The organism is Mesorhizobium sp. M0317, assembly GCF_040321555.1.
Lineage (GTDB): Bacteria > Pseudomonadota > Alphaproteobacteria > Rhizobiales > Rhizobiaceae > Mesorhizobium.
The window spans coordinates 1-88580 of the sequence record NZ_JAMYRV010000027.1; the positions used below are offsets into that span (position 1 = coordinate 1).

Annotated in this window: 80 protein-coding genes and 1 pseudogene; 54 read left to right on the forward strand and 27 right to left on the reverse strand. The window is 61.4% G+C overall.

The window, feature by feature from the left end; genetic code table 11:
• Window positions 1–121: 121 nt before the first annotated feature.
• Window positions 122–1279 (reverse strand): glycoside hydrolase family 26 protein, encoded by a 1158-nt coding sequence (locus tag NKI88_RS19015; RefSeq protein ID WP_352656576.1) that lies wholly within the window; start codon window positions 1277–1279, stop codon window positions 122–124.
• A gap of 299 nt (window positions 1280–1578) precedes the next feature.
• Here NKI88_RS19015 and NKI88_RS19020 point away from each other — a divergent pair, with 299 nt between their 5' ends.
• The 5 genes from NKI88_RS19020 to cyoD all read left to right on the forward strand — a co-directional run bounded on the left by NKI88_RS19020 (window position 1579) and on the right by cyoD (window position 6725).
• A complete protein-coding gene (locus NKI88_RS19020) occupies window positions 1579–2469 on the forward strand; it encodes an MBL fold metallo-hydrolase (protein WP_023668030.1) in 891 nt (296 codons plus the stop codon).
• A gap of 197 nt (window positions 2470–2666) precedes the next feature.
• Window positions 2667–3632, forward strand: coding sequence for a ubiquinol oxidase subunit II (gene cyoA, locus NKI88_RS19025; protein WP_084627195.1), 966 nt, complete (start codon window positions 2667–2669; stop codon window positions 3630–3632).
• 2 nt (window positions 3633–3634) lie between these two features.
• Complete coding sequence (gene cyoB, locus NKI88_RS19030; protein ID WP_352656649.1) at window positions 3635–5635, forward strand: cytochrome o ubiquinol oxidase subunit I; 2001 nt, start codon at window positions 3635–3637, stop codon at window positions 5633–5635.
• Window positions 5632–6318, forward strand: a complete 687-nt coding sequence (locus NKI88_RS19035) for a cytochrome c oxidase subunit 3 (protein ID WP_352656578.1) — start codon at window positions 5632–5634, stop codon at window positions 6316–6318. Before cyoB ends, NKI88_RS19035 begins: the two co-directional genes overlap by 4 nt.
• Complete coding sequence (cyoD, locus tag NKI88_RS19040) at window positions 6315–6725, forward strand: cytochrome o ubiquinol oxidase subunit IV (RefSeq protein WP_023712206.1); 411 nt, start codon at window positions 6315–6317, stop codon at window positions 6723–6725. Before NKI88_RS19035 ends, cyoD begins: the two co-directional genes overlap by 4 nt.
• Window positions 6726–6795: 70 nt before the next feature.
• Here cyoD and NKI88_RS19045 read toward each other — a convergent pair whose 3' ends face one another.
• Complete coding sequence (locus NKI88_RS19045; protein ID WP_352656580.1) at window positions 6796–10125, reverse strand: DEAD/DEAH box helicase; 3330 nt, start codon at window positions 10123–10125, stop codon at window positions 6796–6798.
• A 310-nt stretch (window positions 10126–10435) separates the two neighbouring features.
• Between NKI88_RS19045 and NKI88_RS19050 the strand changes: the two genes are divergently transcribed.
• From NKI88_RS19050 to NKI88_RS19060, 3 genes are all read left to right on the forward strand, one after another.
• Window positions 10436–11275, forward strand: a complete 840-nt coding sequence (locus NKI88_RS19050; RefSeq protein ID WP_245259912.1) for a Crp/Fnr family transcriptional regulator — start codon at window positions 10436–10438, stop codon at window positions 11273–11275.
• Between the two features lie 19 nt (window positions 11276–11294).
• Window positions 11295–11531, forward strand: coding sequence for a DUF6894 family protein (locus NKI88_RS19055; RefSeq protein ID WP_023725511.1), 237 nt, complete (start codon window positions 11295–11297; stop codon window positions 11529–11531).
• Between the two features lie 203 nt (window positions 11532–11734).
• Window positions 11735–11911, forward strand: a complete 177-nt coding sequence (locus NKI88_RS19060; protein WP_352656582.1) for a hypothetical protein — start codon at window positions 11735–11737, stop codon at window positions 11909–11911.
• Between the two features lie 168 nt (window positions 11912–12079).
• Here NKI88_RS19060 and NKI88_RS19065 read toward each other — a convergent pair whose 3' ends face one another.
• From NKI88_RS19065 to NKI88_RS19080, 4 genes are all read right to left on the reverse strand, one after another.
• The gene (locus NKI88_RS19065; RefSeq protein ID WP_023668021.1) at window positions 12080–12472 is read right to left on the reverse strand and encodes a response regulator; all 393 of its coding nucleotides are present in this window, start codon (window positions 12470–12472) and stop codon (window positions 12080–12082) included.
• A gap of 242 nt (window positions 12473–12714) precedes the next feature.
• Entirely contained in the window at window positions 12715–13245 is a 531-nt protein-coding gene (locus NKI88_RS19070) for a DUF1003 domain-containing protein (protein ID WP_023739561.1), read from the reverse strand.
• 20 nt (window positions 13246–13265) lie between these two features.
• Window positions 13266–14324 carry an alpha/beta fold hydrolase gene (locus tag NKI88_RS19075; RefSeq protein WP_023739562.1) on the reverse strand — a complete coding sequence of 353 codons (1059 nt, stop codon included), beginning with the start codon at window positions 14322–14324 and terminating at the stop codon, window positions 13266–13268.
• Window positions 14325–14452: 128 nt separating this feature from the next.
• A complete protein-coding gene (locus NKI88_RS19080; RefSeq protein WP_023696347.1) occupies window positions 14453–14707 on the reverse strand; it encodes a hypothetical protein in 255 nt (84 codons plus the stop codon).
• A 221-nt stretch (window positions 14708–14928) separates the two neighbouring features.
• Here NKI88_RS19080 and NKI88_RS19085 point away from each other — a divergent pair, with 221 nt between their 5' ends.
• From NKI88_RS19085 to NKI88_RS19145, 13 genes are all read left to right on the forward strand, one after another.
• Window positions 14929–18081, forward strand: a complete 3153-nt coding sequence (locus NKI88_RS19085) for a GAF domain-containing protein (protein WP_352536753.1) — start codon at window positions 14929–14931, stop codon at window positions 18079–18081.
• 379 nt (window positions 18082–18460) lie between these two features.
• Window positions 18461–19429, forward strand: coding sequence for a manganese catalase family protein (locus NKI88_RS19090; protein WP_023691426.1), 969 nt, complete (start codon window positions 18461–18463; stop codon window positions 19427–19429).
• Between the two features lie 135 nt (window positions 19430–19564).
• The gene (locus NKI88_RS19095) at window positions 19565–20614 is read left to right on the forward strand and encodes a chemotaxis protein CheB (RefSeq protein WP_352656585.1); all 1050 of its coding nucleotides are present in this window, start codon (window positions 19565–19567) and stop codon (window positions 20612–20614) included.
• A gap of 321 nt (window positions 20615–20935) precedes the next feature.
• Entirely contained in the window at window positions 20936–21670 is a 735-nt protein-coding gene (locus NKI88_RS19100) for a heme-binding protein (protein WP_352656587.1), read from the forward strand.
• Window positions 21667–23544, forward strand: a complete 1878-nt coding sequence (locus tag NKI88_RS19105; protein ID WP_352656589.1) for a methanol/ethanol family PQQ-dependent dehydrogenase — start codon at window positions 21667–21669, stop codon at window positions 23542–23544. The genes NKI88_RS19100 and NKI88_RS19105 overlap by 4 nt, the downstream gene beginning before the upstream one ends.
• On the forward strand, window positions 23525–24394 hold the full coding sequence (locus NKI88_RS19110; RefSeq protein ID WP_502909477.1) for a substrate-binding domain-containing protein: 870 nt from the start codon (window positions 23525–23527) through the stop codon (window positions 24392–24394). The genes NKI88_RS19105 and NKI88_RS19110 overlap by 20 nt, the downstream gene beginning before the upstream one ends.
• Window positions 24391–24924: a c-type cytochrome gene (locus tag NKI88_RS19115; protein WP_023668011.1), complete on the forward strand. Its 534-nt coding sequence runs from the start codon at window positions 24391–24393 to the stop codon at window positions 24922–24924. Before NKI88_RS19110 ends, NKI88_RS19115 begins: the two co-directional genes overlap by 4 nt.
• Window positions 24921–25934 (forward strand): cytochrome c oxidase subunit II, encoded by a 1014-nt coding sequence (gene coxB, locus NKI88_RS19120; protein ID WP_023729516.1) that lies wholly within the window; start codon window positions 24921–24923, stop codon window positions 25932–25934. Before NKI88_RS19115 ends, coxB begins: the two co-directional genes overlap by 4 nt.
• The gene (gene ctaD, locus NKI88_RS19125; RefSeq protein ID WP_352656591.1) at window positions 25931–27907 is read left to right on the forward strand and encodes a cytochrome c oxidase subunit I; all 1977 of its coding nucleotides are present in this window, start codon (window positions 25931–25933) and stop codon (window positions 27905–27907) included. The genes coxB and ctaD overlap by 4 nt, the downstream gene beginning before the upstream one ends.
• On the forward strand, window positions 27904–28509 hold the full coding sequence (locus tag NKI88_RS19130) for a cytochrome c oxidase subunit 3 (protein ID WP_023712215.1): 606 nt from the start codon (window positions 27904–27906) through the stop codon (window positions 28507–28509). Before ctaD ends, NKI88_RS19130 begins: the two co-directional genes overlap by 4 nt.
• Complete coding sequence (locus tag NKI88_RS19135) at window positions 28509–28850, forward strand: hypothetical protein (RefSeq protein WP_023681115.1); 342 nt, start codon at window positions 28509–28511, stop codon at window positions 28848–28850. The genes NKI88_RS19130 and NKI88_RS19135 overlap by 1 nt, the downstream gene beginning before the upstream one ends.
• The gene (locus NKI88_RS19140) at window positions 28847–29725 is read left to right on the forward strand and encodes a cytochrome c oxidase assembly protein (protein WP_023681114.1); all 879 of its coding nucleotides are present in this window, start codon (window positions 28847–28849) and stop codon (window positions 29723–29725) included. The genes NKI88_RS19135 and NKI88_RS19140 overlap by 4 nt, the downstream gene beginning before the upstream one ends.
• Complete coding sequence (locus NKI88_RS19145) at window positions 29706–30122, forward strand: c-type cytochrome (RefSeq protein ID WP_023681113.1); 417 nt, start codon at window positions 29706–29708, stop codon at window positions 30120–30122. Before NKI88_RS19140 ends, NKI88_RS19145 begins: the two co-directional genes overlap by 20 nt.
• Window position 30123: 1 nt before the next feature.
• On the opposite strand, the gene NKI88_RS19150 is transcribed toward NKI88_RS19145, so the two are convergent.
• The 8 genes from NKI88_RS19150 to NKI88_RS19185 all read right to left on the reverse strand — a co-directional run bounded on the left by NKI88_RS19150 (window position 30124) and on the right by NKI88_RS19185 (window position 36753).
• Window positions 30124–30930 carry a lanthanide ABC transporter permease protein PedC gene (locus tag NKI88_RS19150; RefSeq protein ID WP_023681112.1) on the reverse strand — a complete coding sequence of 269 codons (807 nt, stop codon included), beginning with the start codon at window positions 30928–30930 and terminating at the stop codon, window positions 30124–30126.
• The gene (locus tag NKI88_RS19155) at window positions 30927–31652 is read right to left on the reverse strand and encodes a lanthanide ABC transporter ATP-binding protein PedB/LutE (RefSeq protein ID WP_023733211.1); all 726 of its coding nucleotides are present in this window, start codon (window positions 31650–31652) and stop codon (window positions 30927–30929) included. Before NKI88_RS19155 ends, NKI88_RS19150 begins: the two co-directional genes overlap by 4 nt.
• Window positions 31649–32611 (reverse strand): PQQ-dependent catabolism-associated beta-propeller protein, encoded by a 963-nt coding sequence (locus NKI88_RS19160; protein ID WP_023741837.1) that lies wholly within the window; start codon window positions 32609–32611, stop codon window positions 31649–31651. Before NKI88_RS19160 ends, NKI88_RS19155 begins: the two co-directional genes overlap by 4 nt.
• The gene (locus tag NKI88_RS19165; RefSeq protein WP_352497973.1) at window positions 32599–33774 is read right to left on the reverse strand and encodes a lanthanide ABC transporter ABC transporter substrate-binding protein PedA1; all 1176 of its coding nucleotides are present in this window, start codon (window positions 33772–33774) and stop codon (window positions 32599–32601) included. Before NKI88_RS19165 ends, NKI88_RS19160 begins: the two co-directional genes overlap by 13 nt.
• Window positions 33771–34442 carry an ABC transporter ATP-binding protein gene (locus tag NKI88_RS19170; RefSeq protein WP_023829136.1) on the reverse strand — a complete coding sequence of 224 codons (672 nt, stop codon included), beginning with the start codon at window positions 34440–34442 and terminating at the stop codon, window positions 33771–33773. Before NKI88_RS19170 ends, NKI88_RS19165 begins: the two co-directional genes overlap by 4 nt.
• Complete coding sequence (locus NKI88_RS19175; RefSeq protein ID WP_352656595.1) at window positions 34442–35209, reverse strand: ABC transporter permease; 768 nt, start codon at window positions 35207–35209, stop codon at window positions 34442–34444. Before NKI88_RS19175 ends, NKI88_RS19170 begins: the two co-directional genes overlap by 1 nt.
• Before the next feature lie 10 nt (window positions 35210–35219).
• Window positions 35220–36041 carry an ABC transporter substrate-binding protein gene (locus NKI88_RS19180; RefSeq protein ID WP_245262596.1) on the reverse strand — a complete coding sequence of 274 codons (822 nt, stop codon included), beginning with the start codon at window positions 36039–36041 and terminating at the stop codon, window positions 35220–35222.
• Window positions 36042–36411: 370 nt separating this feature from the next.
• Window positions 36412–36753, reverse strand: a complete 342-nt coding sequence (locus NKI88_RS19185; protein ID WP_352656597.1) for a hypothetical protein — start codon at window positions 36751–36753, stop codon at window positions 36412–36414.
• 188 nt (window positions 36754–36941) lie between these two features.
• Between NKI88_RS19185 and NKI88_RS19190 the strand changes: the two genes are divergently transcribed.
• From NKI88_RS19190 to NKI88_RS19205, 4 genes are all read left to right on the forward strand, one after another.
• Window positions 36942–37898: an NAD(P)/FAD-dependent oxidoreductase gene (locus NKI88_RS19190; RefSeq protein WP_352444632.1), complete on the forward strand. Its 957-nt coding sequence runs from the start codon at window positions 36942–36944 to the stop codon at window positions 37896–37898.
• A gap of 165 nt (window positions 37899–38063) precedes the next feature.
• Window positions 38064–39350 carry an SDR family oxidoreductase gene (locus NKI88_RS19195; protein ID WP_031204098.1) on the forward strand — a complete coding sequence of 429 codons (1287 nt, stop codon included), beginning with the start codon at window positions 38064–38066 and terminating at the stop codon, window positions 39348–39350.
• Window positions 39350–39832, forward strand: coding sequence for a DUF2269 family protein (locus NKI88_RS19200; RefSeq protein ID WP_352656599.1), 483 nt, complete (start codon window positions 39350–39352; stop codon window positions 39830–39832). The genes NKI88_RS19195 and NKI88_RS19200 overlap by 1 nt, the downstream gene beginning before the upstream one ends.
• A 110-nt stretch (window positions 39833–39942) precedes the next feature.
• Window positions 39943–40269, forward strand: coding sequence for a low affinity iron permease family protein (locus NKI88_RS19205; protein ID WP_352656601.1), 327 nt, complete (start codon window positions 39943–39945; stop codon window positions 40267–40269).
• 215 nt (window positions 40270–40484) lie between these two features.
• Here NKI88_RS19205 and NKI88_RS19210 read toward each other — a convergent pair whose 3' ends face one another.
• Window positions 40485–40760 carry a hypothetical protein gene (locus NKI88_RS19210; protein WP_023667991.1) on the reverse strand — a complete coding sequence of 92 codons (276 nt, stop codon included), beginning with the start codon at window positions 40758–40760 and terminating at the stop codon, window positions 40485–40487.
• A 217-nt stretch (window positions 40761–40977) separates the two neighbouring features.
• Here NKI88_RS19210 and NKI88_RS19215 point away from each other — a divergent pair, with 217 nt between their 5' ends.
• The 9 genes from NKI88_RS19215 to NKI88_RS19255 all read left to right on the forward strand — a co-directional run bounded on the left by NKI88_RS19215 (window position 40978) and on the right by NKI88_RS19255 (window position 50196).
• Window positions 40978–42084, forward strand: coding sequence for an NAD-dependent epimerase/dehydratase family protein (locus NKI88_RS19215; RefSeq protein WP_023681102.1), 1107 nt, complete (start codon window positions 40978–40980; stop codon window positions 42082–42084).
• Window positions 42081–43154, forward strand: coding sequence for a GDP-mannose 4,6-dehydratase (locus NKI88_RS19220; RefSeq protein ID WP_352656603.1), 1074 nt, complete (start codon window positions 42081–42083; stop codon window positions 43152–43154). Before NKI88_RS19215 ends, NKI88_RS19220 begins: the two co-directional genes overlap by 4 nt.
• Window positions 43151–44443: a TIGR04295 family B12-binding domain-containing radical SAM protein gene (locus NKI88_RS19225; RefSeq protein ID WP_352656605.1), complete on the forward strand. Its 1293-nt coding sequence runs from the start codon at window positions 43151–43153 to the stop codon at window positions 44441–44443. Before NKI88_RS19220 ends, NKI88_RS19225 begins: the two co-directional genes overlap by 4 nt.
• Window positions 44428–45528 carry a glycosyltransferase family 4 protein gene (locus tag NKI88_RS19230; protein WP_352656607.1) on the forward strand — a complete coding sequence of 367 codons (1101 nt, stop codon included), beginning with the start codon at window positions 44428–44430 and terminating at the stop codon, window positions 45526–45528. Before NKI88_RS19225 ends, NKI88_RS19230 begins: the two co-directional genes overlap by 16 nt.
• A gap of 2 nt (window positions 45529–45530) precedes the next feature.
• Window positions 45531–46661: a CgeB family protein gene (locus NKI88_RS19235; protein WP_352656609.1), complete on the forward strand. Its 1131-nt coding sequence runs from the start codon at window positions 45531–45533 to the stop codon at window positions 46659–46661.
• A complete protein-coding gene (locus NKI88_RS19240; protein WP_352656610.1) occupies window positions 46658–47752 on the forward strand; it encodes a CgeB family protein in 1095 nt (364 codons plus the stop codon). Before NKI88_RS19235 ends, NKI88_RS19240 begins: the two co-directional genes overlap by 4 nt.
• Window positions 47749–48852: a CgeB family protein gene (locus NKI88_RS19245; RefSeq protein WP_352512445.1), complete on the forward strand. Its 1104-nt coding sequence runs from the start codon at window positions 47749–47751 to the stop codon at window positions 48850–48852. The genes NKI88_RS19240 and NKI88_RS19245 overlap by 4 nt, the downstream gene beginning before the upstream one ends.
• Window positions 48853–48875: 23 nt before the next feature.
• Complete coding sequence (locus tag NKI88_RS19250) at window positions 48876–49916, forward strand: UDP-glucuronic acid decarboxylase family protein (RefSeq protein ID WP_023681096.1); 1041 nt, start codon at window positions 48876–48878, stop codon at window positions 49914–49916.
• A gap of 94 nt (window positions 49917–50010) precedes the next feature.
• Window positions 50011–50196, forward strand: coding sequence for a hypothetical protein (locus NKI88_RS19255; protein ID WP_023667982.1), 186 nt, complete (start codon window positions 50011–50013; stop codon window positions 50194–50196).
• A gap of 8 nt (window positions 50197–50204) precedes the next feature.
• Here the strand turns inward: NKI88_RS19255 and NKI88_RS19260 are convergent, their stop codons facing one another.
• Window positions 50205–52019: a hypothetical protein gene (locus NKI88_RS19260; protein ID WP_352656612.1), complete on the reverse strand. Its 1815-nt coding sequence runs from the start codon at window positions 52017–52019 to the stop codon at window positions 50205–50207.
• Window positions 52020–52104: 85 nt separating this feature from the next.
• Here NKI88_RS19260 and NKI88_RS19265 point away from each other — a divergent pair, with 85 nt between their 5' ends.
• The 11 genes and pseudogenes from NKI88_RS19265 to NKI88_RS19315 all read left to right on the forward strand — a co-directional run bounded on the left by NKI88_RS19265 (window position 52105) and on the right by NKI88_RS19315 (window position 61075).
• The gene (locus tag NKI88_RS19265; protein WP_023681094.1) at window positions 52105–53208 is read left to right on the forward strand and encodes an inositol-3-phosphate synthase; all 1104 of its coding nucleotides are present in this window, start codon (window positions 52105–52107) and stop codon (window positions 53206–53208) included.
• Window positions 53205–53801, forward strand: coding sequence for a histidine phosphatase family protein (locus tag NKI88_RS19270; RefSeq protein ID WP_023667978.1), 597 nt, complete (start codon window positions 53205–53207; stop codon window positions 53799–53801). Before NKI88_RS19265 ends, NKI88_RS19270 begins: the two co-directional genes overlap by 4 nt.
• A gap of 14 nt (window positions 53802–53815) precedes the next feature.
• Window positions 53816–54916, forward strand: a complete 1101-nt coding sequence (locus NKI88_RS19275) for a CgeB family protein (RefSeq protein WP_352656614.1) — start codon at window positions 53816–53818, stop codon at window positions 54914–54916.
• Complete coding sequence (locus NKI88_RS19280; RefSeq protein WP_352656616.1) at window positions 54916–55719, forward strand: sugar phosphate nucleotidyltransferase; 804 nt, start codon at window positions 54916–54918, stop codon at window positions 55717–55719. The genes NKI88_RS19275 and NKI88_RS19280 overlap by 1 nt, the downstream gene beginning before the upstream one ends.
• A gap of 3 nt (window positions 55720–55722) precedes the next feature.
• Window positions 55723–56484 (forward strand): TIGR04290 family methyltransferase, encoded by a 762-nt coding sequence (locus tag NKI88_RS19285; protein ID WP_023687791.1) that lies wholly within the window; start codon window positions 55723–55725, stop codon window positions 56482–56484.
• Window positions 56477–57409, forward strand: a complete 933-nt coding sequence (locus NKI88_RS19290) for a glycoside hydrolase 5 family protein (protein WP_352656618.1) — start codon at window positions 56477–56479, stop codon at window positions 57407–57409. Before NKI88_RS19285 ends, NKI88_RS19290 begins: the two co-directional genes overlap by 8 nt.
• A gap of 7 nt (window positions 57410–57416) precedes the next feature.
• A complete protein-coding gene (locus tag NKI88_RS19295; RefSeq protein ID WP_023704590.1) occupies window positions 57417–58574 on the forward strand; it encodes a glycosyltransferase in 1158 nt (385 codons plus the stop codon).
• 8 nt (window positions 58575–58582) lie between these two features.
• A complete protein-coding gene (locus NKI88_RS19300; RefSeq protein WP_352656620.1) occupies window positions 58583–59560 on the forward strand; it encodes a GNAT family N-acetyltransferase in 978 nt (325 codons plus the stop codon).
• A complete protein-coding gene (locus tag NKI88_RS19305; RefSeq protein WP_352656622.1) occupies window positions 59460–60467 on the forward strand; it encodes a class I SAM-dependent methyltransferase in 1008 nt (335 codons plus the stop codon). Before NKI88_RS19300 ends, NKI88_RS19305 begins: the two co-directional genes overlap by 101 nt.
• A gap of 72 nt (window positions 60468–60539) precedes the next feature.
• Window positions 60540–60757: pseudogene (locus NKI88_RS19310) on the forward strand (hypothetical protein).
• 141 nt (window positions 60758–60898) lie between these two features.
• The gene (locus NKI88_RS19315) at window positions 60899–61075 is read left to right on the forward strand and encodes a hypothetical protein (RefSeq protein WP_352656624.1); all 177 of its coding nucleotides are present in this window, start codon (window positions 60899–60901) and stop codon (window positions 61073–61075) included.
• On the opposite strand, the gene NKI88_RS19320 is transcribed toward NKI88_RS19315, so the two are convergent.
• From NKI88_RS19320 to NKI88_RS19340, 5 genes are all read right to left on the reverse strand, one after another.
• Window positions 61076–61639: a sigma-70 family RNA polymerase sigma factor gene (locus NKI88_RS19320; protein WP_023681087.1), complete on the reverse strand. Its 564-nt coding sequence runs from the start codon at window positions 61637–61639 to the stop codon at window positions 61076–61078. It lies immediately after the preceding gene.
• A 625-nt stretch (window positions 61640–62264) separates the two neighbouring features.
• A complete protein-coding gene (locus NKI88_RS19325; RefSeq protein WP_352656626.1) occupies window positions 62265–63236 on the reverse strand; it encodes an amino acid ABC transporter permease in 972 nt (323 codons plus the stop codon).
• Between the two features lie 19 nt (window positions 63237–63255).
• Entirely contained in the window at window positions 63256–64536 is a 1281-nt protein-coding gene (locus NKI88_RS19330; protein ID WP_352656628.1) for an NAD(P)/FAD-dependent oxidoreductase, read from the reverse strand.
• A 144-nt stretch (window positions 64537–64680) separates the two neighbouring features.
• Complete coding sequence (locus tag NKI88_RS19335) at window positions 64681–65514, reverse strand: transporter substrate-binding domain-containing protein (protein ID WP_352656630.1); 834 nt, start codon at window positions 65512–65514, stop codon at window positions 64681–64683.
• 299 nt (window positions 65515–65813) lie between these two features.
• Window positions 65814–67016 (reverse strand): MFS transporter, encoded by a 1203-nt coding sequence (locus NKI88_RS19340; protein ID WP_352656632.1) that lies wholly within the window; start codon window positions 67014–67016, stop codon window positions 65814–65816.
• A gap of 176 nt (window positions 67017–67192) precedes the next feature.
• Here NKI88_RS19340 and NKI88_RS19345 point away from each other — a divergent pair, with 176 nt between their 5' ends.
• From NKI88_RS19345 to NKI88_RS19360, 4 genes are all read left to right on the forward strand, one after another.
• Window positions 67193–68104 carry a LysR family transcriptional regulator gene (locus NKI88_RS19345; RefSeq protein WP_352656634.1) on the forward strand — a complete coding sequence of 304 codons (912 nt, stop codon included), beginning with the start codon at window positions 67193–67195 and terminating at the stop codon, window positions 68102–68104.
• A 289-nt stretch (window positions 68105–68393) separates the two neighbouring features.
• On the forward strand, window positions 68394–68597 hold the full coding sequence (locus NKI88_RS19350) for a hypothetical protein (RefSeq protein WP_023667962.1): 204 nt from the start codon (window positions 68394–68396) through the stop codon (window positions 68595–68597).
• 224 nt (window positions 68598–68821) lie between these two features.
• Complete coding sequence (locus tag NKI88_RS19355) at window positions 68822–69076, forward strand: hypothetical protein (protein WP_023699977.1); 255 nt, start codon at window positions 68822–68824, stop codon at window positions 69074–69076.
• A gap of 315 nt (window positions 69077–69391) precedes the next feature.
• Window positions 69392–70366 (forward strand): L,D-transpeptidase family protein, encoded by a 975-nt coding sequence (locus NKI88_RS19360; RefSeq protein WP_352656636.1) that lies wholly within the window; start codon window positions 69392–69394, stop codon window positions 70364–70366.
• 88 nt (window positions 70367–70454) lie between these two features.
• Here NKI88_RS19360 and NKI88_RS19365 read toward each other — a convergent pair whose 3' ends face one another.
• The 5 genes from NKI88_RS19365 to NKI88_RS19385 all read right to left on the reverse strand — a co-directional run bounded on the left by NKI88_RS19365 (window position 70455) and on the right by NKI88_RS19385 (window position 77495).
• Window positions 70455–72425, reverse strand: coding sequence for a CHASE2 domain-containing protein (locus tag NKI88_RS19365; protein ID WP_352656638.1), 1971 nt, complete (start codon window positions 72423–72425; stop codon window positions 70455–70457).
• Between the two features lie 90 nt (window positions 72426–72515).
• The gene (locus NKI88_RS19370) at window positions 72516–73325 is read right to left on the reverse strand and encodes a FecR family protein (RefSeq protein ID WP_023667958.1); all 810 of its coding nucleotides are present in this window, start codon (window positions 73323–73325) and stop codon (window positions 72516–72518) included.
• An 11-nt stretch (window positions 73326–73336) separates the two neighbouring features.
• Window positions 73337–74611 carry a tetratricopeptide repeat protein gene (locus NKI88_RS19375; RefSeq protein ID WP_352656640.1) on the reverse strand — a complete coding sequence of 425 codons (1275 nt, stop codon included), beginning with the start codon at window positions 74609–74611 and terminating at the stop codon, window positions 73337–73339.
• A 475-nt stretch (window positions 74612–75086) separates the two neighbouring features.
• Window positions 75087–76274 (reverse strand): magnesium transporter, encoded by a 1188-nt coding sequence (locus NKI88_RS19380; protein WP_023736095.1) that lies wholly within the window; start codon window positions 76272–76274, stop codon window positions 75087–75089.
• A 504-nt stretch (window positions 76275–76778) separates the two neighbouring features.
• The gene (locus NKI88_RS19385; RefSeq protein WP_023687777.1) at window positions 76779–77495 is read right to left on the reverse strand and encodes a pentapeptide repeat-containing protein; all 717 of its coding nucleotides are present in this window, start codon (window positions 77493–77495) and stop codon (window positions 76779–76781) included.
• Window positions 77496–78920: 1425 nt separating this feature from the next.
• Between NKI88_RS19385 and NKI88_RS19390 the strand changes: the two genes are divergently transcribed.
• From NKI88_RS19390 to NKI88_RS19405, 4 genes are read left to right on the forward strand one after another with little or no spacing between them, the layout of a single operon-like run.
• Window positions 78921–80369, forward strand: coding sequence for a TolC family protein (locus NKI88_RS19390; RefSeq protein WP_352656642.1), 1449 nt, complete (start codon window positions 78921–78923; stop codon window positions 80367–80369).
• A gap of 37 nt (window positions 80370–80406) precedes the next feature.
• On the forward strand, window positions 80407–82539 hold the full coding sequence (locus NKI88_RS19395) for a type I secretion system permease/ATPase (protein WP_023691465.1): 2133 nt from the start codon (window positions 80407–80409) through the stop codon (window positions 82537–82539).
• Window positions 82540–82582: 43 nt separating this feature from the next.
• Window positions 82583–83872 carry an HlyD family type I secretion periplasmic adaptor subunit gene (locus tag NKI88_RS19400; RefSeq protein WP_023667951.1) on the forward strand — a complete coding sequence of 430 codons (1290 nt, stop codon included), beginning with the start codon at window positions 82583–82585 and terminating at the stop codon, window positions 83870–83872.
• Window positions 83862–84503, forward strand: coding sequence for a ribbon-helix-helix domain-containing protein (locus NKI88_RS19405; RefSeq protein ID WP_023667950.1), 642 nt, complete (start codon window positions 83862–83864; stop codon window positions 84501–84503). Before NKI88_RS19400 ends, NKI88_RS19405 begins: the two co-directional genes overlap by 11 nt.
• Window positions 84504–84588: 85 nt before the next feature.
• Here the strand turns inward: NKI88_RS19405 and NKI88_RS19410 are convergent, their stop codons facing one another.
• Entirely contained in the window at window positions 84589–85527 is a 939-nt protein-coding gene (locus NKI88_RS19410; protein ID WP_352656645.1) for a transglutaminase-like cysteine peptidase, read from the reverse strand.
• Between the two features lie 323 nt (window positions 85528–85850).
• Here NKI88_RS19410 and NKI88_RS19415 point away from each other — a divergent pair.
• On the forward strand, window positions 85851–88580 hold a 2730-nt coding region (locus NKI88_RS19415; RefSeq protein ID WP_352656647.1), incomplete at its 3' end, for a beta strand repeat-containing protein.

Genomic DNA, 88580 nt, shown 5'->3' on the forward strand with positions numbered 1-88580 from the left:
ACCTGCCCTTTTGCCTGGGGGGGGGAGGGTGGGGCTTATTAAAAACGCTTTTCCACCGCCCGGGGGGGGGGGGGGTTCCTAAAAAGCCGCCCGCCCGCCCCTCCCCCGTTTGTAGGCCCCTTCAAGGCGTCGTGTCCGCCACGAGAAGAGCTTGCTGACGGGCCAGTTCATCTGCTGTGGGTTTGCGCAGGTGTCGCCTGCCATCAGCCTGGATGACGGAAAACAAACCGACCTCGGCATGTCGCGAATTGTCCCAGCCCGGGTAGGCCGTTATCGGGTACAGGCAAATACCCTCGATCGGCGCTCCGAGACTGATTGCGGAACGCACCTCGTCGCAGACATAGTGGAGCCAAGCCGGCCCGCCGGATCCCTCGGAACCGGTCTCCGCAATGAACATCGGCTTACCGTAGCGATGAGCAACTTCTAGCAACATTTCCGACAGGGCGCGGTACTCGTGGTGTCCCATCGGAATCGTCGGCCCGTTTACGTACCATTGATTGTGCGGGTAAAAATTCAAGCCCACGGCATCGACAACATCTTCGCTCCCGCCCAACTCAGGTTCGACGCGGCCCAGCAACATGTCGTAAGCTTCGAACTGCCCCTGTCGGGCGTTTTCGGCCCGGCGCCGTTCGCTGCGGGTTCGGTCGCGAGGGGCGATATGGATAAGCGGCTCGGCCCAGACAAATCTGCAGGCGGGGTCGATCTCCCGCATTGCACGAACACCCGCGATGGCGGCCTTCACGAGGTGCCGCTTGAACCATCCACGTTTGTTCGGCCCCACGCGCGGGAAATAGCCGACCTCGACAGCCCATGCGAAAAAGGAGATTTCGTTGATGGGACACAACAGAGGCGATGTTCCGGTGATCGAACGGTGTACCTTGACGGCTTCTGCCGCGAACGAGGCATAGGCGTCGATGAAATGCAGCGAGCCCTGATCGACATGGTCCGGAGATCCGTAGTGGAAGATGTCCCAGATTACCTGAACACCTGCCGATCGGGCTGCCTCGACCATTGGCGCCCAACTTGACCAGTCATAGGCTCCGGGAGCGGTTTCGATCAAATGCCAACGCAGGCCGTCGCGGATGGTGCGAAGGCCGAGTTCGGCGCAGCCGCGGTAGTCGCCCAGGGCATGCAAATTATGCGAGGTCGCACGAATAAGATCGAGGCGAACGCCGTCCTTGCGCCGGTGCGAGGAGCATTCAAAGCCTGCCATGAAAAAACTGGCGAAGCGCGAAGCTTCCGGAACCGAGGCCTCCGTCTGGCGTCCCACTTCGCTCATTTTTCGAAGTCTCCTTTGGGCAATCGGCTTCGAACTCGGCCGCCTTGTCCGGACCGGGAACCGCGTTGGCGAAATACCGAATTCAGTCGGGCGCGCCCCATGTTCGTTGCTCAGTCCAGCTCGTCCTTGCGTGGCCGGGTAGTGCCGAACCCATTGGTAGAGCCTTTGTTCCGGTGGTGAACTGTCCGGGCGCCGCGTGCAAATGAGGAACAAGGAGGCCCGTCCCAAGTTCGGGGCGATGTACAGCCGCCGTCATCCACTCGAGCGGCTGCTCGGCAACAACAGAGGCATGGGATCACATGACCGTTCAGATTCGACTTTCCGAGATCGACCACGCCAGGCGCGAGGATCGTGGCGACGGCGCTTGGAGCATCGCACCGGACCTGGGTTACTTGCGGCTAGCAATCGTGAATGTCGTGTTCTTCGGCGCACCGGGCAGCGGAGATCGGAACTGGGTGCTGATCGATACCGGGTTGCCGACGTCTCGCAGCAGCATTCTAGCGGTCGCGGAAAAGCGGTTCGGCGTCAACGCACGGCCGGCTGCAATCATCCTGACCCATGGCCATTTCGACCATGTGGGAACGGTTCTAGAACTCGCAAATGGCTGGGACGTGCCTGTCTTCGCCCATCCACTCGAGCACCCCTATTTGGACGGAACCACATCCTATCCGCCACCGGATCCCTGGGTTGGGGGTGGACTGATGGCGCTGCTTTCACCGCTTTTTCCACGCGGGCCAATCGATCTTGGCAGCCGTTTGCAACCCTTGCCCGCCGATGGATCGATCCCCGGAATGCCCGGATGGCAATGGCTGCACACACCCGGACATGCCCCTGGGCATATCTCGCTCTGGCGCGAGCAAGACCGCTCGCTCATCGTAGGAGACGCTTTCATCACCACCGGTCAGGAGTCGGTCTATGAAGTCGCCATTCAGGATCTCGAGATGCACGGTCCGCCGCGCTATTTCACGCCAGACTGGGATGCAGCGGAAAGGTCCGTGAAGCATCTGGCTGCCTTGGGCCCCCAGATGGTCATCAGTGGACACGGTGCGGCTGCTGCGGGAGTGGGCATGCGTCAGGCTCTCGATAATCTGGCTGAGCGATTCAGGGTATTCGCCGTCCCGCCGAAATTGAAATTCGTGCGGGAGCCAGCGTCGCCGATAGCTAGGCCAATCGAGCCTCCATCGTTCTGAAATTATGGTCGGATTGGCGAACGCGGGACCATCGGACAGAGTAACTCGGTCCAGCGGAACAAACCCGGCCGGCGACAGTTGGGGCACTCGCTCAGGGGGCGACACCCTGCGAAGTGCCGCGAGGTTCCGCGCCATGGGGAGGCTCAGATGGAAACCCGATGAACGCATGCCCCTAGCACGCGTTCCCGCAAAGAGAGATTGCAGAACCGGTGTTGTTGCCATCCAGCCCTAAGTTGACACGCCAACTGCTCTGGATCCTCGGAGGCGCATTCTTGCCCGGTTGCGCGGGGGGAGTGCTCGATCCCCAAGGACCAATTGGCGTCGGCAATCGCACGATCCTTTTGAACTCGCTGGCGGTGATGCTGGTGATCGTTGTTCCCACGCTTGTTGCACTTCTGGCATTCGCCTGGAAGTTCCGCGCCTCGAACAGCAACGCCCGCTATAACCCGGAGTTCACCTATTCGGGACGCGTGGAGTTGATCGTCTGGTCGATCCCGACGCTCACCATCCTGTTCATTGGCGGTCTGATCTACTACGGATCGTATCAGCTCGATCCGCGCAAACCGATCCCTTCTAGCCAGCCGCCGCTCGACATTCAGGTGGTGGCGCTCGACTGGAAATGGCTGTTCCTCTATCCGGAGCAGGGCGTGGGCGCTGTCAATCAACTGGTTATCCCCGCCGGTGTTCCAGTGCGTTTCAAGTTGACCTCGGCCAGCGTGATGAACACGTTCTTCGTGCCCCAGCTTGGCAGCATGGTCTACGTCATGAACGGCATGCAGACCGAATTGCATCTGCAGGCCGACCGCGAGGGCAGCTTTTTCGGCCAGTCGGCGCACTTCAGCGGCGACGGCTTCTCGGATATGAATTTCAGTGTGAGCGCGGTTTCAGCCGATGCCTTCACCCGCTGGGCGTCATCGCTGCGTGGCGGGGGCGGCGTGCTCAACGCCAACGCCTATCGCGAACTCGCCCGGCAAAGCACAAATGTGGCGCCGGCTTCCTTCGGTCATGTCCAGCCTGGGCTGTTCGAAGCGGTCGTTCAGCAGACGCTCCCACCGGGTCCGGGGCCTGCTGAGAGCGCAGCCAGCGGCGAGCCACAGGTGAGCCCAAGGGCATTACCCGCGGCGGCGGCAACGATGACCCATCATCCACAAGGCGCAGAATGACGATGCTGGGCAAGCTCGACTGGTCGGCCGTTCCTTTCGATCAACCCATCCCCCTCGGCGCAGCCCTTGGCGTCTTTCTGGCAGCAGCCGCCGTGCTTGGCTGGATAACGGTGAAGGGCTACTGGCCATATCTGTGGAGCGAGTGGATAAGCTCGGTCGACCACAAGCGCATCGGCGTGATGTACATTGTGCTGGCGATGCTCATGCTTCTTCGTGGTTTTATCGATGCTATCATGATGCGCACACAACAGGTGCTGGCGATTCACGGGCCGGGCTACCTCCCGCCGGAGCATTACGACCAGATCTTTTCCGCGCACGGCACGATCATGATCTTCTTCGCCGCGATGCCGTTCATGATTGGCCTGATGAATTTCGTCGTGCCGCTGCAGCTTGGCGTACGCGATGTCGCTTTCCCGACGCTCAATTCCGTCAGCTTCTGGCTGACGGCTTCCGGAGCCCTGCTGGTCAACATCTCGCTTGTGATCGGCGAGTTCGCGCGCACCGGCTGGCTGCCCTATGCCCCTTTGTCGGAAACCACCTACTCGCCGGGCGTCGGTGTCGATTATTATCTGTGGGCGATCCAGATCTCCGGCGTCGGCACGCTGCTCACCGGTGTCAACCTGGTGACGACTATCCTCAAGATGCGGGCGCCGGGAATGGGCTATCTGCGAATGCCGATGTTCTGCTGGACCTCGCTCGCGTCCAACCTGCTCATTGTCGCAGCCTTCCCGATCCTTACCGCCACGCTCGCAATGCTGACGCTGGACCGGTACCTCGGCTTCCACTTCTTCACCAACGAAGCCGGTGGAAATCAGATGATGTTCGTCAACCTGATCTGGGCGTGGGGCCATCCCGAAGTATACATCCTGGTGCTTCCCGCCTTCGGAATCTTTTCCGAGATTTTCTCGACTTTTTCATCGAAGCCGCTGTTCGGATACCGTTCGATGGTCGCGGCCACGATGTTCATCTGCATCGTCTCGTTCATGGTCTGGCTGCATCACTTCTTCACCATGGGTGCCGGAGCGGACGTTAATGCCGCCTTCGGCATCGCCACGTCGGTCATTGCCGTGGGAACCGGTGTGAAAATCTACAACTGGCTCTTCACCATGTATGGCGGGCGCGTTCGTTTCGACACGCCGATGCTTTGGGCACTGGCTTTCGTGACCACCTTCACCGTCGGCGGCATGACTGGCGTCCTGCTTGCCGTCCCGCCGGCCGACTTCGTGCTACACAATTCCCTTTTCCTCGTCGCGCATTTCCATAACGTCATCATCTCGGGCGTGTTGTTTGGAGCATTCGCCGGCTTCACCTACTGGTTCCCCAAGGCGTTCGGCTTCCGTTTGCACGAAGGCTGGGGAAAAGCGGCATTTTGGGTCACCTTGGCCGGCTACATGCTGGTCTTCGTACCGCTCTATATTGTCGGTCTGCTCGGCATGACGCGGCGCCTGCAACATATCGATATGGACCTTTGGGCACCGTGGCTGGTGGTGGCCGCTTTCGGCGTGGTGGTGATGATCGCCGGCGCGGCGCTGCAGATCACACAGCTTTTCGTTTCGATCCGGCATCGCGACAAGTTTCGCGACGAAACCGGCGACCCGTGGGACGGGCGTTCGCTGGAGTGGTCGACATCTTCCCCTCCTCCTGTCTTCAATTATGCACGGCTGCCTCACGTGGAAGACGAAGAACCCTACTGGAGCATCAAGCAACGAGGGATCGAACAGAGCGCGGACGAGGAAAAGGCATATGAGCCGATCGAGATGCCTCGCAACAGCCCGACTGGCTTCGTCACCGCCTTCTTCAGCACACTGATCGGCTTCGCGCTGATCTGGCATATATGGTGGCTGGCGATCGTCGGCTTCATCGGCGCATACGCAACCTTCGTCGTATTCGCCTGGCGCGATCATGGAGACTACGAGATCCCTGTCGACGAGGTCGCCCGCATCGACCATGACCACAAGGCGGCCCAGTTTGCCCGGCTGCGCGGGTGGGAGCGCCCGGCATGAGCGATCACGCATTCTCCGGCGACATCAGCGCCGGCACCCAGGCACGGGACCCGTATCGGCTCAATCACACCGGTCGGCACGCGGTGCGCTCTGCGACCGGCCACGGAGAAGGCGGCCCGGCCTCAAAGTTCGTCACAGTGACTTACGGCTTCTGGATCTTTCTCCTGTCCGACATCATCATGTTCTCGGCATTTTTCGCCGCCTACGCCGTGCTCGCCAAGGCAGCCGCCGGCGGACCGACAGGCAAGGATCTGTTCGAACCGACACGGGTTGCGATCCAGACGGGCCTTCTGCTCACTTCGAGCTTCACCGGCGGCGTGGCAACACTCGCCACCCGTCGCAGATCAATGGCTGCCACGCAGTTCTGGCTTCTCGTCACGGGGTTGCTCGGGGCAGCGTTCCTGTTCCTGGAACTGCAGGAGTTCGCGGCAATGATCGGCGAGCAGGCAGGCCCCTCGCGCAGCGCATTTCTTTCTGCCTTCTTTGCGCTCGTTGGCTGCCACGGTGCCCACGTCGGTCTCGGCCTGCTCTGGCTGGGAACAATGATGGCGCAGCTGTGGGTCAAGGGCTTTCGGCCCGACATCTTGCGGCGGCTCCACTGCTTCGGGCTCTTCTGGCACACCCTCGACATCATCTGGGTTGCCATCTTCACCCTGGTCTATCTGCTGGGAGCATCGTCATGACCGAGATCGAGAGCAAGACCGGCGAGTTGCAGGACCGCCGCGATTCAGCGCCGGGCGAGGAACACATAAGCGAGCACGAAACGGCTGGGGGCCTCTCGGGCTATGTGCTCGGCTTCGGGCTGGCCATCCTGCTCACGATCGCGTCATTCCTGGCGGCGCGAACCGATCTGATTTACCAGCCCGCGGTCATCTCGGCCCTGGTGGTGCTCGCTGTTGCGCAGATGGGCGTGCATCTTGTCTTCTTTCTGCACCTGACCACCGGGCCGGACAACACCAACAACATCCTGGCGCTGGCCTTCGGCGTGCTGATCGTCGCGCTGGTGGTTCTGGGCTCTATCTGGATCATGGCCCATCTGAATGAAAACATGGCTGCCATGACACCCCATCAAGCCGGAACCATGCCTTGAACGCTCCCCTGCGAACGCACGGCCGCCCGCAGCGCCATTCGCACCGATGGCCCAGGAGACAAAAGGGTCGTTAGATCTCGTGCTTTGGCTGAGCTGCACGTATGGCATCAAGCGCTAAGCGAACGGCGTCGACGCCAGAGACGCCGGGCGGGATCGGCCTGAAAATCAGGCGGCCGTTCCGGTACTCCAGGCCCAACGCCTTGCTGTTCCGCCATTGGGACGCCGACGGCTTGTTCCGAAGGGTGATCGCGATGGCCTCGGGACCCAAATCGACTTTGCCGATGCCCAGTTCCGACGCTGCTATTCGCAACCTGGTAAATTCCAGCAAAAGGGCTACTTCGCCAGGCATGTCTCCAAAGCGGTCCTCGAGCTCTTCGCTGAATGTATCGAGGTCCGGCTCCGAACGGATGCGGGAGAGCCGCGCATAGAGGCCAACACGCACCGTAGGCTCTTCGACATAGCTCTTGGGAAAAGCGCCCTTTCCCGAACCGTTGATCTCGGCAAGTTGCTTGTCGAAGTCGGCCCCTCCGCCAGCCGCCGAGACCGCCCGCTCCAGCAAGTGCTCGTACAAGCCCACTCCGATCAGCTTCATATGCCCGGCCTGGTCTTCTCCGAAAAGATCTCCGGCGCCACGCAGGTCGAGGTCCCTTTGACTGATTGCCAGGCCGGAGCCGAGCCGATCGAGCGCAAGCATCGTCGAAAGCCGGGCCCTGGTGCTGTCGGCCAGTTCAACGCCAGGCTGGGTCAGAAGAAACGCAACAGCCTGCACCGCCCCCCTTCCGACCCGGCCCCGCAGCTGGTGCAACTGCGCCAGACCGAACCGGTCGGGGCGCCAAACGATGATGGTGTTGGCCCGCGGCACATCGAGGCCGCTCTCGATGATGTCGGTGCTCAACAAAATGTCGCCATCACCGTCGGCGAATCCGACCATGACTTCGTCCAGCTGTCTCCCCTTCATTTCACCATGCGCCGTCTTGACCCGGAGTTCCGGCACCAGTCTGTTCAGTTTGTCACAGGCCGGGGCAATATCCTCGATCCGCGGGACCACGAAGAAGCTCTGTCCACCCCGGTGAAATTCACGCAGAAGGGCCGCGCGCACCGATGCTGGATCGAACGCTGCCAAGATCGTGCGAACGGGACGTCTTTTGGCGGGCGGAGAGTTTAGAACGCTGACGTCCTGGATGCCCGACAACGTCGATTGCAGCGTCCGGGGTATCGGTGTGGCGCTCATGCTCAGCGTATGGAGGCGAGGCGTCATGGTCCGCAGGGCCCGCTTCAACTTGACCCCGAACCGGTGCTCCTCGTCGATCACCAGCAGTCCAAGATTGGCGAAGGTGACGCTCTTGGACGCCAGGGCCTGAGTACCCACAACGACCGCAACCTGGCCGCTCCGCAGACCCTCTTTTGCCGCTCTCGCCTCCGCTGCCCCGACCATCCTAGAAAGGTGGGCGACCTGCAGGCCGTTTCCTGCGAAGCGGCGGCTGAACGTCTCATAGTGCTGCCGTGCCAACACCGTTGTCGGTGCTATGATAGCAACCTGTTTCCCGCAGAGAGCGGCGGCGGCGCAAGCACGCAGGGCGACCTCTGTCTTGCCGAAGCCGACATCGCCGCAGACGAGCCGGTTCATTGTTCTTCCGGACGAAAGGTCATCGAGCACAGCGCGGATGGCGGCCGCTTGGTCGGGCGTCTCCGTATAGGGAAATTTCGCCGCAAAACGAGCCAAGTCCGTGCGGGAGGGCTTCAAGATCTCGGCAGGCTCGCTGGACCTGATTTTGGCAAGGCTCAAGAGGCGCTTGGCCAGCCTGTCGATCTCGCGCAACGCAGCTTCGCGTCGCTTCGGCCAGCCCTCGCCGTTGAGGCGATCAAGCGACACTGCCTCCGGTTCCGAGCCGTAGCGCCATATTCGTCCAAAGTCGTCGACCGGAACCAGCAAGGAAGCCCCGCCGTGATATTCCAGTCTGACGACATCCTGTTGCTGGCCAGCCAACTCGACCTGTTCGACCGCGGCGAGCACGCCCAGGCCATGGTCTTCATGGACGACGACATCGCCAATGCGCAACTCGGGTTCGAGTATGCCCGTGGTCGCGCTCCCGTTCGCCTTCAACGCGGGACCAAACAGGTCGGATGCGGCCACCACCGCGATATTGGATTGCGCGTCGACAAACCCTTCGTCGAGGACGAATTCAGCCTTGAGAAGAGAGCCCCTTGCGGCCGAAAGGATTTGCGGCAAGTCGGCCGCTTCCTCTGCCCGCCGGCCTAGTCTCCTATCGAGCAGGCGATCTGCTCGCTGCAATTCAGAGGCATCGCCGGTGAACACTACTCTGACTCCGGCGCTCGTCTGCCTTGTGACGAATTCCGCGAAATCATGCCCGGGTCGGGCCTGGCGGAAGAATTTGGGAACTCCCACGGCAGAAACGGCAAGTCTCACGCAGCAGCGGTTAAGCAGAGCAGCGTCCCACTCTTCACGGGATAGGTAAAATCGTCCCGGCAAAGGTTTTTTCGTTCCGGCTGCCTCCTGCCTGGCACGACGTGCATCCTCGACCAGATCCAGAATTCTGCCGAGCGGCTGCCCGTCGGTCCCTTCAAGGAAGGAGATCGAGGCGCTGGAAGCCGCATCGAAGACGGATGGCATAGCGCCATACGATGCGACCAGGCGCTCTTCCATCGACGTCGCGCGCATCGCTGTCAGCTCAGGATGCTCACCAGCTTTAAAGATCAGCTCGGATGCCGGTCCGACAGTAACCGAGTCTCGAACCTGATCGCTGAGCTGACTGAGCGGGTCGTAGGTCTTGAGCTGGCCGATGCAGGCATCGGGACCAACGATGATGCGAACGGGGCCATCCGCGCCAGCAGGGAAAATATCGATGAGATCGCCCCGAAAGGCTATCTCACCCGGTTCGTCCACCCTCTCGTCGACGACATAGCCAATGGCTTCGGACCTGGTTCTGAAATCGTCACGGTCGAGCTTTTGGCCTACCTCCAGAATTGTGAAACCGCCAGCGATGACGGGAGCAGGCGGCACCCGCTGCAGAATGGCTTCGAGCGACATTACAGCGATGCGCGGGCGATCCGGCTTCGTTGCGATCTCACGCAACGCACGAAGCCTTCGCCCCATATTGGCACGTGTGGGCCACACCCTGTCGTAGGGCAGGCAATCCCAGGACGGCAGCAAGATGATATCCGCGTCAGGCAGGAACTGACGCAAGGCGCCGGCGATCTCCTCGGCACTGCGTTCCGAGGGAGCTATATGGACGATGTGCTTATCCCGACTGGTCTCCAGCCCACGGGCCAGCGCTACCGCGATTGCTGAGGATGGCGGTCCGCCGTGCTCTATCGCAAACCCGCTGTCATCCGTGTGATCGATTTGTTCGACATCCGTCCGCGAAATATGCCTGTTCACTGAAATCTCACCTTGCCACTGAGACAACGTCAGCGGAGCCACCCCGTTCCTGGTGGCGCATCAAAGAGTTCCAGGACTGGCTGCGGGTGCAGCCCTTGAAATTGGGGGGAGCGACTGGGTCAAAGCTGCGCCGTGATCGGCGAACTCCTGGGGCTGGCTGCCCAGCGGGACAATTTCTAACCGAGCCTATGTCATAGGTTAATGCATTGCTGCCTGGCTCACCTATGGCTGTCCTAAAAAACTGGTGCTTGGATCATTCCGGGATCTTCAACCACCCTCGACGCTGGCAAAACGCCCCAGGCACGGGACCATGCCGCACGGCGGCGCCTTCTGCCGCCGCGCATATGTCCCCATGCCAATCGGAACTTTTGGCGCGGATAATAGTTCGATCACCAACATCAGCCAGGTAGTCAATTTGTTCCCCACCTCATCCTCGGATGTACTCATTCGCAAGCTTCAGACCATCTCGGATCTTCGAGAGGCCGACATCGGCGTTCTGAAAGGCATTCCGATCCAGGAGAAGGAATATTCGGCCAACCACGATCTGGTGCGTGAGGGCGACCGTCCTGTTTACTCGTTTATCGTTCTTGATGGCTTGGTCGGTTCCACCAAACATACGGGCGAAGGAAAGCGACAAATCACATCATTCTTCGTCGCTGGCGACATTCCTGATCTGCATGGGCTGCATCTGTCGGTCATGGATTGTAACTTCTCGACCCTTACGCCGGCCCGAGTAGGTTTCATGCGGCATGACACTCTGCGTGCCGTTTGCGACCAGCACCCTCGCATCGCCACCGCTTTTTGGCGGTCGACGTTGATAGATGCCGCGATTTATAGGGAGTGGGTCATCAATGTGGGAAGACGCGAGGCATACACCCGCATGGCTCACATCCTTTGCGAACTGATTTTTCGCTTGCGCTCCATGGGGCGCATTGAGGATCACGTGGCGGATATTCCCATTACCCAGGCGGCCCTTGGCGATGCACTGGGTTTGTCCACGGTCCACGTCAACCGGATGCTCCAGGAACTACGACGCAGAGGCCTCATTGCCACCTCGGGATCAAAAGTTCACGCACTGGACTGGGCCGGCCTCACTCACGCAGGAGATTTCGACACGACCTACCTGCACCAAAGGAACCCCGCAGATTAGCAGTGACGGAAGCTCTCCGATGGCACGATTTTTCTTCGACAGCGGCGATGGCGATCTCATCTTCGAGGACGAAATAGGTGTCGAATGCGCTGGCCTCGAAGAGGTCCGCCGCGCGGGATTCGAGGGCCTTGTCGACCTCACGAGAGAGTCACTGAAGAGCGTCGACGGGCAGCAATTGTTTATCGAAGTGCGTGATGAAAACGGCGCCAAGATTTTGCGGCTGAGCCTCTCGCTTCGGGTAAAATCGATCGCTTAAATTTGCACTCTACGCTCAGCGTTAGGCGCGCGGATTGAGACTGCAAACATCCACTGGCATGTCGTTGTCTCAAAACCAGGGCCACTTTTGAGCGACATACATTAACCCATAGATTGTGCCTCGATTCGCCTCGATTTGTGTACAGGACGGGGAACCATCAAAGAGCCGCCGAGTTCGTCCAACGGACAAGCTCGGGTTCTAACATGGAAGAAATCGGCAAGGCACAACAAAAGGTCATAGCCCGCCTCATACGGCAGTGGATTTCATCGGACGCCAATCGTCGCCAGCTTCGCCAGTTGCTGGATCTGCCGACAGATCCGGACATGCCCAGCGAGCATCGGTCATTGCTTGACGAACTCGACCGAAAGCTCAACCAATGAGCGCCCCTGCTTTCGGGAGGGCTCCCGAGTGGATGCGAGCCGGTGGCGAGGGGAAGGAGCTGAGGTCGACATCTGGTTGAGGCCGCCGGCCCAAGCAGACGCGAACGCTTTACGCCGGACGGCGCCGATTGAATGTTCCGTGGTTTTCGTGGAGCCGCGGTCCGATTCCTAGAGGTGAGTTTCTGCACCTTGCTGCGCGTTTAAAAGTTGAGAAACGGCAGTTATGATCTGCGGCAGAAAAAAGGGCTTGGTGATCATTATGCTGTTGGGCACACCTTCCGCTCCCCAGTGTACCGCGCTGTCGCCACTGATATAGACAACCGGGATGGTCGAGTTGGACCTTCGCAAGTGCCGAGCGACCTCCCACCCCGACTGTCCTGGTCCCAAACGGATGTCCGTGAGTACGGCCTTGAACTTGGTCGGATCGGGGTCGAAAGCCGCCAGCGCCTCGGCGGCACTCCGAGTGCCGACCACCTGGAAGCCGGCCTCCTCCAAAGCTGACTCGAGGTCGAGCAGGATCATTGTCTCATCTTCGACGATCAGAACAGCACCTTCGCTCATCCGGAATCTCCCCAAGCCGCCACCGCTAATACGATTTCGGCGTCAACTTGGTTCCATCTGACCCGCAGCAGCCTTTTGGCTATCGAAGCTCTACGCTGCCTCGATTGCGCGGCGGACTTGTGACGTCGGGAAGCCACCCTGGAAAAGGCCGACACCGGCTTAGCTGCTTCGACAGCCTTGGCAATGAGGCTGAATTACAGGTTGTAGCCGACGCTGAACCGTCGCCGACGAGGTCGCTTTGATCAAGCGTTCTCCTGATCTTCAGAAGCTTGCTGGATTTGCGTCATCACCTTTTGGGGATCGACATTCTCGGCGAGTTCCGGCAGCTCTTTGTCGGCCGGGGTCGAGATATTCAGACGCGCCGTCAAGGCAGCCACCATCTCGATCAGCCGCGTGGTTTCATGTTCGTTTAGAAGGCTGATCTGCAAATCCAGTTCGGCTCGGCGCTCGCTGTGTGCGGCCATTCTGTTCTGATTGATCAGCACGAAAGTAGACAGGAAGATTGCCTCAACCGAGGCGACCATGGCCAGGATCACGAAAGTCGGGTCCCAGGCTGGGACGGCTGGTATCGCGCCAAGGTTCGCGAGGACCCAGACGACAAGAATTGCAAGGTGCAAATAGACGAAAGTCATGCTTCCCGCGAAGCGCGAAACAACGCCGGCGACCCACGCTTGAACACCTTGGTGCTCCTCTTGCTGTCGCCTGTGCTCGACCAGGGCCTGTATGTTCTGGTGGAGCACCGACTGCATGTCGGCTGGACGTTGGTCGCTCATTTGAAAGCCCCGTTTGGAGATCATTCCGTGCAAGCGGCGTCGCTTATCGCCGGTGGCTCCCGCGAGGCCGGATCTGCCTTGAACTCGTCGGCACGCGACTTGGGTCGCTGCCGACGGCCCGCTTGGAACAAGGCGTGCCGCCCTGCAATGGTGTGCACCATGCCAACCACGGCTTGCGGGGCGCTCTGATGAACCATATGGCCGGCGCCCGGAACCACCTCAAGGAGAGACCTACCGACTTCCGCGTGCAAGCGTCGTGCATCGCGTTGCGCGTCGAACAACCGGTCCCCGGATCCCGCCATGATGCCGGTGGGCACGGCAATGTCCCTATAGTTGGCTTTTCCCAAGAGGGACGCGGCCAGCATCGATGCTGTCTCCAGAGAAACCGCCCGCAGTTGGGAAGGGCGGCTGGCGACATCTTTGGCCAGTGCGGCGAAGTCGCTGGCGACGACGGCGGGTTTAAAGATCTTCTCCATTGCCCAATGCCAGGCAAGCCTTACAAGCGGGGGCAGCAAGGTGTGACGAAACGCGGTGCCGATCACAGGCAATGCAGGGAGTGCGGCCAGTGCAAGATCCAGCCGCGGTGACGGATAGTAGTAACCCGAGACCAGCACGATGCCGGCGACCGATGGAGAATGCCTTCGCGCCAACTCGAGGGCGATCCAAGCTCCCCAGGAATGTCCAAGCACGAGGTATTTCTCTATACCCAGCCCGCAGGCGGCGGCATGTATAAGGTCGGCTTGGTCGCGAGCGGACCAACGCCGGCCGCGCGGCCGTGAGCTTCGCCCAAAACCGGGACGATCAAATGCAATCACCCGGTAGGTCTTTGCCGCCTCATCGAAGATGCCGCTCGACTTGAAATCCTCCGCCATGGATCCATTGCCATGCAGGAGAAGCAGCGGCATGCCGGTTCCGGCTTCGATAAAATGCAGGCGCAGACCATCGATCTCCATCACACGTCCGCACGCCCGGCCGGCAATCGCACGTTTGGCGCGGATGGCGTTGTATGCCGCCAGCGCCGCCAACGAGGCCGCGAGCAACCCGGTCGCGAGTTTCGGTCCATCTCTGTCGAACGCCATGCCCGTGCCTGTTGGAAACTATCTGCCGACCCCAACTCTCGGGGCGAAAGCTTGTTCCGCCAGACAAGACAACGCTGTACAACCGGCTCAAGCGGCTAAAGTAGGCCTTCTCCATGGAGTTGGGACCGTTAAGCCTGGGCAGCGCTGCTGCCTCCCAGTTTCCAATCACCCTGCCAACGTGCGCGCACGGCAATCATCAGCATGGCCGCTTCCGTCATCCCGGTCTGGAAAAGTCTGACCAACTCTCTCGCGATGGATTCTGCCGCGGTAGTGTCCGACGAAATCTCAAATTCCTCACACAGCGCGTCGAAAACCGACCGAAGCGTTTTCAGGTCGTCTGGATAGAGAGCGTCCGTATTCGTAAGAATGGGTCGGTCAAGCATCAAACGTCTCCAAACGAGTGAAGTGCGGTTCGGGCACCCAGCCAGCGGGAGCTCGTCAAGTGCCCGCTGGTTTCCCCCTTTATCCGCCACAGCGCGCCAAGCTGTCATTAACCTATGACCGGTGCGGCGTGTTCGGCTGACCGGCCCGCCAAAGAAACTGCCGTCCTGCGGGGAACTCTTGGCCGCAGACTGCATTTAAGTCCGGGCAAAACGGGGGCGAAATGGGGGCCACTTCAAGCAATCCGCGATCTGAACTGCAGCGCTTCGAGCTTTTGGCAGCGCTGGGCGACCGTATTCGCGAGATTACGGATCCCGCAGAACTGGCCTACGCAGCCGCGGAACTGCTGGGGAACCATTTTGGCATCAGCCGAGCCGGATACGGCACGATCGATCTAGAGAAAGAAACGATCACCATCGACAGGGACTGGAACGCGCCAGGCATCAAAAGCCTGGCTGGGACGCTGAATTTCAGGAACTACGGCTCGTATATCGAGGATTTGAAGCGAGGCGAAACCGTTGTCTTTGAAAACGCCGAGACAGATCCGCGAACCAGCGGCCATGCGGAGGCACTCAAAGCCATCAGCGCCCAATCCGTCATCAACATGCCCGTCACCGAGCATGGCGGGCTGGTGGCGCTGTTATACCTGAACCACTCCGCGCCCAGACGCTGGGCGACGGAGGAAGTAGCCCTCATTTCGGCAGTCGCGGACCGGACGCGTACGGCGATAGAACGCCTTCGCGCCGAACTGGCCCTGCGTGAGAACGCCGAACGCCTTGCTTTTCTCGACCGCCTCGGCAGGGAGATAGCCCTCGCGGCCGACGCCGATGCTGTCATGCAGATCACCACTCGGCTCCTCGGCGAACATCTTGGCGTCTCGATTTGCGCCTATGCCGACATGGAGCAGGACCAAGACCATTTCACCATCCGCGGCGATTGGAGCGCACCTGGCTCGCCCAGCATCAGGGGATATTACAGTCTTGCCGATTTCGGTCGCCTGGCTGTCACCAATCTCAGCGCCAACAAGCCGCTTATCATCAACAACAACCTTGAGGAAATTGCTCCCGAGGAAGCGAAGACCTTTCAGGATATCGGGATAACGGCAACCATCTGTATGCCTTTGGTCAAACAAGGCCGACTGACTGCCCTGATGGCCATCCACGACAAGCAGCGCCGCGTCTGGTCGCAACGCGAACTGTCCTTGCTGACCGAGGTGACGGAGCGGTCCTGGGCTCACATCGAGCGCGTTCGCTCGGAGCAGGCGGCACGGGCGAGCGAGGAGCGGCTGAGGCTTGCCACCGACGCGGCCGCTATCGGCACCTGGGATTACGATCCCATCAGCGGAGTGCTGCGTTGGGACGACCGGTGCAAAGCCCTTTTTGGTTTGCCGCCGGACGCGGAGGTGACATATGAAAGCGCCTTCCTGGCGGGCCTCCACCCGGAAGATCGCGCACGGGCCGACGAGGCCGTACGCCAGTCGCTCGCGCCGGGCACCCCCTCCCGCTACGACATCGAATACCGGACGATCGGCCTTCGGGATGGCAAGGAGCGCTGGATTGCCGCAACGGGGGAAGCGCTTTTCCAGTCCGGCCGTGCGATCCGCTTCATCGGCACCGTGGTCGACGTCACCGCGCGAAAGCGGGTGGAGCATCAGCTTCAGTTGATGAACGCCACTGCGGCAGCCGTGGCGGCCGAGCTTGACGTAGAGCGAATTGTCCAGACGGTAACCGATGCCGGCGTGGTGCTGTCGGGCGCACAATTTGGAGCTTTCTTCTACAATGTGATCGACGACAAGGGCGACAGCTATGTGCTCTACGCCCTGTCGGGGGCACCTCGTTCTGCTTTCGAAAACTTTCCGATGCCGCGCAACACCGCGGTGTTCGAGCCCACTTTCCGCGGAACAAGCGTGGTGCGTTCCGACGATATCCTCACCGATCCGCGCTACGGCAAGAACTGGCCCCGCAAGGGAATGCCGGAGGGCCATCTGCCGGTGCGTTCCTATCTCGCCGTGCCGGTCGTCTCGCGTTCGGGCGAGGTGCTGGGTGGCCTCTTCCTTGGCCATCCAGAAATCGGCGTCTTCGCCGAACAGCAAGAGGCGGCCTTGCTGGGGCTTGCGGGCCATGCCGCGACGGCAATCGACAACTCCCGACTGTTCAAGGCGCTGCAGACACTCAACGGCACGCTCGAACAGCGTGTCAAAGATGAAGTAGCGGAACGCGCCAGAGCAGAAGAGCACCTGCGCCAAGCCCAGAAGATGGAAGCTGTCGGACAGCTCACCGGTGGCATCGCGCACGACTTCAACAATATGCTGGCCGTCATCATCGGCGGCCTGAACCTTGTGCAGCGCAAGCTCAGAAACGGCGATACCAACGTCCACCAATTCGTAACCGGCGCGATCGATGGAGCACAACGTGCCGCAGAACTTACCAGGCGACTGCTCGCCTTTTCCCGCCAGCAACCACTGGCGCCGAAGCGGCTGAATCCAAATCGCCTCGTCTCCGGTATGAGCGAATTGCTGAACCGGACGCTTGGCGAGACCATTCAGATCGAGACCGTGCTCGCTGCGGGCCTATGGCATGTCGAGGCCGACGCAGGGCAATTGGAAAGCGCGCTGCTCAACCTTTGCGTCAACGCAAGGGATGCCATGCCTGCTGGCGGCAAGCTGACGATCGAGACATCAAACGCCCACGTCGACGATCGCTATGCCAGGGAGAACGCGATCCCCTCCGGCCAGTATGTGATGATAGCGGTCACCGATACAGGAACGGGCATGACTGCTGATGTTGTCGCAAGAGCCTTCGATCCGTTCTTCACCACCAAGGGGGTCGGCAAAGGCACCGGGCTGGGACTCAGCCAAGTCTATGGGTTTGTTCGCCAGTCCGGCGGCAGTGTGAAGATCTATTCCGAGCAGGGCATCGGAACCACCTTGAAAATATATTTGCCGCGCTCGCACCACGGCGTGCTCGACAGCCAAATCGACGTCGTGGCAGGCGAGCACCCCGGCTGTGCAGACGAGATCATCATGGTTGTCGAGGATGAAGATCGCGTCCGGCTGATGGCGGCGGAAGCGCTGCGGGAACTGGGCTACTCCGTGCTGGAAATGCAAGGCCCACGCGACGCGCTGGTGGCCGTCGAAAGCGGGCAAGTGCCGTCGCTTTTGTTCACCGACGTGGTGATGCCGGAGATGTCGGGCCGGGAGCTGGTGGATCAGGTCAAGACAATGCACCCGTCGCTAAAAGTGCTCTACACCACCGGCTACACACGAAATGCGATTGTCCACAACGGCACGCTCGATTTCGGAACCGAACTTTTGACCAAGCCCTACACGATCGACGAATTGGCAGAGAAAGTCCGGAAGGTGCTGGATCGAAAGTGAACGGGCAACAGCCCGCGACGCTCGCCGTGTGACCGAACCCGGCGTTTGCCGCGTAAGGTGTGCGGCGAAACGGGCCGAAGGTGTCGACACCGACATCGTATTAATATGGCCCGGCTTCACTTTTCCGAGCCAGTATCCCTCCAGATTTTGTCTACCTCTTGCCCATCCGCGGCCTTGCTCATTGCCGTGATGGCGCAGCACGATCGAAATCTCGTTGCCGCCGGTCACCAGTCGGAGAATCCCGGCGAGAAATAAATGCCGCCTCTGGCTCCCTGCGATGCTCAACACTGAAGCTGCCGTAAAAATGCTCGCTGGCCGATGGCCGGATGGAACAATCATCTTGCGGGGATGTTCGGATGATCTAACCGGAGAGATGTCCATGTTCATGCACAACAAGCGCCTGCAATACACCGTTCGCGTCTCGGAGCCGAATCCTCGCCTGGCCTGCATGATCATGGAACAGTTCGGCGGCGCCGATGGCGAGCTTGCAGCGGCCATGCGCTATTTCACGCAAGGGCTTGGCGAGGACGATCTTGGCCGTCGCGACATGTTGCTCGATATTGCGACCGAAGAACTCAGCCATCTCGAAGTGGTGGGATCAATCGTCACCATGCTCAACAAGGGGCTCAAGGCACAGCTGGCCGAGGGCCAAATGAAGGAAGCGGACCTTTACCTGATGATCGGCGCCAGCGGCACAACAGCCAAGGAATCAATTCTGTTCGGCGGCGCTCCCGCGCTGTGCGACTCAGCCGGCGTTCCCTGGACCGCGGCCTATGTCGACTCGCGCGGTGAACCTACGGTGGATTTGCGGTCGAATATCGCCGCCGAAGCCCGCGCCAAGATCGTTTACGAACGCCTCATCAACATCACCGACGACCCGGGAATCAAGGACGCGCTCGGCTTCCTGATGACCCGCGAGATCGCGCACCAGAAGTCGTTCGAGAAAGCACTCTACGCGATCGAAAACAATTTCCCTTCCGGCAAGCTCCCAGGCGTAGAGAAGTACGCCAGCATGTATGTCAACACCTCTCAAGGCGACGGCGATGTCGCTGGCCCATGGAATTCCGGCGAAGAGTGGGATCGGATCGATGACCTTGAAGAGGTGATGCCCGTCGACGGCGGAGACGGCCTGGCAACTGTCAAGCTGGGGGCCAAAGACCTGAAGGTGGTGGCCAGGATGGCCGACCGTACGCTTTCCGATCCGGCTTCCGATCCGACAACAGGCGCTGATCTAGGAGCGGGCCCGGGAGCTGGCCGTACCAAGAACGCCGATTTCGGCGGCGCGGCAAGCATTCAGGAGGCCCCGGCCGTGGCAGAGGCTGCTGTCAAACGCGCACGTAGGCGTTAGTACAGAGCCGACGCGGGCATCTATGTTCCGCGATGCGGCCGGAAGCTAACACCGACGAAGGCAGGGCGCCCGACCAGCAGCGGACTGGCCGGAGCGCTCGCATCGACATCTGTGCTGAATGTGGGTGAAGCAACCATGGCCACCGCCGCACCACGATCAGATTCGGAGCGTGCGGGCCAGCCGGACAAGGTCCGTCCCGACGGTTGCGAGAACCGGTGCATCGTGGCAATCGGAGCATCGGCCGGCGGCGTCGACGCGCTGAAGAGACTTGTCCGCGACCTTTCGCCGGACATCCCGGCGGCTCTCCTCGTCGTACAGCACGTTGGTCCCACGAGTTACCTCGGCGACATTCTCGGTCGCGCTGCCAACATGCCCGTTGCAAATGCCTCCAACGGCATGAAGGTTAAAAACGGGCACATCTTCGTTGCACCGCCGGGAGCTCACCTTCTGTTACACGACGATCATATGCTGCTGCGGCGCGGGCCGCGCGAGAACCTGGCGCGCCCCGCCATCGACCCCCTGTTTCGATCGGCGGCCTGCAGCTTTGGCGGCAGCGTGATCGGCGTCGTGCTCACAGGCAGCCTCTCCGACGGCACCGCCGGCCTGCACGCAATCAAGATGTGCGGAGGCGTCAGCGTAGTCCAGGACCCCGGCGACGCCGCAGTACCCGACATGCCGCTGAGCGCCTTGCAGAATGTGGAAATCGACCATTGCGTCCCTCTGTCCGAAATGGCTGGCCTGTTGCACAGGCTTGCTTCCGAAATCGCAGGACCGACACCAGAAATCCCGTCCGGCATCCGCCTTGAGGCAGCGATTGCAGCTCAGGAGCACAGCACAATGGAATTGACCGAAGGCCAGCTTGGCACCCCCTCGACATTTGTCTGCCCCGAATGTCATGGCCCCCTATGGGAGATAGAAGACGGGCCGATTACCCGTTACCGCTGCCACACCGGACATGCGTTCGGAGCAGACGTTTTGATGCAGGCCCAGGCTGACGATGCGGAGCAGGCTCTTTGGAGCCTTTTAAGAGCGCACCAGCAGCGGGCTGAGTTGGCGAAACGTACGGCAAAACGCGAAGCCGCGAGGGAAAGACACAGCCTGGCCAGTCAAATGGCTGCGCGGGCCGCGGAATACGAAGCCGACGCGAAACTTATTGAAGAGATCATCCATCGTCGAACGCCGTGACAAGGCAACAGGGTTTGTCAGGGCGGGTGCGTCTGCGCTGTCCCGATCGCATTTTCCCGGATCAGCCGCGTTGCCTCACCGCTTGGCGTGCGGCCACGGGTGTCCAGGTCCCATGCTTTGATTGAACACCTGCACCCAAATCCAACTGCACGAATTTTATGCAAAGCAGGAACATAGAAGCATTACGCGAGTTAGGCACTAACGCACTGGACGTATCCTCGCATTCTGCGGTCTGCCGGGGTGGTCCTTGTTACGTAAACGAATGCCAGGACAATGTATCGCTCTCAGCTTTTCGTACCTCTTTTTGGTCTGCTGTTGCTGATGGGTGGCCTGTTCCACGGGCACGATGCCATGGCGCAGGAGCCCTGTCCGGCCGATCACGATAAGCTGCTTGCAGCCCTCAAAGCCAACGTGAAGGCAAGCGGCGGACCAGCCAATGGCGGCTTTGAAACCAACGAATGGGCAGCCATCGTTGCCCGTGACGGCACTGTCTGCGCGATTGCGTTCAGCGGCCCCACCCCCGACTCGCAATGGCCGGGAAGTCGGCTCATAGCAGCGGAGAAAGCCAACACGGCCAACGGTCTCAGCCTGGCTCAGATGGCCCTCTCTACGGCCAATCTCTATGCGGGGGTGCAGCCGGGCGGGCCGCTATTTGGCCTGCAGGAGAGCAATCCCGTCAACCAGGCCGCGGCCTATACGGGCGATCCCAAAACGTTCGGAAGCGCCGGCGACCCGCTCGTCGGCAAGCCGATCGGAGGCGTCGTGGTGTTTGGCGGCGGGCTTGCCCTCTACGACGGCAAGAGCATTGTCGGCGGCCTCGGCGTTTCAGGCGACTCCTCATGCGCCGATCACAATGTCGCCTGGCGTATCCGCGCGGCGCTCGGGTTCGACAAGGTCCCGGCAGGCGTCAATCCAAATCGCAAGGATGCCATTGTCTACGATCTGGACCCCGGCGGCAAAAGCGCTTCGGGCTGGGGCCATCCGCTTTGTGCCGGAACGGAGGCCGACATCGCGGCCGAACTCGGCGCCGGCGTGGGAGGCTCGATCAATAAATGAAAGCTATGCCCCAGTTGGCATTGACGCGCCTTGACGTAGAACGCCACACCCGCAAATTGGCTGCCGGGAATTCCTTTGGCGCTATCCTTCTGGTGACGCTGCTCGCCTGCCTGCCGCTTTTGGGCGCTGCGTCCGAGCCACCTAAAACACCAGCGATCGTACCACCAGCCGCAGCCTCGCCACCCGATGACGGCCAATGGACGATGCCGGCCAAGAACTACGCGTCGACGCGCTTCAGCGAACTCTCCGAGATCAACGAAGGCAACGTCAAGAACCTGCAGGTCGCGTTCACGTTCTCGACAGGCGTGAACAAGGGCCAGGAAGCAGCGCCGCTGGTCGTCGGCAACACCATGTATATCGTGACGCCCTTTCCCAACTTCGTCTATGCGCTCGATCTCTCCAAGCCCGGCGCCCCGATGAAGTGGAAGTACGAACCCAATCCCGAGCCGGCGGCACAGGGGGTGGCCTGCTGCGACGTCGTCAACCGAGGGGTGGCATTCGCCGACGGGCGCATCTTTTTCAATACGCTGGATGGCCACACGATTGCCCTTGATGCGAACACGGGCAAGCCGATCTGGAACACTCATGTCGGCAACATCAACATCGGCGAGACCATCACCATGGCGCCGCTTGTGGTGAAGGGCAAAGTGCTGGTCGGCAATTCCGGCGGCGAGATGGGCGTTCGCGGCTGGGTAAAGGCGCTCGACGCCGGCGACGGTCATGTCGTCTGGATCGCCTATAGCACCGGGCCGGACAAGGACGTGCTGATCGGATCGGACTTCAAGCCGCACTACGACATGGACAAAGGCAAGGATCTTGGCGTCACGACGTGGCCGCCGGAAGCCTGGAAGATCGGCGGCGGCAACATGTGGGGCTGGATTTCCTATGATCCCGATCTGAACCTGATCTTCCACGGCACCGGCAATCCCGGACCATGGAATCCGGATTTGCGGCCGGGCGACAACAAGTGGACGTCTGGCATTTTCGCGCGCGATCCCGACACCGGCGCGGCGAAATGGTTCTATCAGTGGAGCCCGCATGACCTCCACGATTATGACGGCATCAACGAGCAGATCCTGCTCGACATGACCTGGCAGGGCAAGCCGCGCAAGGTGCTGATCCGGCCGGAGCGCAACGGCTATCTCTACATCCTCGACCGGACAACCGGCGAGGTGCTGTCGGCAAAACCGTTTGGTCCGGTCAACTCCAGCAAAGGTGTGGATCTGAAAACCGGTCGGCTGATCGTAAACCCGGACAAGAAGACCGGCACCGGCAAGGTCGTTCGCGATATCTGTCCGACGGCGTCGGGCCTCAAGGACTGGCAGCCTTCCGCGTTCTCGCCGAAGACCGGCCTGCTCTACATCCCGCACAACAATCTGTGCATGGATGAAGAAGGCGTCGAGGTGAACTACATCGCCGGCACGCCCTATGTGGGCATGAACGTCCGCATGATACCAGGGCCCGGCGGTAATCGCGGCGCCTTCACCGCCTGGGACATCGCCGCGGAGAAACCCGCCTGGAGCCTCAAGGAGAATTTCCCGGTGTGGAGCGGCGCGGTGGTGACCGCCGGCGACGTTGTCTTCTATGGCACGATGGAAGGCTGGTTCAAGGCGGTCAGCGCCAAGACCGGAGACCTGCTTTGGCAGTTCAAGACCTCGTCCGGGATCATCGGCCAGCCCATCACCTATCGCGGTCCCGACGGGCACCAATATGTCGCCATCCTCTCAGGCGTCGGCGGCTGGGCCGGCGCCATTGTATCGGGCGATCTTGACCCGCGTGACGCCACCGCCGCGCTCGGTTTCGTCAATGCCATGAAGGATCTGAAGAACGCGACAACTTCGGGAGGCACGCTTTATGTGTTCCGGCTGCCTTGATGGATTGTACTTGACCGTAGGTCCGGCGCGAAAGGCGCGTCAACGGCTGGCGATCGGCATGGCCGCGATCGCCTTCGTGTTCTTGACGGCCACAGCCGACGCGCGTGAGCTGAGGGTGTGCGCCGATCCGAACAACATGCCGTTCTCCAACGCGGCAGGTCAGGGCTTCGAGAACAGGATCGCCGAAATCGTTGCGTCCGATCTCGGCGCCAAGCTGACCTATACCTGGTGGGCGCAGCGTCGCGGCTTCATCCGCAACACGCTGAAGGCGGGCCTGTGCGATCTCGTGCCGGGCACGCCGAGCAACCTCGAAATGCTGCGCACCACCACGCCCTACTACCGATCGTCCTATGTCTTCGTCACCCGCAGGGACGGCCCCGACGTAGCATCGTTCAATGATCCGCGGCTGCGCGACATGCGGATCGGTGTTCAGCTCATCGGCGACGATGGCGCCAATTCGCCTCCGGTCCAGGCGCTTGGCCGCCGCGGTATCGTCGGGCACCTCGTTGGCTATCCGGTCTATGGCGATTATTCCGCCCCCAACCCGCCGGCGCGCATCGTCGAAGCGGTGGCGAGTGGCGAGATCGACCTTGCCGTGGTCTGGGGCCCCCTCGCCGGCTACTTCGCCGCCAGGCAGAAGGTGCCGCTCCGCATCACGCCGGTTGCGCCCCGCATCGACGGACCGCAACTGCCGATGATCTACGACATCTCGATGGGCGTCCGCCGCGAAGACGATGCGCTGCGCGGCGATGTCAATGGCGCCCTGTCCAGGCACAAGGTCGAGATAGATGCCTTGCTGTCACAGTATGGCGTGCCGCGCCTCGATGCCTCGGGGAGCCCGGTGCGATGAGAGCCGTTGTGGCCATGCTCCTGTTTCCAGTCCTGGCGCTCGCTGCCTGCCAGCGCGAGGAACGTGACACGCGCCCGCAATCGGCGCTCGGATCGGGCGAGCAGCCGACGCCTGTGACCACGCTGGAGCCCGGCGGACAGCGCCCCCCCGCCAGCGATAACAAGGCGGCGAGCTTCGAGGCCAACGCCTTCCACATGAGCGAAGGGAAACGGCTTTTCGGCTGGTTCAACTGTTCGGGATGCCACGCCAATGGCGGCGGCGGCATGGGGCCGGCCCTGATGGACCAGAAGTGGCTCTATGGCAGCTCGATCGAAAGCATCCATGCCACGATCCGCGACGGTCGGCCAAACGGCATGCCGAGCTTCCGCGACAAGATTCCCGACGACCAGATCTGGGAGCTTGCGGCTTTCGTGCGCTCGCTGAGCGGCAACGCGCCGTCTTCCGCCGCGCCGCAACGCAATGACGACATGATGGCGCATCCGTCGGAAAACCGCATGCCGGACGCGGCCACGCTGGGGAAGTCGCCGTGAAACGTCTCGTCTCGATGGCGTTCGCCACCGCCGGCGCTCTGTTGCTCCAGGGATGCGCAGGCTGGCAATCCGCCCTCGACCCGAAAGGTCCCGCGGCGAGCGAACTGGCATGGCTGATCTGGTTCTTCACCGCGCTCTGCGCCGTGGTGTGGGTGCTGGTGATGATCGCCCTCGTCGTACCCTTGATGATGCGGTCGCGCGCGCAGGCGGAGCCGCTCGCGATCGAGGCCGGCGCCGACGACCGGAAGCTGCGCGCGGTGATGACCGCCGTCGGGTTGACCGCCATTGTCCTGATCGGACTGACCTTGCTGAGCTTCTTCGCCAACAGGACGCTCGCCGCGATCGGCTCGGATGCCGCGCTGACCATTCGGGTCACCGGCCATCAATGGTGGTGGGAGGTGCGCTATGAGGATGCCACGCCAAGCCGCATCCTGACCACGGCGAACGAGATCCATATCCCCGCCGGGGAACCGGTGCGGCTTCTTCTGACCTCGACCGACGTCATCCATTCCTTCTGGATTCCGAGCCTTTCGGGCAAGCTCGACCTCATTCCCGGCCACATGAACGTGCTCGACCTCAAGGCCGACAAGCCTGGCGTTTACCGAGGTCAATGCGCCGAGTTCTGCGGGGCGCAGCACGCAAACATGGGCACCTTCATCATCGCCGAGCCGCGTGCGAAGTTCGACGCCTGGTGGAACGACCAATTGCAGCCGGCAGCTACTCCGACGGGGGACGAGGCCAAGGCCGGCCAGGATCTGTTTCTGAAGCGCCCTTGCGTGATGTGTCACAGAATAGGCGGCACGCCTGCCGGAGGAACGGTCGCCCCCGACCTCACCCATATAGCCAGCCGGCAGACGCTTGCCGCCGGGACATTGACGATGAGCCGCGGCAATCTCGCCGCCTGGATAGCCGACCCACAGGGCATCAAGCCCGGATCCCACATGCCGGTGGTGGAGCTCAGCGGCGACGAACTCAACGCCATGGTCGCCTATCTCGAGGCGCTTAAATGAGCAGCGCGGATCTCACAAGCGAACGCGACCTGCCGCCGGTGCGTGAAACCTCTACCGCGGGCGACGTCGCACCCGAGCATGACGGACCGCGCGACACCGGCATGGACGATGCCAGCCTGGATCGCTGGCTGGCGCGGACATGGCGCACGCCTCCCGGCATCATCGGCGCGCTGTCGAGCGTCGACCACAAGGTCGTCGCACGGCGCTATCTGATCACCGCCTTCGTGTTTCTGTGCCTGGGCGGGCTCAACGCTGTCGCCATGCGCATCCAGCTCTCAGGGCCGCAGCGCGGTCTGATCGGCCCGGACCTCTACAACCAGCTGTTCACGATGCATGGTGTGACCATGATGTTCCTGTTCGCCGTGCCCGTCGTGCAGGCGACAGGCATTTATCTCGTCCCGCTGATGGTCGGCAGCCGCAACATCGCCTTTCCCCGCCTGAACGCGTTCAGCTACTGGATCTATGTTTCGGGCGGCATATTCGCCTGGGTGTCTTTCGCGCTCAACATGGCGCCCGACGTCGGCTGGTTTGCTTATGTGCCGCTGTCAGGCCCCGAATTCGCGCCGGGCAAGCGGGCCGACGTCTGGGCCCAGATGATCACTTATACAGAAGTTTCCTCACTGGCCGTCGCGGTGGCAACCATCGTCACCGTGTTCAAGCAGCGAGCCCCCGGCATGTCGCTGGACAGGATTCCGCTCTACGTCTGGGCAATGCTGGTTACCTCCTTCGTCGTCGTCTTCGCCATGCCCGCGGTGATGATCACCTCGACCTTCCTGATCCTCGACCGGCTGGTCGGCACACATATCTTCAACCCCGCCGAGGGCGGCGACGCACTGCTCTTCCAGCATCTGTTCTGGTTCTTTGGCCATCCCGAGGTCTACATCATCTTCCTGCCGGCGACGGGCATGGTCTCCGCGATCATCCCGGTCTTCGCCCGGCGTCCCGTGTTCGGGCATCTCGGGCTGGTCTTGTCGCTGATCGCCGTCGGTTTCCTTTCGTTCGGCCTCTGGGTCCATCACATGTTCGCGACGGGGCTACCCAAGCTCGGCGCCAGCTTCTTCACCGCGTCGAGCATGCTGATCGCCATCCCCAATGGCGTTCAGATCTTCTGCTGGCTGGCGACCTTGTGGGACGGCAGGCCGGTGATCCGCACGCCGCTGCTGTTCGTGTTCGGCTTCTTTTTCATCTTCGTCATCGGCGGCCTCACCGGCGTCATGCTCGCTTCGGTGCCGCTGGACCTCCAGGTGCACGACACCTATTTCGTCGTCGCCCATTTCCATTACGTGCTGATCGGCGGTTCGGTCTTCCCGCTGCTGGGCGCGGCCTATTTCTGGTTCCCCAAGATCAGCGGCCGCATGATGAGCGAGCGTCTCGGGCGCTGGCATTTCTGGCTGGCTTTCATCGGCTTCAACGCGGCTTTTTTCCCAATGCATCTCGTCGGGCTCTGGGGCATGCCACGCAGGGTCTACACCTATCCGGCCGAGCTTGGCTGGGGCAACATCAACCTGTTCATCAGCGCCGGCGCGGTGCTCTTTTTCCTCAGCTTCGTACTGTTCACTTTCAATCTTGTACACGGCGCGTTGAAGGGCGCACTGGCCGGAAACAATCCCTGGGATGCCGGTACGCTCGAATGGGCGACGTCTTCGCCGCCGCCAAGCTATAATTTCGCGCGGATACCGATTGTCACACATGTCGAGCCGCTCTGGGCCGAACGCGAGGCGCTGCCTGTGGCGACCGGACTCCGCGTCGATGTACGTGAGTTGTTGATCTCAACCGTGGCGGAAGCCCATCCCGACATTCGCGAGAAATCGGCGACACCGTCGATCTGGCCGCTGCTGGCGGCAATCGCCGTCGGCGGTACGTTTGTCTATTCGATCTTCACGCCCTGGGCGATCGTCTGGGGCGCCGCGCCGATCGCCATCACCTTGATCGGCTGGTTCTGGCCCAAGGACGACCCGGAGGATGAGGGATGAGTGAGCGTCCCAGCTTGGATCTTTCGGACCTCCCAACCTTTGGACATGGTCCGCGCAGCCCGACCTGGTGGGGAACGCTCGGCTTCATGGCGCTGGAAGGCATGGGCTTTGCGTTGGCCGCGGGCGCTTATCTCTATCTCGCCACTTTGTGGCCCAACTGGCGTCTAAGCGCCCCGCACCCCGACCATTGGCCCGGGACGATCGTCACCATCCTGTTTATCATCAGCGTGGTGCCGAATCACATCCTCCACGGCCATGCCAAGCAATGCGCGATCGTTCCGGTGCGGATCGGGCTGGTGGTGATGTCGCTGCTCGGTCTGGCCCCGCTTGTCGTGCGCTGGTTCGAATTCCCCGCGCTGAACATCTACTGGGACACGAACGCCTACGGCTCGATGCTCTGGGTGCTGCTCGGGCTGCACACCACACACCTGATCACCGATGTCGGCGACACCATCGTTTTGACGGTGCTGATGTTCACACGCCATGGCTATAGCGGCCGGCGCTTCGGCGATGTCGGCGACAATGTCTTCTATTGGGATTTCGTGGTGCTGACCTGGATCCCGATCTATTTGCTCATCTACTGGATGCCGAGGCTAGGCTGATGCGTGCGTTGAAAATGGGAACGTCCTGGGGTGGTCTTCTGTCGGGGCCGATGGCTTGGGCAATCTCGACGCAGCTGAACTACGCACTCGTACCATGGCAGTGCAACCGCCAGGTGCCGGTGGTGCTTCCCGTGGCACTGGTGCTCGCCGTGCTTTCGCTGCTCGGCGGTGCCTTGTCATGGCGGGCGAAGCGGCAGGGCGGCGCCGCCTTCAAGCCTGAGCGCACGCGCAGCACCGAGCAGTTCGTCGCCGATCTCGGCATGCTTGCGGCATTGCTGTTTGCCCTCGTCATCATCATGCAAGGCAGCGCGGCTCTCATTCTCGACGAGTGCCTGCGATGAGCTTCGACGCGTTCTTCTCGACCTCGATCTGCTACGGCGCCGGCGCGCCCGAGGCCGGATGGACGCTCGCATTTCCCATCACGTTTCCGCTGGCCGCGATTGCCTTCCTTTATGCCATCGGAGCGACTCGGTTGTGGCGCCGCAGCAGCCGAGGCCGTCCCGAGCGGATGCGGCAGGCGTTGTTGTTCGCCGCCGGTTGGGGCGTGCTGACGGCAGCACTGGTCAGCCCCATCCATGCGCTCGGCGAGCGGGTGTTTGCCGCCCATATGATCGAGCATGAACTGCTGATGGCGGTGGCGGCGCCTCTCCTTGTCGCCGCGTGCCCAGGCGCAGTCCTGCTCTGGTCCTTGCCGGCCTCACTTCGCCGCGGAACGGGCAAGCTCACGCGCGCAAAGACGCTGCAATCGGTTTGGGCCCTGGTGATCCGCCCCCTCAACGCGACGATCATTCACGGCGTCGCCATCTGGATCTGGCACATTCCGGCGTTGTTCCAGGCAGCGCTCCAGCAGGGCTTTCTCCATTATGCCCAGCATGCGAGCTTCCTCGGCACAGCCTTGCTGTTCTGGTGGGCGCTCCTACCGCGCCCCGGTCGACAGCAGACCTATGGCAACTCCGTCATGCATCTTTTCTTCACCTCGCTTCATACCGGCCTGCTCGGTGTCCTGCTGCTGATGTCGCCCAAACTCTGGTATCCGGAGAATGGCGCCGGCGCGGCATTGTGGGGAATGACCGCGATCGAGGACCAGCAGCTCGCCGGATTGGTAATGTGGGTTCCGGCAGGCTTGATCTATGGCGGCGCCGCCTTGCTGCTCGCCGGCCTCTGGATAAGCAGCAGCGCAACCAGGGAGGCAACACATGCGCTCCGACCTGGGTAGGCTGATCGGGGGCGCCCTTGCCGCAATCCTGCTGCTGGCTGCGGCTGTCGCAGCGGCGACTTTGTGGTCCGACAGGCGCGAGCGCGTCCGGCACGAGTCGGATGCGGCGACCGGCGGCGTAGGCGCCCGCGCCATTCCAATCATGACGGCGAATGGCTGCTCCGGCTGCCATACGATACCCGGCGTGCCGGGTGCGCAAGGCCAGGTCGGACCCCGCCTGGACGGTGGCCTTGCCGACAGGGTCTTTATCGGTGGCCTGCTGGCAAACAATCCGGAGAACATGATCCGCTGGATACGCTCGGCGAGGGAAGTCAATCCGCACACGGCCATGCCGTCGACGAGGATCACCGAGCAACAGGCGCGGGACATCGCCGCTTATCTCTATGCTTTGAGGTAAATCAGCCCTCGCCGCCGCGCCGGGACCACAAGCCGCGGCCGGGATCGTAGCCGATGACCGCCGCGAGGAAGAAGGCGATGAGGCAGCCAAGGACCACAATCGCCGCGACAGGATCGAACCGCAGATAGAGCGCGAAGCGTATCAGCTCGACCGCCGAGCTGAACGGGTTCCAGGCGGCGATTGTTGCCAGCACCGGTCCCGCCTCGGCAAGCCGCCACAGCGGATAGAGCGCCGTCGAGGCAAAGAACACCGGAAAGATGACGAAATTCATGACACCGGCAAAGTTCTCCATCTGTGTCGAAACCGAGGAGACAAGCAGGCCGAACGCGCCAAGCATCAGGCCCGCCAGCACGAGCGCCGGAAATACCGCGACGTAGCCGAGAACGGGCGGCCGCACATCCCAGAAACGCGCGATCAACAGAAACAAATAGACCAGCGGCACGCCGACGATCACGCTGGCCAGCAGGCGCGCCGCAAGCAGGTACCAGCGCGGCAATGGTGCGGTCAGCAACAAGCGCATGCTGCCCATCTCGCGATCGTAGACCATGGCCAGCGAACTCGCCATGGCATGGAAGAGCAGCATCATGGCCGCTAGCCCGGGCACCACATACACGTCATAGAGAACATAGGTCTGGTAGGGTGGCGTGATCGACAGACCGAGAACGGAGCGGAAGCCAGCGGCAAAGATTGCCAGCCAGACCAGCGGCCGTACCATCGCCGAGAGCAGCCGGCCGCGTTGCCGCAACGTGCGCAGCATCTCCCTGCGCAGGATGCCGTTGAGCGCGCGCACCGCGTGAGACGTTTTCATTCGGACTCCGTCAGCGACGCGAAGGCCTCGCCCGTGCTCGCCACACCGAGATCGGCAGCCAGCCGATCGGCGCGGCCGGCCCACCGGATTGTGCCTCGATGCAGCACCACCACATCGTCATCCGCCGTTAGTTCCTCCAGAAAATGTGTTGCCCACAGGACGGCAATGCCGCGCTGGCGGCAAAGCTCCCGCACGTGCCGCTCGAGCGCGCGGCGGCCCGGCACGTCGAGCCCGGTGGTCGGCTCGTCCAGCAGCAAAAGGCGTGGGCTATGCATCAGAGCGCGTGCTATCTCGACACGGCGACGCTGCCCCCCGGAAAGCGCTCGGGCAGGATCGTCGATCCTGTCCAGCACGTCCAGCCGGCCGAGTTCGTGGATGGAGCGCTCCTTGCTCAAGGCCTGGCTAAGCCCATGCAAGGCCGCGTGGTAACGCAGGTTCTCGCCGGCCGTCAGATCGAGATCGAGGGTCGGCAACTGGAAGACGACGCCCATCTGCGCCAACGCGGCGGACGGGTTGACATCCATCGCCTGGTCGAAGACATGCACCGAGCCGGAGCGGGCGTGATAAAGACCGGTGATCAGCGAGAACAACGTCGTCTTGCCGGCGCCGTTGCGGCCTAGCAAGATGCACATCCTGCCTTGGGCCACAGAGAAAGAGACGCCGTCGAGAACCCGCCGGTTCCCGAAACTATGACCCAGATTCTCGACCGACAAGGCGTTCATGGCCCGATCACGACGCCCCACGGCCCCCGCCCCACCGGCAGCGATTTCACCACCTCCTGGTTTTCCAGATCGATAAACGAGATATCGCCGGAATTCCCGTTTGCGGTGACCAGGCGCTTCTGGTCGCCGGAGAGCGCAACGTGCCAGGGTCGTTGACCAACAAGGTAGAGCCGACGGACCGCCAGCGTTTTCACATCGACTTCCGCAATCCTGTTGGCGGGGCCGAGCGCCACATAGACGGTCGTGCCATCGCGGGACGTCCCCATGCCGACCGCCTGCACGCCCTCGCGTCGTATACCCGGCACCTCGAACTCGACTTTGCCGGTCTGCGCGCGCGTTGCCGTGTCGAAGACGGTGACAGTGCCCCGGATCTCCGAGGACACCCAGAATTGCTTCCCGTCCGGCGAGAATAAAGCCGCGCGCGGCCGGGTATCGACCAGCAGATTGTCGACGAGTTCAAGCGTGCCTGCGTCGATCAGATGCACCATGCTGGTGGTCTCCGAAGTGCAGGCGACATAGCGGCCGTCGGCGCTGGCCGCCATTCCTTCCGGTTCGACGCCGACATCCACGGTACCGATGACCTTGGCCGCGGCGATGTCCACCACCGACACCAGATTGTCATTCTCGTTGGCGACGAACAGCCGCTTGCCATCGGGATGGACTGCGAAGAATTCCGGATCGGCTCCCGAAGGCAATTCGCCGACGACCCGCCGCTTCGCGACGTCGACCACGTCGATGCGGTTGTCGTCGCCTTCCGCGACGAACAGCATCTTGTTGTCGATCGACAGTGCCAGCCCGCGCGGACGGCGGCCGACATCGATCGTCGCCAGCAAAGTCATTGTCACGCCGTCGACGACCGCGACGGTATTGTCCTGCTCATTGGAAACGTAGATGGTCTCGGCGGCGGCGGGAGCAGCAAGAGCGAACGCCGCCAACAACAGCGTCATCAGAACTTGCATGTGCTCTCCTCCAGGTCGATGCCCAGCGTGTCGAGCGGCGTGCGCTGATGCAGGAAGCCCGGTTGCGGTGAGCTGGAAATCAAGAGGCGAGGCCCGGCGATCAAAATGGGCTGGCGCATCTGTCCGTCCCAGGGACGGAAACTAAGCCCCTGCCCCTTGAAGCCAGCGAGAAGAAACGCGTCGCCGCGTATATATCTGCCGATTGCCGCGGGATCGAGACTGTGCAGGCGCGTCGCCGCTTCGCCGATACTGCGCACAGCGAGCCAGGCCGCGTAGTCGCTGGGCAACATCCAGCGCCTTGCCTGCCTGTGGAAACGGTCCTGCAGTTGCGTGGCGCCCCATTCCTCGCTGACAGCGCTCCAGCCTGTGGTGACCAGCCCTTGCGTGCCGGCGACGATTCTCGGCAGCGCAGTGCGGCCCTCCAGATAGGCGCCGAATTCATCCGCCTCGTCGGCGACCACGAGCACATCATAGTCGCTGACCTGCGTGACCGCGGGTATTTCGGTCTGCAGCGTGACATGCCCTGTATCGGCACGTCCGTTGGCGGGCCTGAATGTCCACGGCTGGTCGATCGTGATCTCGGCTCCGAAGCGAGCCGCCGCCCGTCGAAAGGCCGCAGCCATCGCCTGATCCTGCGGATGCGGCCCCACAAGCAGGAACCAACGCTGCCAGCGCTTCCAGGCGAGATATTGCGCCAGCCCGTCGGCGAGCATGGCGCGGCTCGGGATCGTGTGCAGCACGTTCCGACGGCAGTCCTGTTGGCGAAGCACGTCGTCCGGCGCCCGGCTGTTGAGCAACGTCATCTGCTCGGCACCGGGCGCGGCACTGGCCTGTAGAAGCTGACTGGCGTCGAGATCGGCGACGACAAAGGCGATGCCGGCATCGGCGAATTGTCTTACCGCGTCGTCCGGCGTTTCGGTTGGTTTCAATACCCTTTCCTCCAGCCGAAATTTCTGCCCGAAAAACCGGCCGGTGCTTTCGTCGTCGGCAATGCCGAGCCGAGCGCCTTGCAGGCCGTCATCGGTGACGGTTTCATCAAGGGGTCCAAGGGGCAGAGCCGGTTTGCGCTCCTGGCCGATATACCCGATCACCATCGTCTGTTGCTCGGTGGCGCCAGGGCCGGTGATCAGCAAAAGAAAGAGAAGGCCCAGCAACAGTCTCATTGTGTCGCCCCCAGCCCAAAGCGCGACGATCCCGCTTCATCGCCACCAGAGATTGCGACATCGCGCACGATGCGCGCAGGCGATCCCTCCAGAACAATAACCCGATCCCCCAGCGACGAGGCATATGCGAGATCATGCGTAACCAGCAGCGTGGTAGTCCGCCGACTGGCGAAACAATCCTGCAGCAGGCGGCGCATGGCTTGCGCGGTCGCCTCGTCGAGTGAAGCGAATGGCTCGTCGAGGAGCAGGAGCGCAGGCTCCACGGCGAGCGCCCGGGCAAGCGCTACGCGCCGCGCCATGCCGCCCGAGAGTCGCTGCGGATAGCTCTTCTCATTGCCTTTCAGGCCGACAGCGGCAAGCCACCGGGCCGCATCGGGCGCGCGATCCGGGATGGCCATCTCTACATTGCGCAAGGCGGTGAGCCAGGGCAGCAGCCTCGGTGTCTGGAACAGCATGCCTATCGGAAGCGGTCGTCCGCTCACGCTGCCGCGAAATTCGCGGTCGACGCCCGAAACGATCGACAGCAGCGTCGACTTGCCGACACCGGAAGGGCCGGTCAGGACGCAGACCTGTCCGTCGGCTATATCAAGCGACAGCGCGCGAAAGATCGTCCGGCGCTGGCCGTCGTCACCGGGGAAAGTCTTGTCCTCGATCCTGATCCTCAGCATCAGCGTCGCCAGGCGAACAGACGACGTTCCAACGGCACAAGCAGTCCATACTCTATGGCAAGCATCACAACGCCGAAGCTGATCGCATAGGCAAGGATGTGGGTGACGTCGAAGTTCTGAAAATAGACCTGTAGCTGGAACCCGACGCCGTTGGAGCGGCCGAGCAGTTCGGCGAGCAGCACGATCTTCCACGTCAATGCCAGCCCGCTGCGCAGGGTGACGAGAAAGAACGGCGCCAATTGCGGCAGCACGAGATGCCGCAGCTTTGCAGCACGCCCGAAGCGATAGAGCTCAGCCATTTCGGCAAAGTCCTTGTCCAGCCGGCTGGCGCCTTCACGAATAGTCACCACGACATTGGGGATCTTGTTGAGCGCGACCGCAAGGACAAGCGCAGTCTCGGCAAGACCAAGCCAGATATAAATTAGAATGACCGTGATCAGCGCCGGCATGTTGAGGAGTAACACGATCCAAGGCCTCATCCATATGTCGGCTCTGTGCGAGCGGCCTGCCGCGTAGCCAAGGGCCGCGCCAATGACGATTGCCGACCCGAGGCTTGCCACGACGCGCGCAAGCGAGATGCCCAAATGGTATGGCAGCTCGCCCCGAACCGCTTCGTGCAGGAGAACCGAAACAACCTGGACCGGACCAGGAAACAGCCGATCGGCGGCGATCGATGATGCAATCTGCCAGACGAGCACCATGGTCAGCAATGCCGCAGCCGATTGCCAACGCTGCATTGTGATGGGGAACGCTGGGACATCGGTCATTGGCGCGAGCTCAAGCCGGTATGGCCCGGAAGACACCAGGATCGAGGCTCGTCGCCTTGCCGACCAGATCCTCGCCGCCCAATTCGGCCAGGATTGCAAACAACCGGGCCGCGCCATCACGTTCGTCTTTGCCGAACCGACGAGGGATTCCGGCTCGATAGGCGGCGCGTAACGCCGCCTGTAGGTGAGGATCGTCCGTGCCCAATTGGGGCGCGAGCACCCGCCATTCGTCGTCCGAAGACTCGAGCAGCGACTTCGCTGCCGCGGTCGCGCTCGTGAATCGCGCGAGGGCTATCGGGTTGGCCCGCGCCCAGCTTTCATGGAAGACGTAGCCGAGCATCGGCAAGTCCACGGATACGCCAAGCCCCTGCAGGATTTGCGCGACACTGAGCAGAGGCCTTGCCCCCTCTGACTCGAGACGGGCGGCGAAATTCCAGAACGTCAGCAGTGCATCCAGTCGCCCCGCCAGAAATTCCTGCTCCAACAAAGGCGGCGCGCCGAACACTGGCTCCACCTCTTCAGCAAGATCGCGCTTCACCTGACGGAGGCCGAGCGCGCGCAACAGGATCCAGCTTTTGTCCAGCGGACCACCTGCGATCCCCAGCCTTTTGCCCTTGAGGTCCGCAAGAGTTCGAATGGGCGAGCCTTGCGGCAGTTCCAGCGCGCCGACGGCACGAGAATAGGGATAGAAGACCAGATCAGCGCCTTCGCTGCGCTGGCGCATGACCCACACCCAGTCCGAAACGATGACGTCGACGCTGCCCGCCAGCAATGCGGTCTTACCGGCTTCGGTACCGGCAAGCCGCTGAGCCTCGATTGATACGCCGTGCACAGTGTCCAACGCATGTCGCCGCATGACGTCAACTTCCCAGGCGGCGGTGCCAAATCCCAGCACGCCAAATCGCACGAGCGGCGATGGCTGTGGCGCGGCTTCTGCGGGAGCACCCAATAGCCAGCAACAAATACCCGCAAGAGCGGCCCGCCGTGAGATGTGACCCTGATCATGCCGGGTCAGCCATTCGCCTGGAAGGGTAGCAGTCAGCACGGGCGCACCGGGTGTGAAGGAACTTTCCTAACGCCGTGGCGGCAGGAATGTTCCTCAATGGTGCATGGAACTAACGGGAAAGCACCTAAGGTCCGTTTTTCAGCTCGTATAGCAGCCCGGGGGGCTTGTTCAGGCGAACAGAAGAAGGTGTCAGGGGCTACGGTCCGCTCTTGGCATCATCGACCTCCAACGCGTCCATTACAGGTGCCGGATCGCTCTTTTCGGAGCTCGGGCTCTGCACCCCGGACCCGGCGTTCTCGATCGCTTGCACGATAGCATCTTCGATGTTTCCGAGTTCGTCCTCCCTTACTTCACGCCCATAACCAGCCACCTCGGCATCTTGCTCGAATTGCTGAGCGAGCACCGCGACGCTGACTTCCTCTCGACCAGGAAGTGTGCCGACATTCTCCTGTAGCCAGTTTTGCAAAAACTCTCTGGTCGCGCTCATCTCAGACCACCCTTTCGCCAAACTAAGCGCGACGATGAGCCGAAGTTCCATGATGCGTTCACTTTCCCAGTGGCGCTGTACTCACAGCGTTGGGAGCCACGAGGTTTTTGCAGGCTTGATGAGGCAGTGGCCTTTCTCTTCACGACTCGATTGGAGTTCACTCTTATCGCGCAGTGTGCATCCTGATTGCGTCCATTTCGACCCTGTGGAACAAGCTTGTTGAGTTGAAGTTAGGCCCTATGCCAAGCTTTTCGGGCGAACCAAGTTTTTCGGGCGAACAAGTTTTTGACGTTGCCATCGTCGGCGGCGGCCCCGCGGGGCTCGCTGCAGCCATGTATTTAGCCAGGTTTCTGCGTTCGGTGATCTCGCTCGACGCGGGGCATGCGCGTGCCAAGCTCATCCCAAAATCCCGCAACTGTCCCGGCTTCCCCGACGGCATCAGCGGGGAAGAACTGCTCGGCCGCCTACGAGCCCAGGCACAGCTATACGGCGCGAGCCTTGTCCATGGTTGCGTAGGCCACGCCGAAAAACGCGAGGTTTTTTTTGTCCTGACGACAACCTGCGGGATTGTCCAAGCAAGGCGCGTGATTCTGGCAACGGGCATTGTGGACAAGGCACCTCCCATTGAAAGACTGGAGGAGGCGATCGCAACCGGCATTGTCAGACTGTGCCCGGTTTGCGATGCATATGAGGCCCGGGGTAGCCGCATCGGCGTTGTTGGTCCGGAGCATCTCGCCGTCAGGGAGGCTCTGTTCCTGAAGGGATATGGCAGTCAGGTCGCCTTGCTCGCCAATAACCAGGATGATGTTTCCGAAGCTGCCCGCGGCGCCGCCTTGGCAGGCGGAGTTGAAATCTGGGACGCTGTCGATGACCTGATCCCTCGACGAACCGGGTTCGATGTCGTCATGGCCGAGGGCGCCCCGATGCGCAACATCGATGTGGTGTACCCTTCGATGGGCAGCGACGTACGCTCCGAACTCGCGGTTGCTCTGGGGGCTAACTGTGACGCAGAAGGCTATGTCCTGGTCAACCGACACCTTGAGACTTCAACGCCAGGACTCTATGCCATTGGCGACGTGGCCGAGGGGCTCAATCAAATTGCTGTTGCGTTCGGAGACGCCGCCAAGGCTGCAACTCACATTCATAACGACCTCCGCGATTGCGCCGAGCCGGCGACGAACTTCCGGCGAAGTTGACCTGCAGATGCGAACGCACCGTACCGGCTCACCTTTGGCTGCGTTGATGCCCGGAACCTGTTCCACCCGGCGTGAGACTACCGGCTTCGGCTTTGCTAGAGTTCTCCCAGGCGCAGCCGCTGGGTTGATGGACGGGCACGCGCTGGCGAACGGCTGGAGGAAGGAATGAAAATTCTCGTCACCGGCGCGTCAGGTCTGATTGGAGCCGCGCTTTGCGCGCGCCTGGCCGGCGAGAGTCATGAAGTGGTCCGCGTGCTTCACCACGCAGACACTGGCGTCCACCCGGAGATCCAAACCGTTTCCCTGGATATGGCGCGGGCCTTGCGACCTCAGGACTGGACCCCCTATCTCGCCGGTGTGGACGCCGTCGTAAACTGTGCCGGCGTCCTGCAGGATAGTGCCCGGGAAAACACCCGGCATGTCCATTCTACCGGCGCCTCGGCTCTCTTCACCGCGTGTGAGCACGCAGGTGTGAATAAGGTGATCCACTTTTCTGCCATCGGGGTCGATCGCCAGCAGCCGTCCGCCTTTTCCGCCAGCAAGCTCGCCGGCGATGAGGCACTGATGGCACGTAGCCTTGACTGGGTCATCCTGCGCCCCTCCGTAGTACTGGGAAGGCCGGCCTTCGGCGCAAGTGCACTTTTTCGCGGCCTCGCGGCGTTGCCGCTCTTGCCGTTGATGCCCGACACGGGCCGTCTCCAAGTCGTCCAACTCGATGACGTGATCTCCACCGTCCTGTTCTTCCTCAAACCCGGCAGCCCATCGCACCTCACGCTGGACCTGGCTGGGCCCGAGGCACTTTCGATGAGCGAGGTCGTGGGTCGCTATCGCCGCTGGTTCGGATGGAGCAGTGCTCGGGAGTTCATCTTGCCCAATTGGGCCGCAGCTATCTTGTACAGGTTCGGGGATGCCGCGGCTCAGCTGGGCTGGCGCCCGCCGATGCGCAGCAATGCAGCAAAAGAGATTGCCCGTGGCGCTGTCGGCGATCCCCAACCCTGGATGACGGCGACCGGCATTCAACCATCAAGTCTTACATCTGCACTGCGTTTAAATCCTGCGGCGGTGCAGGAGCGATGGTTCGCCGGTCTTTACTTCGTCAAGCCGGCGCTCTTTGTGATCTTGCCGCTCTTCTGGATCATGACGGGCATCATTTCCCTCACTGCCGGCTGGCGCAGCGGAGTTGATTTGCTGATTGGCACTGCTGCCGGCCCCTTGGCCGAACCGGCGGTAGTCGCCGGCGCGCTGGCTGACATCGCCGTCGGGGCGCTTATCGCCTGGCGCCCAACCAGCCGGCTTGGTCTTTTCGGCGCAATCGCGGTATCGCTTTTCTATGCGATCGCTGGGAGCATTCTGCGGCCGGATCTTTGGCTTGAGCCACTCGGGCCGTTGATCAAAATCCTCCCGATCCTCGTTCTGCATTTTGCAGCGCTGGCCATTCTGGAGGAACGCTGATGACGTACTTCGTGCTTAAATACCTGCACGTGATCGGCGCTGCTGTGCTGCTCGGAACTGGTGCCGGCATTGCTTTTTTCATGCTTTTGGGACACCGGACCGGGAATGCCGCGACGATCGCAGCCGTCGCCCGCATTGTCGTGCTGGCTGATTTCCTGTTCACGGCTACGGCCGTTATCGCACAACCTCTGACCGGACTGGGCCTCGCTAGGGTTGCGGGGTATTCGCTGTCCGAAGGATGGATCGTTCTCTCGATCCTGCTCTACATCTTGACGGGCCTGTTCTGGCTGCCTGTCGTGTGGATGCAGATCGAGATGCGAAATCTAGCCACACAGGCCGCACTCTCCAACCAACCTCCTCCCGAGCGCTACCATCAGCTGTTCAGACGCTGGTTTGTCTTCGGCTTCCCAGCTTTCGGCGCCGTGCTCGCCATTTTCTGGCTGATGATTGCGCGCCCGGCAATCGAGTGGTCATCGTTGTAGCTGCGATCGGCAAGCACTGCGCCGTGAATTCATCCGTCGCGCCTAGCTGGCTCGTGCCGGCGCGATGCACTGCGGTCGGGAACCACGGTCACTGCCGCGAGTTCTTTCGCATGGCCAATCGTCCCGTCACCGGCGTGCTTACCTCAATCGGCACATTAACCTCCCGCCCCGCGGCATTCCTGATCCTGTTGGTCTACGCAATCCTTTGGATGATCTTCGAGCGACAGACCCTGGACTGGCATGGAGCGGCTACCTTGTTTACGTGGGCCATGACGCTGTTCATCCAGCGTGCCGAGCACCGCGACACTCAGGCCATTCACGCCAAACTGGATGAGATCCTGCGATCAGACCACAATGCCTCGAACATCACGCGGATCGACGATGAAGAGCCCGAGGAAATCGAAAAACACCGCCACCGCAAGCAGCAGGACGACTGATGAGCGGCGTTTTGGTTTCACGGCAGGACGAGTAGCGGGTTTCCAGCTTTTGACGCCTATCCAGCCCCGCCGCCTCCTGCGCTCAGGCCCAGGCCTTCGATCCTTACTGCGGCTGTGGTTCAGCGACCGAAGGATCGGAGCGCTCTATTGTTCCACTGCATCCAGAAAAATTTGCCCGAGAACCAGGTCAGGCAAATCGGCCGGCTCGAAGTGCGTCATTCGCCTTTCTGGTTGCGCTCTACGAACTTGTTGAAACGGCTGGTTTGTCCGTCACCAGTCTTGGACTGGTAAAGAAAGGCCAGATCGTTCTCGTCGAATATGCGGAAGAACTCGTCCCATTCGACCGGCTCGAATGCTTCCTCGGGTTTGCCGAAGTCGATCCGCAGGATGCCGCCCGCGCCTTTGGTGCGAACCACTGCCGGCCGTCCATCCCGCTCCTCGGCCCATTTGCGGATTTCGTCGTGATTGGTGGTCGTTTGCGACTGGGACATTGAAATCTCCTTTGATCATCGGCGTTGCCAACATCGGGCATCGTCGGGGCTGCCGGCGTCCTAACAGCACAAGCGCGGCAATGTTCCGGCACGGCGCGGCGAGCGCGATGTGGCTGCTTCCGAACGAAGCCGGCCAAAGGAACTTTGTTGAAGCCAAGGGAACAAACCTTTTGCCGAAAAGTTCGGGTCGCCAAGATTACCTGTCTGAGGAGTGGTCGTGAAACGGATATTGGTTACAGGGGGCTGCGGCTTCATTGGCCGGCATGTCGCCCAGGAACTCATCGAGCAGGATTATTCGGTTCGCATTTTGGATGTGCTGCTGGAGCAGGTGCACGCAGGCGAAACAGTCGCCCTTCCCGCCGGGGCCGAGCTGATCAAGGGCGACATTCGGGACCGGGAGGCGGTCGCCAAGGCGCTGGAAGGCGTTGACGCGGTCATTCATCTAGCCGCGGAAGTCGGCGTCGGACAGTCGATGTACGAGATCGCGCGCTATGTCGGCACCAACGATCTCGGCACCGCGACGCTGCTCGAGGCGCTGATCAAACACCCGGTCGAGCGCATTGTCGTCGCCTCATCGATGAGTGTCTATGGCGAGGGCCTCTATGCTACATCGGACGGCCGGCGCATCGACAATGCCCGGCGCAAGGCGAGCGACATCAAAAACGGACAGTGGAATCCGCTGTCGCCGGAAGGCGAACCCCTCTCCCCCCTGCCGACGGACGAGGAAAAGCCGGTCGATCTCGCCTCTATCTATGCACTGACGAAATACGCCCAGGAACGCGCCGTGCTGATCTTCGGCGAAGCCTATGGCATCGATGCGGTCGCGCTGCGCCTGTTCAACGTATTCGGCGCCGGCCAGGCGTTATCGAACCCCTATACCGGCGTGTTGGCCAATTTTGCTTCGCGTCTCGCCAACGGCCAACGTCCAATGATCTTCGAGGATGGCGAACAGAAACGCGATTTCGTCCATGTGGATGACGTCGCCCGCGCCTTTCGTCTTGCGCTGCAGCAACGCCAGGCAAGGGGTCACGTCATCAACATCGGCAGCGGTCGAGCCTATGCTATCAGCGACGTCGCGCGGGTACTTGCCGAGGCCATGGGAACGCCGGACCGCTCGCCAGAGTTGCTCGGCAAGGCGCGCTCCGGGGATATCCGCAACTGCTTCGCCGATATTTCCAAGGCCCGTGAGCTGCTCGGTTTCGAGCCGAGGCAGCAACTGGAGAATTCGCTCGCCGATTTCGTTTCCTGGGTGCGCAACTCGTCCGCCATCGACCGCGGCGCCGACATGAAACGCGAGCTTGAAGAACGTGGGCTGGTGTCATGAATACGCGCAATCGACGCGACGCGCCGGTCGCCATTGTCGGCGGCAGCGGCTTCATAGGATCGAACCTGGCCGACAGCCTGTTGTCGGATGGCGAGCCGGTGCTGGTGATCGACAATCTCAGCCGCCCCGGCGTCGAACAGAACCTTGACTGGCTGGCGCAGAAACACGGCAGCCGCCTCATGGTCGAAACCATTGACGTGCGCGACGCCAACGCGCTTGCGCCCGTTCTGAAGAGTTCCAAGGCGATCTTCCATCTGGCCGCGCAAACCGCCGTCACAACGAGCCTGGTCCAACCGGACGAGGATTTCGATATCAACCTTCGAGGAACCTTCAATGTCCTCGAGGCGGCGCGGCTGAGCAGTGAGTTTGTTCCGGTGGTCTTCGCCAGCACCAACAAGGTCTATGGCAGTCTGCCCGACGTCGCGGTGCGCGAGGACGGCGATCGTTACCTGCCTTGCGACGGCATCATCCAAGCGAATGGCATCGACGAGACCCACGGCCTGGATTTCTGCACGCCCTATGGCTGCTCCAAAGGCGCGGCGGACCAATATGTGCTCGACTATGCCAAATCCTACGGCATGCCCACGGCGGTGCTGCGGATGAGCTGCATCTACGGGCCGCGCCAGTTCGGAACCGAGGATCAAGGCTGGGTCGCGCACTTCCTGCTGAGTGCGCTGACGGGACGTCCAATCACCATTTACGGCGACGGCAGACAAGTGCGCGATATACTGCATGTCTCCGATGCGGTCGCCGCCTACAGGGCCACGCTCGATCGTATCGAGACGACCAAAGGCCAGGCATTCAATCTTGGCGGCGGCCCCGATAATGCGATCAGCCTGCGCATGCTGTTGAGCGAGATCCGTAGCTTGACCGGCCATGAGCTTTCGATCCGCCATGATGACGAACGCACCGGCGATCAGCCCTTCTTCGTCGCCGACACCCGCAAGATCAAAGCGATGCTTGGCTGGAAAGCTCGTGTTTCATGGCGCGAAGGCATTCGCGATCTCGCAGACTGGCTGCAACAACACCGGCTCCAGCCTCGCCCCGAAGTCGTGAGGTACGTCGCATGAAAATCGCCCTGGTAAACCCGTTCTGGACCTATGACGACAGCATCTATTTCGGCTGCCGCCAACCACATCTCCCGCTGGAACTCGGCTATTCGAAATCCCTGCTCGAAACAGCCGGCCATGAGGTGCTGATGCTGGATGGGCAATTGCAGGAGCTCGAAAACTCGGACCTCTCCGAGCGTGTGGCTGATTTCGCGCCGGCAATGACGGTCGTCAGTACCGCCCCGACTTATCTGTTCTGGCGCTGCGCACCACCCGAGTTGCGCGTGCCGGCCGATTTCCTCAACCGTCTCGCCGGGCGCGGTGGACGCACAGTCGCGGTCGGGCCGCATGGCTCGGCTACGCCCGCGCCAACCTTGCGCAAGCTTGGCGTCGACATTGTTGTGCGCGGCGAATGCGAGGAAATCGTCGCGGAACTTGCCCGGCGCGACGACTGGAGCGCGGTCCCCTCGACCGCTTACCTGCGCGACGCCAAGGTGGTTTTGAACGGCGGCGTCCACGCCAGCTCGTTTGTCGATCATCCGCCACTCCAATGGCCATCAGACTGGATTGCAGCCCATTCGCACCACCATCACAGGTTCGATGACAAGCAGGTTGGGTTCGGCGCGGAGGTCGAAGCATCGCGCGGCTGTCCCTACAATTGCAGCTTCTGCGCCAAGATCGATTTCCGCGATTCCTATCGCCGTCGAAACCACGAGGCGGTCATAGCGGAAATCGATGGGCTGATTGCCCAGGGCGTCGGCTACATTTATTTCATCGATGAAATCTTCCTGCCGCAAAAAGCGCTGTTGGAAGCGTTGATCGATCGCGACGTGAAGTTCGGTGTGCAGACCCGCATCGACCTCTGGAAACCCGAGCTGCTGGAACTGCTTGGTGCGGCCGGCTGCGTCTCCATCGAGGCCGGTCTCGAAAGCCTGACCGTGGAAGGTCGTGCGATGCTGGCAAAGCGCTGCCGGCTGGGTACCGAGGAACTCGCCGCGCTGCTCGTCAATGCCAGGCGTCACGTTCCGTTCGTACAGGCCAATCTGATCGGCGTCGTCGAGGATGACCCTGCCCTTGTCGACTACTGGCGAACGCACCTCATCGACAACGGCGTGTGGGCCAATGAACCCGTACCGCTTTATCCATATCCGAGTTCGCCAAGCTATCGCGAGCTTTGGGGCGAACCCGACGACCTCGCCTGGGAGCGCGCCCATGATCACTATCTCGCATCATTCCAGAAGTTCAGCGACATCCAGGAAAGGCGCCCGCGTCCGCTGGCGGAACTGGAGGCGACATGTTGCGGACACTGACGCCGCGCTCGCGGCGCATCCTGATGACGGTCGATGCCGTGGGCGGCGTGTGGCGCTATGCGCTCGACCTGGCCAGGGAACTTGTCAACGGCGGCGATAGCGTAGTGCTTGCCGGTCTCGGTCCGCCACCGTCCAGGCAGCAGGCCGACGAGGCGGAGGCTTTCGCGAAGCTGATCTGGCTGAACACGCCGCCGGATTGGATGACCCGCAACGGCGGTGATCTCGACGCGCTGCCGCGGGAGTTGCATGCGCCCATGCGCGACCACGCCATCGACCTTGTCCATTTCAACGCGCCTTCGCAGGCGGCGGGATTCGACGCGCCATGCCCGGTCGTGGTGGTCTCCCATTCCTGCGTGACGACCTGGTTCCATGCGGTCAGAGGACAGGCGGCGGATGGCGCATGGGCCTGGCAGAAGGAGCGTAACAGACGCGGCATGGATCGGGCCGACGCGGTCATCGCGCCGAGCCGCAGCCATGCCGACATGCTTGAGACCTGCTACGGCCCGATCGCGCGCTTGAGTGTGGTCAGAAATGGTGCCCGTCCTCTGCCGAAGACCGAAAAGCGCCAACCGCTCGTCTTCGCCGCTGCCCGCTGGTGGGACGAGGGCAAAAATGCGGCGGTGATCGACCAGGCGGCGTCCCTGACGCGATGGCCTCTGTTTGCCGCCGGTCCGACGAACGGCCCAAACGGCGAGCATGCCAGCTTCAGCCATGCTGTTGCTCTCGGAGCAGTGCCATCCGACGAGGTGCGTTCGTTGATGGCTCGCGCGGGTATTTTCGTGTCGCCATCGCTCTACGAGCCATTCGGCCTGGCCGCGCTGGAAGCCGCCATGTCGGCTACGCCCCTGGTGCTTTCCGATACCACCACCTATCGCGAACTATGGGACGGGGCCGCGATATTCTTTGACGCGCGCGATCCGCACGATCTCGCTGCCTGCCTCAATCGTCTCTCCAGCGATGCCGAGCTCCGGCGAGAGCTTGGCCAGGCAGCCATCCGACGCAGCCGCAGGTTTAGGCTGACAAAGCAGGCAGCGGCTATGCGCGGCGTCTACGACAAAGCGGCCTTAGCGATGGCGGAGCGCTGATCATGCGCTTTGTGTTCTACACCCACTCGGTCGTTTCCGACTGGAACCATGGCAATGCCCATTTCCTGCGCGGCGTTATGCGAGAGCTGGTCCAGCGCCGGCATCAGGCGATTGCGCTGGAGCCGGCGAATGGCTGGAGCCGGTCGAATCTGCTGGCTGAGAAGGGGTCGTTCGCCATCGAACGCTTCCGCAAGGATTTTCCCGAACTGATGCCGGTGACCTACGATGCCGGATTTGATCACGAAGCCTGGATCGCCGAGGCCGACGTTGTGATCGTTCATGAGTGGACGGATCCGGAGCTTGTCGCACGTATTGGCCGTGCCCGGGCCGCCGGCGGCAACTTCATCCTTCTTTTTCATGACACCCATCACCGGGCCGTGTCGGCGACCGAGGCGCTCTCGGCGCTCCGGCTGGAGCACTATGACGGCGTTCTCGCCTTTGGCGAGACCTTGCGCGAGAGCTATCTGCGCGCCGGCTGGGGCAAGCGCGTCTTCACCTGGCATGAAGCGGCGGACGATCGCCTGTTCAAGCCGCACCCGGAGATCCACCCCACCTCCGATCTGGTCTGGATCGGCAACTGGGGCGATGATGAGCGGACCGCCGAACTCAAGGAGTTTCTGATCGAGCCGGTGCACGATCTCGGCCTTGATGCCGCTGTTTACGGCGTACGCTACCCCAAGACCGCACTCGCGGATCTGGCCACCGCCGGACTGCGCTATGAGGGGTGGATCGCCAATGCCGACGTGCCGAAGGCCTTCGCCGCGCATCGGGTCACCGTTCACATCCCACGGCGCCCCTATCGCGAGAGGTTGCCCGGTATCCCGACGATCCGCATGTTCGAGGCACTCGCCTGCGGCATTCCGCTGATTTCAGCGCCATGGTCCGATGTCGAGCAGCTTTTCAGGCCCGGTATCGACTTCCTGTTTGCCGAGAATGGCTCGCAAATGCGGCAACAGCTTCGGACGGTGTTGTCCGACGAGGACTTTGCGGCCTCCCTGGTGACCTCGGGTCTCGAGACCATCCGCTCGCGGCACACCTGCCGCCACCGCGTCGACGAGTTGCTCGGCGTGCTCACGCAATGCGCGAACCGACACACCGCCGTCCCGACAGCCGCAAAGGAAGCCGTCGCATGAAAATCGCATTCTATGGATCGAGCCTTTTGTCGTCCTACTGGAACGGTGCCGCGACGTACTATCGCGGTTTGCTCAAGGCACTTTCGCAATTGGGTTACGAGATCACGTTCTACGAACCCGATGTCTACGACCGGCAGAAGAACCGCGACATCGAAGCGCCCGACTGGTGCACTGTCGTCGTTTATGAAGCGACCCAGCATGCGCTGATGCAGGTGGCGGCACGTGCCGCCGGCGCCGACATCGTCGTCAAGGCGAGTGGCGTCGGTTTCGAAGACGAGGCGCTGCTTCGCGCCGTTCTCGACCAAGCCCGCAGCGACGCGCTTGTCGTATTCTGGGACGTGGATGCGCCAGCCACGCTTGCCCAGTTGCGCGACGAGCCGGACCACCCGCTCCATCGTGCACTGCAGGAGATCGACCTCGTGCTGACCTATGGTGGCGGCGATCCCGTTGTCTGGGCCTATCGTGCCATGGGCGCCAAGGAGTGCGTGCCCATCTACAATGCGCTCGATCCCGAAACGCACCATCCGGTCGCCAGCAAAGCGCGTTTTGCCTGCGACCTGGCGTTCCTCGGAAACCGGCTGCCGGACCGTGAAGCGCGTGTCGAATCGTTTTTCCTCGATCCCGCCAGCCAGCTGCCGAAACAGCGTTTCCTGCTCGGAGGCTCGGGTTGGGGCGACAAGCCGCTCCCCACCAATGTAGGCTGGCTCGGCCATGTCGGCACCCGCGATCACAACGCCTTCAATGTCACCCCAAAAGCCGTGTTGAACATCAGCCGCGACAGCATGGCCGCCAACGGTTTTTCACCGGCCACGCGAGTGTTCGAGGCGGCCGGCGCGGGCGCCTGTCTCATCACGGATGCATGGCTGGGCGTGGAACTGTTCCTGAAACCAGGCGAGGAGATCCTGGTCGCGCGTGACGGCGGCGATGTCGCCGAAATAATGCGCTCGCTGACCCCCGGGCGGGCCAAGGCAATCGGCCAAGCCGCACTTCACCGCGTGCTGGCGGACCATACCTACGCGCTTCGGGCGGATGTGGCGGATGCCGTCTTCAAACGTCATTTCGAGCACGGGGCCGTGGAGGCAGCGGAATGACCAAGAAACTGGACATCGTCTTTCTCGGCCTGTCGCTGTCCTCATCCTGGGGAAACGGCCACGCCACGACTTTCCGGGGTCTTTTGAAAGGCTTGCACGGACTCGGTCACCGGGTGACTTTTCTGGAGCGCAACGTGCCCTGGTACGCCAATCACCGCGATCTGCGCGATCCGGAGTTCTGCGCCTTGCGCTACTACGAAACCACTGCGGAGCTGCAACGCGACTACGCACAGTGCCTGGAGCAGGCCGACATCATTGTCATCGGATCCTTTGTTCCAGAAGGACGCCAGGTCATCGACATCGTCGCCTCGCTTTGCAAGGGGCAGCTCTGCTTTTACGACATCGACACCCCGGTGACCCTGGCCAAGCTTTCAGCCGACGATTGCGATTATCTGAGTTCGCGGCAAATTCCGTATTTCGATGTCTATTTCTCCTTCACCGGCGGACCAACGCTCAGCCATCTGGCGCAAGACTTCGGCGCGCGCCATGCCGAACCTCTCTATTGTTCGGTCGATCCGGAACGGCATCACCCGACAGGAGATCCGATCCGCTGGGATCTCGGCTATCTCGGCACCTACAGCATGGACCGGCAGACAACGCTGAACGCTCTGCTGCTCGAGCCCGCACGGCATATGCCGAACCTCCGTTTCGTCGTGGCCGGCTCCCAATATCCATCCGACATCATCTGGCCGGACAATGTCGAACGCATCGAACATTTGCCGCCAGCCGATCACGCCGCGTTCTATAGCCGTCAGCGCTACACGCTGAATGTCACACGCAGTTCCATGATCACCGCAGGATGGTCGCCCAGCGTGCGCCTGTTCGAAGCGGCGGCTTGCGGCACGCCCATCGTCAGCGACCGCTGGCCAGGGCTCGACAGCTTCTTTCCCGCATCGGCGATCCACACCGCCGCGGAGACGGACGAAGTCATCGATATCCTCGTTGGCGAGTCCGAGCGCGCACGCCTGGCCATGGCCGGCCGGGCTCGCAAACTCGTCCTCGCTTCCCACACCGGTGGGGCCAGGGCTCGCGAATTCGTGGCGGCGCTGACCCAACCAAGGGCGACGGCCCTCGATCTCGACATTGGAAGTGCAGCATGAACGGCAGACAGGAGAAAACAGCGATGCGACAGACAAGAAAGGCGCACAGGGCAAAGACGGTGCTTGTTGCCGGCGGCGCGGGTTTCCTCGGTTCGCATCTTTGCGAAGTATTGCTCCGCAACGGCTGGCGCGTGATCTGCGTTGACAATTTTCTGACCGGGCGCATGGAAAACATCATCTCGATCATGGACCGGCCGGGTTTCCGGTTGATCGAGCAGGACATCTGCCGGCCATTGGATCTCGGCGAGCCCGTGGATCACATCTTCAACCTGGCCTGCGCCGCCTCACCGCCGCGTTATCAGGCCGACCCGATACACACCACGCGTACCTGCGTGATCGGAACCCTCAACCTGCTCGAACTCGCTGTCCGCAATGACGCGCGACTGCTGCAGGCCTCGACGAGCGAAGTGTATGGCGATCCGGAACAACACCCGCAAAGGGAGGATTATGTCGGTCATGTGAACTGCACCGGCCCACGCGCCTGCTACGACGAGGGCAAGCGCACCGCCGAAACGCTTTGCTTCGACTATCTAAGGGCCGGCAAGGCCGACGTCCGCGTCGCGCGCATCTTCAACACCTACGGTCCGAGAATGGATCCGGCCGACGGTCGCATCGTCTCGAATTTGATCATGCAGGCGCTCGAGAAGCGTCCGCTGACGATATTCGGCGACGGCCAGCAGACGCGATCCTTCTGCTATGTCTCCGACTTGATTGATGGATTGATGCGCCTGATGAACATCGACCCCAATCCGGGCAAGCCGGTCAATCTGGGCAATCCCGGAGAATTCACCATCGTGCGACTGGCGGCATTGGTGAAGGCGATGACCGGCACTAAGTCGGATCTGAAATTTCTGCCCCTGCCGCAAGACGATCCTCGGCGCAGGCAGCCTGATATTTCGCGTGCGAAAACGCTGCTCGGCTGGTCGCCGAGAGTGCCGCTCAACGAAGGGCTCAAGCTGACGATCGATTATTTCGCGGCGCTCGAAGGCACCGGCATCGGCGATCAGATGACAGGCCTTGCCAAAAGGAGACCCGCAGGCGGGCTGCAGAACCTTCCTGCATGACGTGGGCCGCGGCCGGACCTGCCCGGAGATCGTGCGGAACATCCATCCAACCTTGTAGTTTGGCGGGAGGGACCCGATACGGAGGATCATCCTCATGCAACCCAAGCGACCCGCGAAGGATGTCGACAAGATTGCCGAACGCGAGGCGGCTGCCTATCTGCGGCGCTCCTCCATTACCTATCTCGAGTGCTGCGTCAGCCTGATGATGACGCATCTGCAGCGCGAGGAAGTGGCCGCTATTCTCGAGCAGGAAGCAGACATGCTGCGAAGGCTGGATTGATCGAAACGTTACAACTGAGAGTCGTCCAGGAACCGTATCAACCCCGCCCTGTATCGGTCTGCCGTCGCGGCCAGCCTTGCTTTTTCCTGGCCATTTTCGGATTGCGCAGCCGTGCTCCAGAGCCCGATTTGGAACGCCAAATAGCAGGGTTCGAAAAAATCGATGTGGCCATTGTCAATGTCGAGCCCCATCCCCTCGACCAATGTCGTCACATCGCTGTCGGATAGTCCATATTCGACACGGGCGCCGGCAATGTCCCACTCTATCGGCTGGCAGCCAATCAAATCGTGTGCCCGGCAATGGTCGACGGCATCTGTCTTGAGCACCGTGCCGTCGGCACAAACGAGAAACTCCCACGCGTGAAGCTTTCCGTCGATTTCCACCGGCTGCAGAACATGCGCAGGGGCTTTTTTCGAGAGCCAACCGCGCAACGTCGCCGCTCGGTTCTCGCCCAGGGCTTCAGATGTATTGGAAACAGCCATTTCCGCGAGTGCGAGCAATGATGCACCCGGTTCGCAGGTTCGGAGATTGAGCGCCCGCCAGGTTAGATAGCGCGCCAACTCCGCGAGCAGCCTTCCTCTGGGCAGCGGCGCCTGGTCCATCGTGGTGCCGTCAATCCACCGTTCGACCAGAAAGCCGTGGCAAAGCCCGACCACTTGCGATCCGAACCCGGCTTTCCCCAACATTTCCGCGGCTCGTCTCTTACGCCGTCCGGTTTCGCCGAGGCCGGCGAATTTGACGAGCCAGCGACCACACCCCGCGGACGCCAGGAATTTGCGCCGCTCGATGCCGCGCGGGCTCGGCGGCCAATGCTTTTCGTCGACGTAGTGGACGCTCCTCCATTCGCCACCAGACAGTTCGGTCAGGCGTAATTCGGGGCTGCCGACCGCCTCGGCCACCCAGTCGCGCAGCGTGGGAATGTTCGAGCTTTCGGGGAAGGTGCATTCGAGCGCCGTCGCCACATGTTTCGGACAGCGCGACCATGTCTCCCTGGCCTCCCGTGACGCTTCGATGCCCGGGTTGCCAGGATGGCTGGGAAACAGGTGAATGCGGTCCATACCAATACCCAGTTCCCGCAGCCACGCGACGACGGCGTGCATCGAACTGCCGGACAGACCGGGACCTTCGTCTACAACGGCGAAGCGTGCCGATGGATTGTTCTTCCAGGAAGCGATCGAGCGCGAATCGGCATTGATGTGCCTGCGGAAAGGATGGCCGACCGGACGAACGCTGAACGGCGCCGGCGCGCCAATCGCGGCAGCCACTATGGCGGCAAGCCCCAGGCCGATGCTGCGGATGCCGATCACGCATGTGTTCGCATCGAGACCTGACTCCTGCGCCGCTCCCAAATAGCTTTCGGGATAAAGCGCGTAATGCGCGTAACCCTCGGCAGAACCGGTCAGAACCTCAGCCTCGCAATCCAACCCGTCCAGCAGTTGGAGAAGTCCCGGCTCGATGCCACCGCCCACGGCGAAACCGCTTCGCCACGACTTCGCCACCTCTGCCGCAAGACCAACCAGCAATCTGGCGCCTTGCTGTTGCCGCGGCGAAAAGATGTCGATGCCCCTGTTCTCGAAATCGACATCGGCAAGCGCGCGAACCAGTTCCGATACGCTGATGAATAGGCCGACCAACGCGGCATGGCGTCGGACGCCATGAGCCATGCGGTCCAGACTTTGAGCAACTTCGCTCGCAGCATCGCGAAGCCGTTCTGCGCTCTGCCTCCGCTTCTGGTCGCCGTAAACGATCATCGACCGGTTTTCCAATGCTTTGCCTTGCGGCAACGCAGCCAGCGCTGCTTCGATCCATGCTGTCTTGCGCAATTTTTCGGCAGGCCAAGGAACATTCCGGCACGCTGGTGGTTCGGCGGCAGGAACTTACCTTTGAACAGCATAGGGCGGCAGTTTCGTGGGATCGAAAAAGGTTCGTGTCGGTATCGTCGGGGTCGGCAATTGCGCATCCTCCCTGGTGCAGGGCCTCTCCTATTATCGTCACGCAAAAAGCAACGAACCAATCCCAGGGCTGATGCATGCCGACCTCGGCGGTTACCATGTCGACGACATCGAGATTGTCTGCGCATTCGACGTCGCCAGGAGCAAGGTTGGCCTCGACGTCGCTGAAGCAATCTACGCCGCCCCGAACAACACGTTCCGCTTTGCCGATGCGGCGGCAAACGGCGTTCGCGTCGAGCGCGGACCGACACTTGACGGCATCGGAAAATACTTGCGCGACGAAATCGAGGAGGCGCCGGAGCCGGTTGCCGACGTCAGCGAAATCCTGCGCAACAGCGGCGCCGACGTGCTGGTCTCTTACCTGCCGGTGGGCTCCGAGGAGGCGACGCGCTTCTACGCCGAATGCGCGCTTGAGGCCGGCTGCGCCTTCGTCAACTGCATACCCGTTTTCATCGCCTCACGTCCGGAATGGCGCCGGCGCTTCGAGCAGCGAGGGCTGCCGCTGGTCGGCGATGATATCAAGAGCCAGGTCGGGGCGACCATCGTTCACCGCCTGCTGGCCAATCTCTTCCGCGAGCGCGGCGTGCGCATCGATCGCACTTATCAGCTGAATTTCGGCGGCAACACCGACTTCCTCAACATGCTGGAACGCGAGCGGCTGGAATCAAAGAAAATTTCCAAGACCCAGTCCGTGGCCAGCCAGTTCGATGTTCCCCTGGAGCCGGGCAATATTCATGTCGGACCCAGCGACCACGTACCGTGGCTGACCGATCGCAAATGGGCCTATATCCGAGTGGAAGGGACGACCTTCGGCGGCGTGCCGCTCAACGCCGAGCTCAAGCTGGAAGTCTGGGATTCTCCAAATTCAGCCGGCGTGGTGATCGATGCGATACGCTGCGCCAAGCTTGCGCTCGATCGCGGCATAGCGGGAGCACTGACCGGCCCCTGCAGCTATTTCATGAAGTCGCCTCCCGAACAGTTCACCGACGCCGAAGCCCGGCAGCGCACGCTCGCTTTCATCGCCGGCAAGGACGAGCCTTTGCTGGATGCCGCGGAATGACGACAACCTTCTTTTTGATCCGTCATGCAGCGCACGACAATGTCGGCTCCTATCTTGCAGGACGAATGGACGGCGTTTGCCTTGGCGAGGCTGGGAAGGCGCAGGCCGCGCATCTTGGTGGCCGCATGGCCCGGGAGCCGATTGAAGCCATCTTGTGCAGCCCGCGTGAGCGTACGCAAGAGACGGCCGTGCCGATCGCGCTTGCCTGCGGCGTCGGTGAAATCGCGATCTGCGCCGAACTCGACGAGATCGATTTCGGCGATTGGTCGGGAAAGACCTTCGACGAGTTGAACGGCGACGCCGGCTGGCGGGCGTGGAACGACCAGCGGCAGGAGGCCAGGACACCGAGCGGCGAGACCATGCTGGATGTCCAGGAGCGGATCGTCGCACTGATGAACGCAGTACGCGAGCGGCATCCGAATCAGTGTGTCGCCCTGGTCAGCCACGCCGACGTCATCAAGGCCGCCGTCTGCAAGGTTCTTGGCTTGCCGGTCGGCGACTGCTTCCGCTTCGACATCGATCCAGCCTCGATCACGACGATCGTGTCGGGTGACTGGGGCTCCAAGCTCCTGCGAATGAACGAAGCTGCCTGACGAGGACTTTCCGGATGCAGATGGTCATTTTCGGTCTCACCGTTACATCATCATGGGGCAACGGCCATGCCACGCTCTGGCGCGGTCTGATCCGCGCCCTGGGTCGGCTGGGATGGTCCATCACCTTCTTCGAACGCGATACCCCCTACTATGCCGGGACGCGTGATCTCGATCGGCTCGATGGCGGCAACGTCGTCATTTATCCGGACTGGGAGGACATCCGTCGCGTTGCGGAGCGGGCAATGAAGCAAGCGGATGTCGTCGTCGTCACCTCCTACTGTGCCGACGCCGTGGAGGCCTCGCGGCTGGCGCAGCAGACAGGTCGCGGATTGCGTGTCTTCTACGATCTCGACACTCCGGTCACGCTTGCCCGCATCGAGCAAGGCGAGCGTCCGCCCTATTTCGGACCTGAGGGTCTCGCCGATTTCGACCTCGTTTTGAGTTACACCGGCGGCTCTGCGATCGAGGCGCTTAAGTCGGTTTTGGGCGCGCGTCACGTGGTGCCGCTCTATGGGCATGTCGATCCCGACCAACACCGGCCGGCAGAGAAGCGGGCCGAATTCGCCGGTGATCTGTCCTATCTCGGAACCTATGCGGCGGATCGCCAGGCCGGCGTCGAAAAGCTGCTGGTCCGCCCGGCCGCGCGCCTGCCCGACCACCGTTTCATCATTGGCGGCGCGCAATATCCGCAGGAATTCCCATGGAGCGACAACATCTTCTTTGTCAGGCATCTTCCGCCAGCCGACCATCCGGCTTTCTTCTCATCATCTCGCCTGACACTGAACGTCACCCGGGAGGCGATGGCGCAAAAGGGCTGGTGCCCGTCGGGACGGCTCTTCGAAGCGGCCGCGTGTGGGGCTGCCATCGTCACCGATGCATGGCCGGGCCTGGCCGAATTTTTCGAACCCGGCCGCGAAATCTTGTTGGCGCATGACACCGATGATGTGGTCGCCGCATTGCGATTGCCGGAGCGCGAGCTCGACGGCATTCGAAGGCGTGCCCGCGACCGGGTCTTGGGCGAACACACTTCCGCACGGCGCGCGGCGGAACTGGATCGCATCCTGAACGAGGCCTTTCAAAGATCTCCCGGCGCACCGATGAGGGAAGCGGTCTGATGTTGGGCATCGTACCCGCTGCCGGGCGCGGCAGCCGCATTCAGCCGCTCGGCTTCTCGAAAGAGCTGCTGCCGGTCGGTAGCCGGATCGATGGACAGACCGAGCGTCCATGCGCCGTGAGCGAGTATCTGGTACGGCGCATGGTGCAGGCCGGCGTCGACAAGATTTGCTTCATCATCGGATCGGGCAAATCCGACATCCTTGAATACTACGCCGCCGGCTACGGTGACGCGGCGGCTCTCTTCGTGGTGCAGCCGAACCCCGTCGGTCTGTGCGATGCGATCTTCCGGGCGGCGCCCCTCGTCGCGCCCGACGAGGTCGTCCTGGTCGGCCTTCCCGATACGATCTGGTTTCCCGAGGACGGTTTCCGCCATTTGCCCGACGATCAGCTCTCATTTCTGCTTTTCCCGGTGGATCAGCCGGAATTCTTCGACGCCGTCGTCACCGACGTCCACGAGCGCGTGATCGAAATCCAGGTCAAACGACAGGATGCCGCCACGAACTGGGTTTGGGGTGCGTTCAAGATGCCGGGCCATATCCTGCATCAGCTTGCGGCACTCTGGCGTGAGCGCGAGCGCAGTGACGAATATATCGGCACTTTGGTCAACGCCTATATTGCGGCCGGCGGTACAGCTTTTGGTGTCAGGGCTGGGTCGGACTATGTCGATGTCGGCACTTTCAACGGCTATCGAACAGCTCTGCGGTTGCTTGAAAACGACGCCTCATCCGCGCAGCGCCGGCCCACCATGATCATGCCCGGCGCGCAGTCGCATTTACCCGTCGTTCCTGGCGAAGGAGCCTGAGCCATGCTGCATTCCCATGCCGAAATCCGCCGCCGCATCGATGCGCTCGGCCCATGGTTCCACAACATGGAACTTGCCGGCGTCGAAACCGCTCCCAACCATTTTCTGGGCAACTACCCGCTGATCAAATGGCGCAAATTTGCCAATGCCATTCCTGCTGATCTGACGGGCAAGGCGGTACTCGATATCGGCTGCAATGCAGGATTTTACTCCATCGAGATGAAGCGGCGAGGTGCTGACCGTGTCCTCGGCATCGATTTCGATGACGCCTATCTTGCCCAAGCTCGCTTTGCCGCCGAGGTTGCCGATTGCGAGATCGAATTCCAGAAGCTTTCGGTCTACGACGTCGGCTCGCTGCGCGAGACGTTCGATGTCGTGCTGTTCATGGGGGTGCTTTACCATTTGCGCCACCCCTTGCTCGCGCTCGACCTGATCCGCGAACATGTCGCCCGTGACCTGATGATCTTCCAGTCCATGCAGCGCGGCAGCGCGGATCTGCCCGAGTTGGAAGAAAACTATCATTTCTGGACGCATGACCTGTTCGACCAGCCGCAGTTTCCCAAGCTGCATTTCATCGAGCACCGCTATGCCGACGATCCCACCAACTGGTGGATTCCAAACCGCGCCTGCACCGAAGCGATGCTGCGCAGCGCCGGTTTCGAGATCGTTCTGCACCCCGAGCAGGAGGTCTATTTCTGCCGCGCAGCCGGGGACCCGGCCGGCGGCGGCGCCATCTACCCCTCGAAAGGACAGCTCCATGATTGAAGCCGCCATGATCTGGAACGAGCCCAACAACAAATCGCATTGGGACCCAGAGCTCGATCCCGATTGGAGCCGCTTTGCCAGGATGGCGATCTTGTCGGCTGACGCAATCGCGACGGAGAACCCGTCTTTGACGAAAGTACTCGGTGGCATCTCGCCGATAGATCCGGGCTTTATCACCCGCATGAAGGAATTCGGCGTGCTGGACCATGTCGATGCCGTCGCCGTGCACGGCTTTCCGCTCGACTGGAACCTGTGGCAGATCCACGAATGGCCACAGAAGATCGGCGAGATCGCGACCGTCACCAACCTACCCATCTGGGTCAGCGAAGTCGGCGTATCAACCTTCGGCGCGGAAGAAATCCAGGTTTGGGGGCTCAAGCGCACCGCTGAGTTGCTGATTGGCAACGCACCACGCATCCAGTGGTACAGCCTCTACGACCTTCCGCGCGAATGGGAAGCAACGACGCGGCATCGCGAGGCGGAGGGCTCTTCTTACTATCGACATTTCCACATGGGGCTGCTGCGCCAGGAGGGTACGCCAAAACCTGCGCTGGAGGAGTTCCTGCGCTACACGCCCGCAATGGGGCTGGTGCAGTGGTTTCATTTCGAGGACCCCCGGCTGGACGATGCCGTCGCCTGGATGAAGCGGCTGGGCGTCACCAATATGCGCACGGGGCTTTCCTGGGCAGACAGCTTCCGGCCGAACGCGCTGGACTGGTTTGACCGGCAGATGGAGGCACTCGCCGATTTCGACGTGACGGTCACCTTTTGCTTTACACCGCAGCATCGCGGAATGATGCCCCACCACACCAGCCCACCTCTGGTGCCGGAGGAGTTCGCGGAATTCTGCGCAACCATGATCCGCCGCTATGCGCCCGGCATGACGTCCGCTTCGCTCCCGACGCGGCGGGCCTCGGCAGCGTGAAAGTGTCATGCTGCCAATGCATCAGACGCCCGACACATTGGACGAATTAGCGGCATCATCGACAGGTGGTGCGGCATACGGGACCGAGGCGCAACCAGCCGCGGCGCTCACTGTCCTCAATGTCGCCTACCCTCTCGCACCCGTCGGACCCGATGCTGTCGGCGGTGCCGAACAGGTTCTGTCGATGCTCGATCGGGAGCTGGTTCGCGCCGGCCACCGCTCTATCGTCATTGGCTGCCGCGGCTCCAGCGCGAGCGGTACCCTTGTGGAAATACCGGCTGAAAACGGCGTGCTCGACGAGGCGGCGAAGAGCCGCGCGCAGCAGGCTCATCGCAAAGCGATCGCCGCTGCCCGCGCCCGATGGCCGATCGATGTGGTTCATCTGCACGGCATCGATTTTCATGCGTATTTGCCCGACGATGGTCCGACCCTGGTGAGCCTCCACCTGCCCTTGGACTGGTATCCGGCCGAGGCTCTGCGACCGACGCGCGACGACCTGTGGCTCCATGCGGTCTCGCCCACCCAGCAGCAAACGGCGCCACCAGGGGCCAGACTGGTGGCGCCGATTCCCAACGGCGTTGACATCGAAGCACTGAGCCTGGTGCAGCCGAAGCGAGACTTTGCCCTGGTTCTCAGCCGGGTCTGCCCGGAAAAGGGCATTCACCTGGCCCTGGACGCGGCCAAACAGGCGGGCGTGCCCCTGGTCATCGGCGGCAAGGTCTATCCCTACGAAACACATACGCGCTACTTTCGCGACGAGGTCCAATCCCGTCTTGATGCTCGCCGCCGCTTCCTGGGCCCGCTCGGTTTTAACGCCAAGAGGCGCTTTCTCAACGCAGCCCGCTGTCTGGTCATTCCAAGCCTCGCCGCCGAGACAAGCTCGCTTGTCGCCATGGAGGCCCTCGCCTGCGGTACCCCGGTGGTCGCATTCCCGAATGGTGCGCTTGCGGATGTCATCGAGCACGGCAGGACGGGCTTTCTCGTCAACACAGTCGACGAGATGGCCCAAGCCATTCTTGCGGCGCCCAGCCTGGACGCCGAGGCGTGCCGGGTGGAGGCGCGACGGCGGTTTTCGCTGGAACGGATGATCTCGTCGTATATGGCTGCCTATCAGGCGCTGGCACAACTTGGCACAGATTGCCGGCGCTTCGCAGCGGCACCGTGAGAAAAGCAGTGTTGCGCAGCGAAATCATCGATGACCCCGTAAAATTCGATGCCTTGACGCCGCACTGGTGGAAACTATGGGAGCAGAGCTCCTCTGCGACGCCGTTCCAATCCCCCGCTTGGCTGGTGCCATGGTGGCGCGCATTCGCACCCGGTGAACTGGCGACAGTCGCGGTCTGGCGTGGCGGCGATCTGGTCGGGCTGGCGCCACTCTATCTCGAGCATGGAACGGCCGGTTCGAAGCTGCTTCCGGTCGGCATTTCGCTCAGCGATTATCTGGACATCCTGGCTCTCCAGGATATCGAGGCGGCGGTTGTCGCCACCATTGCCGAAACGATCTGCTCGGTCGGGTGGTCACAATGGATCTTGTCTGATCTGCCGCAAAACAGTGCCGGTCTTACGATCGCGCATCCCGGTTTAACGGTCGAGAGGCCGGCAATTCATGCAGCCTGCCCCGTGCTTGCTGTTGCCGGCGACGAAACGTTGGCCGGCTGCGTTCCCGCTCGGCGTAGGCGCCAGTTGCGCCGGGCGCGTCAAGCGGCGTCCAGACGCGGCCGGCTCGCGTTGGCGTCAGCCCGGGGCGATCAGAACTTCCTGAACCAATTGATCCGCCTGCACCATGCACGCTGGGTTGGACATGGAGGTGGTGTATTGGCCGACCCCGCCGTGCAGCACTTCCATGGGCTTTCACTTCCCTTGCTCGATGCTCACGGTCTGGTCCGATGCTGGTTGCTCGCGATCGATGGCACGACTGTCGCCGCCTATTACGGATTTCACCACCGCGGCCGCGCCTATGCCTATCTCGGCGGCCTCGATCCTGCTTATGCCGAGGAGAGCCCAGGTGCGATCCTGATCGGCCACGCGATCGCGGAGTCGATCCGCGAGGATGCGCGCGAGTTCGACTTCCTGCGCGGCCAGGAAGCCTACAAATATGGCTGGGGCGCCGTCGACAGGTGGACGATGCGGAGGATCTGGACGCGGAGTTGATGTCATGAGTGTGCACGCGCAGCGCCGGACATCGGTCAGACGGGCGGTCGAAGGTTGTGTGGCCGATGGTGCCTGCGCCGAAGCTGTTCTCGTCAGGCTGGCGCTTCACCTGCCGCCCACAATTGAAGCGGCGGAATTGGCGGAGGTCGTGCTGAAAGTCCGTCCGGCGAATACCGGCGATGCTGAAAGACTGCGAAAGGTCGCTGGACTGCTGCGCCACAAACCGGGCGTCCTTGCCACTTTGCGAGCGACAGGCGGCGCCGTTCGGCATGAACGCGGTAACGGCGAGACGGATATCGCCGTGGTCAGGAGGCTGGCCTCGAGTTTTGATGCCGCGGCAGCAATTTCGGCCGCGGCAAGTGTCCAGTTAGGATCCCTTGGCGATGACGAGCGGCTGACAGCCATGACCGACGAAATCGTTGAATGGCTCGAGGCGCGAGAATTCACCGGAATTCAACGAGACATTCTCGACATCGGTTGCGGCATCGGACGTTTCGAGCGCGCGCTGTTCAATTCCTTCAAGCGGATGGTCGGCATCGACATATCCTCGCGGATGATCTCTATCGCCTCCGAGCAATGCGCAGCGCTCGGCAATGTCGAACTGCGCCAAACCTCCGGTCTCGATCTGGCCGACTTCGACGACGACAGTTTCGATTGCGTGTTGGCGGTCGACAGCTTTCCCTACCTGGTCCTGGCCGGCATGGCTGAGCGGCTTTTCGATGAAATTGCGCGCGTTCTCAAACGGCCGGGCCGGCTCGCATTGCTGAACTATTCTTATCGCGGATCGCTTTCTTTGGACCGGGCCGACATCGGCCGTCTTGCGCAAACTCACCAATTGCGGGTCGTCATCGACGGCGAGAAGCCGTTTCGGTCATGGGATGGCGACGCCTTCCTGCTTGCTGGGTGAGACGGAACATTACAGCGCGATGCCGGTTCGGCGTCGGCACCGATCGGTGTCCTGGATTCGAAGGAGGAGATCATGGCATCCGGCAGCAAAAAGCATTTCGGACAAGGCAGCCAAGGCAAAGGTGCCGGCGCCGGCGCAATGACCACCTTGGACAAGGACAAGATCGAGGAAAACGCGGTTTTGTCCAACCGCGACAGGAGCAACATGGCCGAGAGCGCGGGCTGGACGGCAATCGAATCAAGTCCGATCAATTTCAGGATCACGCCGCAAACCGGTTGCTGAAGGACTGACGCCACCGCGCCGCGTCTTGCCGCGGCACGGAGGAAAACTGTGCAAGGGCCGCCGGTGAGCCTCTCGGCGGTCGACAACGCCCTGTAGTGCCGAGCGCTCATCATCAGACTTGGATCTAGGGATGCTATCAAGAGAACGTGATGTCTCATTCGAGCGACGATACCACGGATCTGCTTGTCGAGATGGCAGTGGATCAGGAGATTGCTTCCCTCCTGGCCGCCATAGAGCAGGAAGAGATACCAGACCGCCTCTCCAAGCTGGCGATCGAATTGCAAAACGCTCTCGTCGAGAAGCGTCGGCGAGACGTGAAGAGCTGACTATCTGCGGTTGTCGACCTCTATATCGAGCTGACCATCCGACAGCTGATTTCGTCTCTCTATCAATGTCTGCAGAGAGCTCTCCCCGAGTAGCTCAAGGATGTTGGCGCGGGCACGGTTCAGCCGGCTCTTGACCGTCCCTACCGCGCAGCCGCAGATTTCGGCGGTTTCCTCGTAGCCCACTCCTAAAACGCCGATCAGCATCAGCACCTCGCGCTGATGTTCGGGCAGCTTTTGGATGGCGCCGTGAACTTCCTTGCTCTGAACGGTCCATTCCTGGGTAGCTTCCGAAATCGGTCTCGAAGACGCGCAGTCGAGAAGGCCTGGCGCTTCCCGTGCAGCGATCTTGATCCGGGTGTAGTAGGTGTTGCGCATGATGGTGAAGAGCCACGACTTCATGCGTGTACCGGGTTCGAACTTGTCGATGTTGGCGAGCCCTTTGGTCAACGTTTCCTGCACCAGATCGTCGGCATCGTCTGGAACGCGGCAGAAGGTGCGCGCGAAAGCCCGCAGGGCAGGTATCAGATCAACGATGGAAACGTCATTGGTTTGTTGGTCGGCCAAGAGATAGCCTCCGGATGACAATGGTCCCGCTCCCAGAAGAAAGAGTGAATGAACGAAGCCAGAGCTAAATGCATGGAAGTTTGGTTCGTTCCCGCCGTTGGAAACAACTCTTCGAAAATTCCACCGGGCGCGAACACGCCGACTACGGTCTTCCCCCAAACACGCCCACTTCAAAGGAACGAAACACCATGCCGAGCTTCATTCCCGGGAACCTCGCCGGTGCGTTTGGCTGTGCAGGGCATGGACCGAGTCGTGCGGCTGGTAACGCGCAAACCACTGCCTGACAAACCTATTGGCGAACCACGTGGCGAACTCGGCTACCATCGATACATAGCGATAATGGCTGGCCCGGAGGACATGTTAAAGTCGTTGATTTTATCGATTTGTTGGCGCGGGTGAAATCCAGCAATCGGTCGAAGTTGCCGGGCAGTCGGCCAACGAACATGCTCGTCCAGCACTTGCTCTATTCTGCCCTCCGATCAGGCTAAGCCGGTGAAATACCGGGTTGATTCACCCTTGACGGCGTCGCCGAACGGCGTGCTGTGGCGTACAATCTGCAGCTGCTCTCCGAAGCTGGCTGTTGCGGTGCTGTGCAACTCGCTTTGGCGAAAATCACGGATGACGATCAGCGCTTGAGTGAGCGCCCGAACCGGTCTTCGATCCGCGACTGCAGGAACTCGAGCCCCATCGAGAGCAGCCAATAGATCATCGAGGCGGTGATGAGCATCTCGATGTGGCGGAACTCGGTCTGGCCCTGCGTGCGTGCGAGATACATGATCTCCCAGACCCCGACCACCGAGACCAGCGAAGAATCCTTCAGCATCGCAATGAACTGGTTGCCGGTCGGCGGCACGATGACCCGCATCGCCTGCGGCAGGATGACCAGGAACATCGTCTGGTTAGCGCTAAGGCCGAGTGCCGTAGCACCCTCGGTCTGGCCGCGCGAGATGCTTTCGATGCCGGCCCGGAAGATCTCGGTCATGTACGCGCCGTAGCAGAGCGACAGCGCCATGATACCGGCCGGCACGGCGCCGATCACGTAGCCAATCTGCGGCAGGCCGAGATAGATGATGTAGATCTGCATCAGCAACGGCAAGCCACGAAACAAAGAGGTATAGAAGGTCGCCAAGCCATAGACCACGCCGTTGCGGGAAAGTTTGGCGATGGCGCCAACGAATGCGATGAGGGTGGCGATGGCGATCGAAATGGCCGAAATGTAGAGGGTCGTCACCACACCCTTCGAGACGAGGAAGCCGATCTTCTTGGCGATGAACGCGAAGGACAGGTCGAAGGAATAGAAAAACAACATTAGCAGCACGAACAGCTCTATCCAAACTGCCACAATCTGCTGTTTGCGGCTGAGATACCGCAGCGCGTTCCAGTTCGCCACCAAGATCAATGCGATCAGCACCGCCGAGACCGCCCGCCCGACGTCCGGGTTGGCGGCGAGCCACTCGACGGACCACGGAACGAGCTTGCCGAGCCAACTGGCTTTGATGCCGAGCCCATACAGGCCGGCGGCGATGGCGGCGAGCACGAAGAACACGGCAACGCGGCGCGCCGCGTCCGGGTGGTTGAGCAATAGTCGGCCGATCACGTCTTCGATCTCCCTGCGGTCAGCGGGCCCGCTCGCGCCACCAATCCTGCGCCTGCAGCTTCCAGTAGGTGAGTTGCGCAACCGCAAGTCCAGCCGGGCCGCCCGCCCAGGCAAGGCCGAAGGGTGTGAACAGCCGGTAGCGGTCCGATTGTCCCAGTATGGCTTCGGCGATCAACTTGCCGGCGATCGCGGTGGTGTTGATGCCATGGCCACCAAAAGCCGTGAGGTACCAGACGCCCGGCTGCAACGGGCCTATTTGGGGCATCATGTGCCGGGCATAAGACATGAGCCCGGACCAGGCGAGTTCGGTATTGAGGTGTTCGAGCTGCGGATAAGTGGTGACCATCTCACGGCGCAATTGCCTCCCCAACACGCCCGATGAGGCTGCCCGGGTGGTGATGCGCCCTCCCCAGAGCAGCCGCCTGCCGTCTTCGACAACACGGTAATAATCGCCTGCGCGACGGTTATCGCCGACGGCGTCGGTCGTCGTAATCGCCTTGGCGATGAGGTCAGGCGCCTCCTCGCTCACCATAACGTAAGTGGCGATCGGCAGGAATGCCCGCTGCAGCCGACTGACCAGTGGCCCCGTATATCCGCCGGTGGCAACTACGGCCTGGCGGGCGCGCACTTCGCCGCTGTCGGTACGCAAGATCTTTTCGGCGCCGTCAAGGTTGGCTTCAACGGCAGCCGTTCTCTCGTATATCCTGCCGCCCAGCCGCTCGATCTCGCCAGCAACGGCGCGCAGATAGTTAAGCGGATGCATGTGGAAGGCGCTGGGATCGCGCAGGCCTTGGTGGTAGCGATCCGAATGCAGCACCGCTCGCACCTGGTCGCGATCGAGATAGTCGAGCCGATAGTCGAAATCCCGCGCCAGTTGCTCGGCATATGCCTTGAGCGCGGCGCCACCATCGTGGCGAAGCACGCTCAATATACCGGAGCGCGGCTCTGCCGCCTTGATGTCGAGATCGCGGATCGTCTGCCGCACGAAGTCGACGCCTTCGATGGACAGGCGGTGCAGTTTTTGTGCCGCGTCGACGCCGGCCATCGCGGCGATGTTGTCGGTGCCGGTGGCGAAACCGGGATTGACGAAGCCGCCATTGCGACCGGAAGCGCCGAATCCTATCCGCTGCGCCTCAAGCACGACGACCTGCTGGCCGGCGCGAGCCAGCTGCAACGCCGTCGTCAGGCCGGCCAGTCCGCCGCCGACAACGACTGTCTCGCACTCGGAAACGCCGCTCAGCGGCGGCCTGATGGTGTTGTCGGCAAGCGTGCGTCGGTAATAGGTGTCAGGACATGTCATGATCAATATGATGAGGTGGCGGCACTAGAGCATTTTGCAGGCAGGCGGAGCCGCCCGGTGTCGTGGAAATGCGGCTGAAACAAAACAGATGGAGCGGGATGTTCAATTGAATGCACCCCGCTCAAGCTTTATCCACGATGCCTCTCAGTCAGAGCTGTAATCCTTGCCGTACCACTTGGTGGTCAGTTTCGCGAGGGTACCGTCCTTCTTCATCTCGTCGAGAATGCCGCCGATCTTGGCATTCCACTCGGCATCACCTTTTTCCGCGATCACCACCAGTGGCTCACGGAAGGCATAGCCGCCTTCCAGGACACGCAACGGGTAGCCGTTCTTTATCGCGTTCTGAGCCGTCTGTTCTGGTGCGATGACCGCGTTGAGGCGCACACCGTCGCCGAGCCTCAAATCGTCGAACGGCAGCATTGAGTCAGCGAAAGTCCTGATCTCACCGGGCTCCAGCTTGTATTCGATGGGCGGCAGGCCGGGAGCATCGATCTCGAGTTGTCTACGGATGAAATCCTCCGACGTGGTGGCGGTCTCGACGCCGATGATCTTGCCGTTCAGGTCGGCGACCGATTTGGCCGGGCTGTCCTTGTGAACCACGTAAACGTAGGGGCTATAATAATAGATGCCTTCGAAATCGATCACCTTGGCCCGCGCTTTGGTCGGCGTCACCGAGCCGACACCCAGATCGTAACGTCCCTGCCAATGGCCGCCCGTCATCGTCGCCCAGTCCGGCGTATCGAAACTGACCTCGACACCGAGGCGCCTTGCGATCTCTTTCGAGACGTCTATGTCGAAGCCGACCAACTGATTGCTGTCGTCCAGGAAACTCTGCGGCGGCCAACCGCTGTTTGTGGCGACCACCATTGCCTTCTTCGAGGTAACCCGGTTGATGGTTTCACCCGCCGACGCCGCAGACGCGAACGCGAACGCGAGCGTGGTAGTGGCCAAGGCCAGCCACGCGATCAATTTCCTCACTTGAACCTCCCTCTTCATCGTCATTCAGACATATGCTTCCCAGAGCGCGCTCCCGTAGAGAAACAGTAATTGAGAGCGCGGCATGAGATCGATCTCATATCAGCACACATATCGACGAGGGGATCAAGTCCTTTTTCAAGTAGCCAGTTGTCCTCCGGGGGCGCAAAGCATCGGCACCCGCACGGTGCGGCGGAACCCGCGTTTGATGTGACGCGCGTGACTTTCAAGACAGAGGAAACGAAGATCTACTTCAACCTATCACATCATTGCCAGACGGGCGGCACAGGATGGCTTGCTGTCTACGAGTTTCCGATGTTCCGGTTAAGCATGGGTGCGCGGCACACCGGCAGCAGCACCAGCAGGATGATGGCGGAGTCGACCCAGAGGACCCTGTTCACGCCCATCGTGTCGACGATCTGACTGGTCGCTAGGGTACCCACGGAGATGGCAAGATTGAAAGTGAAGCAGTAGATGGCCGTCGCGGTCTCCGCGCTTTCTGGTGCTGCACTCAGCACCCACGTCTGCAGCGTGATGGGCGCCGCGCCATACGCGAAGCCCCACACCAGCAGCAGGATGGTTCCTGTGAGCGGCGTGACCCCGAGTAACGGGAAGAGAGCCAGCGTGGCGCCGAGCCCAATGACGACGCAGGCCAATGTGCGACCGACGGATTTGGCGGCCCAGACGCCTGCGACGGCGTTGCCAATCATTCCGAGAATGCCATACCCCAACAGTAGCCAGCCTATGCTCCCTGCAGTGACGCCCGAGACCTCCAGCAACACCGGGCTCACGAAGGTGTAGGCACCGTAGTGAGCAGCCACCAGCAGTGCCGTCGCAACCACGCCCGCCAGAAGGGCGGGATTGCGCAATTGCGCACGCAGGGCTTTCACCTCCACAGGCTCCGCCGCCTCCAGCTTCGGAAGCACAAGCAGGGCGGCGAGCATTATGGCAAAGCTCAGGCCGGCGAGAGACCAGAACGCGCCGCGCCAGCCGACTAGATCACCGATGATCGTGCCGGCCGGCACGCCCAGCACCGCAGCGGCACTTACACCGCCGAAGACAATAGTCATGGCGCGCGGCACGGACGGTCCAGGAACAAGGCGTACTGCGATGCTCCCGGCTATCGCCCAAAAGCCACCGATGGTGATCCCGACGAGCAGCCTGGACGCGAGCAGCACGGGAAAGTTCGTTGCGAGCGCTGAAATCACGCTCGCCGCAGCCATTACCGCGAGCAGGCCCGCGATCAGAATACGCCGGTCGAGCCTCCCCACTGCCAACGGCAAGCCGATAGAAGCGAACGCCGCAATTACGCCGGGTACGGTCACCGTGAGACCGCCACTCCCAATAGAGACATTCAACTCGGAAGAAATTGCCGGAATCAGCCCCACAGGGAGTTGCTCCGCAGTGATCATCGAAAAAATACCCAGCGATACAGTGAGCACGGAGAGCCACATGCGAACAGTGGCTCCCTGTTTCTCCCGAAGGGCTGCTTTGATCAGAGACATGATCACCTCCAGCCCGCGAGAAGGCACTCGACGCCAACGTTTCGGGCAAACGTTAGAGAGACGGATCGGGCAATTGATCCCGGCCTGGCTTCAGATAATCTGTCCGCTGCGGATTGATAATCGGGGAAAATATGGATGGTGAATTCACGAAACGTGAATGAAAGAGGTGATTGCAGTTGGACCGGCTGACCAGCATGACCGTGTTTGCCAACGTCGTCGGTGAAGGCAGCTTCGCTGGAGCGGCCAAGCGGATGCGACTATCGCCAGCGGCCGTGAGCAAGCATGTCCAAATGCTGGAAGAGTGGCTTGGCGCACGCCTTCTCAACCGGACGACCCGGCGCATCAGCCTGACAGAGCTCGGCGCCTCCGTCTACGAGCGCAGCCTGCGCATAATCGAGGATGTCGAGGAAGTTCGTACGAGCGCGGCCGAGAGCAAGACACGTCCGACCGGCTCACTGCGTGTCAGCGCGCCGATCTCCTTCGGCGCGACGCACCTTGGGAGAGTCGTTGCAGAATATCTCGCGGTCTACCCGGAGGTGTCGGTTGAGTTGGTGTTGGACGACCGTGTGGTTGACATCGTGGAAGAGGGCCTCGATGTCGCGGTACGCATCGCTCCACTCACGGTTTCCAATCTGGTTGCTCGCCGAATCGCGCCGTCACGCGAGGTGGTCTGCGCTTCGCGCGATTATCTGGACAGACGCGGGCGTCCCACAAAGCCGTCGGATCTCCACGACCATGATTGTCTGGACTACGCGTTGCGCGCCAGCCGCGGAAAATGGCGGTTCGACGGACCAAAGGGGGAAGTGGCGGTAAAAATCACTGCACGGATGACGGCAACGAACGGGCAGCTCCTGCGCGATGCGGCGCTGGGTGGAGCAGGCATAGTACTTTGCCCCACTTTCCTTGTTGGAGAAGCCATTCGTTCGGGCCAGCTGGAGACAGTGATGCCCCAGTTCAAGCCGGTAAGCCGGTCGATCTACGCGATGTACCCGTCAAGAAGGCATCTTTCCGCCAAAGTTCAATGCTTCGTGACGCTTCTCGCCGCCCACTTTGGTGAGAACCCACCTTGGGACAACTTTGGACCATGACGACTGGAATGTTGAGCCCAGAGGCCGCGCGCACTTGCACGGCCTTACTGTGCATGGGACCAGCACCCAGGGCCAAGGGCCGGTGCATATCGAGCCGTCCAGCACCTTTTCGAGACTGAAGCATCCGCTATTTGCCGACGGTCAGTCGCTGAGGCTCAATCCACCGCCCATCCTAAGCGCCGCCACAGCGCGAGTTGTAGCATCTGCGGTGTCTCTGGTTCTCTGCGGCCACCGGCGGAACGGGTTGTAAGCAGGCGCGTTCCTCCAGCGTCAAGCTTGGAGAACATACATGGATGACGAGCTGCGCCTGAAGTTACAAGAGCTGAGCCAAAGCATGCAAACGCGAGCGGCCGAACTTTCGACGCTCGGCGGCAGCGCAGACATAAGTACGGTGATGTCGGGGATCGCCGTCGCTCTGGAGGCTCTACTGGTGATTGCCGAAGAGATGAAAACGCCACGTTCCGGCCCTTCGGTCCTGCCCGACGCTACATGAACATCTCCGATCGTTTGGGAGAGGCTCCAGAGCGAGAGCGCCTACCGCTCACCAGCAAATCGCTCGCCGAGGAACTGGCTTTAATCCACATTCTGGGTTGGAGAGTGGAGAGCGCAATCTACTCGGTGGAGTACTCCAGGTGGGGTGAGCGTCGGCAGAAATGGATTTTGCACTCGACGATGCCTTTTGGGTAATCGAGGACGGCCTTAGGACGGAGGACCACGATGGCTTGGATGGCCGCAATTTGCCCGATTACAGATGAGCAGGCGCTCGTTAATTCGGAGACAGTTGGTGACATCCGGGAGTTTCGCTGTCCGAGTTGCGGCGACTTCAAAATCACGAACTCGGCCACCGCGATGTTCAAAGGCCTATCGGCAGAACAGAAGTTGGAGCGCTTCGAATACGCTAGAGCAATCGCGGGCGACAACGCGATCACAGTGACGACGGAACATGGATCTATCGATACCGAAGATCAATAGAATACCCGCCCGATAAGCCGGTTCCCAGCGCATCTCCTCACTTGCTGCCCTGAGACCATTTGACTGCCGGTCCAGGTAGTGGGCAGTTTGAAGGTAGAAGCTCACGTCAACATGGCCAGACCATTTTTACACTGCCGATCTGCGAGGCCAGCAACGCCTCTCGTGAGGGGCAAGGCATTGGGCATCGAACGTCTCGGACCGGTCGGCGGCGTAAGGCTGGTTGCCTATGATCCTCCTACCGGCGAATGGAACCAGATCTGCCACAGCGCGTCATAGAAGCAGATCAGGTGCGATTTAACGCAAGGAGTGACATCGATGATCAGGCTCCTTCTCCTCCTCGCCATTGCATTCGCCTTCGCATGCGGCGGGACGGAGGCGGCCAAGCTGGATCTAGCCGCGGTAAATCAGGCGCAATTCTCCGCCGGCGACCCGGAAGGGCTCGATCCTGCCGTGCTGAAGGCGCAAATTTTTTTGGATCGTGCGCGCTTCTCACCGGGGCTTATCGACGGCCGCCTTGGAGAGAACTTCGCCAAGGCGGTCAAGGCCTTCCAGGCGTCGAACGGACTGGCGCCAGATGGCAAGCTCACCCAGGCGACTTGGGACAAGCTGATGGCAACCTCCACCAGCCCAGCTCTGGTCACCTATGAACTGAACCGCAAAGATGTACGCGGCCCCTTCACCAAACGCATTCCGGGGCGCATGGAGAGGATGGCTCGCCTGAGAAGGCTTGGCTATCACGACTCGATCGAGAAGCTGGCGGAGCGCTTCCATGTGAGCGAACCATTGCTCAGGAGGCTAAACCCAGGCACCGGATTCAGGAAAGCTGGAACCACGCTGCTGGTACCAGATGTTGGCCGGGGTGAACCTCCCGCCACCATTGCCGGCGTGGAAGTCGACAAAGGCGCTCATCAGGTGCGCGTGCTCGACCCCTCCAATAAAGCGCTTGCCGTCTACCCTGCGTCGATCGGGAGCGACGAGAAGCCGGCACCAAGTGGGCAGGCAGAGATCCAAAGGGTGGTGCACAACCCGACCTATCACTACGATCCCGATTTTGCATTCAAGGGAGTCAAAACCAAGCGGCCCTTCACCATTGCTGCCGGCCCTAACAATCCCGTGGGATCAATCTGGATCGACCTCTCCATCGAAAGCTACGGCATTCACGGCACGCCCGAACCCGGCAAGATCGGGAAGACCTTCTCTCACGGCTGCATTAGGCTAACGAACTGGGATGCCGAGGACCTCGCCTCAATGGTGCACAAACATATGAAGGTGACTTTCAAGGACGAGTGACGCAAGCCGTCGCATCCCTCGATGGTCGCCGAAACGAGATGTCCGTCTGTGCCCGTGACAATCGCATCTTGCGATCCGCTGGATCCGATCAGCGGATGCTCCGGGTTCGGGGTGTCAGGTCAAGCGGCGCCATTTGCACGGATGGCGGCGAACCAACCACCATGGCGGGGGCGCCAGATTGCTCACCACGTTGGCTCTCTACTTCGCGGCTCATACCTTGTTGAGCAGCTTGCATCTCCGGAACGGTGAAAACCGGCACCTCGCCCTTGAAACCCTGGAGCTCAAAGGCGCCCGCCTGGACGACCGGCATCGATGCTCCTGCCGCAAAGCCGGGTCCAAGCACCAGGGGGATGCCCAGCTTCTTGGTCGTCGATTCGAGCCGTGCCGCGCGGTTCACGGGGGAGCCGATCGCGGTGTAATCGAAGCGCCGTTCGGAACCGAAATTGCCTACCGAGCAGATGCCGGTCTCGATGGCGACGCCGATTTCGATGGAGCGATGGCCATCCGCGGTGAAGGCGGCGTCTTCGCGCCTCACCCGCTCGATAAGGGCCAGGCCCGCGTCGAGCGCACGCTCACGATGATCGGGTTGATCTAGCGGTGCGTTCCAGAAGGCCAGCACCGCATCGCCCATGAACTTGTCGATGGTGCCGTCGCGCTTGAGGATCTCATCGGTCGCAATGCCGAGGAAATGGTTGACCACCTTGGCGATCTCTTGGGTGTCGAGCTGTTCGCTCATGGTCGTGAAGCCACGTATGTCGCTGATCAAAATGGTGATCTCGCGCTTCTCGCCGGACAGGATTGCCTCGGTGTCCGAGCTTGCGAGGCGCTGCACCACGGAGGGCGACAGATATTGGGAGAACTGTCGCGTCAGGGTGGACCGGCGCTGCTCGCTGCGCCTGTAGAGGACATAGCCTTCGAAGCCCGCAACCATGATGGTTGCAAGCGCCGGCTGCAGCGGGTCATAGAGTGCACCCTGCAGGCTGTACTCGAGAGCGCCGAACACGAACGGCGTGACGGCCAGCAGCGCCAGGGAGAGGGCGCCAAGCACGACACGCCCGGCGAGCACTCCGGAAACCCCGATGAAAACGACGGCACTGAGGAGAAACCAGAGCCGCTCGAGCATACGCGCGTGCGCTGGCTCTGCCAGGAAGCGCCCGGCAAGCATCTGGCCGATCGCATCGGCGTGGATCTCCGCTCCTGGTCGCGCTGGACTCGTCGGCGTGGGCAGGTACTGCGTCAGGCCCACAGCCGACAGGTCGACAATGGCGATGGCGTCCCGCAGCCGCGGATCGCCATGGCCCGAAAGGATAGTGCTGGCAGACAGGCGAGGCGTGTCCGTGGCGGTTTCCCAGAGGCGGATGCTCCCCTCCGGCTCGAGCGGCACAATGGCGCCTGCCATCCTGAGTGCGTCGAACCCGGCTGCATTCATCCGGGCTGTGTAACCGTCCTGTCCAGCGTAAAGGCGCAGGAGCTCGAGTGCGAAAGACGGCCACAGCTGCGCGCGTTGAGGGGTATTGCGAAGCCAGAGCAGCGGCACATGGCGCAGTACGCCGTCGGGATCGGGCAAGGTGCGAATCACGCCGAGGCCTGCGGCAACGTTCGAGAATTCGGCAAGCGAGCCGGTAAGACCGGTGAAGCCGGGAAGTGTATCGGGTACTTGCCCGACGATCGACCAGCCGGCTTTGGGTTCTGCTTCTGAAACCGTCGCTTCATTGCCCAGGCTGACGGCAAGCGCCGTTCGATTTTTGGACAGCGCCGCTGCCAGGCGCTTGTCTCCGGCCATGCCCTCAGGCGAGGTGTCAGCCTCGGGGAGTACCAGCGCAAGCCCGACCACCGCCGCGCCAGATTGCGTGATGCCATCGACCAGATCGGCCAGGAGGCCACGGTTCCAGGGCCATCGCCCATGTGCCTTGAGGCTGGCGTCGTCTATCGAGACGATCACGACAGGATTGCTCGTCGCCTGACGTGGGGCGAGAAACTGATAGAAGTCGTACGTCCGCTCACGCAGGCGCGACAACGGCCCGTCAAAAGCCAAATGGCAAGCGAGCAGCAGGAGCACGACCACAAGGCCGGATATTTTGCGTCTGCCGGCTTGCCGCCAATCAGCCCAGCGCCTACCGACCGAGTGGCTCATCTCGTGCAGCCAGGCCTAATCGCAGTTGTAGTAGTAGCAGCAACCCTCACCCTCACACTCGCCCCGCCGCCCCCCGCTGCCCGCAGGTGGCGTTGGGCTGTCAGGGAATTCCATGACCACTCCTGGCAGTGCGCCGTCCCTGGACCCGCAGACTTTGAGCGAGGAGCCTAGAGCCGACGCACAAATTGCGCTTACGTCCAACCCAGGACCCGGTGCGCCCGGCAGGCCGGTTCCCGCTATCCGGTCGATACTGTCCAAGATCGGGAAGGCGTCGATGCCGCCGTAGCCGGCCAGAAGCTTGCCATCGTCCGACGTGCAGGCGTAGCCCGGGTTCGTGATGACCAGCCGTTTGCCATTGATCGTGCAGGTCATGCGGCCGGCGCGCAATATGCCGACGGTCTGGCCGGCTGCCACCAGCACTTCGATGATGCCGCCTCTCGCTCCGAGCACCATGTGCGGCGTCGCAACCTGCATGACGCCCCCTTTCGAAACCTGGCCGCCATAAAAACGGGCCAGGCCGCTGTTCATCCCGATGTCGATCTTTCCCGACCCGGAGCCCGGATTGTAGACGAACTCATCGATCGTCAGGCTGGTGTTTGGACCAATTTTGGCGCTCGATTCATCCCGGAACACCAGCATTCCGAGACCGGTGGGATTGCTGCGCAACTGGTCGCCGAGTTCGACGCCGGCGCCAACGTTCATCGTCCCGCCGTTATTGCGGACGATGATGGTCTGGTAGGCCGTCATCGACCCGACCGTCTCAGCAGCGGATGGTGCCGCGAAGGCGAGGCAGGCGATAAAAATGACGATCTGATGATACCTCATCGCGGCCTCTTTCAATTGAGCGTCAACGTATAGCTCATGAGCATTTCGAGCGATTTTCGGTCGCGGTTGGCGAGGGCGAAGTTGGTTTTGCGGTAGGCGAGATCGACGCTGATCTTCTGCGCTTCCGTCAGCTGAAAATCGCTTTCCGAGGCAATGCGCCAGAAGTCGCTCTTGATATTTGTGCCGATGCCGACGGACAGATCGGGAGTGTCGCTGTGGCCGGCCGATAAGGCGATCTGGTGCGACCATGCGAAAAAATCCGGTACGTTCATCAACAGGCCGCCATAGCGGACCTCGCCCGTATAGCTGCGGCTGATTTCGCCCGATCCGGAAGCGAAGTCATTCGAGCCGACAAAGCGCAAGCCGAGCGCCTGGCCATTGCGGAAGCGGTAGCTGCCGCCTGCTTCATAGAAGACCCTGCTATCGGCGAAAATGCCTTGCGAGGCGCTTAGATCGATGTAGCCGCCACCGGCGAAGAGCGTCGTCTCGACGGTCGGGCGAACGACGAAACGTCCACTGAGGCCGATGCCGGTTTCGTAAATGTCGCTGTCGAAACGATCCGTAACGGTAAACGCGGAAAGCAGCAGGCGCAGCGAATCGATCCCGCTGTTGGGCAGTCCCTTGTCCCAGGTAATCGCTGCGTTGCCGTGGATAAAAGTCTTCTCGCCACCCGGAACCGACAGGTCTTCCGTGAAAAGACGCTCAGTCGCGGTCAACGACCCCGAAAGAACGAGCGCGTCGGCACTTGGCGTGCCGAGGTCCCACCGCACAAAACCTTCCGCCTGCCCGTAAGGCGAGACGAAGCTGTCGTCGTCCTGCGCCCCGCCTGGCTCAAAATCGGTGAATGCGCTGAATACGCCGCCGGTCAGGGCGAGTTCCCAGGTGACGCCACGCAACGCGCGCTCGATGCGGGCGAGCAGGCGAACAGCTTCCTGTTGCTCACTTGCGGTCAGACCTCCGACTTCGATGCCGTACTGCACCTGCCGCCGGGCCAATTCATAGGACCCGACATGATAATATAACCGGCTGGCCGCAAGCCGGGCGCGCGCATCGCGCGGGTATTGGATCAGATACTGCTCGATCGAGGAGATCGCCTGATCGTATTGCCCAGCGTTGACCGCAACCGTGACGAATTGGGCGAGCGTTCCATTGTCGGCCGGACTGGCGATGCGGGCCGCAAACGCATCGTCATAGGCCCCAAAAAGACCTTGTGCGCCGGCCGGCAACACGCCGGCACAAAGCAGCGCTGCGGCGAAGCCGAAGATCGTTCGAAACGAAGATTGCATGCCGAGAACCCACCCCAAACCCGACTAGTGCGAGGGATTTAGCACGACTGCAAGAAAAAGGCGACTGAACGGTCGCCGGACTTATGCGAGTCCTCAGCAGCTGTTGCAGCTGCGCAACAAGATATCGGGTTTATTCCTATTTCGGCTGCGCTGATTGTCAAAAACTCTTCTCAACATTGCTGCACGTGATTGAAGTATTTGGCCCAAGGCTTAACAAAATCAAATCTCATCAGTAGTGGATCGCACAGCCGACAAGATTAATATTGGGTGGGCGATCCTGCGTATCTGGTCACCAGGCTTCAAGGTCACCCACGGCTTCTCCAAAGGCCTTCCGTCGCGTTTCGCAAGGGACGGAGAGCTGCCGGAGGTGCTTCTCACGAGGCGTGTGCGATTCGGCCCGGGTCTTGCAATTTCTTTGAACGCGAGGTCAGCTCATTGCCTCAACGCCCAGGGACGCGTCACCGCACGCAGCTTGCTACAGCACGAGCATGGTGGCCAGCCCCAGCATCAGGCCCATGCCTACAATATCGGTCACGGTGGTGAGGAAGATCGCCGAGGCGACCGCCGGATCGGCGCCTACCCGGCGCAGGCCCAACGGGATCAGCACGCCGGAGATGCCGGACATGAGGCACGATCCGGACATGGCAAGCAGGATCACAAGTGCCAGCATCGGCGCTTGCGCCGCCGACGCCGGTTGCCTCGAGGCATAGAACCACATCGCCGCAGCCGCAACAACGCCGACGAGCACGCCGTTGGCGGCCGCGAGCGCGCCCTCTCTCATCACCAAGTGCAGCTTCGGTCGTTTGTCCACATCCCCCAGGGCAAGGCCACGCAGCGTCATAGCCAGTGCCTGGCAGCCGGTGTTTCCGCTCTGCCCGGCCAAGACCGGGAGAAACGCCGCCAGAGCAACGATCTTCTCGATCGTGCCTGTGAACGAACTGACCACGAATGCGGCCATGAAGGCCGTCAGGAGATTCAACTGCAGCCACGGATGACGCTTCAGGAAGGCTGAAAACAGCGGCGTAAAAGAGCGCTCCTCCTTCTGGAGGCCTACCATCTGGCCAGACTGGGCGGAAATCTCGATGATTTGCTGCTCGAACAATCGCCAGCCGCGAACCTGCCCGAGCAGCCGGTTCTCCGCATCCACCACCGGATAGACAGGATAGTGACGCCGTACCGCCGCCTTGCATGCGTTACTCAAAGAGAGACCGACATCAAGAGCGAACGGCCTGGGCAGCATGATGTGATCGACAATCGCGTCGGGTTCGCTCAGCATCAGATCGCGCAGGACCGCTAGGCCAACCAGTCTATTGCCCTCGTCCGTGACGTAGAGATAAGTGAGCTCGGTCGGCACCTGGGCGCCTCTGACAGCTTCCACCGCGGCAGCAACCGTCGTCCCGACAGGAACGCTGGCGGGGATCGGGTCCATCACGTCGACGAGCGACTCGGGGATCGCGAAACCCATCTCACCGTCATGAGAGCTGATGGGCCGCATATGCAGTGGCAAATGCTCGGCCACCTTACGGGCGTGCCCGTCCGGCAACAGCTTTAGTGTGTCGCGGATGAACTCGGGAGACTCTCTAGCGAGCAATTCAGCTGCGTCATCAGGTGCTCGAGCACGCAGCGTGCGCACCAACTTCTGAACGCCGGTCTCTTCGTTCATTTGCTATGGCCCCCCAATTGGAAAGTGAAAAAGTTGTGAAGTATCGGATCGCACCGGGGCGGAAATACGACAGCTTCTTCCGGCCCCAGCAGTCCGCTTTGTGGTTGTCGCAAGCGCCGCCTGCACACTCCTAGCTTGAGAAGGCAAAGCAGACGTCTACATTTTGGGCGTGCCTTCGGTCAGGTCAGCATGGGAGTGTCCGCGCTACTTCCCTCGCTTTTCAATCTTTAGATTTGGGAGGTCGGGTCGCTTGGATACCACACCGGCCTCCTTCAAGGCTGTGTATCCAACCTTTTTGAGGAGCTTCTCTGTTTTGGCGCGCTCCTTGTCCAGAGCGGTATCACCTTTGACCTTGGGCATCCGTCCTCCATTTGGTCGTTGTCGTTCGCCGGTAAATGAGATTGCCGGAAATGTCCCGCAGTGTCGTGCTTTGACCCGCGGTCGAGGACTGAATTGAGGCGCTTTGCCGCCCGGCAGCCTTTGGGCGGGAAGCGGACGGGCGGGCTATTCCTGCTGGAATTGACAGGGCCAATCTTCTGGCCTCGTCATGCCAGAAGGCAACTCGGTCCGGGCGTCTCCACAAGCCATGTTGAGCTGCCACTGGGACAGACCCGCCGAATTGGATAGATCGAGGCCCTCGATACGGGTCAGAAAGAAAAAAGCGCCGTCAAAGTCTATCGGTGCGGTGAACTTCGCTCCTCGGAAATCCGCCCGCGCGAGATTGGCAAACGAAAAGTGGCTGCCGCTGATATCGGCGTCATGGAACTGTGCACGCCCCAATTCCGCCTTTGTGAAATCAACATTGACCAGATTGGCGTTCTGGAAATTCGAGCGCTGCACTTCCGCGCCCGTAAACACAGCGCCCTGCGCGTCCATCTGGCTGAAGTCGGTCCTGTACGCCTCGATTTTGTCGAACCGGGCGCCTTTGGCGGTCGAGCCGGCCAGGGAAGCGCGCACAAGCGTTGCCTTCTCAAAATTTGCCGCAAGGAGATTGCTGTTCCTGAGGTCGGTCGAAGTGAAATCAACACCGAACAGGTTTGCCCCGCTCAGGTCCTGTCCTTCCAGGATGAGAAGCTTTTTGTCACACTCCTGCCAATTGACGCCAGGCGTCGCGGCTGCGTAGCAATCTTGAGCGGCGGTGGCGTTTTGCCAAGCCAATACAGTGCAAACCGCCAGAACCAAGCCGGATCCGCCGTAAGCTCTGGTTCGTCTCAAAGTCATTGTTGCTGGACCCCTCTGCTACTCGTCGACAATCAGCCTTACCACATCTGCTGACACTCGAGCCACGGTAACGACCGCCGTCACAGTTGCGCATCAACGATCCGCCGATAGCCAGCGGCAGCTTGCGAAATTATCGAGAGGTGGGGAAAAGCTTTGACGGTAGAGTGCTTTTTCGCGGATGCGATCACAAAACAAAGAGTTCGGCGTAAGCCGTGAGTTATTGGTGGGCCCGGAGGGCAAACGGAAATTGTTGATTTTGCTGGATTTTGGTGGGCCAAAATCTGAAAGGTCCCGTATCATCCCGTATGCTCCCGCGACCCCAAACTGCCGACCATAGCTGACCTCGTTTTGCAAACGTTGGGAGACAGGGTCCAGAACGGCGGAAATGGGGACGGTTGCAGATCGGCAGCTGTGGCAACAGCGCGCGACCAGCTGACGGTCTAGCGCCTCGATATGGCCGATGAGACTTGGGAAGTAGCAAACAAGCGGCAGCTTGCAGGCAGTTGTGATCGGTGGAATGGATTTACGAGTCGAGGCGCCGGACCAGGACCGGCTCACTTGCCTCGAAGTTCAGCCTGTTGGAATGGCGCGGAGGAACGAGTAGTGGTATCTAACGAGCCGGCGGCCCTCGATGTTTGACCGCGCTCGTCCTGCAACTCTCGTATGTCGTCCCGCAAAGTGGTGGCGCAACCGACCACTTCGTTCCGCATTGTTTAAACAGCGTATGACTCAATTCCAGTCAGATTTTTTTCTGAGCTGCGAAAAGGCGGACACTAACCGTCAAAAACGGAAAATCGCCGCAAGAACTATTTTGAGGTTTCACCAGCTATCGGGTTCAATGGAGCGATTTTTGGACCTTGCGGCATTCGATGGCCTACAGAACCGCCTCAAAAAGTACCGTCACCTCTTCGGTTGACCGAGTCGTTGATCGGCCGTCATATGAGCCCTATGCTGGCACGCTGGCCAGTGAAGCAGTTGTCGGCCTTTATTCGCCGGCTCAGGGATTTATGCCCACGCTTCAGGTCCAAGAAAGACCGGGGTGTCGGTTCCAGGCTCTGACAAGCGGGCTAAGATTATCCTGCCGATTGTAGCCGCCAACCAAGATGTTGTCGGTCACCTCGCTGAAAAAATACACCCAGAAATAGTCAAGCTATCAGGAGCAAATAGGTCGTAAGGTGGCCTTGCGGTCCTCCTTCCCGGAGCGGTTTCGCTTGCCTGTTCAAACTCGGACGGCTGTTACTCAAAAACCGCAGTGGGTATTTTATGTGCCATTTTTGCGACATTCTATAGAATTTTGCTTGAATTTAGCGTTTTAGCGGTCACTAAATCAATAAGTGCTCCCATATTTTGCAAATTTGTGAACAATCACGGTTGAGTTGTAACGCCTGGCAATAATGGCGCAGGGGAACGTTGGGGTGGGGTGAAATGAATACGACATCTATGTCGGCGATAGGCAAGCGCCTCGGCCTGCTGACGACGGTCGCCATATTGAGTTGTGGGAATGCTCACGCGCTCACTCTCCAGGAGGCGATGGCGGTTGCGGTGGAGTCCAACCCCGAAATTGGCCAAGCGATCGAAAACCGCGAAGCAATCGAATTCGAGCTACGCCAAGCGAAGGGACTTTATCTTCCCAGCGTCGATGTCGAGGCGTCGGCGGGGGTTCGTCGTCTCGACAATTCCTCCCGGCGTTCGCTGTCCATAGAGGATGACGCGCTCTATCCGTCGGAAGCCGATGTCGTTGTCACGCAGACGCTTTATGACAGCGGCGCAAGGCGGGCGGAACTGAACCGTCAGGCGTCGCGGGTCGACGGCGCATCGTTCCGGGTGCTGGAACGGTCTGAATTCATTGGACTGTCTGTCGTCCAGGACTATCTCGAATACATGCTGCAGGCTTCGATCGTTTCGGAAGCGAAGAAGAATCTGGGCTTTCACCAGGCAATCCTCGGCGACATCCGGCAAGGTATTGCAGGCGGCGCGTTGAACGAGGCTGATCGCCAGCAGGCCGAGGAGCGGCTGTTCGCTGCCAAGGCACGTATGCAGGAGGCGACCGAAGAACTGGAGGCTTCCAAGATACGGTTCTTCAAGACGGTCGGTAAGCCGCTGACCAACGCGTCAAGGCCAGGCGATGTCTCGAGCGCGCTGCCAAGGTCGCTCGACGACGCGCTAGGGCTGGCGCGACAGAACAATCCGCGCGTCCACATGGCCAACAGCGATATCGACGCCGCCGCCTCCCTGGTGGATGCGGCGCGGGCGAAATTCGGGCCCTCCGTCATCGCCGAAGGCCGCGCCCGCGGCGGCTATGACATCGACGGCGACGATGGCGACGCTAGCGACCTGCAGGCGCGGCTGGTGCTGCGCTGGAACCTCTATCGCGGCGGCATCGACAAAGCCAACGAGCAAGAGCAGGTCCGCCGCACCAGCGAGCAGCGCCTTGTGCTGCACCAGGTTCTGCGCGAGATCGAGGAAGCCGTCCGTACGTCATGGGATCGCCGCTTCCGGCAGGCCGATCTGGCAAAGACATTGAAGCTTCAGGCTGCCGCCAACGAAAGGCTGGTGGCGTCCTATCGCGAGCAGTTCAAGGTCGGACAGCGCTCGCTGCTCGACGTGCTCGACGCGCAGAACACGCGGTTCAACACAGCTACGCTTGCCGACACCGCATCCTACGCGTCGCTTTTCGCGCAGTACCGGCTGCTGGCGGCAACCGGGCAGTTGCTGAAGACCATGAATCTTCAGCCGGCAAAACAGGCCACCGCCTATGCCAAGGCCGAGTTCAATGCGCCTGAAACGGCCGACACCGAAACCTATGCGCGCACGCCGTCGGAACAGACGAACGATCTGCCTTTCGACATCCTCGCACCGGTAAGAAAGAGGTAGGAAGGTCAAGGACGAACGATAGTCCTGCGGGCCGATCGTGAACCCACAACCCAAAATCCTCTCCCCAAAAGAGGCGTTCAAGGCCTGCTTCTCCGCTGTTGCCGGGTACCTGGGCAGGCCGAGTTCCGAGACCGTGCTGTTTGCCGGCGTGCCGCTGTCAGACACCCGCATCGATATCGACGCCATCCGGCATCTTGCCGAACGCATCGGTCTTGAAATCACGGAATTCAGCCATCGCGACTTTCTTCGCGGACGCATCGACCTTCCCGCCATTCTGTTTCGCGTCAGCCAGTTGCCGGTTGCGCTGCTTGCCCAGACCGAGGACGGTGGATTTACGACCGCTCCCCAGGAAGACGGGCGCACGACAATTAGCAAATCCGAGTTTTCCGGAAGTTATATTAGTGGCGGCGTTTCCTTCTCGATAACCTATGCCAACGCAGTAGAGGCGATGAGCGTCGGTTCGGCGGCCAAGATCGAGCGGCGTCATTGGCTGACCGGCACGATGGGGCCGTTCTGGCGCACCTATTCGAAGGTCATCCTGTCGGCGGTATTCATCAATCTGCTGGCTCTTGCCTCACCGATCTTCACCATGAACGTCTACGACAGGATCTTGCCGAACAAGGCGATATCGACGCTCTGGGTGCTGTCGATCGGGATCGGCGCGGTCATTCTGTTCGACCTGCTCTTGAAGACCGCCAGAGCGTCACTGATCGACTATGCCGGGCGCAAGGCCGATCTTCGCATCTCCTATATGCTTTTCGAGAAGGTGCTGAACTCGTCCTTGTCGGCAAGGCCCGGCTCAACCGGCGAATATGCAAATCGGGTGACCCAGTACGAGTTCGTGCGCGAGTTTTTCACGTCGAACACCATCAGCGTCTTCATCGACACAGCCTTCGTCTTCGTCTTTCTTCTTGTCATCTATGCGATAGGCGGTTGGCTGGTCGTCATACCGGCCATTGCCTTTGTCGCCTCGGTGATCGTCGGGCTGATCACGCAACGGCGCATCGGCAAACGCGTTGCCGCTTCCATGAACGAGGCTTCGCAGCGCCAGGCCCTGCTGGTGGAATCCATCTCCACGCTGGAAACGATCAAATCGCTGCGGGCAGAGGCGTACCTTCTGCGAAAATGGGCGGAGCATTCCAAGAACGCATCCAACACGTCCGAGAAGATCAAACAGCTTTCGGCTGCCGCCGGCAACATAACGCAAGCCATCCAGCAGATGGTCACCGTCGCTTTGATCGTGGCCGGCGCCTATGCCTTTTCGGAAGGGCATGTCTCGACCGGCGCCATCATCGGCACCGTCATGCTGGCGGGCCGGGCGGTGGCCCCGCTTGGGCAGATTGCGATCACCTTGTCCAGACTTCGCCAGGCGATGCTGTCCCTGCGAATGGTGAATTCGATCATGGCGCAGCCTGAGGATCGGCCGGACACGGTTGGTTTCGTCAACCGCCCCATTCGCAACGGTGCAATGGCATTCAGGAATGTCGGCTTTGTCTACCCGGGTTCCGAAAACGAAGTGCTGACCGGCCTGAATTTCTCGGTGAAGCCCGGTGAGCGGATTGGCATCATCGGCCGCATAGGCTCGGGAAAGACGACCATGGGGAGGCTGATCGGCAGGCTTTTCCTGCCGACCTCCGGCGAGCTGCTGCTGGACGGGATCGACATCCGCCAATACCACCCATCTGAGGTTCGCGCCGCGGTCGGGATCGTCGCGCAAGCCAACGATCTGTTTTCGGGCACCATCAAGGAAAATCTTCTGATGGCGTGCCCGGAGGCGACCGATGAGCAGATCGTCGAGGCGGCCAAGGCTGCCGGCGTCGACGACTTCGTCTCCCGCCATCCGCGAGGCTACGACATGAATGTCGGCGAGCGCGGCACCAATCTCTCGGGCGGTCAGAGGCAGACAATGGCAATTGCCCGCCTGTTGCTGACCAAACCGAAAATCGTGTTCCTGGACGAGCCGTCCGGCTCGATGGACCTGGCTTCCGAGCGCCAGCTGATCAAGCAGCTCAAAGTGGCCTTCGATCGCAACACGACCCTGATCGTATCGACGCACCGCTTCAGCATGCTCGAGCTGGCCGACCGCCTGATTGTCATCGAGCAGGGCAAGATCGTTGCCGATGGACCGAAAGACCAAGTGATACAGGCGCTGCAGAAAACAAGCGCCTGACGAACAGAATTATGCGTGAATACAGCACGTTGGGACGTGGTAAATGCTAGCCAGGGAAGATCGTCCGCCGCTTTTTGCGTCGGCTTCGATATTCATTATCGGGGCGCTTTTTGCGAGTTCGGTAGCCTGGGCATCCTTCGCCGAGGTCGATGAAATCGCACGCGGCGACGGCAAGATCATACCGGCGTCGAAGACCCAGATCATCCAGGCCAGCGAGCCGGGCGTGGTTCAGGAAATCGCCGTGACGATCGGTCAGGTCGTCAAGAAGAATGACCTCATCATTCGTCTCGACAACACCTTCAACACTTCCAGCCTTGGCGAGCAGCAGGCCAAGGCGCGGGCGCTGCAGACGCGCATTGCACGGCTCCAATTCGAACAGACCGGCAGCCTCGAGGGCGCGTTTCCCTGTCCGTCAGAGATCCAGAAGGTGGCGCCGGAAATCTGTGACAACGAGCAGAAGCTGCTAATCGCGCGGCGCGACAACTTCGAAGTCAAACTGTCGGTTCTAAAGTCGCGGCTCGATCAGCGTGAGAAGGAACTCGACGAAGCCAACGCCAATGCCGATCGCCTCACCAAGAACCTGGCCGTCAGCGACCAGGAGGCGAAGCTGGTCGAAGCGATGGTCAAGAAAGGCCTGATGGCGCGAACCGAGCAGCTCCGCGTCGAGCGCGAGCAGACCGAGCTCAATGGTCAGCTGACGCTTGCCGGAGAGACCATCAAGAAAGCCAGGTCTGCCATCACGGAAGCCAAGCTTCAGGTCGACGAACTTGGCCTCCAGCTGCAACAGGAAGCGCTCAGCGATCTGACACAGGCGCTGGCCGATCTCTCGGTGGTGGACGAGACGATACGCGGTGCCACCGACAAGGTGGCGCGTACCGATATCCGTTCGCCTGTCGATGGTATCGTCAACACGCTTGACATCAACACGGTCGGCGCCTTCGTCCAGCCCGGCGCGGTCGTCGCGGGTATCGTGCCGACGTCCGAGACCCTGCTGGTCGAAGCCCGGGTCTCACCGCGGGACGTCGCCTTCATCCGGCCGGGCCAGGATGCCCTGATCAAGGTGACCGCCTATGACTTCTCGATCTTCGGCGGCATCGAAGGCAAGGTGTCGAACATCACTGCCGACAGCCTTGTCGACCAGAAGACCGGCGAACCGTACTATCAGGTGCGTGTCGCCACCGACAAATCGACCCTGACACGCGACGGCAAGACCTATTCCATCATCCCCGGCATGATCTGTTCGGTCGACATCAAGACCGGACGCAAAACGATTCTCACCTACCTTCTGAAACCAATCAACAAGGCGCGGGAGGAGGCAATGAGTGAGCGATAGTGCGATCTCCCGCCCGGTCGATCGCGACCGGCTGCTGCCACCGCTGGCGAGTGAGGATTTCGGTCTCGAGTTCCGGGTTGTGGCGCGTGGCGGCACGCGCCGCGGCATTCGTCTGGAACGGGCGTTCTGGACATCGCTGAAGCAGATGGCGGAAAGCCGCAAATGCACGATCGGCACACTGATCGAGGAAATTGCAGAGAGCCACGCCAACGCCGGAAACCTGACATCGGCAATTCGCGTAGCCTGCATGCGTGGATTGGCCGACCAAAACCTCACCTTGCAGAGGCTCGCGTCGATCAAGACCATCAGCGCCATTCTCGTCGCCTGTCCCTCGCCGGCCTTTGCCCTGGCATCGTCGAAGAAGATCCTGACCTTCAATGCGCCGTTCCAGCAACTGGTGCGGCGGCAATTGCCGGTGGCGCCGAACGAGGACGCGCGCCAGGATCTCAAGCTGGCGCTGGACCTCAATGTCGCCGACATATTCGCCAGGCTCGACGCCAATGGCGAGACGCCGGTCGCGACCGGTTTCGTCATAGGCGCCGGCGACCGCCGCTACCGCGGTCAACTGAGCGCGGTGCGGGCGCCGGTGGTCGAGCCGGAACTGCTGATGGCGTTCGTCTTCGGCGGCTAGAGCAATTCCGGGAAAAGTGTGAGCGGTTTCCGTGGAAAATTGCGTCAAACAAGAGATAGAGCGCTCAAGACTCTCTGATGGGAGCTTACGGCTGCACACCTTCACCAGGCGCGACCGTCGAAAGGCCGCCCTTGATATCGGCTATTTGAGCAGAACCGGTCTTCGCGCCATGGATCCACGCGCGATCGGTGCTGAACGAATACAGCGGCACGTAGGTCGGCAGGTCTGTGTCGCGGGAAACTACATTGCTCAAACTGTCGAGAATGAAGACGCCGCTGCCGGTGCTGACCGACAGCACGGCATGAAAGAAACCGCGCTTGCGATCCTGCAAGACGACCAGCGACATGCTCTGCGCCGGGATGCCTGCATGCAGCAGCGCGGCCATCTTGAGGATGGCGAAATCCTCGCAGTCCCCTGCCCGCCGCTCAAGGATTTCCGCGGGCTTGGCCCAGTAGTCGAGCCTGCCGTAAACCGCGCTGTCCTTCTTGTAGGCGATGGCGCGATTTATACTTGAGTTGACGAAGGACAACTTGTCGATGAAGCGCTTGTTCCCGGCTGCCTTGACGATCTCGGCAAAGGCGCTGTTCTTGCGTTCGCACGCGCTGCTCGCGGTACAGTCGACAATTGCCTTGTAGACCGGCGCCCAGCGCGCCGAAACGGGGAAATTGCGCATCGACAGGGCAACAGAACCGAACACGCCGGGAATGATCGCCGCCGTCTGGATCGGGTCGGTCCCGGCGGCGGGCGGCGCGATCGAAGAACCACGCTTTTCATCGACGGCAACAGAGCTGCTGAAAATCATGCCGATCCGGTAGGCTGGAACCGGCTGCCATGGCTGCGGCCGAGCCAGCGAAACGCCGCCGAGACTGGACGGGGTTTCGACCGCCGCCAGAACTCCAGCGGCAGCGCCGGCATTCACGGTAATTGCTTTCGCGGATGATGGCTGCGGCAGGCTTGCGATCGCCATTGCCAGCAGGAGGAGCCTGAGCCCGGTTATTCCCAGGGCAGATTTTTCTTTTTTCATGACGCCCACCTCTTGACTGTGGACGGTACCAATCTTGTCTCAAATTACTGGAAAGGAAGGTGGATAAGTTTCCTTCAATCGGGAATACCTATTTTGTGTAAAACTTTATTCAAATTTATACTTCTGTTTACCAATCCAGCTCAGCCGGCGGATATCAAACGAGGCGCGGCGCGGCCAATGCATATCAGATTATATCTTCCGGGTTTACCACACGTAAAAAATGCCGAGACTTGCATACCGGGATATATGAAATTGATTGCGGGACAGTTGCAAAGCAGAAGTCGTCACTGTCTCTATCCGGGAAATGCCGGAGGGGTTTGGCGATGACGACCAGTAACGATTTGGATACCGTCTCGAATTCTTGGGACGAGCACTCTTCACATGAACATGGCGGCTCGCCATCGCAGGCAGGCATCCAGGTAGCGCAGGCCGCTCAGGCGGCGCCTGCCGAGCCGGTGCCGGTCGATGTCGGCAGTGGCGCACCCGTTCAGCCGGCAGCACCCGCGGAGGCGAAAGCGCCGGCGGCAGCCGCGCCGCATGAATACGTGGCCGACGCCAGCAACATCGTGAAACTTCCGGCGGACGTCTCCATCGACAACATCAAGGTCGACGGCCACAATCTGTTGCTGGAACAGGCCGACGGTTCAGTCATCCTCATCAAGGATGGCGCGCTCAACGTGCCGACCTTCATCATCGGTGATGTCGAAGTTCCGCGCGTGGCCTTGCTGGCCGCTCTTGAAGCGAGCCACGTCGATGTCGCCTTCGGTGCTGATGGTTCGATATCGGCCGGCCCGGGAGGTTCGAACCCAAGCGCCGGCGCAGACTTCTCGGTTCCCCCCGGTGGCATCGGCGACGGGTTCGGTCTTTCGGCACTGTTGCCTCCGACAGACCTGGCGTTCGGCCAGCCGGATCATCGCGAGCTGTTCCCAAGCCTGCGGCCGGATTCCACACCGTCGATCATCGACCTGACGCCTTCCGTCGAGGGCGGCGACACCATCGTCAATGAAAAGGGCCTGCCGGAAAGCCCTGGGCCGGAAGGTTCGGGCGAAGCGTCGGCGCCAGGCGTTGACGGCGACATCTCCGAACACAACACCGGCACCTTCACCATCGCCTCTCCCGACGGTGTCGGCTCGCTGACCATCGCCGGCCAGGTGATTTCGGGCGCGGCTCTTGCCAACAGCGCATCGACGCCGATCGACATCATCACGCCGCTCGGCAACACGCTGACCGTCAACGGCTACGACGCCAGCACAGGCCAGGTGAGCTACAGCTACACGCTCGTCCATAGCGCGACTCACCCCGACGCGGGGACAGATTCCATCTTCGACGACATGACGATGACGGTTACCGACACCGACGGAGACGTGTCCCTTCCGGGCACGCTGTCCGTTCAGATCGTCGACGACGTGCCGACGGCGCATGATGAGGCCTCGCAGTCGATTGCGGAAGGTGCCCCGGCGCTGACGGGCACGCTGGACTTCGTCGCCGGCGCCGACGGCGCGACGGTGACGCATATCAACGGCACGGCGCTGATCTTCGATGCCGGCACGGGTTACTCGCAGTTGATCGACATCGGCGCGGGCACCATCCAGGTGAAGGCGGACGGGTCCTACTCGTTCACGCCGGACGCTTCGGTGGATAACAGTTCCGGTCCGGTAGCTGTTAACGCGACCTACACTGTGACGGACGGCGATCTCGACACGTCGATGGCCAACATCGCCTTCACAATCACGGACGGCGCGGCCCCGGTTGCCGGCGCTCCGATCACGCTGGCGCTTGACGACCAGAACCTGAGTGACGGCTCGACGCCGGCCGGCGCTGACTTCGCCTCGAACTCGATCACCTTCACGCCGGGCTCGGATGCGATCGCCTCGATCGCCTTTGGCACCGACCTGAGCGGGTTGAACACCGCCAACTTGACCTGGACCCGGGTGTCGGACACCCAGATCGTCGGCAATGACGGCGCCGTGACTGTGGTGACGCTGGATCTGGCGGTTGCCAACAATGTGGCAACGGTGACGGCGACGCTGAACAACAATTACGATGCCCATCCTGGCATTAACGCCGACGACCTAGTCGATCTGGGCCATCTCGGCGTGGTTGCCACCGACACCGACGGCACCCAGGCGACAGGCACGGTCAACGTGACGGTGTCCGATGACGTGCCGACCGCGGTTGCCGACATCGACAGCATCGGGGCCGGCCTGTTCGGCCCGGCCACCGGCAATGTGCTGGTTGGCGGAACCGATGCCCTCGACGGCAACACGACCGACGGGGTTGCCGATACCAAGGGCGCCGACGGCGCTGCCGTGGTCGGCGTCGTCGCCGGCGACACCAATGCCGCCCTCGACAATACCGCAACACTCGGCGTGCAGATCCAGGGTCTCTACGGCAAGCTGACGCTGGCCGCCGACGGCACCTACACCTATACCCGCGATGCCGGCTCCGCCGGTGGCCATGACGACGTCTTCACCTACACCATCAAGGACGGCGACGGCGACACCTCGCACACCACGCTGACCATCTCGATCGGCAACTCGCCGCCGGTGATCACCGACCTGACGCCGGCCGCCAACGGCGGCGACGTCACCGTCAACGAGGATGACCTCCTGGCCAGCCGCGGCGTTGGCGAATCGGCCGGCTCCGACACCTCGAAGGAAAGCACCACCCAGGGCGGCACCTTCACCATCTCCTCGCCCGACGGCATCGCCTCGCTGACCATCGACGGCCATGCCTTCATCACCAACGGCGTGTTCACCGCCAGCTCCTTCACCACCGCGCTCGGCAATACGCTGAACGTGACCGGCTACAATCCCGCAACCGGCACCGTCAGCTATACCTACACGCTGCTCGACAACGAGGCCCATGCTACCGGCGCCTCCACCAACAGCCTGTTCGAGAACCTTGCCGTCTCGCTCACCGACCAGGACGGCCAGAACGCCACAGGCACGCTGTCCGTCAACATCGTCGATGACGTGCCGACCGCGGTTGCCGACATCGACAGCATCGGGGCCGGCCTGTTCGGCCCGGCCACCGGCAATGTGCTGGTTGGC

Excerpts from the sequence above, each read along its gene's own strand:
- NKI88_RS19200 (WP_352656599.1), top strand. The coding sequence starts at position 39,350 with ATGACGTACTTCGTGCTTAAATACCTGCACGTGATCGGCGCTGCTGTG.
- NKI88_RS19280 (WP_352656616.1), top strand. The coding sequence starts at position 54,916 with ATGTTGGGCATCGTACCCGCTGCCGGGCGCGGCAGCCGCATTCAGCCG.
- NKI88_RS19330 (WP_352656628.1), bottom strand. The coding sequence starts at position 64,536 with ATGACATGTCCTGACACCTATTACCGACGCACGCTTGCCGACAACACC.
- NKI88_RS19070 (WP_023739561.1), bottom strand. The coding sequence starts at position 13,245 with ATGAGCGACCAACGTCCAGCCGACATGCAGTCGGTGCTCCACCAGAAC.
- NKI88_RS19145 (WP_023681113.1), top strand. The coding sequence starts at position 29,706 with ATGCGCTCCGACCTGGGTAGGCTGATCGGGGGCGCCCTTGCCGCAATC.
- NKI88_RS19190 (WP_352444632.1), top strand. The coding sequence starts at position 36,942 with ATGCCAAGCTTTTCGGGCGAACCAAGTTTTTCGGGCGAACAAGTTTTT.
- NKI88_RS19100 (WP_352656587.1), top strand. The coding sequence starts at position 20,936 with ATGGGTGGCCTGTTCCACGGGCACGATGCCATGGCGCAGGAGCCCTGT.
- NKI88_RS19230 (WP_352656607.1), top strand. The coding sequence starts at position 44,428 with ATGTTGCGGACACTGACGCCGCGCTCGCGGCGCATCCTGATGACGGTC.
- NKI88_RS19130 (WP_023712215.1), top strand. The coding sequence starts at position 27,904 with ATGAGTGAGCGTCCCAGCTTGGATCTTTCGGACCTCCCAACCTTTGGA.
- NKI88_RS19160 (WP_023741837.1), bottom strand. The coding sequence starts at position 32,611 with ATGCAAGTTCTGATGACGCTGTTGTTGGCGGCGTTCGCTCTTGCTGCT.
- NKI88_RS19115 (WP_023668011.1), top strand. The coding sequence starts at position 24,391 with ATGAGAGCCGTTGTGGCCATGCTCCTGTTTCCAGTCCTGGCGCTCGCT.
- NKI88_RS19390 (WP_352656642.1), top strand. The coding sequence starts at position 78,921 with ATGAATACGACATCTATGTCGGCGATAGGCAAGCGCCTCGGCCTGCTG.
- NKI88_RS19255 (WP_023667982.1), top strand. The coding sequence starts at position 50,011 with ATGCAACCCAAGCGACCCGCGAAGGATGTCGACAAGATTGCCGAACGC.
- NKI88_RS19410 (WP_352656645.1), bottom strand. The coding sequence starts at position 85,527 with ATGAAAAAAGAAAAATCTGCCCTGGGAATAACCGGGCTCAGGCTCCTC.
- NKI88_RS19370 (WP_023667958.1), bottom strand. The coding sequence starts at position 73,325 with ATGAGGTATCATCAGATCGTCATTTTTATCGCCTGCCTCGCCTTCGCG.
- NKI88_RS19245 (WP_352512445.1), top strand. The coding sequence starts at position 47,749 with ATGACCAAGAAACTGGACATCGTCTTTCTCGGCCTGTCGCTGTCCTCA.
- NKI88_RS19095 (WP_352656585.1), top strand. The coding sequence starts at position 19,565 with ATGGCCACCGCCGCACCACGATCAGATTCGGAGCGTGCGGGCCAGCCG.
- cyoB (WP_352656649.1), top strand. The coding sequence starts at position 3,635 with ATGCTGGGCAAGCTCGACTGGTCGGCCGTTCCTTTCGATCAACCCATC.
- NKI88_RS19085 (WP_352536753.1), top strand. The coding sequence starts at position 14,929 with ATGGGGGCCACTTCAAGCAATCCGCGATCTGAACTGCAGCGCTTCGAG.
- NKI88_RS19080 (WP_023696347.1), bottom strand. The coding sequence starts at position 14,707 with ATGCTTGACCGACCCATTCTTACGAATACGGACGCTCTCTATCCAGAC.
- NKI88_RS19235 (WP_352656609.1), top strand. The coding sequence starts at position 45,531 with ATGCGCTTTGTGTTCTACACCCACTCGGTCGTTTCCGACTGGAACCAT.
- NKI88_RS19075 (WP_023739562.1), bottom strand. The coding sequence starts at position 14,324 with ATGGCGTTCGACAGAGATGGACCGAAACTCGCGACCGGGTTGCTCGCG.
- NKI88_RS19360 (WP_352656636.1), top strand. The coding sequence starts at position 69,392 with ATGATCAGGCTCCTTCTCCTCCTCGCCATTGCATTCGCCTTCGCATGC.
- NKI88_RS19060 (WP_352656582.1), top strand. The coding sequence starts at position 11,735 with ATGGAAGAAATCGGCAAGGCACAACAAAAGGTCATAGCCCGCCTCATA.
- NKI88_RS19315 (WP_352656624.1), top strand. The coding sequence starts at position 60,899 with ATGTCTCATTCGAGCGACGATACCACGGATCTGCTTGTCGAGATGGCA.
- NKI88_RS19185 (WP_352656597.1), bottom strand. The coding sequence starts at position 36,753 with ATGGAACTTCGGCTCATCGTCGCGCTTAGTTTGGCGAAAGGGTGGTCT.
- NKI88_RS19295 (WP_023704590.1), top strand. The coding sequence starts at position 57,417 with ATGCTGCCAATGCATCAGACGCCCGACACATTGGACGAATTAGCGGCA.
- cyoD (WP_023712206.1), top strand. The coding sequence starts at position 6,315 with ATGACCGAGATCGAGAGCAAGACCGGCGAGTTGCAGGACCGCCGCGAT.
- NKI88_RS19290 (WP_352656618.1), top strand. The coding sequence starts at position 56,477 with ATGATTGAAGCCGCCATGATCTGGAACGAGCCCAACAACAAATCGCAT.
- NKI88_RS19225 (WP_352656605.1), top strand. The coding sequence starts at position 43,151 with ATGAAAATCGCCCTGGTAAACCCGTTCTGGACCTATGACGACAGCATC.
- NKI88_RS19350 (WP_023667962.1), top strand. The coding sequence starts at position 68,394 with ATGGATGACGAGCTGCGCCTGAAGTTACAAGAGCTGAGCCAAAGCATG.
- NKI88_RS19015 (WP_352656576.1), bottom strand. The coding sequence starts at position 1,279 with ATGAGCGAAGTGGGACGCCAGACGGAGGCCTCGGTTCCGGAAGCTTCG.
- NKI88_RS19205 (WP_352656601.1), top strand. The coding sequence starts at position 39,943 with ATGGCCAATCGTCCCGTCACCGGCGTGCTTACCTCAATCGGCACATTA.
- NKI88_RS19220 (WP_352656603.1), top strand. The coding sequence starts at position 42,081 with ATGAATACGCGCAATCGACGCGACGCGCCGGTCGCCATTGTCGGCGGC.
- NKI88_RS19375 (WP_352656640.1), bottom strand. The coding sequence starts at position 74,611 with ATGCAATCTTCGTTTCGAACGATCTTCGGCTTCGCCGCAGCGCTGCTT.
- NKI88_RS19270 (WP_023667978.1), top strand. The coding sequence starts at position 53,205 with ATGACGACAACCTTCTTTTTGATCCGTCATGCAGCGCACGACAATGTC.
- NKI88_RS19065 (WP_023668021.1), bottom strand. The coding sequence starts at position 12,472 with ATGAGCGAAGGTGCTGTTCTGATCGTCGAAGATGAGACAATGATCCTG.
- NKI88_RS19240 (WP_352656610.1), top strand. The coding sequence starts at position 46,658 with ATGAAAATCGCATTCTATGGATCGAGCCTTTTGTCGTCCTACTGGAAC.
- NKI88_RS19275 (WP_352656614.1), top strand. The coding sequence starts at position 53,816 with ATGCAGATGGTCATTTTCGGTCTCACCGTTACATCATCATGGGGCAAC.
- NKI88_RS19035 (WP_352656578.1), top strand. The coding sequence starts at position 5,632 with ATGAGCGATCACGCATTCTCCGGCGACATCAGCGCCGGCACCCAGGCA.
- NKI88_RS19400 (WP_023667951.1), top strand. The coding sequence starts at position 82,583 with ATGCTAGCCAGGGAAGATCGTCCGCCGCTTTTTGCGTCGGCTTCGATA.
- NKI88_RS19210 (WP_023667991.1), bottom strand. The coding sequence starts at position 40,760 with ATGTCCCAGTCGCAAACGACCACCAATCACGACGAAATCCGCAAATGG.
- NKI88_RS19170 (WP_023829136.1), bottom strand. The coding sequence starts at position 34,442 with ATGCTGAGGATCAGGATCGAGGACAAGACTTTCCCCGGTGACGACGGC.
- NKI88_RS19250 (WP_023681096.1), top strand. The coding sequence starts at position 48,876 with ATGCGACAGACAAGAAAGGCGCACAGGGCAAAGACGGTGCTTGTTGCC.
- NKI88_RS19090 (WP_023691426.1), top strand. The coding sequence starts at position 18,461 with ATGTTCATGCACAACAAGCGCCTGCAATACACCGTTCGCGTCTCGGAG.
- NKI88_RS19175 (WP_352656595.1), bottom strand. The coding sequence starts at position 35,209 with ATGACCGATGTCCCAGCGTTCCCCATCACAATGCAGCGTTGGCAATCG.
- NKI88_RS19140 (WP_023681114.1), top strand. The coding sequence starts at position 28,847 with ATGAGCTTCGACGCGTTCTTCTCGACCTCGATCTGCTACGGCGCCGGC.
- NKI88_RS19050 (WP_245259912.1), top strand. The coding sequence starts at position 10,436 with ATGCCGCACGGCGGCGCCTTCTGCCGCCGCGCATATGTCCCCATGCCA.
- NKI88_RS19385 (WP_023687777.1), bottom strand. The coding sequence starts at position 77,495 with ATGACTTTGAGACGAACCAGAGCTTACGGCGGATCCGGCTTGGTTCTG.
- NKI88_RS19135 (WP_023681115.1), top strand. The coding sequence starts at position 28,509 with ATGCGTGCGTTGAAAATGGGAACGTCCTGGGGTGGTCTTCTGTCGGGG.
- ctaD (WP_352656591.1), top strand. The coding sequence starts at position 25,931 with ATGAGCAGCGCGGATCTCACAAGCGAACGCGACCTGCCGCCGGTGCGT.
- NKI88_RS19380 (WP_023736095.1), bottom strand. The coding sequence starts at position 76,274 with ATGAACGAAGAGACCGGCGTTCAGAAGTTGGTGCGCACGCTGCGTGCT.
- NKI88_RS19195 (WP_031204098.1), top strand. The coding sequence starts at position 38,064 with ATGAAAATTCTCGTCACCGGCGCGTCAGGTCTGATTGGAGCCGCGCTT.
- NKI88_RS19110 (WP_502909477.1), top strand. The coding sequence starts at position 23,525 with ATGTGTTCCGGCTGCCTTGATGGATTGTACTTGACCGTAGGTCCGGCG.
- NKI88_RS19055 (WP_023725511.1), top strand. The coding sequence starts at position 11,295 with ATGGCACGATTTTTCTTCGACAGCGGCGATGGCGATCTCATCTTCGAG.
- NKI88_RS19305 (WP_352656622.1), top strand. The coding sequence starts at position 59,460 with ATGCGCGCGAGTTCGACTTCCTGCGCGGCCAGGAAGCCTACAAATATG.
- NKI88_RS19020 (WP_023668030.1), top strand. The coding sequence starts at position 1,579 with ATGACCGTTCAGATTCGACTTTCCGAGATCGACCACGCCAGGCGCGAG.
- NKI88_RS19340 (WP_352656632.1), bottom strand. The coding sequence starts at position 67,016 with ATGTCTCTGATCAAAGCAGCCCTTCGGGAGAAACAGGGAGCCACTGTT.
- NKI88_RS19105 (WP_352656589.1), top strand. The coding sequence starts at position 21,667 with ATGAAAGCTATGCCCCAGTTGGCATTGACGCGCCTTGACGTAGAACGC.
- NKI88_RS19165 (WP_352497973.1), bottom strand. The coding sequence starts at position 33,774 with ATGAGACTGTTGCTGGGCCTTCTCTTTCTTTTGCTGATCACCGGCCCT.
- NKI88_RS19150 (WP_023681112.1), bottom strand. The coding sequence starts at position 30,930 with ATGAAAACGTCTCACGCGGTGCGCGCGCTCAACGGCATCCTGCGCAGG.
- NKI88_RS19155 (WP_023733211.1), bottom strand. The coding sequence starts at position 31,652 with ATGAACGCCTTGTCGGTCGAGAATCTGGGTCATAGTTTCGGGAACCGG.
- NKI88_RS19285 (WP_023687791.1), top strand. The coding sequence starts at position 55,723 with ATGCTGCATTCCCATGCCGAAATCCGCCGCCGCATCGATGCGCTCGGC.
- NKI88_RS19355 (WP_023699977.1), top strand. The coding sequence starts at position 68,822 with ATGGCTTGGATGGCCGCAATTTGCCCGATTACAGATGAGCAGGCGCTC.